This window comes from Pseudoclavibacter endophyticus (assembly GCF_008831085.1).
In the GTDB taxonomy this organism is placed as follows: domain Bacteria; phylum Actinomycetota; class Actinomycetes; order Actinomycetales; family Microbacteriaceae; genus Pseudoclavibacter; species Pseudoclavibacter endophyticus.
The window spans coordinates 919019-1029972 of sequence record NZ_WBJY01000001.1 but is presented as its reverse complement, the minus strand read 5'-3'; the positions used below and the strand labels follow the sequence as shown (position 1 = coordinate 1029972).

The 110954-nt window shown below is 70.0% G+C and carries 116 protein-coding genes, 1 tRNA gene and 1 pseudogene (2 of these 118 running past the window's edge); 51 read left to right on the top strand and 67 right to left on the bottom strand.

Annotated features, from left to right (window positions below):
• Positions 1-140, bottom strand: the beginning of a protein-coding gene (locus tag F8O04_RS04505) for a VOC family protein (RefSeq protein ID WP_188726276.1). Its footprint begins 775 nt before the window's first position; 140 of the gene's 915 nt are visible here — the first part of the coding sequence; it begins with the start codon at positions 138-140; the stop codon falls past the left edge of the window.
• 178 nt (positions 141-318) lie between these two features.
• Between F8O04_RS04505 and F8O04_RS04500 the strand changes: the two genes are divergently transcribed.
• The 3 genes from F8O04_RS04500 (at position 319) to F8O04_RS04490 (ending at position 2356) form a co-directional block, all read left to right on the top strand.
• Positions 319-885 carry a hypothetical protein gene (locus F8O04_RS04500; RefSeq protein WP_158028111.1) on the top strand — a complete coding sequence of 189 codons (567 nt, stop codon included), beginning with the start codon at positions 319-321 and terminating at the stop codon, positions 883-885.
• A gap of 56 nt (positions 886-941) precedes the next feature.
• Positions 942-1628 carry a DsbA family oxidoreductase gene (locus F8O04_RS04495; protein WP_188726277.1) on the top strand — a complete coding sequence of 229 codons (687 nt, stop codon included), beginning with the start codon at positions 942-944 and terminating at the stop codon, positions 1626-1628.
• Between the two features lie 137 nt (positions 1629-1765).
• The gene (locus tag F8O04_RS04490) at positions 1766-2356 is read left to right on the top strand and encodes a carboxymuconolactone decarboxylase family protein (protein ID WP_158028109.1); all 591 of its coding nucleotides are present in this window, start codon (positions 1766-1768) and stop codon (positions 2354-2356) included.
• On the opposite strand, the gene F8O04_RS04485 is transcribed toward F8O04_RS04490, so the two are convergent.
• From F8O04_RS04485 to F8O04_RS04470, 4 genes are all read right to left on the bottom strand, one after another.
• Positions 2321-3049, bottom strand: a complete 729-nt coding sequence (locus tag F8O04_RS04485) for an asparagine synthase (protein WP_158028108.1) — start codon at positions 3047-3049, stop codon at positions 2321-2323. The genes F8O04_RS04490 and F8O04_RS04485 overlap by 36 nt on opposite strands.
• 125 nt (positions 3050-3174) lie before the next feature.
• Positions 3175-5106: a BCCT family transporter gene (locus tag F8O04_RS04480; RefSeq protein ID WP_225734867.1), complete on the bottom strand. Its 1932-nt coding sequence runs from the start codon at positions 5104-5106 to the stop codon at positions 3175-3177.
• 174 nt (positions 5107-5280) lie between these two features.
• On the bottom strand, positions 5281-6174 hold the full coding sequence (locus tag F8O04_RS04475; RefSeq protein ID WP_225734866.1) for an NAD(P)-dependent oxidoreductase: 894 nt from the start codon (positions 6172-6174) through the stop codon (positions 5281-5283).
• Positions 6175-6230: 56 nt separating this feature from the next.
• Positions 6231-6662, bottom strand: coding sequence for a carboxymuconolactone decarboxylase family protein (locus F8O04_RS04470; protein WP_158028107.1), 432 nt, complete (start codon positions 6660-6662; stop codon positions 6231-6233).
• A 290-nt stretch (positions 6663-6952) separates the two neighbouring features.
• On the opposite strand from F8O04_RS04470, the gene F8O04_RS04465 reads away from it, so the two are divergent.
• Entirely contained in the window at positions 6953-8014 is a 1062-nt protein-coding gene (locus tag F8O04_RS04465) for an AraC-like ligand-binding domain-containing protein (protein ID WP_158028106.1), read from the top strand.
• Positions 8015-8051: 37 nt separating this feature from the next.
• Here F8O04_RS04465 and F8O04_RS04460 read toward each other — a convergent pair whose 3' ends face one another.
• Together F8O04_RS04460 and F8O04_RS04455 are read right to left on the bottom strand one after the other, a co-directional pair.
• On the bottom strand, positions 8052-9278 hold the full coding sequence (locus F8O04_RS04460) for a sensor histidine kinase (RefSeq protein WP_225734865.1): 1227 nt from the start codon (positions 9276-9278) through the stop codon (positions 8052-8054).
• Complete coding sequence (locus F8O04_RS04455) at positions 9275-9991, bottom strand: response regulator transcription factor (RefSeq protein ID WP_225734864.1); 717 nt, start codon at positions 9989-9991, stop codon at positions 9275-9277. The genes F8O04_RS04460 and F8O04_RS04455 overlap by 4 nt, the downstream gene beginning before the upstream one ends.
• A 136-nt stretch (positions 9992-10127) precedes the next feature.
• On the opposite strand from F8O04_RS04455, the gene F8O04_RS04450 reads away from it, so the two are divergent.
• Together F8O04_RS04450 and F8O04_RS04445 are read left to right on the top strand one after the other, a co-directional pair.
• On the top strand, positions 10128-10382 hold the full coding sequence (locus tag F8O04_RS04450; RefSeq protein ID WP_158028105.1) for a hypothetical protein: 255 nt from the start codon (positions 10128-10130) through the stop codon (positions 10380-10382).
• A 55-nt stretch (positions 10383-10437) separates the two neighbouring features.
• Positions 10438-12117, top strand: coding sequence for a molybdopterin-dependent oxidoreductase (locus F8O04_RS04445; RefSeq protein WP_158028104.1), 1680 nt, complete (start codon positions 10438-10440; stop codon positions 12115-12117).
• Between the two features lie 58 nt (positions 12118-12175).
• Here F8O04_RS04445 and F8O04_RS04440 read toward each other — a convergent pair whose 3' ends face one another.
• A complete protein-coding gene (locus F8O04_RS04440) occupies positions 12176-12973 on the bottom strand; it encodes an IclR family transcriptional regulator (RefSeq protein WP_158028103.1) in 798 nt (265 codons plus the stop codon).
• A gap of 149 nt (positions 12974-13122) precedes the next feature.
• Here F8O04_RS04440 and F8O04_RS04435 point away from each other — a divergent pair, with 149 nt between their 5' ends.
• The 3 genes from F8O04_RS04435 to F8O04_RS04425 are packed head-to-tail and all read left to right on the top strand — an operon-like array spanning position 13123 to position 15777.
• Positions 13123-13896, top strand: coding sequence for a CoA transferase subunit A (locus F8O04_RS04435; RefSeq protein ID WP_158028102.1), 774 nt, complete (start codon positions 13123-13125; stop codon positions 13894-13896).
• Position 13897: 1 nt separating this feature from the next.
• Entirely contained in the window at positions 13898-14548 is a 651-nt protein-coding gene (locus F8O04_RS04430) for a 3-oxoacid CoA-transferase subunit B (RefSeq protein ID WP_158028101.1), read from the top strand.
• Complete coding sequence (locus F8O04_RS04425) at positions 14545-15777, top strand: acetyl-CoA C-acetyltransferase (protein ID WP_158028100.1); 1233 nt, start codon at positions 14545-14547, stop codon at positions 15775-15777. The genes F8O04_RS04430 and F8O04_RS04425 overlap by 4 nt, the downstream gene beginning before the upstream one ends.
• 15 nt (positions 15778-15792) lie before the next feature.
• Here the strand turns inward: F8O04_RS04425 and F8O04_RS04420 are convergent, their stop codons facing one another.
• Together F8O04_RS04420 and F8O04_RS04415 are read right to left on the bottom strand one after the other, a co-directional pair.
• The gene (locus F8O04_RS04420; RefSeq protein WP_158028099.1) at positions 15793-17253 is read right to left on the bottom strand and encodes a hypothetical protein; all 1461 of its coding nucleotides are present in this window, start codon (positions 17251-17253) and stop codon (positions 15793-15795) included.
• Complete coding sequence (locus F8O04_RS04415; protein WP_158028098.1) at positions 17250-18698, bottom strand: hypothetical protein; 1449 nt, start codon at positions 18696-18698, stop codon at positions 17250-17252. Before F8O04_RS04415 ends, F8O04_RS04420 begins: the two co-directional genes overlap by 4 nt.
• Positions 18699-18832: 134 nt before the next feature.
• Here F8O04_RS04415 and F8O04_RS04410 point away from each other — a divergent pair, with 134 nt between their 5' ends.
• Complete coding sequence (locus F8O04_RS04410; RefSeq protein ID WP_225734863.1) at positions 18833-19516, top strand: TMEM175 family protein; 684 nt, start codon at positions 18833-18835, stop codon at positions 19514-19516.
• A 93-nt stretch (positions 19517-19609) separates the two neighbouring features.
• Here F8O04_RS04410 and F8O04_RS04405 read toward each other — a convergent pair whose 3' ends face one another.
• The 4 genes from F8O04_RS04405 to F8O04_RS04390 all read right to left on the bottom strand — a co-directional run bounded on the left by F8O04_RS04405 (position 19610) and on the right by F8O04_RS04390 (position 23469).
• Complete coding sequence (locus F8O04_RS04405) at positions 19610-20419, bottom strand: aquaporin (RefSeq protein ID WP_158028097.1); 810 nt, start codon at positions 20417-20419, stop codon at positions 19610-19612.
• Between the two features lie 169 nt (positions 20420-20588).
• A complete protein-coding gene (locus F8O04_RS04400) occupies positions 20589-21668 on the bottom strand; it encodes an alpha/beta fold hydrolase (protein ID WP_158028096.1) in 1080 nt (359 codons plus the stop codon).
• A 140-nt stretch (positions 21669-21808) separates the two neighbouring features.
• A complete protein-coding gene (locus F8O04_RS04395) occupies positions 21809-22108 on the bottom strand; it encodes a DUF4333 domain-containing protein (protein ID WP_158028095.1) in 300 nt (99 codons plus the stop codon).
• A gap of 251 nt (positions 22109-22359) precedes the next feature.
• Positions 22360-23469 (bottom strand): glutathione S-transferase family protein, encoded by a 1110-nt coding sequence (locus F8O04_RS04390; RefSeq protein ID WP_158028094.1) that lies wholly within the window; start codon positions 23467-23469, stop codon positions 22360-22362.
• Between the two features lie 246 nt (positions 23470-23715).
• Here F8O04_RS04390 and F8O04_RS04385 point away from each other — a divergent pair, with 246 nt between their 5' ends.
• Positions 23716-24681, top strand: coding sequence for a hypothetical protein (locus tag F8O04_RS04385; RefSeq protein WP_158028093.1), 966 nt, complete (start codon positions 23716-23718; stop codon positions 24679-24681).
• A 48-nt stretch (positions 24682-24729) separates the two neighbouring features.
• Here the strand turns inward: F8O04_RS04385 and F8O04_RS04380 are convergent, their stop codons facing one another.
• Positions 24730-26154: an MFS transporter gene (locus F8O04_RS04380; protein ID WP_158028092.1), complete on the bottom strand. Its 1425-nt coding sequence runs from the start codon at positions 26152-26154 to the stop codon at positions 24730-24732.
• Between the two features lie 110 nt (positions 26155-26264).
• Between F8O04_RS04380 and F8O04_RS04375 the strand changes: the two genes are divergently transcribed.
• On the top strand, positions 26265-26693 hold the full coding sequence (locus F8O04_RS04375; protein WP_158028091.1) for an ArsR/SmtB family transcription factor: 429 nt from the start codon (positions 26265-26267) through the stop codon (positions 26691-26693).
• Entirely contained in the window at positions 26690-28387 is a 1698-nt protein-coding gene (locus F8O04_RS04370; protein WP_225734862.1) for a SulP family inorganic anion transporter, read from the top strand. The genes F8O04_RS04375 and F8O04_RS04370 overlap by 4 nt, the downstream gene beginning before the upstream one ends.
• Positions 28388-28503: 116 nt before the next feature.
• Here F8O04_RS04370 and F8O04_RS04365 read toward each other — a convergent pair whose 3' ends face one another.
• Entirely contained in the window at positions 28504-29535 is a 1032-nt protein-coding gene (locus F8O04_RS04365) for a hypothetical protein (protein ID WP_158028090.1), read from the bottom strand.
• Between the two features lie 123 nt (positions 29536-29658).
• On the opposite strand from F8O04_RS04365, the gene F8O04_RS04360 reads away from it, so the two are divergent.
• Positions 29659-30180: a CinA family protein gene (locus tag F8O04_RS04360; protein ID WP_225734861.1), complete on the top strand. Its 522-nt coding sequence runs from the start codon at positions 29659-29661 to the stop codon at positions 30178-30180.
• Between the two features lie 55 nt (positions 30181-30235).
• Here F8O04_RS04360 and F8O04_RS04355 read toward each other — a convergent pair whose 3' ends face one another.
• From F8O04_RS04355 to F8O04_RS04335, 5 genes are all read right to left on the bottom strand, one after another.
• Positions 30236-31051: an ABC transporter ATP-binding protein gene (locus tag F8O04_RS04355; RefSeq protein WP_158028088.1), complete on the bottom strand. Its 816-nt coding sequence runs from the start codon at positions 31049-31051 to the stop codon at positions 30236-30238.
• Positions 31048-32067 carry a FecCD family ABC transporter permease gene (locus F8O04_RS04350; RefSeq protein WP_225734978.1) on the bottom strand — a complete coding sequence of 340 codons (1020 nt, stop codon included), beginning with the start codon at positions 32065-32067 and terminating at the stop codon, positions 31048-31050. The genes F8O04_RS04355 and F8O04_RS04350 overlap by 4 nt, the downstream gene beginning before the upstream one ends.
• Positions 32068-32192: 125 nt before the next feature.
• Positions 32193-33269, bottom strand: a complete 1077-nt coding sequence (locus tag F8O04_RS04345; protein ID WP_373285875.1) for a FecCD family ABC transporter permease — start codon at positions 33267-33269, stop codon at positions 32193-32195.
• 86 nt (positions 33270-33355) lie between these two features.
• The gene (locus F8O04_RS04340) at positions 33356-34417 is read right to left on the bottom strand and encodes an iron-siderophore ABC transporter substrate-binding protein (RefSeq protein WP_158028087.1); all 1062 of its coding nucleotides are present in this window, start codon (positions 34415-34417) and stop codon (positions 33356-33358) included.
• Between the two features lie 120 nt (positions 34418-34537).
• Positions 34538-35347 (bottom strand): helix-turn-helix domain-containing protein, encoded by an 810-nt coding sequence (locus F8O04_RS04335; protein WP_188726279.1) that lies wholly within the window; start codon positions 35345-35347, stop codon positions 34538-34540.
• Between the two features lie 152 nt (positions 35348-35499).
• Here F8O04_RS04335 and F8O04_RS04330 point away from each other — a divergent pair, with 152 nt between their 5' ends.
• On the top strand, positions 35500-36195 hold the full coding sequence (locus F8O04_RS04330) for a DNA alkylation repair protein (protein WP_158028086.1): 696 nt from the start codon (positions 35500-35502) through the stop codon (positions 36193-36195).
• A 122-nt stretch (positions 36196-36317) separates the two neighbouring features.
• On the opposite strand, the gene F8O04_RS04325 is transcribed toward F8O04_RS04330, so the two are convergent.
• Both F8O04_RS04325 and F8O04_RS04320 read right to left on the bottom strand, forming a co-directional pair.
• Positions 36318-37016 carry a hypothetical protein gene (locus F8O04_RS04325; protein WP_158028085.1) on the bottom strand — a complete coding sequence of 233 codons (699 nt, stop codon included), beginning with the start codon at positions 37014-37016 and terminating at the stop codon, positions 36318-36320.
• Positions 37017-37090: 74 nt separating this feature from the next.
• A complete protein-coding gene (locus F8O04_RS04320; protein WP_158028084.1) occupies positions 37091-38446 on the bottom strand; it encodes an aminomethyltransferase family protein in 1356 nt (451 codons plus the stop codon).
• 147 nt (positions 38447-38593) lie between these two features.
• On the opposite strand from F8O04_RS04320, the gene F8O04_RS04315 reads away from it, so the two are divergent.
• Positions 38594-39529, top strand: coding sequence for a LysR family transcriptional regulator (locus F8O04_RS04315; protein WP_188726280.1), 936 nt, complete (start codon positions 38594-38596; stop codon positions 39527-39529).
• Between the two features lie 22 nt (positions 39530-39551).
• Here F8O04_RS04315 and F8O04_RS04310 read toward each other — a convergent pair whose 3' ends face one another.
• Positions 39552-39959: a VOC family protein gene (locus F8O04_RS04310; protein WP_158028082.1), complete on the bottom strand. Its 408-nt coding sequence runs from the start codon at positions 39957-39959 to the stop codon at positions 39552-39554.
• 71 nt (positions 39960-40030) lie between these two features.
• Between F8O04_RS04310 and F8O04_RS04305 the strand changes: the two genes are divergently transcribed.
• Complete coding sequence (locus F8O04_RS04305; RefSeq protein WP_158028081.1) at positions 40031-40633, top strand: TetR/AcrR family transcriptional regulator; 603 nt, start codon at positions 40031-40033, stop codon at positions 40631-40633.
• A 1-nt stretch (position 40634) separates the two neighbouring features.
• Here the strand turns inward: F8O04_RS04305 and F8O04_RS04300 are convergent, their stop codons facing one another.
• Positions 40635-41156, bottom strand: coding sequence for an NADPH-dependent FMN reductase (locus F8O04_RS04300; protein WP_158028080.1), 522 nt, complete (start codon positions 41154-41156; stop codon positions 40635-40637).
• 193 nt (positions 41157-41349) lie between these two features.
• On the opposite strand from F8O04_RS04300, the gene F8O04_RS04295 reads away from it, so the two are divergent.
• The gene (locus F8O04_RS04295; protein WP_158028079.1) at positions 41350-41913 is read left to right on the top strand and encodes a DJ-1/PfpI family protein; all 564 of its coding nucleotides are present in this window, start codon (positions 41350-41352) and stop codon (positions 41911-41913) included.
• Between the two features lie 114 nt (positions 41914-42027).
• On the opposite strand, the gene F8O04_RS04290 is transcribed toward F8O04_RS04295, so the two are convergent.
• Complete coding sequence (locus F8O04_RS04290; RefSeq protein WP_158028078.1) at positions 42028-42771, bottom strand: arsenate reductase/protein-tyrosine-phosphatase family protein; 744 nt, start codon at positions 42769-42771, stop codon at positions 42028-42030.
• A gap of 47 nt (positions 42772-42818) precedes the next feature.
• Between F8O04_RS04290 and chrA the strand changes: the two genes are divergently transcribed.
• The gene (gene chrA / locus F8O04_RS04285; RefSeq protein WP_158028077.1) at positions 42819-44093 is read left to right on the top strand and encodes a chromate efflux transporter; all 1275 of its coding nucleotides are present in this window, start codon (positions 42819-42821) and stop codon (positions 44091-44093) included.
• Positions 44090-44821 carry an aquaporin gene (locus tag F8O04_RS04280; protein WP_158028076.1) on the top strand — a complete coding sequence of 244 codons (732 nt, stop codon included), beginning with the start codon at positions 44090-44092 and terminating at the stop codon, positions 44819-44821. Before chrA ends, F8O04_RS04280 begins: the two co-directional genes overlap by 4 nt.
• A 6-nt stretch (positions 44822-44827) precedes the next feature.
• On the opposite strand, the gene F8O04_RS04275 is transcribed toward F8O04_RS04280, so the two are convergent.
• The 3 genes from F8O04_RS04275 to F8O04_RS04265 all read right to left on the bottom strand — a co-directional run bounded on the left by F8O04_RS04275 (position 44828) and on the right by F8O04_RS04265 (position 46171).
• On the bottom strand, positions 44828-45205 hold the full coding sequence (locus F8O04_RS04275; RefSeq protein ID WP_158028075.1) for a hypothetical protein: 378 nt from the start codon (positions 45203-45205) through the stop codon (positions 44828-44830).
• A gap of 130 nt (positions 45206-45335) precedes the next feature.
• Positions 45336-45623 carry a hypothetical protein gene (locus F8O04_RS04270; RefSeq protein WP_158028074.1) on the bottom strand — a complete coding sequence of 96 codons (288 nt, stop codon included), beginning with the start codon at positions 45621-45623 and terminating at the stop codon, positions 45336-45338.
• Complete coding sequence (locus tag F8O04_RS04265) at positions 45620-46171, bottom strand: hypothetical protein (RefSeq protein ID WP_158028073.1); 552 nt, start codon at positions 46169-46171, stop codon at positions 45620-45622. Before F8O04_RS04265 ends, F8O04_RS04270 begins: the two co-directional genes overlap by 4 nt.
• Before the next feature lie 186 nt (positions 46172-46357).
• On the opposite strand from F8O04_RS04265, the gene F8O04_RS04260 reads away from it, so the two are divergent.
• The 4 genes and pseudogenes from F8O04_RS04260 to F8O04_RS04245 all read left to right on the top strand — a co-directional run bounded on the left by F8O04_RS04260 (position 46358) and on the right by F8O04_RS04245 (position 49951).
• Positions 46358-47389, top strand: coding sequence for a GlxA family transcriptional regulator (locus F8O04_RS04260; RefSeq protein WP_158028072.1), 1032 nt, complete (start codon positions 46358-46360; stop codon positions 47387-47389).
• A gap of 9 nt (positions 47390-47398) precedes the next feature.
• Positions 47399-48208, top strand: a pseudogene (locus F8O04_RS04255) (EamA family transporter); the annotation flags it as partial.
• A 153-nt stretch (positions 48209-48361) separates the two neighbouring features.
• Positions 48362-48868, top strand: a complete 507-nt coding sequence (locus tag F8O04_RS04250) for a GNAT family N-acetyltransferase (protein ID WP_158029089.1) — start codon at positions 48362-48364, stop codon at positions 48866-48868.
• Between the two features lie 9 nt (positions 48869-48877).
• On the top strand, positions 48878-49951 hold the full coding sequence (locus tag F8O04_RS04245) for an FAD-dependent monooxygenase (RefSeq protein WP_158028071.1): 1074 nt from the start codon (positions 48878-48880) through the stop codon (positions 49949-49951).
• 154 nt (positions 49952-50105) lie between these two features.
• Here the strand turns inward: F8O04_RS04245 and F8O04_RS04240 are convergent, their stop codons facing one another.
• A complete protein-coding gene (locus F8O04_RS04240) occupies positions 50106-50492 on the bottom strand; it encodes a hypothetical protein (protein ID WP_158028070.1) in 387 nt (128 codons plus the stop codon).
• A 64-nt stretch (positions 50493-50556) separates the two neighbouring features.
• On the opposite strand from F8O04_RS04240, the gene F8O04_RS04235 reads away from it, so the two are divergent.
• The gene (locus F8O04_RS04235) at positions 50557-51198 is read left to right on the top strand and encodes a winged helix-turn-helix transcriptional regulator (RefSeq protein WP_158028069.1); all 642 of its coding nucleotides are present in this window, start codon (positions 50557-50559) and stop codon (positions 51196-51198) included.
• Positions 51199-51353: 155 nt separating this feature from the next.
• On the top strand, positions 51354-51788 hold the full coding sequence (locus tag F8O04_RS04230) for a hypothetical protein (RefSeq protein WP_158028068.1): 435 nt from the start codon (positions 51354-51356) through the stop codon (positions 51786-51788).
• 74 nt (positions 51789-51862) lie between these two features.
• Here the strand turns inward: F8O04_RS04230 and F8O04_RS04225 are convergent, their stop codons facing one another.
• From F8O04_RS04225 to F8O04_RS04200, 6 genes are all read right to left on the bottom strand, one after another.
• Positions 51863-52216 (bottom strand): hypothetical protein, encoded by a 354-nt coding sequence (locus tag F8O04_RS04225; protein ID WP_188726281.1) that lies wholly within the window; start codon positions 52214-52216, stop codon positions 51863-51865.
• Between the two features lie 167 nt (positions 52217-52383).
• A complete protein-coding gene (locus F8O04_RS04220; protein WP_158028066.1) occupies positions 52384-53202 on the bottom strand; it encodes an SDR family NAD(P)-dependent oxidoreductase in 819 nt (272 codons plus the stop codon).
• Between the two features lie 4 nt (positions 53203-53206).
• Positions 53207-53968 (bottom strand): SDR family NAD(P)-dependent oxidoreductase, encoded by a 762-nt coding sequence (locus tag F8O04_RS04215; protein WP_158028065.1) that lies wholly within the window; start codon positions 53966-53968, stop codon positions 53207-53209.
• A complete protein-coding gene (locus F8O04_RS04210) occupies positions 53968-55317 on the bottom strand; it encodes an MFS transporter (RefSeq protein WP_158028064.1) in 1350 nt (449 codons plus the stop codon). The genes F8O04_RS04215 and F8O04_RS04210 overlap by 1 nt, the downstream gene beginning before the upstream one ends.
• Positions 55318-55342: 25 nt before the next feature.
• The gene (locus F8O04_RS04205) at positions 55343-56224 is read right to left on the bottom strand and encodes a polysaccharide deacetylase family protein (protein WP_158028063.1); all 882 of its coding nucleotides are present in this window, start codon (positions 56222-56224) and stop codon (positions 55343-55345) included.
• 103 nt (positions 56225-56327) lie between these two features.
• Positions 56328-57335, bottom strand: a complete 1008-nt coding sequence (locus F8O04_RS04200; RefSeq protein WP_158028062.1) for an asparaginase — start codon at positions 57333-57335, stop codon at positions 56328-56330.
• Positions 57336-57530: 195 nt separating this feature from the next.
• Between F8O04_RS04200 and F8O04_RS04195 the strand changes: the two genes are divergently transcribed.
• The 6 genes from F8O04_RS04195 (at position 57531) to F8O04_RS04170 (ending at position 63086) form a co-directional block, all read left to right on the top strand.
• Positions 57531-58556, top strand: a complete 1026-nt coding sequence (locus tag F8O04_RS04195; RefSeq protein ID WP_225734860.1) for a LacI family DNA-binding transcriptional regulator — start codon at positions 57531-57533, stop codon at positions 58554-58556.
• 194 nt (positions 58557-58750) lie between these two features.
• A complete protein-coding gene (locus F8O04_RS04190; RefSeq protein ID WP_158028060.1) occupies positions 58751-59800 on the top strand; it encodes a homocysteine S-methyltransferase family protein in 1050 nt (349 codons plus the stop codon).
• A gap of 163 nt (positions 59801-59963) precedes the next feature.
• Positions 59964-61169 carry a type III polyketide synthase gene (locus F8O04_RS04185; protein ID WP_158028059.1) on the top strand — a complete coding sequence of 402 codons (1206 nt, stop codon included), beginning with the start codon at positions 59964-59966 and terminating at the stop codon, positions 61167-61169.
• Entirely contained in the window at positions 61166-61867 is a 702-nt protein-coding gene (locus tag F8O04_RS04180) for a class I SAM-dependent methyltransferase (RefSeq protein WP_225734859.1), read from the top strand. Before F8O04_RS04185 ends, F8O04_RS04180 begins: the two co-directional genes overlap by 4 nt.
• The gene (locus F8O04_RS04175; protein ID WP_225734858.1) at positions 61864-62274 is read left to right on the top strand and encodes a hypothetical protein; all 411 of its coding nucleotides are present in this window, start codon (positions 61864-61866) and stop codon (positions 62272-62274) included. Before F8O04_RS04180 ends, F8O04_RS04175 begins: the two co-directional genes overlap by 4 nt.
• Positions 62274-63086 (top strand): nitroreductase family protein, encoded by an 813-nt coding sequence (locus tag F8O04_RS04170; protein ID WP_158028058.1) that lies wholly within the window; start codon positions 62274-62276, stop codon positions 63084-63086. Before F8O04_RS04175 ends, F8O04_RS04170 begins: the two co-directional genes overlap by 1 nt.
• Before the next feature lie 63 nt (positions 63087-63149).
• Here the strand turns inward: F8O04_RS04170 and F8O04_RS04165 are convergent, their stop codons facing one another.
• The gene (locus F8O04_RS04165; RefSeq protein WP_158028057.1) at positions 63150-63602 is read right to left on the bottom strand and encodes a DUF1772 domain-containing protein; all 453 of its coding nucleotides are present in this window, start codon (positions 63600-63602) and stop codon (positions 63150-63152) included.
• A gap of 90 nt (positions 63603-63692) precedes the next feature.
• On the opposite strand from F8O04_RS04165, the gene F8O04_RS04160 reads away from it, so the two are divergent.
• Positions 63693-64253, top strand: a complete 561-nt coding sequence (locus F8O04_RS04160) for a TetR/AcrR family transcriptional regulator (RefSeq protein WP_158028056.1) — start codon at positions 63693-63695, stop codon at positions 64251-64253.
• 42 nt (positions 64254-64295) lie between these two features.
• On the opposite strand, the gene F8O04_RS04155 is transcribed toward F8O04_RS04160, so the two are convergent.
• Both F8O04_RS04155 and F8O04_RS04150 read right to left on the bottom strand, forming a co-directional pair.
• Positions 64296-65171, bottom strand: a complete 876-nt coding sequence (locus F8O04_RS04155) for an alpha/beta fold hydrolase (RefSeq protein ID WP_158028055.1) — start codon at positions 65169-65171, stop codon at positions 64296-64298.
• A gap of 9 nt (positions 65172-65180) precedes the next feature.
• On the bottom strand, positions 65181-65471 hold the full coding sequence (locus F8O04_RS04150) for an acylphosphatase (RefSeq protein WP_158028054.1): 291 nt from the start codon (positions 65469-65471) through the stop codon (positions 65181-65183).
• Between the two features lie 133 nt (positions 65472-65604).
• On the opposite strand from F8O04_RS04150, the gene F8O04_RS04145 reads away from it, so the two are divergent.
• The 5 genes from F8O04_RS04145 to F8O04_RS04125 all read left to right on the top strand — a co-directional run bounded on the left by F8O04_RS04145 (position 65605) and on the right by F8O04_RS04125 (position 68921).
• Positions 65605-65784, top strand: a complete 180-nt coding sequence (locus F8O04_RS04145) for a DUF2795 domain-containing protein (RefSeq protein ID WP_308420192.1) — start codon at positions 65605-65607, stop codon at positions 65782-65784.
• Between the two features lie 72 nt (positions 65785-65856).
• Complete coding sequence (locus tag F8O04_RS04140) at positions 65857-66309, top strand: SRPBCC family protein (RefSeq protein WP_158028052.1); 453 nt, start codon at positions 65857-65859, stop codon at positions 66307-66309.
• Between the two features lie 134 nt (positions 66310-66443).
• Complete coding sequence (locus F8O04_RS04135) at positions 66444-66977, top strand: DUF2243 domain-containing protein (RefSeq protein WP_158028051.1); 534 nt, start codon at positions 66444-66446, stop codon at positions 66975-66977.
• Positions 66974-67828, top strand: a complete 855-nt coding sequence (locus F8O04_RS04130; RefSeq protein WP_158028050.1) for a cytochrome c oxidase assembly protein — start codon at positions 66974-66976, stop codon at positions 67826-67828. Before F8O04_RS04135 ends, F8O04_RS04130 begins: the two co-directional genes overlap by 4 nt.
• Before the next feature lie 196 nt (positions 67829-68024).
• Positions 68025-68921 (top strand): oxygenase MpaB family protein, encoded by an 897-nt coding sequence (locus F8O04_RS04125; RefSeq protein WP_158028049.1) that lies wholly within the window; start codon positions 68025-68027, stop codon positions 68919-68921.
• Positions 68922-68951: 30 nt separating this feature from the next.
• On the opposite strand, the gene F8O04_RS04120 is transcribed toward F8O04_RS04125, so the two are convergent.
• From F8O04_RS04120 to galU, 7 genes are all read right to left on the bottom strand, one after another.
• Positions 68952-70190 (bottom strand): NAD(P)/FAD-dependent oxidoreductase, encoded by a 1239-nt coding sequence (locus F8O04_RS04120; RefSeq protein ID WP_188726282.1) that lies wholly within the window; start codon positions 70188-70190, stop codon positions 68952-68954.
• A complete protein-coding gene (locus F8O04_RS04115; RefSeq protein ID WP_225734857.1) occupies positions 70187-70525 on the bottom strand; it encodes a non-heme iron oxygenase ferredoxin subunit in 339 nt (112 codons plus the stop codon). The genes F8O04_RS04120 and F8O04_RS04115 overlap by 4 nt, the downstream gene beginning before the upstream one ends.
• Positions 70526-70906: 381 nt before the next feature.
• Positions 70907-70982 (bottom strand) — tRNA-Ala (locus F8O04_RS04110).
• Between the two features lie 105 nt (positions 70983-71087).
• Positions 71088-72134, bottom strand: coding sequence for a hypothetical protein (locus F8O04_RS04105; RefSeq protein WP_158028046.1), 1047 nt, complete (start codon positions 72132-72134; stop codon positions 71088-71090).
• A gap of 99 nt (positions 72135-72233) precedes the next feature.
• Positions 72234-73337 (bottom strand): hypothetical protein, encoded by a 1104-nt coding sequence (locus F8O04_RS04100; RefSeq protein WP_158028045.1) that lies wholly within the window; start codon positions 73335-73337, stop codon positions 72234-72236.
• A 105-nt stretch (positions 73338-73442) separates the two neighbouring features.
• Entirely contained in the window at positions 73443-74123 is a 681-nt protein-coding gene (locus F8O04_RS04095; RefSeq protein ID WP_158028044.1) for a GNAT family N-acetyltransferase, read from the bottom strand.
• A gap of 7 nt (positions 74124-74130) precedes the next feature.
• Positions 74131-75105: a UTP--glucose-1-phosphate uridylyltransferase GalU gene (galU, locus tag F8O04_RS04090; protein WP_158028043.1), complete on the bottom strand. Its 975-nt coding sequence runs from the start codon at positions 75103-75105 to the stop codon at positions 74131-74133.
• A gap of 54 nt (positions 75106-75159) precedes the next feature.
• On the opposite strand from galU, the gene F8O04_RS04085 reads away from it, so the two are divergent.
• Positions 75160-75780 (top strand): 5-formyltetrahydrofolate cyclo-ligase, encoded by a 621-nt coding sequence (locus tag F8O04_RS04085; RefSeq protein WP_158028042.1) that lies wholly within the window; start codon positions 75160-75162, stop codon positions 75778-75780.
• Between the two features lie 89 nt (positions 75781-75869).
• Here the strand turns inward: F8O04_RS04085 and F8O04_RS04080 are convergent, their stop codons facing one another.
• From F8O04_RS04080 to ectA, 3 genes are all read right to left on the bottom strand, one after another.
• Complete coding sequence (locus tag F8O04_RS04080; RefSeq protein ID WP_158028041.1) at positions 75870-76322, bottom strand: ectoine synthase; 453 nt, start codon at positions 76320-76322, stop codon at positions 75870-75872.
• A 27-nt stretch (positions 76323-76349) separates the two neighbouring features.
• Entirely contained in the window at positions 76350-77558 is a 1209-nt protein-coding gene (gene ectB, locus F8O04_RS04075) for a diaminobutyrate--2-oxoglutarate transaminase (protein WP_444544318.1), read from the bottom strand.
• Positions 77559-77801: 243 nt separating this feature from the next.
• Positions 77802-78695 (bottom strand): diaminobutyrate acetyltransferase, encoded by an 894-nt coding sequence (gene ectA, locus F8O04_RS14995; RefSeq protein ID WP_225734976.1) that lies wholly within the window; start codon positions 78693-78695, stop codon positions 77802-77804.
• On the opposite strand from ectA, the gene F8O04_RS04065 reads away from it, so the two are divergent.
• Positions 78579-78869, top strand: a complete 291-nt coding sequence (locus F8O04_RS04065) for an FmdB family zinc ribbon protein (RefSeq protein WP_225734975.1) — start codon at positions 78579-78581, stop codon at positions 78867-78869. The genes ectA and F8O04_RS04065 overlap by 117 nt on opposite strands.
• Positions 78870-78958: 89 nt before the next feature.
• Positions 78959-79357 (top strand): large conductance mechanosensitive channel protein MscL, encoded by a 399-nt coding sequence (gene mscL, locus F8O04_RS04060; RefSeq protein WP_158028037.1) that lies wholly within the window; start codon positions 78959-78961, stop codon positions 79355-79357.
• Positions 79358-79430: 73 nt separating this feature from the next.
• Here mscL and F8O04_RS04055 read toward each other — a convergent pair whose 3' ends face one another.
• The 5 genes from F8O04_RS04055 to F8O04_RS04035 form a co-directional block, all read right to left on the bottom strand.
• Positions 79431-80666: an MFS transporter gene (locus tag F8O04_RS04055; protein ID WP_158028036.1), complete on the bottom strand. Its 1236-nt coding sequence runs from the start codon at positions 80664-80666 to the stop codon at positions 79431-79433.
• On the bottom strand, positions 80659-80880 hold the full coding sequence (locus tag F8O04_RS04050) for a hypothetical protein (RefSeq protein WP_158028035.1): 222 nt from the start codon (positions 80878-80880) through the stop codon (positions 80659-80661). Before F8O04_RS04050 ends, F8O04_RS04055 begins: the two co-directional genes overlap by 8 nt.
• A gap of 207 nt (positions 80881-81087) precedes the next feature.
• A complete protein-coding gene (locus F8O04_RS04045) occupies positions 81088-85242 on the bottom strand; it encodes a DEAD/DEAH box helicase (RefSeq protein WP_188726283.1) in 4155 nt (1384 codons plus the stop codon).
• Between the two features lie 441 nt (positions 85243-85683).
• Complete coding sequence (locus tag F8O04_RS04040) at positions 85684-86019, bottom strand: DUF3263 domain-containing protein (protein ID WP_188726284.1); 336 nt, start codon at positions 86017-86019, stop codon at positions 85684-85686.
• A 150-nt stretch (positions 86020-86169) separates the two neighbouring features.
• Complete coding sequence (locus F8O04_RS04035; RefSeq protein WP_158028033.1) at positions 86170-86514, bottom strand: hypothetical protein; 345 nt, start codon at positions 86512-86514, stop codon at positions 86170-86172.
• A gap of 737 nt (positions 86515-87251) precedes the next feature.
• Here F8O04_RS04035 and mgtE point away from each other — a divergent pair.
• The 4 genes from mgtE (at position 87252) to F8O04_RS04015 (ending at position 91701) form a co-directional block, all read left to right on the top strand.
• A complete protein-coding gene (mgtE, locus tag F8O04_RS04030; protein WP_158028032.1) occupies positions 87252-88598 on the top strand; it encodes a magnesium transporter in 1347 nt (448 codons plus the stop codon).
• Positions 88599-88775: 177 nt separating this feature from the next.
• On the top strand, positions 88776-90059 hold the full coding sequence (locus F8O04_RS04025; RefSeq protein ID WP_158028031.1) for an aconitase X: 1284 nt from the start codon (positions 88776-88778) through the stop codon (positions 90057-90059).
• On the top strand, positions 90056-90529 hold the full coding sequence (locus F8O04_RS04020) for an aconitase X swivel domain-containing protein (RefSeq protein ID WP_158028030.1): 474 nt from the start codon (positions 90056-90058) through the stop codon (positions 90527-90529). The genes F8O04_RS04025 and F8O04_RS04020 overlap by 4 nt, the downstream gene beginning before the upstream one ends.
• Positions 90530-90690: 161 nt before the next feature.
• Positions 90691-91701, top strand: a complete 1011-nt coding sequence (locus tag F8O04_RS04015; protein ID WP_158028029.1) for an NAD(P)-dependent alcohol dehydrogenase — start codon at positions 90691-90693, stop codon at positions 91699-91701.
• Between the two features lie 86 nt (positions 91702-91787).
• On the opposite strand, the gene F8O04_RS04010 is transcribed toward F8O04_RS04015, so the two are convergent.
• Positions 91788-93203 carry an aldehyde dehydrogenase family protein gene (locus F8O04_RS04010; RefSeq protein WP_158028028.1) on the bottom strand — a complete coding sequence of 472 codons (1416 nt, stop codon included), beginning with the start codon at positions 93201-93203 and terminating at the stop codon, positions 91788-91790.
• Positions 93204-93480: 277 nt separating this feature from the next.
• Positions 93481-94752 carry a diaminobutyrate--2-oxoglutarate transaminase gene (gene ectB, locus F8O04_RS04005; RefSeq protein WP_158028027.1) on the bottom strand — a complete coding sequence of 424 codons (1272 nt, stop codon included), beginning with the start codon at positions 94750-94752 and terminating at the stop codon, positions 93481-93483.
• A gap of 310 nt (positions 94753-95062) precedes the next feature.
• Here ectB (F8O04_RS04005) and F8O04_RS04000 point away from each other — a divergent pair, with 310 nt between their 5' ends.
• Positions 95063-95731 (top strand): AIM24 family protein, encoded by a 669-nt coding sequence (locus tag F8O04_RS04000; protein WP_158028026.1) that lies wholly within the window; start codon positions 95063-95065, stop codon positions 95729-95731.
• Positions 95732-95833: 102 nt separating this feature from the next.
• On the top strand, positions 95834-96331 hold the full coding sequence (locus F8O04_RS03995; RefSeq protein ID WP_158028025.1) for an SRPBCC family protein: 498 nt from the start codon (positions 95834-95836) through the stop codon (positions 96329-96331).
• Positions 96332-96346: 15 nt separating this feature from the next.
• On the opposite strand, the gene F8O04_RS03990 is transcribed toward F8O04_RS03995, so the two are convergent.
• The 6 genes from F8O04_RS03990 to F8O04_RS03965 form a co-directional block, all read right to left on the bottom strand.
• Positions 96347-96853: an HNH endonuclease gene (locus F8O04_RS03990; protein WP_158028024.1), complete on the bottom strand. Its 507-nt coding sequence runs from the start codon at positions 96851-96853 to the stop codon at positions 96347-96349.
• A gap of 432 nt (positions 96854-97285) precedes the next feature.
• Complete coding sequence (locus tag F8O04_RS03985) at positions 97286-98350, bottom strand: peptidoglycan DD-metalloendopeptidase family protein (RefSeq protein ID WP_158028023.1); 1065 nt, start codon at positions 98348-98350, stop codon at positions 97286-97288.
• Between the two features lie 325 nt (positions 98351-98675).
• Positions 98676-99686 (bottom strand): NlpC/P60 family protein, encoded by a 1011-nt coding sequence (locus F8O04_RS03980; protein ID WP_158028022.1) that lies wholly within the window; start codon positions 99684-99686, stop codon positions 98676-98678.
• A gap of 232 nt (positions 99687-99918) precedes the next feature.
• Complete coding sequence (locus tag F8O04_RS14990; RefSeq protein WP_225734856.1) at positions 99919-100974, bottom strand: C40 family peptidase; 1056 nt, start codon at positions 100972-100974, stop codon at positions 99919-99921.
• Between the two features lie 274 nt (positions 100975-101248).
• On the bottom strand, positions 101249-102433 hold the full coding sequence (locus F8O04_RS03970) for a hypothetical protein (protein WP_158028021.1): 1185 nt from the start codon (positions 102431-102433) through the stop codon (positions 101249-101251).
• A gap of 337 nt (positions 102434-102770) precedes the next feature.
• A complete protein-coding gene (locus F8O04_RS03965) occupies positions 102771-103493 on the bottom strand; it encodes a metal-dependent transcriptional regulator (protein ID WP_158028020.1) in 723 nt (240 codons plus the stop codon).
• A 108-nt stretch (positions 103494-103601) separates the two neighbouring features.
• Here F8O04_RS03965 and serC point away from each other — a divergent pair, with 108 nt between their 5' ends.
• Positions 103602-104717: a phosphoserine transaminase gene (gene serC / locus F8O04_RS03960; RefSeq protein ID WP_158028019.1), complete on the top strand. Its 1116-nt coding sequence runs from the start codon at positions 103602-103604 to the stop codon at positions 104715-104717.
• A gap of 26 nt (positions 104718-104743) precedes the next feature.
• Here the strand turns inward: serC and F8O04_RS03955 are convergent, their stop codons facing one another.
• Together F8O04_RS03955 and F8O04_RS03950 are read right to left on the bottom strand one after the other, a co-directional pair.
• Positions 104744-105733: a DUF3027 domain-containing protein gene (locus F8O04_RS03955; RefSeq protein WP_158028018.1), complete on the bottom strand. Its 990-nt coding sequence runs from the start codon at positions 105731-105733 to the stop codon at positions 104744-104746.
• Positions 105726-106109 (bottom strand): cold-shock protein, encoded by a 384-nt coding sequence (locus F8O04_RS03950; RefSeq protein ID WP_158028017.1) that lies wholly within the window; start codon positions 106107-106109, stop codon positions 105726-105728. The genes F8O04_RS03955 and F8O04_RS03950 overlap by 8 nt, the downstream gene beginning before the upstream one ends.
• Before the next feature lie 219 nt (positions 106110-106328).
• Between F8O04_RS03950 and F8O04_RS03945 the strand changes: the two genes are divergently transcribed.
• From F8O04_RS03945 to F8O04_RS03935, 3 genes are all read left to right on the top strand, one after another.
• Positions 106329-106595, top strand: coding sequence for a hypothetical protein (locus tag F8O04_RS03945; RefSeq protein WP_158028016.1), 267 nt, complete (start codon positions 106329-106331; stop codon positions 106593-106595).
• 8 nt (positions 106596-106603) lie between these two features.
• Positions 106604-108313 carry a helicase-associated domain-containing protein gene (locus F8O04_RS03940; RefSeq protein ID WP_158028015.1) on the top strand — a complete coding sequence of 570 codons (1710 nt, stop codon included), beginning with the start codon at positions 106604-106606 and terminating at the stop codon, positions 108311-108313.
• A 71-nt stretch (positions 108314-108384) separates the two neighbouring features.
• Positions 108385-110052, top strand: a complete 1668-nt coding sequence (locus F8O04_RS03935; protein WP_158028014.1) for a DNA repair helicase XPB — start codon at positions 108385-108387, stop codon at positions 110050-110052.
• A gap of 83 nt (positions 110053-110135) precedes the next feature.
• Here the strand turns inward: F8O04_RS03935 and F8O04_RS03930 are convergent, their stop codons facing one another.
• The 3 genes in view from F8O04_RS03930 to F8O04_RS03920 are tightly spaced (at most 50 nt apart) and all read right to left on the bottom strand, a layout consistent with a single transcriptional unit that may run on beyond the window.
• Complete coding sequence (locus tag F8O04_RS03930) at positions 110136-110531, bottom strand: hypothetical protein (protein ID WP_158028013.1); 396 nt, start codon at positions 110529-110531, stop codon at positions 110136-110138.
• Positions 110528-110809: a hypothetical protein gene (locus F8O04_RS03925; protein ID WP_158028012.1), complete on the bottom strand. Its 282-nt coding sequence runs from the start codon at positions 110807-110809 to the stop codon at positions 110528-110530. The genes F8O04_RS03930 and F8O04_RS03925 overlap by 4 nt, the downstream gene beginning before the upstream one ends.
• A 50-nt stretch (positions 110810-110859) precedes the next feature.
• On the bottom strand, positions 110860-110954 hold the end of the coding sequence (locus F8O04_RS03920) for a C2 family cysteine protease (protein ID WP_188726285.1). The gene runs 991 nt beyond the window's last position; only the last 95 of its 1086 coding nucleotides appear in the window; its start codon lies beyond the right edge, outside the window; it ends in the stop codon at positions 110860-110862.

Sequence of the window (110954 nt, the reverse complement as noted above, 5' to 3'; positions counted from 1 at the left end):
TAGCCGCCGGCCTCGGGCCCGAGGTCGTCGATGTCCCACCCGAACAGCTCAGCATAGAACGCAGCCGAGCGCGACAGGTCGGTGGTCGTGAGGTCGACCCAAGCCACCTGGCCCTCGCGGTAGTGCACGTACCGGTTCACGGCCTGCTCCTTTCCGTGACCCGCGATGATCCGCGAAACGGCGACCAGCGCCCTGGCGAGCGCGAACTCGCCGCCACACCGCCCACCGTACCGAGCGAAACTCCCCGAGCGCTCGCCGCGTCGCGGCCGATCGCACGTTCCCCTTTTCCCGGCACCCGGTACGTGCGAGCCTGAGGGCATGGCGAAGGCGACGAACACCGAGGCGATCGAACGAGCGAGCGGCATGAGCTGGTCGGCGTGGGCCGAGCTGCTCGAGTCGAAGGGGGGTGAGCGGCTCTCGCACGCCGAACTCGCGAAGGTCGCGGGCGTGCGATGGCGCGAGCTCGGCGTCGACAGCCCGGACTGGTGGGCGCAGGGTGTCGCCGTTGCCTACGAGCAGGCGATCGGGCGCCGCCGACCCGGGCAACGGTCAGACGGCCGCCACGAGGTGTCGGTTTCCAAGACCTTCGGCCGCGACCTCGACCACACCCTCGAGACGTGGGCTGCCGTGGCCGGCGGCGCCGCGCCGTTCCGCGGCGTCTCGACCGACGAGGCCCCGACGACATCCGCGAGCGAGAAGTGGCGCTATTGGCGGGCGACGCTCGTGGACGGAACCAAGGTGCAGGCCACCATCGGCTTGCGCGGGACTGGCAAGCCGTATGCGGCCGTGACGCACGCCGGATTCGAATCCGGTGACGAAACCGACGAGTGGAAGACGTACTGGCGCGGGCTCCTCGCCGACGCGGCGTCGAACGCCGGAGCCTAGCCGCCGATGACGCCGGCGCTCGGAATAGCCGCCGGCGCGACATGGTTGGCAATGGCATGAGCGCTGAGAGCAAAGCCCCCGTTCGCGTCGACGTCTGGTCCGACATCGCCTGCCCGTGGTGCGCGATCGGCACCGTGCGTCTCGACGCCGCCATCGCCGAGGTCTCGTCGCGTGAGGATGCGCCGGCGTTCGACGTCCGCTATCACGCGTACCTCCTCGATCCGGACGCCGCACCGACCGACCTCACGCACGCGGAGGACCTCGCCCGCAGGAAGGGACTCTCGCTCGAGCAGGTCACGCAGATGCACGAGCACGTCAGGCAGTCCGCGGCAGGCGACGGCATCGCGTTCGACTTCGATGCGGTGAAGCCGGCGTCGACCCGAAAGGGGCACGAACTCATCGCTTTAGCCGCCGAGCGCGGCCGGCAGCGCGAGGCCGTACGCGCGCTGCACGACGCGTACTTCGTGCACGGTCGCCGCGTCGACGACCTCGACACCCTCGTCGACATCGGGACCGGGCTCGGGCTCGGGCTCCAGGCCGGCGAGATCCGCGACGCACTCGAGACCGGCGCGCTCGAGACGCGTGTCGACATCGATCTCGACGAGGCCCGTCGCCTCGGCGTGCAGGGCGTGCCCTTCTACGTGTTCGACGCGAAGTACGCGTTCTCCGGGGCGCAGCAGGCCGAGCAGATCGTGCGGGTCATCGACCACGTCGCCGCTGAAGCGAGCCACGAGCGCGACTAGGTCGCACCGAGACGCCGGCGACGGCAGCGTGGCGTGTCGGACGTGCGGCGAGACGTCGTGATGAACGTCCCTCGATGGGTACGGTTGAGGGCGGCCGGCCGGCCCCGCACCGAAGCGAGCGACGAGAGGGCGAGACCATGCGCATCCAACGCCTGACACCCGAGCAGTTGACCCACGAGCAGCGCGAGCTCTATGACGCAATCGCCGGCGGGCCGCGCGCTGCGGGCCCGCAGCGCTTCGCCCTCACCGCCGACGATGGCAGTCTCAACGGCCCGTTCAACGGCTTCCTCCTCGCTCCCGCCGTGGGCGACGCGCTGCAGGGGGTGGGCGCGGCGATCCGCTACCGCACCGCGCTCGGCGACCGTGCCCGCGAGCTCGCCATCCTGCTCGTGGCCGCCCGCTGGAACAGCGCGTTCGAACGGCACGCGCACGAGGCCATCGCCACGGGCCTCGGCTTCGATGAGGCGACGCTCGACGCCGTCCGCCGCGAGGACCTCGCCCCGTTCGACGGCACCGAGCGCGCCGTCGGCGACGCGACGCTCGCGCTGCTCGACGGCGACCTCGATGACGATGCCTACGAGGCTGCTCTCGCGTCGCTCGGCGAGGCCGCGATCTTCGAGCTCACGACGCTCGTGGGGTACTACTCGACCCTGGCCCTGCAATTGCGCGTGTTCCGCGTCGACGAGGCGCCGCTAGCGACCTCGACGCCGCGCCCACCACGCGCGTAGGCGGTTGCCCCGGGACGGACGGATCGCACCGGAGCCGCGACTCCCCCGGCTCGCTCGCGCATTCCGCGCGCCGTGTTCCTCGGCCGCGTCGCCCGACTCAGCGCGTCGCCCGGCCGTCTCTTCCGCCAACCGCGCGAGGTCGATCGTCGCGACCTCGTCGATGCGCCGCTCACGATCCTCGCGATCGGCCTCGTCGACCACGACGCGCTCGTACTCGCTCGCGAGGTTGTGGTGGATGTTCCGGGCGATCTCATCCCACGCCGCCTCGTGCGCCGCCGAGACCAGCTCGCGCAGCGCATCGTCGTCGTCGGCACGCGCCCGCAGCGTCTGCTCGACGAGCTCCGCCTGCTCGAGTCGCCGCCGCAGATTCGTGACGTCGTCGCGCCGATAGCCCTGGCGCCGGCGCCGGCGGAGCCCGAGCCCGCGAATCTCGCGCATGATGTCTCGAAGTCGCTCGGCGTCGCCGTGCGCCTCGTCGGCGAGACGCAGCAGAGCGTCACGCGCGTCGCCGATGAATCGTTCGGCCTCGTATTCCTGGCCGCCGTGCAGCACCTCGACGAGGATGCGGTTCTTCAGCGAGAGACGGGTCGCGGCCACGGCGATGTACATGCCGTCAGTGGCCGACTGCTCCGACGTCGGGCGCCCGCCCAAGACCCGAGCGCCGCGAGTCGCGCTCGCGTTGTCGTCGGTCATTGCACCATCCTCACACGTCGACGCCCGCGGCACGCACGGTCGGGCCGTCCGGCGTCGGCGCGCCGGAGACGGGAGCGCGCGAGGTGATCGGACGCGAGCGTCCGGTCACCTCGCGCCTGGCGGTGTCAGCGCCCGGTGCGCGGCCTCTCGCTCCTGCCCTGCCGCCCGATCCCGCGGGTGCGCGAGAGGCGGTAATCGATGCGGTCGTCGACGTACGAGCGCAGCTCCGGCACATCTTCCAGACTGCTGCTGAGCTCGCCCGTGACGTGCTGCGTGACGCGTTCGAGCCGTTCCATCGTCTGACGGTATTCGAGCTGCCGGTGCTCGTACCGCAGCGCGCGCACGGTCGCGATGCACATGAGGATCAGGATGATGCTGAACGGCAGCGCCGTGATGAGCGACCCGGCCTGCAGAGCCCCGAGCCCGCCCGCGAGCAGCAGGGTGATGGCGAGCGCGCCCTCGAGCACTGCCCACAGCACGCGCGACCACACCGGCGGGTTGGGGTGGCCGCCCGAGGCGAGCATGTCGACGACCAGCGAGCCGGAGTCGGAGGACGTGATGAAGAAGATCGCCACCACGATGATCGTCAGGACCGACAAGACGTCCCCGAGCGGAAGGTCGCCGATGACCTGGAACAGCACGCCCTCGGGCGATACCTCGCCGTCCTGGACGAGGTCGCCCTCACCGAAGAACTGCCGGAACAGGCCCGAGCCGCCCATGACGGAGAACCAGATGAACCCGACGATCGTGGGAACGAGCAGCACGCCCGCGATGAACTGGCGCACCGTGCGACCGCGGCTGATGCGGGCGATGAAGACGCCGACGAACGGCGCCCAGGCGATCCACCAGCCCCAGTAGAAGATGGTCCAGGACGAGAGCCACTCCTGCGCGGGCGCGCCCTGGTAGGCGCCGACGTCGACCGTCATCTGCAGCACGTTCGCGAGATACACGCCGAGCGACTCGACGAAGTTGCGCAGGAGGAACAGGGTCGGGCCGAGGATGAGCATCGAGATGAGCAGCAGTCCCGCGAGCGACAGGTTGATGTTCGACAACCACTTGATGCCGGCGCCGAGCCCCGAGATGACCGAGACCATCGCGAGGGCGGTGATGACGAGAATGAGGATGACGAGCAGCCACACGTCGGACTCGCCGACGACGCCGATCGCCTCCATCCCGGACGCGATCTGCTGCACGCCGAGACCGAGCGAGGTCGCGACGCCGAACACGGTGCCGAAGATGGCCACGACGTCGATCACGTCACCGACCCAGCCCTTGACGCGCTCGCCGAAGAGCGGCTCGAGGGCCCAGCGGATCGAGACGGGTCGGCCGCGCCGGTGAATCGCGAACGCCAGGGCCAGCCCGATGACCGCGTAGACCGCCCAGGGGTGAAGGCCCCAATGCACAAAGGTCTGGGCCATTGCGAGGCCCGCCAGCTCGGTGTCGCTCCCCTCCCAGCCGGGCTTCGGCATGGTCGTGGCGTAGGTGAGGGGCTCACCGACCCCGTAGAAGATGAGGCCGATGCCCATGCCTGCGGAGAAGAGCATGGCGAACCAGCTCAGCACGCCGAACTCGGGCTTCTCATCATCTCGGCCGAGCCTGACCGCACCCAGCTTCGTGAAGGCGATCCCGACCACGAACACCACGAAGAAGCCGATCGCGAGCATGTAGTACCAGCCGAAATCGGCGACGATCCAGTTCTGCGCTCCCGTGAACACGTCGTTGGTGAACTGGGGGAACGCCAGTGCCATCGCAGCGACGGCCACGATCACGATCAGCGCCGGCCAGAACACGCGAGGGGCGATCATGCCCCTCCCGATCCGAACGCCCTGGCGCCGCAGCTTCCGGGTGATCTCTTCGTCCGAGTCCTCCTGCCCGAGCAGGAGGCTCGAGGAAACTCCGGAGATCGACGGGTCTCTGTCGAACGACTCGCCGTTCAGCGGGTTCGTGTACGTGACGACGTCATCGTCGGTCGCGGTCGTCGCCTGGGCGCCTTCGCCCGGCGGCGCAGGATGCGCGGTGTCGGCCGTCGAGTCCTGGTTCGGCGTATCGGAACTCATGGCGACCCAGCGTAGACCACAGCCCAGCCTCGGACCGTGTCCCGCCAGGCGTCGAGTGCGCGCGACGGACGACCGGCGCAGTCGCCGCCGCCGTGATCGCCGAGATTCTCACGCCGGGGCGGCCGTCGGGAGACGGCGGCCGCGGTGGTCGTGTCGGAGGGGCGGTTGTCGGGCTCAGCGTTCGTTCCAGAACGCGTGCGCGCGAGTGTGGTCGACATTGCCGAGCGCGTCGAGGGCGTCGCCGAGCGCCGAGGTCACGGCGTCGCACACCGGCGATGCGTGGCCGACCGACGCCTCGAGCGTGTGGGCGATGCGAACATCCTTCGTCAGCAGCGGCAGGGCGAAGCCCGACGAGTACTTGCCCTCGACGACGTGCTCGCCGAGCACGTGCGAGCTCGAGAACGTCTGGCCAGTCGACACGTTGAAGACGTCGACCATGATCTTGGGGTCGAGCCCGAAGCGCTCGCCCGCCACCAGGGCCTCGCTCGACGCGACGAACGCGGCTCCGGCGACGAAGTTGTTGAGCGCCTTCATGGCGTGACCGGTGCCGAGACCGCCCGTGCGGAAGATCTGCTGGCTCATCGTGTCGATGACGGGCGTCGCGCGCTCGATCGCGGCCTCGTCGTTGCCGCCGAGCATGATCGTGAGGGTGCCGAGCTCCGCGCGCTCGCGCGCCCCCGACACCGGCGCGTCGACGAGCACGACGTCGTGCTTCGCAAGCATCGCGCCCGTCTCCACCGTCTCGGTGGGGTCGGACGAACTCATGTCGACGATGACGGTGCCGGGAGCCCACGGGGCGCGCAGCCCGCCGTCGTCGTCGAGCAGCGCCGAGCGCACGATCGCGCTCGTCGGCAGCATGAGTACGACGACACTGCAATCGGCCAGGTCTGCGACCGACTCGGCGGCCGTCGCGCCGATGCGCTCGGCGAGGGCCTTGGCGCGCTCGACGTCGAGGTCGTAGAGCCGGAGGTCGTAGCCGCCCGCGGCGATCTTGGTCGACATGGGGTCGCCCATCGTGCCGAGGCCGATGAAGCCGACGATCTGGCGGTCGGTTGACTGAGTGGTCACGGTGTGTCCTGTCCTTCAGATGGTGTGGGGTGGTGGATGCGCCTGCCGCGGCCCGCCTACGCGCCGGTGTCTGTCGCGGTGCGGCCCGACTCTCCGTCGAGGTCTTGCGAGATGCCGTTCTCGGCCAGCACCTCGTCGAGGGCGCGGAGCCCCTCGACGGCGCCGGGGATGCCGATGTAGAGGATGGAGTGCACGACGATCTCGCGCAGTTCGAGCGGGGAGATGCCGTTGGCGAGCGCGCCGCGCATGTGCACGCGGATCTCGTGGGATTTGCCCTGGGCGATGAGCATCGCGATGGTGATCTTGCTCCGGTCGGCGACGGATAGCCCGTCGCGCTGCCAGATGTCGCCGAAGCAGACGCGGGTGACGAAGTCCTGCACCTTGTCGTTGAGGTCGGTCGTGTGCTCGACCTGACCCTCGGCGCCGGCCGGGCCGAACATCCGCCGGCGCTGCTCGAGGCCCGTCGCGTAGAGGTCGTCGTGAATCATGCGGGGTCGATTCCTTTGTTTCGTGGTTCCTGGGCGGGATGCCCTCGGCGGCGTGACGACGCCCGGACCCGGGCTCGCCGATGCGTCAAGTGTGGCCGCGGCGGCGTGCACCGGGTTGACCGGCGGCGCACGAAGGAGCGGCGGTGCGCGAACTCCGCCTAGGACCCCTGAGCGGGCCAACGGACCGCCCTTTCGACAGGCTCAAGGACCGGACAGGCTCAATGACCGGAGTGGCCCGGTGTTAGGCTGCCGGACAGACCCCCAGCTTCAACGACGCACTGGAGGCGCCCGTGTCGATCGCCGAGCCCGCCCACGAACGGCGAGCGCCGATTTCGCTGCGCGACCACGCGCACGCCGTCACCTCGTCGACGATCGGCCCCGCGCATCCCGGCGCCGGTGTCGTGCAGCACGAGGTCGCGACCTCGTTCGAGGACTGGGTGCGCATCGCCGCCAACCGGTTCGTGAAGCTGCACGTCTCGACCCCCGTCACCGTATTCCGGGGCACCATGCAGACGATCTCGGTCGAAGAGATGCTCGTGAGCGACATCCGCGCGTCGGCGCACGAGGTCGCCCGGTTGGCGAGCGACATCCGCGATGACGAGCCCCGGCATCTCAAGCTGTCATTGCAGCTCGAGGGCGAGGGCGATGTGGAGCAGGACGGCCGCGTCGCGCACCTCACGCCCGGCGACGTCGCCGTGTACGACACGAGCCGGCCGTACACGCTGCGCTATTCGGGCGACGTGCACTCGCTCGTGCTCATCTTCCCGCGGCAGCTCATCGACCTGTCGCACGACGTCGTGCGGCGGGCGACCGCGATGCGGCTCCCCGGCGACGAGGGCATCGGCACGGTCATCAGCCCGTTCATGCGGCACATCGCCGAGAACCTCGATCTGCTATGCGGTGTGAGCGGCGTGCGCATCATGCACAGCGCCCTCGGGCTCGTCACGGCGCTGCTCTCGAGCGAGCTCGCCGAGCACGAGACCGAGCACGACGAGACGTACCGCGCCGACATGGAGAAGTACCGGCTCTACATCGAGGCGAACCTCGGCGACACGGGCCTGTCGACCGAGAGCATCGCGCGCGCCCACTTCCTGTCGACGCGCTACCTGCAGTACCTGTTCGCGAAGGACGACACGACGGTCTCGGAGTACATCCGCCAGCGCAGGCTCGAGCGCTGCCGAGTCTCGCTGCGCGACCCGGCGCAGGCGTCGCTGAGCATCCTGCAGATCGCGCAGCGGTGGGGCTTCGTCGACGGCGCGCACTTCAGTCGCGTGTTCAAGACCGCGTACGGGCTCACGCCACGCGCGTACCGGCAGGCCCACGCCGCCGGCCCGGAACGCGCGGCCGGGTAGACGCGTGGCGCGGGCGGCGATGTGGTGGCCCGGCCTGTCAGGATGATGCGCACGCCTGCCCCGTCGGCAGCACCACGCTGAGGCGGAATCCACCGACGAGATTCTCGGCGACGACCTCACCGTCGTGTGCCTCGATGATGCCCCGCACGATCGCGAGGCCGAGCCCCGCTCCGGCAGTAGCGACAAAGCCGTGCCCGCCTCCCCGACCGTCACCAGTGCCTTGACCATCCTGGGCGCCCGGCACCTCGACCGCCCGCTCGCCTTCCGCAGAGCGCGCGGCGGATCCCCGCCAGCCGACGTCGAACATCCGGCCGAGGTCTTCGCTCGCGACGCCTGAGCCGTGGTCGAAGATGCTGAGAACGAGCCGGTCGTCGTCGAGCGTCGCCGCCGACACGACGATCTCGCTGTTGTTCGGCGCGTGCCGCACGCCGTTCACGAGCAGATTGCCGATGGCGCGCGTGAGCTCGCGCGGGTCTGCCCACAGCAGGTGCCCCTCAAGCCCTGTGCGCCGGATGCTGATGCCCCGCATTCGTGCGAAGTCGGCGACATCGACGACCGCGTCGGAGATCAGGTCGAGCAGCACGACGGGCTCGCGGTGCAGCTCCAACGTGCCGCTCTCGAGCTTCGACAGTTGGAAGAGATCGTCGACCATGCGGTTCATGGTGTCGACTTTCGAGCGGATGCGCCGCAGCGACGCGGCCGGGTCGTCGGTCATGCCGTCCTCGAGCGCCTCGGTCGTCGCGCGGATTCCGGCCAGCGGCGTGCGCAGGTCATGTGAGATCCACGCGAAGAACTGGCGGCGCGACTCGTCGAGGCGCGTGATCTCATCGCGCGCCGCGGCGAGCCGCTCAGAGGCGTCGGCGAGCTGCGCCGAGACCTCATCGAACTCGCGCCAGCCCGGCCGGGGATCGTCGACGACCGCGCCATCGCCGATCCGCTCCGCGGTGCGCTTGAGCGTTTCGGCCGACCTGCGGGCGAGCACCCGGATCACGAGCCACGAGGCGGCGAGGCTCACGACTGCTGAGACGCCGATGACCCAGACGAAGACCGTGAGGTCGTGCTCGGAGAAGAACATCTCGAGGACGACCGCGACCGTCGACGCCGCGATCGCGACGATCGCCGCCGCGACGACGACCGTGAGCTGCGAGGCGATCGAACCTCGCCGGTTCAGTCGAAGCGCGAGCAGTGCGACGCCCATGACGGCGGCCGTGCAGACGACGGTCGTGAGGACGATGATCGCGATCTCGACCGGTTCGAGCATCATGCGTCCGGGCGCGGCGTGAACCGGTAGCCCTCGCCCCATTCGGTGCGCAGGTAGACGGGAAAGCGCGGATCGGGCTCGATCTTCTCGCGCAGGCGCCGCACGTGCACCGTGATCGTCGCCCCGTCGCCGACGCGCCAGTTCCACACCTCGCGCAGGATCTCGTCGCGCGTCAGCACGCGGCCCGGATTCCGCGCGAAAAAGAGGAACAGGTCGTACTCACGCGACGTGAGCGCGAGCTCGCGTCCCGAGCCCGCGACCGTCGCAACGCGCCGCACCGGGTCGACGACGAAGTCGCCGGCCGTGAACGCGCCGGCCGCGACGACGACCGCTCGGCGGCGCAGGAGCGCCTGCACGCGCAGCTGTAGCTCGCGCATCGCGAAAGGCTTCGCGAGATAGTCGTCGGCACCGTGCTCGAGGCCCGCGATACGGTCCTTCACGGCTCCGAGAGCCGTGAGCATGAGGATCGGAATGTCGGAACGCGCCCGTACCTCGCGGCACAGCTCGTCACCGCTGACCCCCGGCAGCATGCGATCGACGACGAGCACGTCTGGCAGCGCCCGCTCGAGCGCGCTCCTCGCGCTCGTACCGTCGGCGTGCAAGGAGACCTCGAGGCCGGCCGCACGAAGATAGTCGCCGACGACCGACCGGACCGTCGTATCGTCTTCGACCACCATCACCCGCGCTCCTCCCGGCGCGACCCCAGTGCTCGACATGGGTCGACCGTACCCGCCGCGGCAGAAGCATCCGCCATTCATTACGGTCACGAAAGATCCGTCTCGGCGGGGTCGTCCTGCTGTTTGACTCAACGCAGTCGCCGCCGAACGGGCGGCCAGTCGAACTGGAGATGACATGCAGGCTCGCAAGATCGCCCTCACAGCGGCCGCTGCCGCAGCCCTCGCCCTCGGCCTCGCCGCCTGCGGTGGAGAGCCCGCGACCGATGAGGAGATGACGACCCCGATGTCGTCGACGCCGATGGACGAGATGGACACGGGCATGGACGAACAGGAGTCCGGCGCCGACGGCATGGGGGATGAGGACATGAACGACGGAGACGGCATGGACGGCGAAGACATGGAGAATGGGGATACGGACAGCGAGGGCTGATCCGGCGACGAACGACGACGTTCGGACGACGGACGGCAGTGACGCGAGGCGCGACATGACGGCGATACGGCAGGATCGTGACGACGGCACGGATGCGGAGACGCCTTCGACCGAGACGGAAACGGGAAAGCCGCCGTCGGACGGGTCGCCCGGCGTGGCGGCGCCGCGGCGACGCGGCGGATTCGCCAGCCTCTGGCGCCCCGCTCTCGCCGGGGTGTCAGCGGTCGTGCTCGGGGCCGGCCTCGGCGAGCTCGTCGCCGTGATCGCGGCGCCGTCGTCGAGTCCGTTCGCGGTCATCGGCGGCGCCCTCATCGACCTCGCGCCGCCCTGGGCGAAGGACACGGCCATCGCCCTGTTCGGCACGAACGACAAGGCGGCACTGCTCGCGCTCATCGCGATCGTGCTGCTCGTCGTCGCCGCTCTTGCCGGGCGTCTCCAGGCCCTTCGCGCGCCCGTCGGCGTTGTCATCGCGGCAGCGCTGGGCGCGATCGGCCTCGTCGCCGCCATCACGCGTGCAGATGCCGACAGCATCGCGTGGCTGCCGTCTGTCGTCGCGGGCGGGGTCAGCGCGATTGCGATGAACCTGCTCGTTCCGCTGGGGGTCAGCGCGTTGCCGGCACCCAGCGCCGAAGGGGTCGCCGCCTCCGGGAGCCCCGCCCCTGCCGGCGTCGACCGCCGCAGCTTCCTGACCTGGGCGGGCGGCACGACGCTCATCGGAATCCTCGCGGCTGCCGGGGCGCAGCTGTCCAGTGCCGGCTCTGCCGCCGTTTCCACGATCCGCACGGCACTCCGGCTGCCTGCGCCCGCGACGGCCGCGCCGCCGATCCCCGCCAGCGCCGAACTGGGCGTGCCGGGACTCGCCCCGGTCATCACACCCAACGACGACTTCTACCGCATCGACACGGCGCTGGTCGTGCCCCAGGTCGACCCCGCTGACTGGCGCCTGCGCGTCCACGGCCTCGTCGAGAACGAACTCTCGCTCACCTGGGACGAGTTGCTGGCCTTCCCGCTGATCGAGACCGACGCGACGCTCGCGTGCGTCTCGAACGAAGTCGGCGGCGGGCTGATCGGTAACGCACGTTGGCTCGGCTACCCGATTCGCGAGTTGCTCGCGCGCGCCGCGCCGACGGCCGGCGCCGACATGGTGCTCTCGCGCTCGATCGACGGCTTCACGGCGTCGACGCCGCTCGAGGCGCTGACCGACGACCGCGACGCGCTCCTGGCCGTCGGCATGAACGGCGAGCCGCTGCCGCTGCAGCACGGGTTCCCCGCGCGGATGGTCGTTCCCGGCCTCTACGGGTACGTGTCGGCGACCAAGTGGGTCACCGAACTCAAGGTCACCCGCTTCGATGCCGAGGCGGCCTACTGGTCGACCCGAGGCTGGTCGGAGCGCGGGCCCATCAAGCTGCAGTCGCGCATCGACGTGCCGAGGGGCGGCCAGGAGGTGGCAGCCGGCGACACCGTCATCGCGGGCATGGCCTGGCACCAGCACACGGGCATCGAGGCCGTCGAGGTCCAGCTCGACGATGGTGACTGGATGCCCGCGACCCTCGCGACGGCGATCTCGGCGGACACGTGGGTGCAGTGGAGCTTCTCGTGGGACGCGCAACCGGGCGACCACATCATCCGGTGCCGTGCCGTCTCCGCGGGCGGCGAGGTACAGACGGCCGAAACGGCCTCTCCCGCGCCCGACGGCGCGACCGGTCGCCACGAGCTTCGCGTGCGCGTCACGTAGGCGCGGCGTGGGAGCGTCGGCGCCCAGGCACGCCGGGACGCATCTCCGAGCCGTCTCGTCAGCGACCCGCCGAGCTCGTTGCGATGCGCTGCGTGAGGGCGTGGGCGTGCGCGAGCAGGGTTCGGCCGAGTTCCGGCATGCGGTCGGGCCCGAAGCGGAACTGCACTCCGGTGAGCGACAGCGCCCACTGCGGCTCGCCCGCACGGTTGAAGACCGCGGCGCCGATGCCGAAGCTCCCCTCGACGATGTTGCCCGGGTTCACCGAGAAGCCCCGCGCGCGGGTCTCCGCCACGCGCGAACGTACCTCGTCGGGGCGGTGCTCCGGCCCCCACGCCCGCTCGAGATCCGGATTTCGGCGAAGGAACGCATCCACATCGTGGTCGGCGAGGAAGGCCAGGATGGCCATTCCGGCCGACGCAACGCCGAGCGGAAACCGCACGCCCTCGTAGAGGACGAACGAGCGGATCGGGAAACTGCCGTCCTCGCGCAGCACGCACACGGTCTCGTCACCACGGCGCGCCGAGAGGAAGGCGCTCTCCTCGGTTCGCGTCGCGAGCGAATGCACGATGTCGCGCGCGAGGCCCGTCACGTCGTACCGGGCCGCCGCCGACCGGCCCATGAGGTACAGGTCGAGGCCCGCGAGCCACGCTCCGGACGATCCATCCTGCTCGACCAACCCCTCGCGTTCGAGCGCCGTGAGCAGCCGGTGCGCCGTCGGGCGCGTGAGTTCGACTCGGCGCGCGAGTTCCGCGAGCGAAACGCCGTCTGCCCCCGCCGCGGAGACGAGCCGCAGCAGCGCGGCGGCGCGCGCGACCGCCTGCGCTCCCCGCACGGCCGGTCTTCGGCTCGATTCCACATAGTGGACAATAGGTGGGCCGCGTGCCACATGGCAAGCGCGACCTTGTCCCTCGCGCCCGCCCGCAGCATTCTGAGCAATGCATGACGCGCAGCGGGGCCGTGGGCACATCCGCCGACGAGGCGTGCGCACCGCACGAAGGAGTGAACGTGATCGATAAACAGGTCGCCTCGGCCGCCGAGGCGGTGGCCGACATCGACGACGGCTCGAGTATCGCGGTCGGCGGGTTCGGGCTTTCGGGCAATCCCATCGCCCTCATCCAGGCGCTGCTGGAACACGGCGCGACCGACCTCTCGATCGTGTCGAACAACTGCGGCGTCGACGACTGGGGACTCGGCGTGCTCCTGAGCGCGCGGCGCATCCGCAAGATGACCTCTTCGTACGTCGGAGAGAACAAGGAGTTCGAGCGACAGTTCCTCTCCGGTGAGCTCGAGCTCGAGCTCACGCCCCAGGGCACCCTCGCCGAGAAGCTCCGTGCCGGCGGTTCCGGCATCGCCGCCTTCTACACCCAGGCGGGCGTCGGCACGCAGGTCGCGGAGGGCGGCCTTCCCCGCCGCTACGACGGGAACGGGGGCATCGCCGTGGCGTCTCCCGCCAAGGATGTGCGCGCCTTCGAGGTCGAGGGCGAGCCTCGCGACTTCGTGCTCGAAGAGGCGATCGTGACTGAGTTCGCCCTGGTGCACGCGTTGCGCGGTGATCGCCACGGCAACCTCATCTTCAACAAGGCCGCCCGCAACTTCAATCCGCTGGCCGCCATGGCCGGCCGCGTGTGCATCGCACAGGTCGAGGAGCTCGTCGAACCCGGTGAGCTCGATCCCGACGCGATTCACCTGCCCGGTGTCTACGTGCATCGCGTGGTCGACGTGGGACCTGGCATCGAAAAGCGCATCGAGAAGCGCACGGTTCGACAGAAGGGCGACTGACATGCCTCGCACCCGCACCGAGATGGCGGCTCGCGCCGCCGCCGAGCTCGAGGACGGCCAGTACGTCAACCTCGGCATCGGGCTTCCCACCCTCGTGCCGAACCACGTGCCGGATGGCGTGATCCTCGTGCTGCAGTCGGAGAACGGCATCCTCGGCGTCGGCCCGTACCCGGCCGAGGACGCCGTGGATCCCGACCTCATCAACGCGGGCAAAGAGACGGTCACGACCCTGCCGGGGACGTCATTCTTCGACTCGGGCATGAGCTTCGGCATGATCCGCGCCGGCAAGATCGACGCGGCGATTCTCGGTGCCATGCAGGTGTCGGCGACCGGCGACCTCGCGAACTGGATGATTCCGGGAAAGATGGTGAAGGGACCAGGTGGCGCCATGGACCTGGTGCACGGCGCAGGCAGGCTCGTCATCCTCATGGAACACGTCGCGAAGGACGGCTCGGCGAAGATCGTGAATGAGTGCTCGCTGCCCCTGACCGGGCGTGGTGTCGTCGACCGCATCATCACGGACCTCGCGGTCATCGACGTCACCGAAGATGGGCTCGTCCTGCGCGAGCTCGCACCGGGCGTCACCGTCGACGACGTGATCGCCGCGACCGAGCCCCCGATGACCGTCGACCTTGAGGAGGTCTCCGCATGACCGCCGACGCCACGACCCCCGCGGCCGCCGCCGTGGGACCATCCGGCGACCGCACCGACATCGTCATTGTCGCGGCCGCCCGTACGGCGCAGGGGCGCCTGAACGGGCAGCTCTCGTCGCTCACGGCGCCGCAACTCGGCGCGGCCGCGATCGCCGGCGCGCTGCAGCGCGGCGGGGTGCCCGCCGCGGCGATCGACGCCGTCATCATGGGGCAGGTGCTGCCGGCGGGCTCCGGCCAGAACGCGGCGCGCCAGGCGGCGATCGCTGCGGGCATCGGCTGGGACGTCCCCGCCCACTCGGTCAACAAGGTCTGCCTCTCGGGCCTCACCGCCGTCATCGACGCGGCCCGCACGATCGCGGTGGGCGACGCCTCGGTTGTCGTCGCGGGCGGCATGGAATCGATGTCGCAGGCCCCGCACCTCCTGACGGGATCGCGCCGCGGCTGGACCTATGGCTCGGTTGAGGTGCTCGACCACATGGCCCACGACGGGCTCACGGACGCCTACGACGGCGAGAGCATGGGGGCATCGACCGAGCGTCACAACGCCCGCTTCGGGCTGACCCGTGCGGAGCAGGACTCGGTTGCGGCTCGCTCGCACCAGCGAGCCGCGACCGCGACGGACGCCGGCGTGTTCGACGCCGAGATCGTGCCCGTGGAGGTGCCGCAACGCAAGGGCGAACCGCTCCTCGTGACGCGCGACGAGGGCATCCGCCCCGAAACGACGGTGGAATCGCTCGCGAAGCTCCGGCCGGCATTCGCGGCCGACGGCTCGATCACGGCCGGCTCGTCGTCACAGATCTCGGACGGCGCCTCGGCCGTCGTCGTCACGACTCGAGCGCGAGCGGCCGCCGAAGGCTGGACAGTGCTCGCCGCGATCGGCGCGTCGGGACAGACCGCGGGCCCCGACAACTCGCTGCAAGCCCAGCCTTCGCGGGCCATCGCCCGAGCGCTCGAGAAGCAGGGGCTCGCGGTCGGCGAGCTCGACTTCGTCGAGATCAACGAGGCGTTCGGCGCCGTCGTCGCGCAGTCGCAGAAGGAGCTCGGGCTCGGCGACGAGGTCGTCAACCTCCACGGTGGCGGTATCGCGATCGGCCATCCGATCGGCGCCTCGGGCAACCGGCTCGTCGTGCACGCGGCGCACGAGCTTGCCCGTCGAGGCGGCGGCACGGCGGCGGTCGCCCTGTGCGGTGGCGGGGGGCAGGGCGACGCCCTCATCCTGCGGGCGTAGGCGCGTGCCCGCGGCCTAGAACCCGCCGCCCGTACGCGGATCGAGCCGGTAGACGCCGTTGGCGCAGCCGACGAACACCGCCTCAGGCTCGCCCTCGAGCGTGAGGCGGCCGGTGGCGGGCCGATCGCCGGCCGCCGAACCTGCGAATCGGAAGGTGAACGGCTCGCCACCGGGGCAGGCGAACCGCCACACGATCGAGGCGTCGTCGAACGAAAAGGCCGTCATGACGTTGACGACCGACCCGCCGTCGGCGCCCGCCACGACGAAGACCGGTTCGTAGACCGCGCCCGCCATGCCGGACCCGATGGCCTCGCCCTCCGGGGTGGTCGATCCGCTCGCGCTGCCGTAGTCGTCGTTCGTCTGGGCGACGCCGGTCTGCACGTACCCCGCATACGACGCGAGCCCGACGCAACCGGCACCGGGGCGAAGCCCGAGCTGGGGCGATGAGCCCGCCAGCACGACGGTCGCACAGGTGTCGCGCCCATCGGCGGGCACGGATGCGTATGTCGTCGCGACGGTCTCGTCGGCCGTGTCGCGTGCCATGGGCGCTACCGCCGCGAGCCCGGCTACGAGCATCGCGACGACCACGATCGCCGGGGCGACGACGGCCGGCCGTTTCATCGATGGTGCGAGCCGGCGCGCAAGGCCTGTCCCCGTCACGGTCAGCTCGCTCAGGGGCGGCACGCACCGGAGTGCCGCCCAGGCCGCGACGCCGAGTGCCGCGCCGAGCAGGTAGGCCAGCGGCGTTGCCGGGCTCAGCAGAGTCATGAACAGCGCGACCGATTCGCTCCGGGCGATCTCGGCAGCGCGGTCGCGCAACTCACCGCAGGCAATCGCGCGGCCAACGGCGAGTGGCAGCGGCACCACGACGAGGTACGCGATGAGCCAGCGGCGGCGCCAGGCTCGGAGCTCGAAGGTTCGGCGCGAGTACGGGTGCACGCCCGGGCGATTGCGGCCCCGCGCCGCGTTCAGCGCCACGAGGGCTCCCACCACGACGCACGATGCGCCGACGAACAACGACACGGCGCGGTCGAGTGGCGCCTGGAGGCTGACGGTGACGATGGGAACGGCCGCAGCGGCGAGGACAACCCCCAGCGGGGCGACGGCGTAGCGCGCCCGGCCGCCCTGCCGCGCGACGAATCCGAGCGCAACAGCGGAGGCGAACGCCACCACACTGCCCACGCCGGCGTCGGGGGCGCCGTCGAACAGCGCGGCTCCCCCGGTGAAGACTGGGCTCGGAACGGCCGCGAGGAACTGCTCGAACAGACCGGGAACGATCATGGCGAACGGCAGCTCAGGAATCCAGTACGCGACCGCGGCGGCCCACCCGAGCACGAGCATGGCCACCGCGGGGGCGCCGGCAACGCGCGATCGCCGCTGTCGCGCGCCCGCAAGCGCGAGGGCGCCGCGGAAGTCGTCGGCGCGACGCAGGGGTGGCGGCGAGAACGGCTCCGCGACCACGCGCACGCCGCTCACGATGCGCCCCCACGTTCATCGTCGTCGCGAGTCCCGGGCCAGACGTGTCCTTCGTCGTCCGGCGGCCCGGGCCACGAGAGGTCGGATGCTCCCATCACGTGGTTCGTAGCGGGCGCCGCCGGGGACGGGGGCGCCGCCTCGGTCGCCGGACCGTGCGCCTCTACTGCGCCCGCCTGCGACTCGTCATTCCCGCTACGGAGTGCCGTCGCCGCGCTGTCCGCCTCGATGAGGCCGTCGTCGTCGGTGGCCCGGAGAACGATCCGCCAGGGCAGCACCGAGCCGAGTGCCGCGAGGTCGGTCCGGTCTTCTTCGGCGACTCGCTGCACGAATTCGGCGGCGCCATCTCCCGTGAGCTCGAGCACGACTCGGCTCTGTCGCGCATCGACGACGATTGCAGTCTCGGTGCCCGGCGGCGGCGCCTGTTCCGCGAGCCACATCGTCAGCAACTCGCGCAGCGTGGCGGCCTCGGCGAGCACAATGATGCGTGGTTTCGGTGTCCGGAGCTCGGCGGCGAGCGCGTTCACGAGCGTGCTCGAGTACGCGAGCGCCGCCCGAGTGGGATCGGGGTGCAGCACCAGCACCGTCGCCGAGCCGTCGCGTACGACTCCGCCGATGGCGGCGATGCGGTCGCCCTTCGTCTCTCGCGACCACACGTCGGCGAGCGTCGCGTTCGAGCCGAGGTACTCGCCGAGCGGCGCGTCGGCGACGTCGTCGGGCACGGATGCCGTGTCGGTCGCGCGTTCGGCGTCGAGCTCGGCTGCGGACGCGGGGCCGCCGGCCGCGGCGTCCTCCCAGCCCGGACGCTCGGACCACGTCGCTCGGGTCACCCGCATGGCGTGCACGGAGAAGCCGCCGCCGATCGGCAGCGGTGCGTCGGCGCTGGGTGCATGCGGCGAGACGGCCGCCATGAGCGACTCGTCGCGCGCCCGCCCCGCATCCGCCCGCCGCAACGCCTGCCGGACGAACGATTCGAATGCGTCTGCCAACGCACGCTGGAGGCCGTCATCGATGGGGTCTGCCGACGAGGCGTCGTCGGGGTCGTCACCGAGGCGTTCACCGACGTGTCGCTCGCCGCCGCGCCCCGAAGCATCCGCCGCGCGCATCTCCGCAGCGATGGTGAGCAAAAGCCGGGTGATCGTTCGCCAGTCGTCGCGTCCGTCGAGTGCTACTTCGGCCTCGAGGCCCAGCCGATCGAACCCGGCACCTTCGCCGCCGACGGCGACGCGCTGAAATTCGCAGACCGCCGTGACCGCTCCCGTTCGCAGTTGCCGGATGTCGATGGGGCCGTCGAGCGCGCCGCGATCGAACGCGCCGCAATCGCGCGCGCCCGGCGGAACGAAGCCGATCGGCCCGCCAGCCGCGTCGACGATGACGGCTGGCACGGGCCACGCCGTGCCCGGTGCAGCGGCCACGCGCTCGACGGGGGCAACAAGACGATGGTTCACTGCACTCCGACCTCCGGCGACAACGCTAGCGTCACCGTGCGACACCCCCCGCAACGCGGTCGCGGGCGGGACGGCACTGCTCGGGAGTACGCTCGCAGTGGTCCTGATGGGCCCTCGATGCTGGGAGGTGGCCCGTGTCCGACGATGAGACGACGGACGCGGAACGCGGCGGCGACGCCAGCTCGCGCGCCGAGCGGACGGCGATGCAACGGTTCACGGCCGAACGCGCCAAGGCCTTCATCGACGCCGTCGTGGCGATCGCCATGACGCTGCTCATCCTCCCGCTCATGGAGAGCGTGAGCGACGCGGCGGGCGCAGAGGAGACGGCGTGGCCCTGGCTCGGCGATCACGTCTATCAGCTCATCAGCTTCGCGCTGAGCTTCGTCATCATCGCCATGTTCTGGATCCGTCACCACCGGCTGTTCGCCGAGGTCACGCACGTCACCGTGCCGCTGCTGTGGCTGACGATCGGATGGTTGCTCACCATCGTGTGGTTGCCCGTCGCGACCGCGATGTCGGGCGAGATGTCCACCGAGCCGATCGTCGTCATCGTCTACATCGGGAGCATGGTCGCGACGTCGATCGCACTCCTCGCGCAGCGGCTCTACCTGCGCGCGCACCCGCAACTGCACGCGATCTCTTCTGTGGCGCTCAGGGCCGGTCTCAACGCCGATGTCGCGCTCGTGCTGCTGTTCGCCGTCGCGCTCGCCGTCGCCCTCCTGGCGCCCGCGATCGGCTACACCTCGCTCTTTCTGCTGCTCCTGGCCGGGCCGTTCGCCGGGCTCCTGGGGCGGATCGCGCCGCGCTCATCGAGCTGACCGCGAGCCGCGGCGCGCGACGCGAAGCCGGGCGCGCACGACGAAGGCCCCGCCCCGCGCTCGCGCGCGGCGCGGGGCCCGACCTTCCCGGTGCTACGAACGCACGAATGGCTTCGTGTCGTCGAACAGGAAGCGGTAGGCGAAGCCTGCGATGAGGCCGCCGATGATCGGGAAGACGATGAACACCCAGACCTGGATGAGCGCGTCGCCACCGCCGAACACCGCGGTCGCGATCGAACGTGCCGGGTTGAGCGACGCGTTCGAGACGGGGATCGCGACGAGGTGCATGAGGGCGAGCATCAGGCCGATCGCGAGACCGGCGAGCTTCGTACCGCGGGTCGAGTGGGTCACGCCAAGAATCACCGTGACGAAGATCGCCGTCGTGATGATCTCGATGAGGATCACCGCGCCGAGGCCGAATCCGCCGGGCGAGAGCTCGTCGAATCCGTTCGACGCGAAGCCGCCGTCCTGTGCCGCGGAGAGCCAGCCGTCCGGGCCGCCGAGGCCCGTGAGGAAGATCACGAGCGTGGCGAGCAGGCCGCCGATGAGCTGGGCGACGAGGTACCCGCCGACCTGGCGCCACGGAAAGCGGCCGGCGGCGGCAAGCCCGAGGGTGACGGCGGGGTTGAAGTGGCCGCCCGAGATCGGGCCAAACGCGTATGCGCCGGCGATGACGGTGAGACCCGCGGCGAGCGAGACGCCGAGGAAGCCGACGCCGAGCGATGTGCCCTCGTCGCTCACGCCGAAGTTCGCGGCGAACAGCGCCGTGCCGACGATGCCAAAGACGAGCAGGAATGTGCCGGCGAGCTCGGCGATGAGCGTCGCGGCCGTCGAGGGCGCGGTCGGCGTGTGTTCGAGTGGTGTTGGCTCGACCACTGAATCGGGGCGGGGGTCATTGGCCATCGTTGCTCCTTGTCGTCCGGGCGCTCGGAGCACCGTGGATTCAGGTGCCGCTCAGGCGTGGGCTCCTCGGCATGCTAGTGGCGTTGCGGTGTCACATTCGTAACAATTGCCCCACGCGGAACACCTCTCGGGTGGCCGATCGGGATCAACCGAGCCGTCGCCCCGCGGTCTATCGCGTGCTGTCGCCCCGACTTCCGAGGTCGTCGACGGCTCGGACCACGCGCAGGCGCCCCGTGGCCGGGTGCATCGATCGCGCACGTTCACGTGCCGCCCCGATCTCGACGATCCCGCGAATCACCGCCGCCGTCACGTCGGCACCATGCGGCGCGAGGAGCACGGTGTAGTGGTTGGTGGCGTCGGCCTCGACGTTGGCGACTCCCGCGATGCGCGTCACCCAGTCCTCCGCATAGGAGGGTGGATACAGCGGCGCCTCGTTCGCGAGCCCCTGCGGTGAGCGGATGAATGCCATCGGCACACGCAGCCCGAGGAGCGCGTGGGCGTACCCGCCCCGGCCGTCGAGCTCGAGCGCATTCTCGACCATGGCATCCGGAACCGTCGAGGGCTTGAAGCGCCCGTCGGGGGCAGCCTCGAGATCGGCATCTGCGTACGCCTCGATCGCGGCGTTCCACCACGGCCCGAAGGCGGGATGCTCCCCCCAGAACCGCCGGTGCTCCTCGTACGAGGCGAAGGTGCGGTTGAGCCGTTCCGCGGCGGGGCCGAACACCTCGTGGGGCGGTGGCAAGGTCCCATCGGCGCGCGGCGACGCCGGCGGCATCGGCAGCCCCCCGTCGACGAGCACGAGCGCCTCGAGCCGCCCGACGTGCCGCTCGGCGAAGCGGACCCCGACGAAGCCGCCCATCGAGTGCCCGGCGAGCACGGCCCGCTCGACGCCCGCGGCATCCAGCACGCGCGCGAGATCGTCGGCGAGCCTCGCGAGGTGCCAGGGACCGGGCAGCCGGTTCGACCGGCCGCGTCCGCGGAGGTCGGGCGCGAGCACGCGAGACTGCGGTAGGCGATCGGCAACGAGCTGCCAGGCTGCAGCGTTGGCCGTGACGCCGTGGACGGCGAGCACGACGGGCGCTCCCGGCTCGGCCTCCCACTCGATGCCACCGAGGTCGCCCCCGTCAACCGGCCATGTGCGCCGCACCGGGCGACGGATCGGCCGGCCGCCCCCGATCGACGGCAGCCCGCCGTCGGAGCCCGCCGCATTCCCGAACGGTCGTGCGTGGTGAGGTTCGCGCCCGGTCATGCCTGCTCCTTCGCTCGTGACGCCGTCGCGCCCGCTCCGCTCGCAGAGTCGCCGGTGCCCACTCGCCACAGTACCGAGGGCATCCCGATCATGTCGTGGATGCCGCCGGTCACCGGAGCGAGGGAAACTCCGCCGGTCGGTTAGCCGACGCTCACGTCGAAGTTCACGTCGGTGCCGTCGACCTCCGTGACCGTGATCGTCGCATCGTGCGTGGCACCCGTGTCGTCGGTGAGCTCGCACACCATCGTGTGGCCCACCTCGGCGGGCAGCGAGTCGGGGCAGCTGATCTCGGGTGCGTAGCCGAGCTGGGGTTCGAGCGCAGCTGCGGCCTGCGACTCGACGTCGCTGGCCGGCACGCTGACGTCGAGGGAGCATCCGGCAAGGGCGAGGGCCGCCGCGGTGAGGGCGAGGGGGAAGGCGAACATGCGTGGTCGTGTCATACCACCATGGTCGCCTGCGGTTCGGCGACCGTCATCCCCCGGAAGTGCCGACCGACAGCGGCCACCGCACGAGGAAATGTCACCTACGGGTGACGCCCGGCGTGCGACACGCGGCAACCGATCGCCACGACGAAGCGCCTTCCCGCCTGGTGAAGGTTCCGCTTTACTCGGGCGGGAAGACGCTGCGTCGATGGGTCTACTCAGAACGCTCGCGTTCTCGGGCACGATGGGCCACCCGGCAGCCGCAGCCTCTAGACGAGCCCGTGCCCCTCTTCGACGGGATCGATGACCTCGCCCGGAGGCGTGCCGTCGCCAAACGGGTTGCCGCCGAACGACTCGCGGCCGTGCGGGGACAGCCAGTTTTGCAGGTCGGGGCCGAGCGGCACGATGCCGAGGGGGTTCAGGTCTCGATGCACCTCGTAGTAGTGGCGTTTGATGTCGACGAAGTCGACCGTGTCGCCAAACCCCGGCGTTTGGAACAGGTCTCGCGCGTAGGCCCACAGCACCGGCATCTCGCTGAGCTTCTGGCGGTTGCACTTGAAGTGGCCGTGGTAGACGGCGTCGAACCGCACCAGGGTCGTGAACAGCCGCACATCCGCCTCGGTGATCGTCTCGCCCATGAGGAACCGACGCGTCTCGAGGCGCTCAGAGATCTTGTCGAGCGCCGTGAACAGGCGGGCGTAGGCGGTGTCGTAGGCCTCCTGGGAGCCCGCGAAGCCGCAGCGGTACACACCATTGTTGATCTCGGTGTACACGAAGCGCATGACGTCGTCCATGTCGGCTCGCAACGCTTCTGGGTAAAGGTCTGGCGCACCCTCGCGGTGGAACTCGGCCCATTCCGTCGAGAAGTCGAGGGTGATCGACGGGTAGTCGTTGGTCACGACCGCCTTCGTCTCGATGTCGACCAAGGCCGGCACGGTGATTCCGCGCGGGTACTCGGGGTCGCGGGCGAAATAGGCCTGTTGCAGCCGTTCGTATCCGAGGACGGGGTCGACGCCGCCCGGCGCCTTATCGAAGGTCCACGAGCGCTCATCGTGCACGGGACCGCACACCGCCATCGAGAGGGCGTCCTCAAGGCCGAGCAGGCGGCGCACGATGATCGAGCGGTGCGCCCAAGGGCAGGCCCGTGCCACGACGAGGCGGTAGCGGCCCGGCTCAACCGGCCAGGTGCGCACCTCGGGGTCTTCGACCGGGCGCCCGTCGCGGGTGATGCGGTCGCTCAGGTAGCGCGTGTCGCGCGTGAACTCCTTGCCCTTGGCGGAATACGTGCCGGGCGACGAGTGCTCGGGCGCGTCGGCAGCGCTCGCTTGAGGCCCCACGTCCGGCGTGGTGGAAGTGCTGTCTGACTTGGGGTTCGACATGTCGTTCACCTTACGGAGCCAATGCTGAGGACCGGGGAAGAACCGGCGGCGCATTGCGATTCGCGCGCGACGCGAACGACGCTGACCGGCATCCATCCGCCTCGTCGCGATGGCTCGCGTGGTGCCCGTGGCGAACGTGCCGTGATTCGCAGCACCCTCGCGGGGCGCGTTCCTAGGCTCGAGGCTGAAGCGGGCGGCGCCTCATCGGTTCTTCCAGCATCGACGCCGCCCGAGGGAGCGCGACGCATGGGATTTCTCGATTGGCTCTTCGGCGGCGCTGACGGCCGGGCCGGCGGGCGAGCGGCTGCTGGCCGCTTCGCGGGCGGCCCGCTCGGTTCGGAGGAGGCACCGCCGCACCGGCACGACGAGCCTCCGGTCGGTGACGGCGCGCAGGGCGGCCGCAGCGAAAGTGAGCTCGCCCACGAGCGTTATGCCTACCTGCTGCGGACCGCGCCGCCCGAGCGCATCGAACTTGCGCACGAGGAGGCGTTTGCGCAGTTGACTCCCGAGCAGCGGTTCGCGCTGTTCGACGAGCTCACGGCAACGGTCCCTCCTGGCGAAGCACCCGCCTCCGACGACGCGCACTCCCTCGCCGTCGCCGCGACTCGTCAGGAACTGCGAGAACCCGGCTCAATGGCTGACCTCCTCGCCCGCACGCCGGGCGGACCGACTGGCGCGGGCGGACCGGTGTGGCGCGAGGGCGGGCTCGGAAGCCGGGGCGGTGAGCCGCGCGGTACCGACTCGCCGTTCGGCTCGGCGTTCGGTGGCTCGCTGCTCGGCACCGTCGGAGGATACGTCCTCGGCTCGACGCTGATGACCTCGTTCCTGCCGGGGATGGGAGCGTTCGGCTCGATGGGCTCCGGATGGGGCGGATCGGGCCTCGGCGAGGGCGAGACGCTCGCGGCGGGCGCGGGCCCCGCAGATCTCGGCGCAGGCGGCGACGGGTTCGCTGCGACGGGCGGATTCGGCGCCGGCTTCTCGGAGCCGGGCGGCGCGGGCGACGCGTTCGGGGGCTCCGGCGGGTTCCGCGGCGACGTCGGTGAGGCCGGCGAGGCCGCAGGCGGATTCTCGGCGACGGGCGGGACCGGCGACGCGGGCGACGGCGGCTTCGACGAACTTTTCGGCGACGGCGGACTCCTGGGTGGTCTCATCCAGGGCGACTTCGGCGACTTCGGCGACTTCGGCGATTTCGGGGACTTCGGGGATCTCTAGCGGCTCGTCCACGTCGGCCGGCCGGGACGCGTCTCGGCGTCCGACGCGTCACCGCTCACGGCGCCCGACCGCGTCGCCGTCCGGTGCCGTCATCGAGGCGAGCGACGACAGCACGAGCGTGCAACCCGTGACGATGAACGCGAGCGCGCCACCACCGATGACCGACATCCCCGCGATCAGAACGGGCACGAGCGTCTGACCCGTGCGATTGCCCACCATGCGCAGGCTCGTCATGAGGCCTCGCTCACGAGCGGGGGTGATGAGGGTCATCCACGACATCGTGAGCGGTTGCACGGTTCCAGCCGCGAACCCGTAGACCACGATGCAGACCCCCAGCGCCCACGCCGGAACCGGCGTGGCCATCGCGATGAGCGCGACCGCGCCGATCGCCGCCCCCGTCACCATCACGTTCCTGCGACCGAACCACGAGGTGAGCCGCGAGAGGAACAACCGCGACACCATCCCCGCGACAGCTCGCGCCATGAGCAGGCCGCCGATCCACGCCGCGTCAAGCGCACGGTCCCGCACGAGCAAGGGCAAATAGGCGATGACGATGTCGATCGACGCGATCACGAGGCTCGACGCGACGAGCGTGCGCAGGACCCCCTCACGACGCGTCAGACGGAGGGATGCCCGGAGCATCCCCTCGCGATCGTCGTCCTGGCCGAGGCCGGCGGCCTCGTTCGCGCCGGGTTTGCGCGCCGAGCCCGGCGGGATCTCGATCTCGCCGGTCGGCGGGGCCGCATAGCCGGACCGCGATCGCCCGGCCGACGCATCCGTGCCTCGCACCGTTCCCTCATCGTCGCGGCCGCCCTGCCGCACGCGACGGACGACCGACCGCACCTTCCGCACGGCGGCGCCTCCGCTCGCGGGGCTGCCGTGCGAGGGGACGAACGTGCCGAGGACGGCAGCGACGACGGCGACGCCGACGAGGGTCCACGCGATTGGCTCGGTCGCGAGCGTATGCCGCTCGGCCGCCCCGGGGAGCCACAGAAGCGCGGGCGCGATGAGCTGCCCGACCGTGAGCGCGAAGGTGTAGAGCCCGAACCAGAAGTCGGGCCGTCCGGCGGCCGCGCCGTGCATGACCCACGTCTGCGACCCCAGGATGCTCGCGAGCGAGCCGAGGCCGATCACGCCGCTCGCGATGACCAGCATGGCGAGGTTGACCGTTCCCTCGAAGGTCGTCGACAGAAGCACGAGCAGGGTGGCGACGAGATACACGATCGAGCCGCCGACGATCCAAGGCCGCTCTCCGGTCCGGTCGAGCAGGCGACCGGCCGGGATGGCGAGCACGAGCGGCGGCACCGCGAACACCATCGTCGCGAGGCCGAGCCAGGCGCTCGAGTGCCCGCCATCCAGGATTTCGGTCGAGATGAGCGGCCGCAGCGCATAGCCGAAGAACATGCTCAGGGCGCCGTGCACGAACAGCACCGCCCACGAGGCGCGCGTCGGCGAGGCGTCGGCCACGGGCATCCACTCCTCGCACGGGTCGGTCGTCGGTACCGCACCCCAGATTGGCACACATTTTGTCAACAATCTGCCGGGGCCGTATCCGCTGAGGCTGACGATATGATGACTTCATCATGTCGACATATTGGGATGCACGGCCGCTCTACGAAGTGAAGGCGGGACTCTTCCAGGGCCTTTCGCACCCCTTCCGCATCCGCGTGCTCGAGCTGCTCGCCGACGGTACGGAGCACTCCGTCTCGGAACTGCTCGGAGCAATGGACCTCGAAGCCTCGCACCTCTCACAACACCTCGCGGTGCTGCGGCGCAACCGCCTCGTCGTGTCGAATCGACGCGGAAGTCACGTCTACTACCGACTCTTCTCGCCCACCGTCGCTTCCCTGCTCGCCGTCGCGCGTCACCTGCTCGGCGAGCTCACGACCGCCGACGCGGCGCGCGTGGGCGATATCACCTCCCTGCCCGAACTGCCGGGCGGTCCCGCTCCGCGCGAGTCGGACGACGGGGACGACGGACACTCCCCCGCCCACAGGGAGCCGGCATCGTGACGGCGCGCGCCGGCATCGCACGCGCCCTGCGGCGGTCACGTGCACTGCTCCCCTCACCTCGCGACTACCGCGATCTCCGCCGGACCTGGAAGGGCGACCTCGTCGCCGGCGTCACCGTCGGCATCGTCGCCCTTCCCCTCGCGCTCGGTTTCGGGGTGAGCTCGGGCGTCAGCGCCGAGGCCGGTCTCGTCACCGCGATCGTCGCCGGCATGCTCGCGGCCGTCTTCGGCGGGTCGAACGTGCAGGTGTCCGGCCCGACGGGCGCGATGGTCGTCGTGCTGCTGCCGATCGTCGCGCAGCACGGCGTCGGCTCCGTCGCGACCGTGAGCGTGCTCGCCGGCGTCGCCGTGCTCATCGCGGGCGCGCTCAGGCTCGGGAGGGCGGTCTCGTTCATCCCCTGGCCCGTCATCGAGGGTTTCACGCTCGGCATCGCCGTCATCATCTTCCTGCAGCAACTGCCCTTGCTCACCTCGCCCCACACGGCGGCGGCTGGTGAGCACAGCTCGAACGCGATCGTCGCGGCGATCGAGTCGATCGCCGAAGCAGACTGGGGCTACGCGCCGTGGTCGCTGGGGACAGCGGCGATCGTCGCGGCGATCATGATCGTCGCCCCGCGCATCCACCCGTCGCTGCCCGGCTCGCTCATCGGCATCGTCGTCGTGACGCTCGTCTCCCTCGTCGTCGCAACCCCGCTCGCGCGCATCGGCGAGCTTCCGAGCACGCTGCCCGCGCCCGCGCTGCCCGATCTCAGGCCCGAGCTCGTGAGCACGCTCGTGCTGCCCGCACTGACGATCGCCGCGCTGGCAGCGATCGAGTCGCTGCTCTCCGCCCGCGTCGCGGCGTCGCTTGACGACACGGGCCCGTACGATCCCGACCGCGAGCTGCTCGGCCAGGGTGTCGCCTCGATCGGGTCCGGGCTTTTCGGCGGGATGCCCGCGACCGGGGCCATCGCCCGCACCGCGGTCAACGTGCGGTCCGGTGGCCGCAGCCGGCTCGCCTCGATCGTGCACGCGCTCGTGCTGCTCGGCGTCGTGCTCATCGCGTCCGGACCAGTGGCGGCCGTTCCGCTCGCGGCGCTCGGCGGCATCCTCATGGTGACGGCCGTGCGCATGGTGCAGGTCGCGACGGTTCGGTCGATCGTGCGCTCGACGAGATCCGACGCCGCGGGGTTCATCATCACGGCGATCGTCACGGTGTCGCTCGACCTCATCGTGGCGGTGCTCGTCGGCATCCTGGTCGTCGGCGTCGTCGCGATCCGCAACATGTCGAAGGCGACCGGCGTGCACCGCGAGGGCCTCGAGGGCGAGGCGCACCCCGGTGACACCCGCATCGCAATCCTGCGTTTCGACGGGCCGCTGATCTTCGCGGCGTCCGACCGCGTCTTTGACCGCGTCACGAGCATTCGGGGCGTGGGTGTCGTGATCCTGCGCGTGTCACAGCTCGAGCTCGTTGACGCGAGCGGTGCGCGAGTGCTCACCGAGATCGTGCGGGCGCTCGAACGGCGCGGCATCACCGTGCTCATCAAGGGCGTGCGCGAAGGGCACGAACGGCTCTTCCGCTCGGTCGGCGTGCTGTCGTCGCTGCGGCACCAGAACCACGTATTCGAGACGCTTCCGGACGCCATCGAGCACGCGCGCAGTCACATACGGCGTGAGCGCACCCGGGGAGACGAGTCCGATCAGGGTGAAGTATGAGTCGGTACTCAATAGCCACCTCCCAGGACACCGAGCGCCTCGAACCTCCGACTGGGACCGGCCGTCGCGGGACGGGCGCAGAGCGACGACCCGTTCCCGACCCTCGGCGCCGTGGTTCAGACCACGGGGCCGGTGCGGGGCTCACCGGCCGCGTACTTCTCGCGGAGGAAGCCGAGCTGCGCGTCGGACGACCGCTTCGTATCGGCCAGGACCTGTCGCTCGAGTTCGGCCACGCCGGCCGTCATGAGCTCGACCATGTCGTCGAGGTCGCTCGCGAGCTGGACCGCCATCTGGCGAGCCTCGGGCGAGTCGACCTCGGCGATGGCCTCGGCACGGCTCGCGAGCTGCCGGTATTCGGTGAGCCGGTCGATCTGCAGGATCACGAACTGGGGGTAACTGGGGTGGCTGGCGTCGATCTTGCCGGCGCGCTCGATCGCCGACAAGCGGCGCTCGAGCTCGGCGACGCGGCGATCGGTCGGCACGGTGATGTCGGTGCCCTGAAGCGGTCGACCCGAGGGGTTGACCGCCCGCACGATCTGGTTGAATGCGCTCGCCTCGGGCGATTCCTCGACCGGCTCGATGGTGACGGTCGCATCGTCGACCGGATCGATCCGGTACTCGACATAGCCGGACGCGGTGAGCAGCTTCGCGCGCTCGGGGCGCCCGTGGCGCATGGCCGCGGCGACCTTCTGCGACAGTGCCTTTGCGCCGAGACCGCGCACGTCGCGGCCGAGCGCGGCGGTCGCCGCCGCGTCGATGTCTTCGATCGCGAGCGCCCGGGTCTCCGCCTGGCGCTGGCGGAGCTTCCCGTAGTAGTAACCGCCGACGCCAGCACCGGGTGGTACGACGAGCCCCAGGGCGGAGCCGATCCACACGGGCACGAGGTCGAGCCCGGCGGCACCGAAGCCGATGAAGAAACCGGCCGTCGCCGTCGCGTGCCCCACGGTGCCGAGCAGCCACCACGAGAAGGAGGTGAGCGCCGGCATGACCTTCGAGGGCACGAAGGTGCGGCGCCAGATGCGCGAGCGCGATGACTCGACGAAGCGGAGTTCCGCGGCGCTCCCCCGCCGACGCCAACGTACGAGCGTCGATTCGTCGCCGGGCTCGGCATGGCTGCTCGAACCCTGACTCCAACTCGGCGAATGCATGGGCCCATTGTCCTGGATGCGGCCGCGAGAATCATTGGTGCTGACCCGCCATTCCGGTCGCGTTCCCGCACCGTGCAGGGCGAATCGGCGTACGCTCAACCACACCTACGGATTGGAGTCGCCGTGTCCGACCTCACCAACGCCCAGTCGCCGTCGGAGGCCGCAGATGCCCTGGCCGAAGAGGTCGGCGAACTCGCCCGCGCGCATGGCTTTCGTGTCGCCGCGGCCGAATCGCTCACGGGCGGCCGACTCGCACAGCATTTCGCGTCGATACCGCAGTGCGTCGACTGGTACGCGGGCGCGGTCGTGGCCTACCAGTCAGAGGCGAAGTACGCCGCGTTGAACGTTCCGCGCGGCCCCGTCGTGTCGGAGGAGGCGGCCCGAGCAATGGCGATGGGCGTCGCGACCCTGATGGGCGCCGACGCCGCGATCGCCGCAACGGGCGTCGGCGGGCCGGATCGCGAGGAGGGGCACCCGCCCGGCACGACGTGGCTCGCCACGTACGTCCGGGGCGAGGTACGCACCCGCCACTACGAATTCGACGGAGAACCGCTCGAGATCCTGGCGCAGACCGAGCTCGCCGCCGTCGAGCTCCTGCGCGACGCCATGCGCGACGCCGGGGACAGCCAAGAGCCGCATCGGTAGCGGTCGCCGCACCTTGCGGCGATGCGCCGGGGGACATCGAGGCAATCCCGCTCGGCTATCCCGCGGCGGGCTCCACGGCGCGGTGCCGCCCGATCGGGAGCATGAGCGGCGCACCGGAGACCGGATCCACGATGACGCGATTCGGGATGCCGAATACCGAGCGCACGAGGTCCTCGGTCAACACGTCGTTTGGCGCGCCCGACGCCCGCACGACGCCCCCCTCGAGCGCGACGAGATGGTCGGCGTAGCGCGCTGCGAGGTTGAGGTCGTGCAGCACGAGCACGATCGTGGTGCCGCGCGCACGGTTGAGGTCGACGAGCAAGTCGAGCACCTCGACCTGGTGACTCACGTCGAGGAACGTCGTCGGCTCGTCGAGCAGCAGCAGGTCTGTCTGCTGCGCGAGCGCCATGGCGATCCACACGCGCTGCCGCTGCCCGCCGGAGAGCTCGTCGACCGGGCGATCCGCGAGCACGGCGGTGTCGGTCGCGTCGAGGGCGTCGGCGACGGCCTGGTCGTCGGCGTGCGTCCAACGCGAGAAGAGACCCTGATGCGGCTGCCGCCCGCGGCCGACGAGGTCGGCGACCGTGATGCCTTCCGGCGCGATCGGCGATTGGGGCAGGAGACCGAGCGTACGCGCGAGCTCCTTCGCGGGCATGCGGTGCACGAGCTTGCCGTCGAGCACGACGCGGCCGGCCCGCGGGACAAGCAGCCGGGACATCGAGCGCAGCAGGGTCGATTTGCCGCACGCGTTGGGACCGACGATCACGGTGATGCGGCCGGGCGGCACCACAAGGTCGAGGCCGTCGAAGACGGTGCGGTCGCCGTAGCCGAGGGCAAGCCCCTCGGCGCTCAGGCGGTGCGATTCAGTCACAGCGAGCCTCCCGCCCGGTTGGTGCGCACGATGAGGTACACGAGATAGGGCGCCCCGAGGACGCCCGTTACGACGCCGACCGGGAACCGCGTGTCGAGCAGGTGCTGGCCCACGAAGTCGGCGATCACGACGAGCGCGGCTCCGACGAGGGCGGCCGGCACGAGCAGCGATCCGTTCGGGCCGACAAGGCGAGCGGCGATCGGCCCGGCGAGGAACGCGACGAACGCGATCGGCCCTGCCGCCGCCGTCGCGAAGGCGACGAGTCCCACCGCGGCGACCACGATGAACAGGCGCGTCACCTCGACGCGGACGCCGAGGGCGGCCGCGGTGTCGTCGCCGAGCTGGAGGGCCGACAAGCTACGCGTGCACGCGAGCAGCAGCGGGCCGAGCACGACGAGCGCGATCGCGGTGCTCGCGACCTGCGCCCAGCCGACGCCGTTGAGGCTGCCGGTGAGCCAGCGAGTGACCTCCTGCAGATCCCACTGGCCGGCCTGCGAGAGCACGTAGGCGATGACGCTCTCGAGCATCGCCGCGATGCCGATGCCGATGAGGATCAGCCGCGTACCCACTCCCCCGCGCCGGAACGCGAGCAGGTAGATGACGATCGCGACGACGAGGCCGCTCACGACCGCGACGCCCGAGACCGCGGCGCCGCCGAGGCCGAACATCACGATCGCGATGGCGGCGGCCGCGCTCGCGCCCGTGCTGATGCCGATGATGTCGGGGCTCGCCAGGGGATTGCGCAGCATCGTCTGGAACGTCACGCCGGCGAGCCCGAAGCACAGCCCGGTCGCGACGGCGAGCGTCGCCCGCGGCAGGCGCAGGGAGCCGACCGTGAACGTGGCGCCGTCGACCTCCTCGCCGATCATGACCCGCCACACCTCGACGGGCCCGTAGACGCGGTCGCCGAGCATGACGCTGCAGGCGAAGCCCGCGATGACGACGAGCGCGAGCACGGCGATCACCAGGCGGCGGCGACGGCCGCGGAGGCGGCGGCCCTCGGCCACGAGTTCCACGGTCGTGCGCGTCGGTGCGTCGGCGCTCGGCGCCTGCGTGCCCGGCGTCGTGCCGCGTTTCGTCGTCCCTTGCGGCCGCCTGCCGCGCGTCGTCTCGGGCGCGGTCTCGACCCGCGTCTCGACGCTCACAGCGCACGCATCCGCTGTCGGCGCACGACGGCGATGAAGAAGGGCGCGCCGACGATGGCGGTGATGATGCCGACGTCGATCTCGCTCGGGCGCGCGATCACGCGGCCGAGCACGTCGGCGGCGACGAGCAGCACGCCGCCGCCGAGCGCCGAGAACGGCAGCAGCCAGCGATAGTCCGGGCCGACGAGCAGGCGGCAGAAGTGCGGCACGACGAGCCCGACGAACGCGATCGGGCCCGCGACGGCGGTCGCGGCGCCGCAGAGCATGACGGCCCCCACTGCAGCGATACCGCGCACGACCGCCACGTGCTCGCCGAGGCTGGCGGCGACGTCGTCGCCGAGCGCGAGCGCGTTGAGGCTGCGCGCCGAGATGAGGCACACGATCGCGCCGACGGCGAAGAACGCAACGACGTTGCCGGTCGACTCCCACGACGCCCCGCCGACGCCGCCGATCTGCCACGAGCGGATCATCTCGGCCACGTCGCCGCGCGGCAGCGAGATGGCCGTGATGAGCGAGGCGAGCGCGGCCGTCGTCGCCGACCCCGCGAGCGCGAGCTTGAGCGGCGTCGCGCCGCCCCGCCCGAGCGAGCCGATCGCGTAGACGGCGACCGCCGTCACCGCGGCGCCCGCGATCGCCACCCAGATGTAGCCGATCGCGCTCACGAGGCCGAACCACGAGATGCCGATGACGACGGCCAGGGATGCGCCCATGTTGATGCCGAGGATGCTCGGGTCGGCGAGGGGGTTGCGCGTCACGCCCTGCATGACCGCACCGGCGAGCCCGAGTGCGGCGCCGATGAGCAGCGCGAGCGCGGTGCGCGGCACGCGTTTGACGATCGCCGCCTGGCCGAGGTTGTCGGTGCCGCCCATGAGTCCCGCGACGAGATCGTCGAATGACACCTCGCGCGAGCCGATCGCGATCGAGAGGAGTGCGAGCGCGGCGAGCGCGATGGCGACCACGAGCACCCAGGTCGCCCTGACCGCGTTCGATCGGCGGATGCTCGTGAGGGCCGGGCGGGGAGCGCCAGCCCGCGTTGCCTCGGCAGGCGCATCCGCGCCCTCACTGACACTGATGTTTGCACCCCCACCTGCCGCGCGCGCATCGGCGGGCCCGGGCGCCGAAGCGACCGAGCCCGCCAACGTGGCGCGGGGTGTCTGGGTCACGCCCCGCCGTTTGCCGCGACCGCGTCCGCGAGCATCGAGACGTAGTCGTCGAGCACGAACGGAATCGCGAGCGGCGTCGGGTTGGCCGCCGTGCCGAGCGGTGACGCGCCGTCGAGCGCGACGATCGCGCCGGTCTGCACGGCCGGCATCTGCGACAGGAGCGGGTCGTTCTCGAGGGTTTCGACGAGCGAGGCGTCGCCGTAGGTCACGATGAGCTCGACGTCGGCGAACGTGTCGACCTGCTCGGCGCTGATCGTGCCCGAGAACTGGGTCGGATCGCTCGAGGCGTCCGCGATGCTCTGCGGGGTGCCGAGGCCGAGGTCCTCGAAGAACGCGGCGCGCGTGTCGTGCGATGTGTAGAAACTGACCTCGCTGAGGTCGGACTGGTCGACGTGCGTGAGGAACATCGTCGCCGTGCCCTCGAGCTCGGGGTACTGCGAGACGGCGTCGTCGATCTGCTGCTCGAGGTCGGCGATGAGCGCCTCGCCCTCGGCAGCCATCCCCATGCCCATGCTGTTGTAGGTGATGACGTCGCGCCACGAGGTCGCCCACGGGGCGTCGGGGTAGGCGACGACCGGCGCGATCTCGCTCAGCGTGTCGTAGTCCTCCTGCGTCAGGCCCGAGTACGAGGCGAGGATCACGTCGGGGTCGGTGTTCGAGACCGCCTCGAAGTCGATGCCGTCGGTCTCATCGAACAGCACCGGGGTCTCGCCGCCGAGCTCGTCGAGCTTGTCCTGCACCCACGGCAGGATGCCGTCGCCGTCGTCGTCGCCGAAGTTCGCCGCGGCCATGCCGACCGGCACGACGCCGAGCGCGAGCGGCACCTCCTGGTTCGCCCAGTTGACGGTCGCGACCCGCTCGGGCTTCTCCTCGATCGTCGTCGTACCGAGTGCGTGCTCGATCGTGATGGGGTACTCGCCGTCGGCCGAGCCCGGGCCGACCGATGGGTTGGCGCCGTCGGCGGGACCGGCTTGGCCGGCACCGGATGCGCATGCCGAGAGAGCGAGGATGCCGGCGGCCGCGATGGCGACCGGGGCGAAAAGTCGTTGGAGACGCACTGATACTCCGAGGTTCGTGTGCCGGTGGGAAAGCCACACCGTGAGTTAGGTGAGGCTTACCTACAGTACGAGGGGGCGCATCCCTCCGCAATCGCGCGAGAACGACGCGACTCTCGCGATTCAGACATGTCTGGTGCGAAACTCTCGTGGCGTGAGCCCGGTTGCACGACGAAACGCCGCACCGAATGCGCTCGGCGTTGCGTAACCGACCTCGTCGACGACCTCAGCCACGGGCACGCCGGCGGCGAGCAGGTGAGCCGCACGCTGCGCGCGCACTGCGGATTGCCATTGGGCGAACCCTTGACCGGTCTCGGCCCGGAACGCCCTGGTGAGGGTCCGGGACGAGACGTCGACCGCATCCGCCCATTCCTCGAGCGTGCGGCGGTCGCCAGGCTCGGCCATGACGGCCTCGACGATGGGCGCGAGCAGCGTGGACATCGGCGCGTGCACGAGCAACTCGTTCGTCGCTGGCTCGAGCACGTCGAGCACCATGGCCTCGGTCGTCGCGCGCGACGTCGACGACAGGGTGTCGTCGTCGAGCCGTTCGAGAAGCAACCGCAGGAGGGGGCCGATGTCGACGGCGACGGGCGCCGCCGGGGCATCGTCGACGAGCCCGATTTCGAAGTGCGTCGTGCGGTACCACGTGCCCGCGGGCGCCGAGCCGGAGTGCGCGACGCCGGCAGGCATCCAGAGACCGAGCGCCGGCGTGATGGTCCAGGTGCGCCGCCCGACACTGACCGTCGAGACGCCGCGTTCGTTGCGGATGAGCTCGTGCGTCGGGTGCGAGTGCTCAGGCCAGTAGGCGGCTCGGGCGAGGCGTTCTCCGAATGTGCCGATCGACCACGGCACGTCGAGTTCGCCGGCGGTATACCTCGGCAGGGCTCGCACGTCGGGCACCGATCGAGCGCGGTCGCGGCGCGTGCTGGCCATGCCACTCATCATGGCACCCAGCCCGATGCTCACCTCACTGTTCGATCGCGTCGTGGACGGTCAGCGCTACGCTGATGCGCACGACGCGCTCACAGCAGGCGTGCACGGGCGACGCCTCAGCACGCCGCCCGTCCACGAACTCGTGAGGCAGCATGAACCAGCACACGACGGCGACAACCCCCACCGCCGAGGAACTCCTGGCCGAACTCCGCGCGCTCGACGACCCCAAGATGCGGGCCGTCAACGAGCGTCATGGCAACGACTTCGGCGTCAATCTCACGAAGCTCCGCGCGATCGCGAAACGCCTCAAGAAGCAGCCAAAACTCGCGAGCGAACTGTGGGCGACAGGTGACACCGCCGCGCGCCTGCTCGCCATCCTCGTCTGCCGGCCGCAGCAGTTCGGCGAGGACGAGCTCGACACCATGCTGCGCGCAGCGTCGATCCCCAAGGTGCACGACTGGCTTGTCAACTACGTCGTAAAGAAGACCCCGCACGCCAAGGCGCTGCGACTGAGGTGGTTCGACGACCCCGACCCGGTGGTCGCGAGCGCGGGCTGGCAGCTCACGACCGAGCTCGTGGGCAAGGCGCCTGACGGGCTCAGTCTCGAAAACCTGCTCGACCGCATCGAGGCGGACATGCTGGCAGCCCCCGACCGCTTGCAGTGGGCGATGAACGAAACGCTGGCCAACATCGGCATCGAGCATCCACGCCTTCGTTCACGCGCCCTCGACATCGGCGAGCGGCTTGAGGTGCTCAAGGATTACCCGACCCCTCCCAACTGCACCTCGCCCTTCGCACCGATCTGGATCACCGAGATCGTGCGGCGGCGCGAGGCGGCGGACGCTTAGGCGTCCGCCGCACAGGGAGGGCCACATCGCGACCTCAGCGACAGATCGACCCGGATCCGAAACTCCCAACACGCGACGTGGAGCAACCGATGGGTCGGTCGGATCCAGCGGCCGGTGGTGGTCTATTCGTCGCGCGGCCAGCGCTCGGCGCCATCGGCGTCGACGACCTCGAAGATGCCCGCATCGTCGAACAGCACGAGGCAGCCGCGAGGCAACTGCAGCGCGGGTGCGATGAACGCATACTCGTCGAGCAGGTCGAGGGCGGGCACGAACGCCAGATCGCTCGGGTGCGGCTGCACGGCCCCGGCGACCGGACCGAGATACCAGCCGGAGTCGGTCGTGCCGTCATCCCTCCGCACCGCCTCGCGCATCCGGTGCAGGTAGAGGCCCATAGGCCCTGTCCGCCCCCGTGGCAGCAGTTCGCGGTGCACGAGCACGACGTCGTCGACGCGGAACGCACCTGCCTTGAGCTCCGTTCGTTCGAGCACGGCGCGCTGGCCGCCGAGCGCGGCAAGGGCCTGGGTCGCGTCGTCGGTCCAGCGCCTGACGGCAGGGTGTTGTTCCACACCGGGCGTCTCGGTGCCGCGAGCCGAGCACAGCGCCTGCACCTGCCAGCTCCCGTCGGCGCCATGCTGGTTTTCCGCCCCGGGCACGACGCTGTAGAGCCATGAGGCGAGCTCGGTCGCGAACCCGGGCCGCCAGTCGTCGCGCACAAGAGCCAGGCCGCCGAGCACCTCATCGGCGCGGTCCTCGAGCAGCTCGGGAGACTGCGCGTCGATCGTGAGCGTGCCGGCGTCGAGGCGGAGGGTGCGCGAGTGCATCACTCGACGCTATCGCGAGCCCCCTTGCCGGCGCCTTGACGGTCGCTGCCGATACCCGACTTCGCGCTGACCGCTTATTTGCGGTAGCTCTCGCGGGCGTACGACGAGTACGGCGCGGGCGCGACGGTCGCCCGCACCGTCACCTGCCGGTGGGGCTCCACGGCGGGTTTCGTCGAGACGGGCGACTCGCCCCACACGACACTCACCTCGGTGCCCGGCTCGGCCACCTCGTTGTCGATGCTCGCGAGCGACACGAACACCTGCTCCCCCGTGATGTAGCCGACGTCGTGCGAGACGCCGACGAGGGCGCCGTCGCATTCGACTCGGTCGACCTGGTAGACGCCGTAGCGGGCCTTTGGGAACTCGATGAACTTCGCGGGTGTGCCGGGTTCGTACGCCGACCGCTGCACGGCGGCGACGTCGTCGGCGTTCCACACGAGTGTGACCTTGGTGCGGTTCGCGGTGGCGGCATGCCGCTCGAGTGCCTCGCGACCGATGAACTCATGTGTGAACGAGACCGAGCGGCCATAGCCGAGGTCGTAGGGAGTGAGGTAGTAGTCCTCGATGTCATCGGACGCGAAGCTGCCGGCGAGCGACCCGATGCGGTTCGCGGGCAACCACTCGAGGTAGGCCTCGGATCGCGCCCCCGTGAAAATCGCGGGCAGCGGCGAGGGAACCCAGGCAGACTCGAGGTTCGCCGACGAGTAGGCGCGCGCTCCAACGAGCACGAGGCCGAACCCTTCGCCGTGGTGCAGGAGGGCGTTGCGAACCGTGTCGCGCTCGGCCCACGGGCCGAACAGCTCGAACCCCGGCTGGCCCGCCATGCCGTGCCGCAGCGACCCGACCTTCGCGCCGTCGATCTCAAGCTCCGCGCCGCCGAAGAACTTCGTCTCGGGCACCTGCCCGCCGATCGCCTTCTCGAGCAGGGCGAGGGCATGCGGCCCCTGGATCTCGTACCGGTAGAGCACCGGGTCCTCGCCCGGGGCGCGCAGCACGGAGTTCCAGTCGCGTTCGAACGTGACGTCGTAGTCACCGGTCTTGCCGATGAACTCGACCCAGTCGAGCACCATGAACCAGCCCACCAGGTCGAAACGGCCCTCCTCCAGGTGGAACAGGATCGCGTCGCCGATCAGGTACCCCTCATCGTTGACCGCCACGAACTGCTTCGCGTCGCCGACCGCGAAGTTGGAGAAGTTGTTGACGCCCGTGTCGCTCAGCAACCGGAGCGCGTCAGGTCCCGAGATGAAGAGGTCGGTCATGTGGTGCGATTGGTCGAGCAGCGCGACCGATTCGCGCCAGGCCCGCTGCTCCGAACGCCAGTTGGTGAACTCGGCCGTGACGGGGAAGATCGTCGGCCGCGCCTGAGCGTTCCGGAGCGCGGGCACGGATCCGCCCGCGGCGGCGATGACGGATGCTGCGGTTTCGGTCATGAGAACTCCCTTGTTCGGCGTTGGGCCCGGCTCACCTCTCGCGAGCACGACATTCACGCTACTTCGTGAACCGAGCCCGTACCGTTAGCATTGCTTATGGACGGATGAGCAGTGCTCACTCGCGAGCATCAAACGGAGGAGGCGCCCTTGGACCTCAATCTCGTGCGCGTCTTCGTCGCGATTTTTGAGACGCGAAGTCTCACGCTCGCTGGCGAACGCCTGTACGTCACGCAGTCGGCCGTGAGTCAGTCGCTCGGCAGACTCCGCGCCGAACTCGATGACCCCCTCTTCGAGCGGGCCGGCCGGGAGATGCGGCCGACCGCCGTGGCCGACGGCCTGTTCGCGAGTTTTCGAGATGCGCTCATGGCAATCGATCGCGCCGTCGATGCCGTCCACGGATTCGACGCCGCAGCATCCGACCGCGTGTTCCGCATCGCCCTGTCGGAGCTCGGCGAGATCGGCTGGCTCGCGAACCTCTTCGACGCGATCCACGCCGTCGCACCGCGGGTGCGCATCGAGGTCGTTCCGCTCGACGTCGAACGCCTCGAGGAATGGCTGCAGCGAGGCACCGTCGACCTCGCGGTCACACCGGCCGACCTGCCCGGCGAGTTCGAGCGCCTCATCGTGAAGGACCAGGCCTATGTGGCGGCCATGTCGAGCGCGCACCCACTGGCGACGCTCGATCTCACGCCCGAGCGGTTCCTCGGCGCCGACCACGTGGTCGTGGCGGGAGACTCCGGCCTGCCACTGGTCGAGGCGGCGATGCGCCGCGCGGGATTGACGCTCGAACCACTGGTGCGCGTGCAGCACTTCGCGACATTGCCGCACCTGCTCGTCGATACACCGCGCCTGATCGCGACCGTGCCCGCGTCGATCGCCCAGGGGTGGGCCGCCACCCTGCCGCTGACCCTGCACAAGCTGCCCTTCCCCCTCGCGCCCGTGGCGCTGCGCCTGTACCAGCGACGCACGTCGCAGCACGCCGGCGCGCTCGCCTGGTTCGCCACAACGGTCGCGCAGGCGATCGCCGGAACCACGGGCGAGTTCGACTCGATCCGGGCAGGAGGCGCCCCGGGCGTGTGGTGAACGCCCCGGCGCGGCACCCGCACTACGCCTGCGAGTACGCAGCGGCGAACTCAGGGGACGGCTCGATGGGCTGGATCACGTCGACCAGCACGCGCTCGGGGCCCTCGACGATGAAGTGGCGCTGACCGAACGCCTCATCACGGAGCGCGAGCACGGGCTCGAGGCCATGCTCGCGCACAACCCGCTCGTGCACGGCGGCGACGTCGTCGACCTCGAGATTCACGATGACCCCCGCGATCCGCTCGGCGTACCCCTCGGGCACCGATGCATGGCGAGCGTCGACGAACGCCAGTTCGTGCGAGCCGAGCCGCAGACTCACGTACCAGTCGGCTTCGAACGTGACCTCGAATCCGAAGACGTCCCGGTAGAAGGCCGAGGCGCCATCGACATCACGGGACATGAGGACGGGATAGATACTGGTGACCGACACGGCCGCCTCCTTTTACGTACACTGTGTTTGTAAAACCCAGTATACGTACACTCCGCACGTAAAGGGACCCCATGCCCCGAGCATCCGCCGCCGATGCGGCAAAGACCGCGACCCGCATCGCCGACGACGCCACACGACTCTTCCAGGCGCGCGGGTTCTCGCGCGTGACGCTCGACGATGTCGCTGCCGCTGCGGACGTCACCCGCGGGGCGGTATACCACCACTACGGCAGTAAGAAGGGCGTGTTTCTCGCCGTCGCGGCGCGGCTCCAGGCGCAGGTCGCGAATGCCGTCACCAACGCCGCGGAGCAGCCGGGGCTCGATGCGAACGCGGCCCTGCGCGCCGGAAGCCACGCGTTCCTCGAGGCGATCTCGACCGGACCCGCGGCGCGCGTCCTCCTCATCGAAGCGCCGGCGGTGCTCGACTGGCAGGAGTGGCGCCGGCTCGATGCCGAGAACTCGGCCGCACACCTCCGCGAAGGTCTCCGAGCGACCGGGGTGGCCGAGAGCCTCCTCGACGCCATGACGGCCCACCTCTCGGGCGCGATGAACGAGGCGGCGCTCTGGGCCGCGCAGGCACCCGACCCGGCGGCCGCACTCGCCCTCGCGCACGAGGCGCTCGACGTGCTGCTCGACGCGGTCGCGGACGACACGACGGGCGAGAACGGGCGCTGACCTACCTGCGTGTCGCGAGAAGTGCGTCTGCCGTCGCCTCCACGCTCGCCCGCCACTGCCCGAGCCACGCGTCGAACGCCCCCGGCTCGTCGAACGTCTTGTCGCCCAGATACAGGCCGGCGCAGGGCACGGTCGCCCCCAGCTCGACGAGCAGCGGCTTGAGGTGCACCTCTGGCGCCATGAAGTGCGCCGGCCCCGCGCCGAGCATGAGGGGAATCGCCGTCACGCCGGCGAGCCCGTTCGCGGCATCGAACTGATCGAGGAACAGCTTGAGCACGCCCGTATAGGTGGCCTTGTAGGTGGGCGAGGCGATGACGACGATGTCGCTCGACCGCACGGTCGAGACGGCACGGGCAACGGCCTCGTCGCCCCAGCCGAGCAGTCCGACACCGAGCTTGATGACATCGACCTCGCCGATCTCTGCCGGGTCGTCGGCGAACTGCTCGGCCACGAGCCGTGCGGCGGCGAGCGTGCGAGATGCGGGCTTCGGGTTGCCTGCGACGACGGTGATGGTGCGTGACATGTGCGATCCTCTCGACGCCTCCAACGCTAGACGCCCGTGCCGTACTCGAGCATCCAATTCGCGTGGCACGGCGGGCGATTCACCATTGCCCGGAAGGGCATCACCGGGCGACGATTGATGCACGACGGCGCCCCTCGATCGCAGCAGCTCGCGACGACCAACCGGCGCGCCACGACCTCAAAGGGAGACACCGATGTCCAAGGTCCTGATCCTCGCGGGCGACTTCTCGGAGACGCTCGAAGTCTTCTACCCGTATGAACGGCTGCGCGAGGAGGGCTACGAGCCCGTGATCGCCGCGCCGAGCAAGAAACGCCTGCAGTTCGTGGTCCACGACTTCGAGGGATATGACACCTTCACCGAGAAGCTCGGCCATGGCTGGGAGGCCGACATCGCCCTCGCCGACGTCGACCCGACCGAGTACGTCGCCCTCGTCGTTCCCGGCGGGAGGGCGCCCGAATACCTGCGCAACAACCCCGACGTCAAGCGCATCGTCCAGCACTTCTTCGACGCGGACGGCCCCGTTGCCGTCACCTGCCACGGTCCGCTCATCCTGGCGCAGAGCGGCGTGCTCGCAGGCCGCACGAGCTCGGGCTTTCCGGAGATCTCCGCGGACATCGAGGCCGGCGGAGGCACGTACCAGAACTCCGAGGCTCTGGTCGATGGCAACCTCGTCAGCGCGCGAGCATGGAACGACAACGGTCCCTGGTTTCGCGAGTTCATCCGCCTGTTGCGCGAGCGCGCGCCGCTCAACGCCTGAGCGCGATCACGTCGGGGGCCTCTCGAGCGAGATGGCCCCCGACGTGTCACCTCGCTCGTCGGATGCGCCCCGCCGCGGGGAAAGCCGAACCGAACCGCGTCGGGTCGCCCGCGCTCATGCCGATGCGACGCGTGGCACGAGCCCGGCCACGCGTGACTCGAGCTCGTCGAACACCTCGTCATAGGCGGTATCACTGCCGACACGCCCGGGGTTCGGTACCGACCAGTGCATCTCGCTCGCGCACGACAGGGCGCCCTCGCGGCCCGGCGTGCCGAGCCTGCACAGCTTCTCGTGCGCGCGATCACACACGGCGACAACGAGGTCGCCATCCGAGACCAGACCGTCAAGGCTTCGCGGGGAATGGACGCCGAGGTCGAGGCCGTGGCGCGCGGCCGCCGCGATCGCCCTCGGCGACGTACATGCCGCCGGCTTCGTCCCGGCCGACATCGCGGGAACCGCGCTCGCCCGGCGCCACAGCGCGGCCGCGATCGGCGACCGCGCCGAGTTCCCGGTGCAGACGAAGACGACGCGCGACGCGCGCACAATGACGGCCGGCCCCGTCCCGTCGGCGGCACGGTCGGCATCGACCGCACCGAGCATCCCGAAGGCGCCGCGCGCCAGCCGCACATAGCTGCGGCGCCGGTCTCCCTCGGAGCGCCGGCGCTCGATGAGCCCCGCCGTCTCCAGCACGCCGAGATGATGCGCGAGCAGATTCGACGATACGCCGAGCACCGACCGCAGCTCGCTCGGCGACCGGTCACCGAGCGCCAGCTGATCGGCGATTCGCAGCCGGACGGGGTCGCCGAGAGCGGCATGACGCTCGGCCCGGAGGGCAAGCGATTTTTGCTCAATGTTCATTGACTCAAGTTTGACTGAGCTACTTTTGCTCCGTCAAGATAGTGGCGATGACGGCGAACCCAGTCCCGACCGGCGACGCCGGCAACGCGAGGCCCAGCGCATCCCCCGGCACGCCTCCGCCATCGGTCCCGAAGCGCACGTCCGGCGCAATCTGGGAGGTCTTCGTCGCCTTCCTCCGGCTTGGCTTCACGTCGTTCGGCGGCCCCGTCGCGCACCTGGGATTCTTCCGCGAGGCGTTCGTCACGCGCAGGAGCTGGCTCACCGACCGGTCGTACGCCGACCTCGTCGCGCTCTGCCAGTTCCTTCCAGGGCCCGCATCGAGCCAGGTCGGCATGGCCATCGGCCTGCACCGAGCCGGGGCGTTCGGCATGCTCGCGGCCTGGGCCGCGTTCACCCTGCCGAGCGCCGCGCTCATGGTGCTGTTCGCGTACGGGGTCGCCTGGCTCGGCGCGTCGGCCGAGTCGGGCTGGGTCGTCGGGCTCAAGGCGGCCGCCGTCGCCGTCGTGGCGCACGCCGTCTTCGGCATGGCGAAGAGCTTGACGCCGGATGCCCGACGCGCGACGATCGCCGTCGCCGCGTTGGTCGTGGTGCTCCTCGTGCCGGGCTCGCTGACGCAGGTGGTCGTCATCGCGCTCGCCGCCATCGCCGGCCTGCTCGTCGTGCGCCCCGACCGTACGCCGGCCGACGGCGCCGACGAGTTGCGCGCGCGCGTGCCCGTCGCCGTTTCGATCGCCTGCCTCGTGCTGTTCGGGGTCCTGCTGGCCGGGCTGCCGGCGCTGGCGGCGATGACCGGCGACGAAACCGTCCGCCTCGTCGACGTGTTCTATCGCGCGGGCGCGCTCGTCTTCGGCGGCGGTCACGTGGTCTTGCCGCTCCTGGAAGCCGAGGTCGTGCAGACGGGGCTCGTGAGCCACGACATATTCCTCGCCGGCTACGGTGCCGCACAAGCTGTTCCTGGGCCGCTGTTCACGTTCGCGGCGTTCCTCGGCGCGTCGACCGAGTCGGGACCGACGGGCGTGCTCGGAGGAACCATCGCGCTGCTCGCCATCTTCCTGCCGGCGGTCTTGCTCATCATCGGCGTGCTGCCGTTCTGGGAGCGGGTGCGTCGCGCGCCTCGCGCCCAGCGTGCGCTCGGCGGCGTCAACGCGGGGGTCGTCGGAATCCTCGCCGCCGCCCTCTACACCCCCGTCTTCACCGAGGGCATCACGGATGCGTGGACACTGTCGCTCGCGGCGGTCGCGTTCGTTGCCCTCACCGCCTGGAGGGCGCCTTCCTGGGCCGTCGTCATCGGGGCCGCAATCATCGGAGGATTCCTGCTATGAGCCACGCGCATCCCGCCCCCACCGCGCCCGCGCGCACCCCAACCCCGGTCTCTTCTCCCGCTCCGCTGTGGCGCCAGGCGCTCGCCGAGGGAGTCGGCACCGCGCTGCTCGTCGCGATCGTGGTCGGCTCGGGAATCATGGCCGAGCGGATGTCGCCCGGCGATGCTGGGCTGCAGCTGCTGCAGAACAGCCTTGCGACGACGCTCGGGCTCGCGGTGCTCATCGTCGTGCTGCAACCCGTCTCGGGGGCGCACTTCAACCCGGTCGTCACGCTGGCCGATCGCGCCCTCGGCGCGCGGCTGGGGGCGGGGGCGATCGGTAGCTTCATCGCGGCGCAGATCGGTGGCGGCGTGCTCGGCGGGATGCTTGCGAACGCCATGTTCGCCGTGCCGACCACGATTGCGACAACGGCACGCGCGACGCCCGCGAACCTGCTGGCAGAGGTCGTCGCGACGGCCGGGCTCGTCCTCGTGATCTTCGCACTCGTGCGCACCGGGCGCGCCCATCTGGCCGGCCCGGCCGTGGGCGCCTACATCGGCGCGGCCTACTGGTTCACGGCATCGACGTCGTTCGCCAATCCGGCCGTGACGATCGGTCGCATCTTCTCGGACACGTTCGCCGGCATCGAGCCCGCGTCCGCGGGCCTGTTCATCGTGGCGCAACTCGTGGGAGCGGCGATCGCGGTCGGTCTCGTGCACCTGCTGTGGCCACGGGGCCGCGCGCGATAGGCGCCACTAGAGGCAGGCCTCGACGTAGTTGTCGAACAGGGCCTGCCGGGCGGCGTCCACCTCCCCGGTCGAGAGCTTGAGTGCCGACGGATCGAGCTCGCCGTAGCCGGCGAGGTCGTGCAGATAGGTGAGCCACGTCTCGTGCTCGGACTCCAGTTCGTCCGTGGGGGCGCCCACCGCGTCGAGCAGCTCGATACGGGGCTCGGCCCAAGCCGCAGGCGGGACATCGCCGATGTATGACGTGTAGGTGACGGCGCTCAGTCGAGACGCGTTGATGTCGGCGCAGTACGCGGCCTGAGCCGGTGCGCAGCCCGCGAGGCCGAGCAGGCTGGCCGCCGCAGCGCCGATGAGGGCCGCGCGGCGGAAGTGACGTGGTGAACGCAAAGTGTCTCCCCTCAAGACATGATCCGGATCGGCGCCATCCCCCAGCGACGCCGGAGCACGACAGTACTCGGCCCGCGCAGGAACGCAAATGGGGAGAACTCACCGCCCACCGCTCTGATCGGGGGACGATTCAGGTGCCGCCGGGCCCCGCGCCGCCGTCTTGTTGCGCGCCACACGCGACGGCCCTCGCCGCGAGCAGCCCACCAACGCCGGGAATCAGCGCGAGCAACCACACGCGGTGGCGCCCGTCCATGACCAGCACGGCCGCGATCACCGTGAGCACGTACGCGAGACCGTGCACTGGTCCGAGCACGCTCGAGACCTGCGGCAGGTGCACGGTGACGAGGTTCGCGAGCAGCGCCCCAAGCGTGAGCAATTCAGCCGAGCCGGCAACGGTGAGGATGCGCCGCGGCGTCACAACCCGACCCCCGTTGTCGAGCCCGGCCGGTAGATCATCAGCACGACGACCACGGCCCAGAGCACGTTGAACACCCCGGTGTACATCGCGAGCCGTCGCGCGACACGCGCGGGGTCTGCCCTCGGGGTCGTGCCGACCGTGACCGTGGCCCCCGTGTGACGCTGGCTGTCCACCGGCTTCTCCGGCGCCGCCTCGGGCTCCGCCTCGTCGGCGAGCGCCGCGACGACGATCTTCTGCCCCGGCAGGATCGCCGCGATCAGCACCACGGCCGCCGCCGCGGTCAGCAGCATCGAGATGATCAGCCACGCGTCGCCGAGCACGCCGATGCTGGCGCCGGTCGCGACGCCGAACACCGGCACCAGCACCCCGATCACTGAGTAGACGCGCGTGATGCGGTGCAGGATCCGCACCTCGGCGACCCTCCTGCCGTCGCGCGGTGACGCGAGGGCGAGCCTTGCCGACCGCGGGAACATGCTCGCAGCGATGGCCACGGGGCCGATCGCGAGGATGGCTGCCAGAACGTGGACCGAGAGGAGGAACGCGCTCACGCGGCGGCGCTCGGCCGGCGGATCGGGTCACCGGATCGCGCGGTGACGACGCTGGACTGCGACATGGATGCATCCTCTCTACAGGCGGTCGAATTCATCGTGGCTGCGAGCATCCGCGCACCACAATGGCGTGCAGGACAATAATCGCCTGGATCCGGCCAGCAGGCAGAGGCGTACGATGACGCAATGCTCACCGCTGTCGTGCTCGCGCTCCCGGACGTGATCGCCTTCGATATGGCCACGCCGATCGACACGTTCGGCCGCGTGCGACTGCCGGACGGCCGCCCCGGCTACAACGTCATCGTGGCCGGCCACGAGCGGTCGGTGCAGGCGGGCCCGCTGCGGCTCGCCGTCGACAACGGACTGGAGGCGTTCAGTCGCGCCGACCTGATCATCGTGCCCGGCAGGGAAGACCCGACCGTGAGCACCTCACCGGACGTGATTGGCGCCCTGCAGGCCGCCGCGGCCCGCGGAACGCGCCTCGCGTCGATCTGCGTGGGCGCCTTCACGCTCGCAGAGGCCGGGCTGCTTGACGACCTCAACGCGACGACACACTGGCTCGCCGCCGACGAGTTCGCACGCCGGTTTCCGAGGGTGCGAGTCGATGCGGATGTGCTCTACACGGACAACGGGCGCGTCTTGACGTCAGCGGGAGCGGCATCCGGCCTGGATCTCTGCCTGCACATCGTGCAGCGTGACTACGGCGCGGCGGTGGCCGCCGATTCGGCCCGCCTCGCGGTTGCCCCGCTGCACCGTCCCGGTGGACAGGCGCAGTACATCGTGCGCAACCGGCCGACGCAGCGCACCTCGACCCTGGGGACCACCCTCGCCTGGATCGAGGCCAACGCCCACCGCGACCTCTCGCTCGACGACCTCGCCGCCGCGGCGGGCACGAGCGTGCGCACCTTGACGCGCCGATTCACCGAGGAAATCGGGCAGAGCCCGATGCGTTGGGTCGCCGGCGTCCGCATCCGGCACGCACAGGAGTTGCTGGAGATGAGCGACCACACCATCGATCGCGTCGCGGCCCAGGTGGGTTTCCCGTCAACGAGCAACTTCCGCGCCCAGTTCGTCGACCTGCTGGGCGTCACGCCCGGCGCCTATCGCGACGTGTTCCGGCCGCGCGCTTCAGATGCTGCTCCCGCCAGCGGGTCGGGCGAGAACCGACGCGCGGCCGAACCCGCCACCACACCCGCTGCGACCTCGCGCGTCGGCTAGATTGCCCGGATGAGCGACCAGGGAGCGGCCGGGAGGCACGTGCCGCCATGGTCGATGGCGGTCGCGGCGATGATCTGCATCCAGCTGTCGAGCGCGCTGTCGGTCTTCGTGATCGAACACCTGGGCGCCGCGGGAACGACCTGGCTCCGCATGTGCTTCGGCGCGGTCTTCGTCGTGATCATCGTGCGTCCTTCGCTCCGCAGCATCCGCCGCGCCGACGTGTCGATCCTCCTCGCGCTCGGGACGGTCACCGGATGCATGACGACCATGCTGCTGTCCGCCGCGGAACGCATCCCGCTCGGCACCGCGGTCGCCATCGAGTTCCTCGGCCCGCTGACGGTGGCCGCGCTCACAAGCAGGCGATCGAGGTCGCTCATCTGGCCCGCGCTCGCGCTCGTCGGGGTCGTGCTGCTGACGGAGCCGTGGAATGGCAGCATCGATCCGCTCGGGGTCGGCTTCGCGCTCATCGCCGGGGTGTGCTGGGGCCTCTACAACCTGCTGACGCAGCGGGTCGGCGACCGCTTCTCGGGCATCACGGGGCTGGCGATCACGATTCCGATCGCGGCCGTCGTCACGTCGGTGTTCGGGGCGCCGCAGGTCATCGGCGGCGAACTCGACTGGTGGATGCTGGGAGCCCTCGCCGGTATCGCGCTCCTCACGCCCGTGGTGGCGTTCGGGCTCGAAATGCTCGCGTTGAAGCGCCTGACTCAGACGGCGTTCGGCACGCTGCTGTCGATCGAGCCGGCGTTCGGCGTGCTCATCGGCCTCATCGTGCTGAGCCAGCTCCCCACTCCCCTGCAGCTGCTCGGGGTCGCGGTCGTGATCGTGGCGGGCGCGGCGGCACAGCGCGGGGGCGGCCGATCCTCTGCAGCGCCGAGCGGCCACCCGGAGACCGGGCCGATCACCGCCATCGGCGACGGCGTTCGACGGGATCAGGACTCGACTTCTCACCCAGAACGGACCGAACACGCCATGCCACGTCAGCAATCTGTCGATATCCGCCACGCGACCATCGCCGATGCCGGCACCGTCGCCCAGCTGCTGCATGACTTCAACAGCGAGTTCCAGACTCCGACACCGAGCGCAGACGAGTTCGCCACGCGATTCCGCGTGCTCCTCGGTCGCGACGATGTCCTGGTGCTGCTCGCCCAACACGGCAATACGCCTGCGATCGGCTTCGCCCTTCTCACGCTGCGACCGACGCCATACGGCGACGGCCCACTCGCCCAGCTCGAGGAGCTGTACGTGCGGCCGGCGCTGCGCGACGCCGGCATCGGCTCGGCTCTGCTGCGGGCCGCCATCGATGACGTCGTGCGCCGCGGCGCCATCGAGCTGCACATCAACGTCGACGAGATCGACACCGATACGCGCCGGTTCTACGAGCGCCACGGATTCGTCAACATCCAGCCCGGCGAGGACTACCGGATGCTGTGCTACCTGCGAGAACTGTCGAGCGGGACCCGCCCGCAGGTCGCGTAGATTCGACGCGTGCCCACACTTCACATCGTTGGCGGTGGCATCGCCGGGCTCACGCTCGCGGCCTCACTGCGGGCCGACGCCGGTCGCATCGTCGTGCACGAACAGGGCCGCCCGCCAGGCGAGCGCGAGGTCGACACGGCGTTTGGACTGTGGCCACCCGCCATGAAGGCGCTCGCCCGCATCGACCTCGCGCAGACCGTGTACGAGCGCGCCGCGCGGCTGACCGGCGCGGCCGTCAGCACCGCAGACGGACGAGTCCTCCGCAGCATCCGGAACCAACACATGCCGATGATCGGGCGCGTGACGCTCCGCGGAATCTTGCGCGACGCCCTGCCCGAGCACGTCGAGTGGCACGACGAGCGCATCAACGACAGCCGCGCGCTCAGTGGCACCGCAGACGGAGACGGAGACGGAGACGCCATCATCGTCGGCGCCGACGGCGCGCGCAGCGTCGTGCGCGCCGACCACTGGGGAGCGCGAGCCGCGTCCCGCACGGCGGGCACGACGGTGGTCCGCGGCATCGTCGACGCCGCCATCGCCGCCGACAGCCTCGCCGAGTACTGGGGCGACGGCGTGCTCTTCGGCATCACGCCACTGTCGGGCGGCCGCACGAACTGGTTCGCCGAGTTCCGCGAGCGGCGGTTCGCGGACCGCGCCGAGGCGCTTGAGTACATCCGGATGCTCGGGGCCGGCTTCCCTCAGACTGTTCGCGACGTGCTCGACGCCGCGAGCCCGGAACGGATGCTCGTCAGCGGCGTGCACGTCGCGCGCCCGCTCGCGCGTCTCGTCCGCGGGCGCGCAGTACTGATCGGCGACGCCGCACACGCCATGACGCCGAACCTCGGCCGCGGCGCGTGCGAGTCGATCTGCGACGCGGTCGCGCTCGGCACCCTGTTGAACGCGCACCCCGGCGCGCCCGACATCGCACTCCGCCGCTACAACGCCGCTCGGTTGCTCAAACCGCAGGTGATCCGCGCGGGGTCGACGGCCGTCGGCCGCGTCGCGCTCGCCCGTGGCCGGACGGCCGAGCTGCGCGACCGGCTCCTTGGGGCGAGGGCGAAGGAATTACGGCGCCCCCGCTGAGTCGCCGCGCCCTCCGGCCGACGGCCAGCCGCTCCTCTCGCCGACCAGCCCGTCGCCGAAAGGGCTACCCGACGGGGCATCAGCTACCTGACGTTCGGTAGCAAATGACCAGCCTGGTAGCGCTGCCGGCATTGGGCTTCGAAGGCCGGTCGACCTAGCGGCCGCCGAGCTCGCGGTACAGGCCCTCGTCGTAGTGCAGGTGGAGCGTGTCGATACGCCCGTCGACGAAGGTGTAGAACTCGGCGAACGACATGACCCCGCCCGGCATCTTGGCCTCGTACAGCACCGCGGAGCCCGCCGCATCGTGCACGTCGCGCACGATCGTGATCTGCTCGACGGTCGCGATGAAGCCGGTGATGCCCTCGATGAACCCGTCCGTCGCGTTGGCGTGGTGACCGGCGCGCGAGCCCGTGAAGTCGAGGTGCTCGCGCAACAGGGGGCGAAGCACCGCGCCGTTGCCGTATTCCTGCGGCCCAGCCGCGAGAATGCGGTAATACTCCTGCAGCGCGGGAGGCGCGGCGCTTGAAAGGGTGACAGTCATCGGGGCTCCCGTCGTCGGCGTCGTACTATCAAATCTCAAGCAGTAACTAGTTATTGTCAAGTGGATGCGTGTGAAAAGTTATCGACAGGTGTGCGGTGTGGCCGGGGCGCTCGATGTGATCGGTGATCGATGGGCCCTGCTCGTCGTGCGCGAATTGCTGATCCGGCGACAGGCCCGGTTCACCGAGCTGCAGGCCGGCCTGCCCGGCGTCGCGCCGAATCTGCTCACGAAGCGGTTGCGCGAGCTCGAGGCGCACGACGTCGTGGTGCGCGAGGCAGCGCGTGGAGCGGGCGGGGTGACGGTGTACCGCCTGACGCCGCGAGGACTGGAGCTCGACCGCGTCGTGCGCGAGCTGCTCGCCTGGGGTGCGCCCACGGTTGCCGCCATGCCCGCGGGCTCGGCGTTTCAGATGCACTGGCTGAGCCTTCCGGCCGCGACCACGCTGCGCGACTCGCGGCCCCAGGAGCCACGCGTCGTCGTGCGATTCGGCGACCTCGCCGACGGCTTCGACGTCATCGTGGACGCCGGTGAGGTACACGTCGGACCGTGCGACTACGACGCGATTCCCGACACGGTTGTCACGGGGCCGGGGAGGCCCCTCACACGTCTGATCTGCGGTGAGGTCACCGTCGCAGGCGCCGCCGACGAGGGGATCACCGTGACCGGCGACCGCGCTGCGCTGGAGCGCGTGGTGCCGGCAGCCTGACCGCGGCGATCGGACGGCCACTCCGATGGCGCCGTCGGCACGGCGCGGAATCGATCAGGAATCGAGAAGCCGGGCCGACACGGGCTCCCTACTGTTGAGGAACGCGGCCGCACACCGACGGCCACGAGCATCAGGATTCTCGAAGGGCGCGACGCATGAGCACGAAGACCGGGTTCACCGACGAGGAGCGCGCCGCGATGGCGCAGCGCGCCGCCGAACTGCGGGCGATGAAGGGGGTCAAGGGTGCGGCGAAGCGCGCGAAGGAGTACGAGGCCTGCCTCGCGGCGATCGATGAGCTCGAGGGCATCGACCGCGAGATCGCCGAGCGCCTGCACGTCGTCGTGTCGGAGGTGGCGCCCGACCTCAACGCCAAGACCTGGTATGGCTTCCCGTCCTATGCGCGCGACGACAAGGTCGTCGTCTTCTACCAGCCCGCCTCGAAGTTCAGTACGCGCTACGGCACGATCGGCTTCGACGAAGCCGCAACGCTCGACGACGGCGACATGTGGGCCACGTCCTTCGCCGTGATCCGGATGACCGAGCAGGTCGAGTCGCGGCTGCGCGAGCTCGTGCACCGTGCCGCGAACTGACGGCCGCGCCACCGCCATTGCGACCGCGACGCATACGCCGCCGGTTCATCTCGCACCACGGGATGCCCTGTGCCTCAGGCAGGCCCACGCGGCCGAAGACTCCACAAACCCTCATCGTCGACGAAGACGGCGGGCGGCGTCGGCGCACCGGCAGCGTGCAGGAGGCACCTCGCCAAGAGGTGATGAACCGTGACATCGCTCGCAATGACGTCGAGGTCAGTCACCGTTCCGCCCCGAATCGGCTCGACGAGACCGTTCGGCACCTCGTGGCGCGAAACCTCAAGGGGCCGGTGCGGCCGCTCTGCAAGCAACGCCGGGATGAGGTGAACGTCGCTCCACGCATTGCTCGTGCGCCCTTGCGACACGAACGCCGCTGACTCGGTGAACGGCAGCAGCGCCGCCGCGAGCTCGTCACTCGTTTGGCACACGGTCGTAACGCCGACACCTCGCGTCACCGCCCAACCGGATGCGGTTGCCTTCACCGAGAGGAAGCGGCTCAGTGTCGAAGCGAGACGGGCAACGACGAGACGAGCATGCGCGCGGGTCAGCACGGGATCGGCCCACGCCGTCCGTGCTGACCCGCATGCACCGCACATCAGAGCATCACGTCGCCGCTGTTCGGACCAAGGGTCTGACCGATGTACAGGTCCCCGAAGGGGGTTGACGCGAGCATGACGATCGTCGGGGCGACCTCGTCGACCGTCCCGAAGCGACCGAGGGGCAGCTCGGCGCGCTTCATGACCTTCCAGTCCTGGCTGATGCCCTCGACCAGCGGCGTGTCGATCGGACCGGGCGCGACGCAGTTGGCGAGCACGCCGTCCCGCGATACCTCTAACGCGAGCGACTTTGTCATGGCGATGACGCCGGCCTTGGCCGCCGCGTAGTGCGCCATGCCCGAGCCGCCCTTCTGCCCCAGCTGCGAGGCGACATTCACGATCCGGCCGCTCCCCCGGCTTCGCATCCCCGGCAGCACCTCGCGGCACAGCAGGAACACGCTCGTCAGGTCGATCGAGAGGGTCTCGTCCCACTGCGGCCGCGACATGTCTTCGAGCGGTGATTCGGTCAGGATGCCGTGGGACGTCACAAGGATGTCAATGCGACCGAGCATCCGCTCGGCGTCGCGGACCAGCGCGACGATACTGTTCTCATCCGCGGCGTCGAACGTCAGGGCGATCGGCGCATCCGCCACGTCTTCGCCCGCGCCACCGGAGCCCCCGGCGCCGCACGGCGCGGCGGCCGCGATCTCCCCGACAAGCGAGGTCACGCTCGGGCTGCGGTCAGCGATCGCGACCCTGGCCCCCGCCGCGGCCAGGTGCTTCGCCGTCGCGAGGCCGATGCCGCTCGCCCCGCCGGTCACGAGCGCCGTCCTCCCGACGAGCAGTTCGCCGGATGCATACTGAATCGTCAACGACATACTGTCAACTCCTCATCGCGATTGTCAGTGCGCCGTCAACCGTGATCGATTGGCCGCTCACGTACCCCGCGTCGGCCGACACGAGGAACGAGACAACGCTCGCGATCTCGTCGACGCGACCGACCCGGCCCCAAGGGATGTAGTCCCCCGCCGCCCGGAGCCCGTCGGGCCCGAGCGAGTTCGCGGCGTCGAGCGACTGTGGCGACTCGATGAGCCCCGGAATGATCGCATTCGCCCGGACGCCGCGCTCCGCGAGCTCGACCGCGAGGCTCCGCACGAGCCCGAGCACGCCGGCCTTGGCCGTCGCGTAGTGCGCATGCTCCTCCCAGCCGTACACGCCGCCCGCGATCGATGAGATCGCCACGATTGACCCACCGTCGCCGAGGTGCGGCACGGCCGCGCGCGCGAGGCGCATGACGCCGTGCAGATCGACTTGCAGCATGCCATCCCAGGCCTCATCGGTCATCGACTCGAACGGTGCACGCCGGAGGATGCCCGCGTTCGCGATGACGTGGTCAATGCGCCCGTAGGTGTCGAGCGCGGCCTGCGCGAACGCGTCAGTGGAAGCCGTGCTGGCGACATCGAGGTCGACCACGAGTCCCTCGCCACCGGCCGCCTCGACGGCGCGGAGCGTCTCAGACGCGTCGTGTGGATCCCCGGGGAATCGGCCGATAGCTACGCGGTGACCGTCGGCTGCGAGCCGCGCGGCGGTCGCCCGGCCGATGCCGCTCGCGGCGCCGCTGATGATGGAGACAGGCGCAGCCATCAGCTCGCCGCCCCTTCGACCGCGGGGGTCTCTTCGACGGGCACCGGAGCGACCCGCTTGGCGAACAGCATGATCAGCCCGGAGAGGAAGGTGCCGAGGGCGCCGACGAAGAACGCTGCCATCGAGAACGGAACCGCGGCGGCCGTGAGGCCGGTCAGAATAAACCCGGCGATGACCGCGCCCGGCTGGCTCATCGACCCGATGAAGGTCGAGCCGGTCGCGCGGCAGTCGGCGTCGAAGCACTCCGCCTGGAAGAACATGATCGCCGCGTAAGGGCCGAGCAGGAAGAACAGGCCGAGCATGTACGTGACGAGCACGAACGCCGGGTTCGCCGGGCCGAGCAGCATGGCCGAGAACATGACGCCGCCGAGCAGCCAGCCGCCGACGATGACGTTGCGGCGCCCGAACTTGTCGCCGAGCCACCCGTGCGTGAGGTAGCCGAGAGCTCCGACGACGTTCGAGAGCACGATCATGATGAGCGCGTTCGACGCGTCGAAGCCCTTGCCGCTCTCGAGCACGGTCGTTCCGAGCACCGAGAACGTCTGGATGCCGAACCAGTTGAAGATCCACGCGAGCGACAGCACGATCGTGCTGCGCAGGTGCTTGCCCTGGAAGATGCGGGCGAACGGCGTGTGCTTCTGCACCTCGAGGCCGACGGCCTTGGCAAACTCCTGCGCGCCGCGGTCGTCACCAGCGGCGGTGAGCTTCTTGATGTGCCGCATAGCGACGAACTGCGGGCTCTCCTTGAGGAGGAGGCACACGAACGCGACGATGGCCGCTGGTACGGTGGCGACAAGGAAGACGATGCGCCAGTTCTCGGCGCCGAAGAATGCCGTCATGATCGCCACGAATCCTGCGGCGAGGAGCGCGCCGATCGGCCACCCCGTCTGCACCATCGAGTAGACGAAGCCCTGGTTGCGCTTGATCTTCTTGTCTTCCGTGAGCGCGTAGAGCTCGTTGAGGTAGGTCGCGTTGACCGACTGCTCGGCGAGCCCGAGCCCGCTGATCGCGCGTACGCCGATCAGTGAGGCTGCACCCTGGGAAGCGGCCGTCGCGGCGGACGACGCGGCGGTGCCGCCGACCGAGATGACCATGCCCTTGCGTCGGCCAACGCGGTCGACGAGAGGGCCGACGAGGATGACGACGACGAACGTGCCGATGCTGACGAAGGTCGACACGAGCAGGGCGAAGCTCGGCTCCCAGCCGAAGCCTTCCTCGATGCGGGGCAGCAGCGTGCCGAAAAGGATGAAGTCGTAGACGGCGATCGTCCACGCGAAAAAGGCGATACCGGTAGCGCGGCGGGTCTCTTTGACCCCGACTTTGCGCAGGGCAGGAGTGTCGTTGGGCATGAGGGATTCCTTTGAGAGAAACCGTTTACGACACGCGCGGCGAGCGCGTCAGGAAGTCGGAGGCGATGCCGTCGAACGTGCTCCACGTCACGCCGTCATGTGAGTTGATGTGCTCGATGAGGCGCTCGAGCATGAGCAGGACCTGAGGGCGGCCTGAGACATCCGGATGGATCGTCATAGTGAAGACCGCGTAGTCGTTCTCGCGGTACACCCAGTCGAACTGGTCGCGCCAGAGGGTCTCGATGTCGCGTGGGCTGACGAAGCCGTGGCTGTTCGGGCTCGACTTGATGAACATCATCGGCGGAAGGTCGTCGAGGTACCAGTTCGCGGGAATTTCGACGAGGTCGGTCTCCTCGCCGCGCACGAGCGGCTTCATCCACGTGCTCGCGGGCTTGTCGTAGTCGATCTTGTCCCACGTGTCGCCGACGCGGACGTAGTACGGCTCGAAGTCGCGGTGCATGAGCGAGTGGTCGTACTTGATGCCCTGCTCGATGAGCAGCTCGTTCGTGACGGGAGAGAACTCCCACCACGGGGCCACGTAGCCGGTCGGACGCTTGCCCGACCGCGACTCGATGAGGTCGATGCAGGTCGTGAGGATCTCGCTCTCCTGCTCACGCGTCATCGCGATGGGGTTCTCGTGGCTGTAGCCGTGCACCCCGATCTCGTGACCGGATGCGATGACCCGCTCGAACTGCTCGGGGAACGTTTCAATCGAGTGGCCGGGCCAGAACCAGGTGCTTGGCAAGTCGTAGCGCTCGAAGAGCGTGTTCAACCGCGGAACGCCGACCTCGCCAGAGAAGATGCCTCGCGAGATGTCGCCGGGCGAGTCCTCCCCGCCGTACGAGCCGAGCCAGCCGCCGACGGCGTCGACATCGACGCCGAACGCTACATAGATTTCCTTGACCATGATGGTGCTCCCTTTCGGTATTGGTGGTGCTTCATTGCGAGGAGAAGAGTTCGTGGATTGCGGGACGTCGGTTCGCGGATTCTCGGGACTGCGTCTCCTTGGGTCAGGCGGGCGGCGAGGTGATGAGCCCTCGCTCGCGCAGGCGGGCGCCGACGGCGTGGGCGTCGCCACCGCCAGGGCCGGCAAGCGCGAGGGCGAGCAGCACGCGCGCCTGCGTCGCGGGAATCTCGCCGAGCGTGAGCGCGCCGGCCGCGACGGCGTCGGCCGCTCCACCGCCGCCGTATATCGGCAGCGACGGCCCCGACCCGGTGCGGCTTCCGAGCAGCACGACGACGTCGGCGGCCACGGCCCGCTCGATCGCGGCAGTCAGCGCAGCCCCCGGGTTCCCGGCGCCCGTGCCGAGCACGACGGCGCCGCGCGCACCGGCCGCGACCGCCGCGTCGAGCAGGGCGCCGTCGGCGCCCGGGTAAGCGGTGACGACGTCGACGCGAAGGTCATCAATGGACTCGCCCGGGCGCTCGACCGGTTCGGCGCGCTGCGGCGTCGAGAAATACGTCGGACGCTCGAGGACGCGACCGATGCATCCGCCGGTGATGCTCGCGAACGGCTGCGGCGCGACCGTGTCTGCCTTGCGCAGGCCAGTGGCGGCGAAGATCTCCCCGGCGAACACGGCGAGCACGCCGCGCCCGCGACTCGAGGGGTCGGCCGCGACCGCGAAGGCGTCGCGGAGGTTGCGCGGCCCGTCGGTGTCGGGCACGTCAGCGCCACGCTGCGCGCCCGTGAGCACGACGGGGCGCTCGTCGTCATGCACGGCGTCAAGAAAGGCGGCCGTCTCTTCGAGCGTGTCAGTACCGTGGGTCACCACGACGCCGTCGACGTCATCGCGCGCGAGCGACTCGGCCACCGCATCCGCGATGGCCCGTAGGTCGCCGAACCCGAGGTTGAACGAGTTCACGCTCAGCACGTCGCGTCCCTCGATCGTCACGTCGCTCGCCGCCCCATCCACGGTCGCGAGGAGGGCCGCCGACGAGTCGCCCGCCCGCGAATCGCCCGACTCGGTTCGACGCGAGGCGATCGTGCCTCCCGTCCCGAGCAGTACGAGATGCGCCATTGCTGATCCTTTGCCTTGAACCGGCCTCCATCGGGAGGTTGCGGACACTCTTGCAGAACACAATCGATTAACGCAATCGTTAAACGCAATCGATTGTGTACCCGTCCGGTTATGTCCACCCGTCAGCGCCAGGTCCCGCTGGCGGGTGCGCGACGCCGTGATGCGACACAATGGGCGCGTTCTTCGAGGAGCTCCGTGACAACACCATCAAGCCGCCGGCCCATCACCCAGCGCGGCATCGCCCAACTGGCTGAGGTCAGCGTGACGACGGTGTCGCGCGTTCTCTCGTCCGACGGCGACGAGAGCCTTCAATGGGCATCGCCGGGCAAGGTCGCGCTGATCCGCGAAATCGCTGAGCTGCACGGCTATCGCCGCAACCCGCACGCCGCGAGCCTGCGCACGGCGAGGTCCAACCAGATCGGCGTCATCGTGCCGCGTCTGCAGGACTACGTGCTCGCGACGATCTACGAGGGCATCGACGAGGCCGCCACCGAACAGGGCATCTCGACCTTCGTCACGAACTCGCTCGATGATGTTGCCAAGCAGCGCACGCGCACGCAACAGATGCTCGACCGCCGCGTCGATGGCATCATCTTCGGCGACGCGCACCTCGACGACCCGTTCCTCGAGGAGCTCGCCGAGGACGGCGTGCCATTCGTGCTCACGTCGCGCCGCAAGCCGCCCTTCGTGAGCGTGACCTGCGACGACTACGAGGGCGGCCGGCTCGTCGGCCAGCACCTCATCGAGATCGGGCGCACCGACGTGCTGATCCTCGCGGGGCTCGCCTTCGCGTCGACGGCGCGCGACCGCACCCAGGGGCTCGTCGATCGGTTCCGAGAGGCGGGCATCGACGTGCCGCAGGATCGCATCATCTTCCGCGGCTTCGACGCGGCGGCCGGCCGCGAGGCGACCGTCGAGGCACTCGCGGCCGGGATCACGCCAAACGCGGTCTTCGCGACCAACGACTTCGCCGCCATTGGCGGGCTCGGCGTGCTTATCTCTGCGGGGTACTCCGTGCCGGAGGACGTGGCGCTCGTCGGCTACAACGACACGCCGCTCGCCGAGTCGGTCGGTATCCCACTCACGACGATCCGCTCGCCGATGCACGAAATGGGGCGCGAGGCGCTGCTGCGACTCACGAAGCTCATCGCCGGCGAGGCACAGGAGGCGACGACGCTGCCGCCCGAGCTCCTGGTCCGCGCGTCGACCACGGTTCGCTGAGTCCCCGCGGTGGCGGGCCGCGCCGCGCACCGCGCGCCATTCGCGCGCGAGCACGCCCGCCATCGACGTCACCGCTCGGACGCGCGGCCGGTGAATCATCGCACCGCGTCATATGACGGCAGATGAACCGTGCCCTGTTGCGCGCCCGCGCGCGTTCGTAAGCTCAGCGCATCCGTAGACGCAAGGGATCGCTAATGTCAAGCACACTTCCACTCACCGAACGACTCGACGCAGGGCCTGTTATCTGCGCTGAGGGTTTCCTGTTCGAACTCGAGCGCCGCGGCTATCTCGCCGCGGGCGAGTTCGTGCCCGAGGTCGCCCTCGAGCACCCGGACGCACTTCGCCAGCTCCATCTCGATTTCCAGCGCGCCGGCTCCGACGTCGTCGAGGCCTTCACGTACAACGGCCACCGCGAGAAGATGCGCGTGATCGGGAAAGAGGATTTGCTCGAACCGCTCAATCGCGCGGCGCTGCGCATCGCCCGCGAGGTCGCCGACCGCGTGCGCGGCAATCTCGTCGCCGGCAACATCTCGAACACGAACGTTTGGGAGCCGACCGACGCCACCAAGCAGCGCGAGGTGCGCGGCATGTTTGAGGAGATGGTCGGCTGGGCCGTCGAGGAGGGTGCCGACCTCATCATCGGCGAGACGTTTTATTTCGCGGGCGAGGCCCTCACGGCGCTCGAGGTCGCGAAGTCGTCTGGCCTGCCCGTCGTGCTGACACTCGCGCCGATGGCGGCGAACGAGCTCGCCGAGGGCGAAGGAATCGTCGAGACGGCGCAGCGCCTCGAACAGGCCGGGGCGGATGTTGTGGGCCTGAATTGCTTCCGGGGACCCGCGACCATGCTCCCGTGGCTCGAGAGGATCCGCGCGGCCGTGTCGTGTCACGTCGGCGCCCTGCCGATCCCATACCGCACCACCGACGAGGAGCCAACGTTCTTTAATTTGCACGACCACGGCGCGACGGTGCACGCGCCGCACGGCCGTGCCTTTCCGACCGCGCTCGACCCGTTGCAGACGAACCGTTACGAGATCGCCGCCTTCGCGAAGCGAGCGCACGCGCTCGGCGTGAACTATCTCGGAGTCTGCTGCGGCGCATCCCCAATGCTCATTCGTGAGGTCGCCGAGGCGGTCGGCCTGACGACCGAAGCGAGCCGATTCTCGGAACGCATGGAAAACCACTTCATGTACGGCACGAACGAGCGGCTGCCCGAGAACATCGTCGCTCTCGGCGCGACCGCCTGAGCGCCCCGGCGCCGGCCGACCCGCCGGACGTCGCCGGCGCCGCGCCCACGAATCCTGAGCGACGCCCCGAAGCTCACGTCGACCGGTCGACTACGTTGAGGCGAGGCGGGTCGCCACCCGACCGGCCCCGCCCCAACGTCGAGCTTCCGAGGGATGCACCGGCATGAGCAGCACGAACGAAGGAGCGCGGCCGACGGCCTCGCCGGCCGTGAGCGTGCGCTCCGTGGCAACCGCCGTGCCGCCCACCGCCCTGGAGCAGGGCGCCGTGCGCGACCTCTTCGCCGACCAGCCGGACATCTCGCCGCTCGCCCGGCGACTCATCCGGTCGGTGTTCAACAGCTCCGCGATCGAGCGGCGCTACACGCCGATCGGCGAGCTCGCCGGTCGCGCCGACGCGGACACCTCGTCCCCGCCGACGTTCTACGACGCGACGACGGGCACGATCCTCACCCCGTCGACGGGCGTCCGCAACGCCGAGTACGAGCGCTCGATCCGTCCGCTGTTGCGCGACGCGGCGGAGCGCGCGCTCGCCGCCGCGCCGGAGCTCGACCGCGCCGACATCACTCACGTGGTGACTGTCTCGTGCACGGGCTTCTTCGCACCCGGTCCCGATTACGTGCTCGTGCGCGACCTCGGCCTCGCCCCGTCGACCCGCCGGCTGCACATCGGCTTCATGGGCTGCTACGGCGCGTTTCCGGCGCTGCGTGCCGCCCGCTCCACCTGCATCGCCGAGCCGGACGCCACCGTACTGGTCGTTTGCGCCGAGCTGTGCTCCCTCCACCTGCGCTCGTCGGACGACCCCGACGCCATCGTCGCGTCGTCGGTGTTCGGCGACGGCGCGGCCGCCGCGATCGTCACGGCACGGCCGGTGCCCGCCGGTGCGACGGTGCTCGAGATGGATGCGCTCGAGACCGTGCTCACCGACGACGGCGAGGCCGACATGGCCTGGACGATCGGCGACCTGGGTTTCGAGATGGTGCTCTCGAGCTACGTGCCCCGCATCCTCGAGGCGCGTATCGCCGAGGCGCTGCGTCCCCTGCTCGAAGCGGGCACGGGAGCACGCGATGCGGCAGCCTGGTCGGGCATCGAACGGTGGGCCGTCCACCCCGGCGGGCGGGCGATCCTCGACCGGGTGCAGCGCGCGCTCGGGCTCAGCGACGAACAGCTCGCGCCATCACGCGACGTCCTGCGCGACTACGGCAATATGTCGAGCGCGACCGTGCTGTTCATCCTGGAGCGCCTCCTGCGCAGCGACGACGCCGAGACCGGGGGCGGAGCCGACCCGGCGCCCGAGCGCGTCGCGGCGATGGCGTTCGGCCCGGGCCTCACGGTCGAGTCGGCGCTCTTCACGAAACGGGTCATGCGGTGACGGGCGCCACTCTCGCGCGGCGCGACACCGAAGCGCGCGAACGCATGGACGACCCCGACTGCGACAGCGTCCTGCTCGAACGCACGTACCGGCAGTTCGCCGCCATCAACCGGCTCGTGTCGGGATGGCGGCGTGTGTACCGGACACGGATTCGGCCGCGACTCGGCTCCGGCCGCCGCGCGACGCTGCTCGACATCGGCTTCGGCGGCGGCGATATTCCCCGGGCCATCGCGCGCTGGGCAGCCCGGGACGGGCTCGGCCTCGACATCACCGCGATCGACCCGGAGCCGCGGGCCATTCGCTACGTGCGCGGACTGCCTGACGCCGGGGTGAGGTTCGAACGCGCGACCAGCGCCGAGCTCGTCGCTCGCGGCGAGCGGTACGACATGGTGATTTCGAACCACCTGCTGCACCACCTCGACGATGACGAACGCGTCGACCTCCTGCGGGACAGCACGACCCTCGCGCGCGAAGTGAGCATTCACAATGACCTCGCGCGGGCCCGTCTCGGCTACGCCGCCTTCGCCGTCGCGACGCTGCCGCTGCGCGGGCGGTCGTTCGCGCACGACGACGGTCTCCTGTCGATCCGCCGCAGCTACCGGCGAGATGAGCTGCGGGCGATCGTGCCGCCGGGGTGGCGGGTCGAGTCGATGTTCCCGCAGCGCCTGCTGCTCACGCACGAGGGAGCAGCGGAGTGAGGCGGCGCGCAGGGGTGACGACGCAGTGGCGGCCACGTCGGCGTCGGACCAGCCTTGGGCGCAACCGGCGACCCCGTTCGCTGACCCGCGCGCTCGTCACTGCCGCGTCCGTCGGTTACGCCGCCAACGTCGCCTTCGGCACGGCCGTCGCGAGCGGGGCGATCGACAACCGGCGCATTCGTTGGGTGCACCACGCGCTGTTCGTCGCGACGGCAACGCTCACCGCGCTGGCGATCACCGCCGGCGCGATCGCGCGTCGCCCCGCCGCCTTCGCCCTCGCCCCGTCCGCGGCGCCGCTCGCTGCGCTTCCCTTCGTCGGTGGATCGCTCCGTCGACACGCGCTCGTCGGCGGCGCCGCGGCGCCGGCGTTCGCGGCCGCCCTGGTACTGGCATGGAGGAGGTACTGATGGAGTTGCTCGACGCGGTGCGCCGACGCCGAACCACCAATGGCGCATTCCTCCCCGAACCGGTGACCGAGGAGCATCAACGGCTGCTCATGGAGGTTGCAAGCCGTGCGCCCTCGCAGCTCAACAGTCAGCCGTGGCGCTTCGTGCTGATCGAGGAGCGCGAGACCATCGAAGCGATCGCCGGGATCAGCGGCAAAAGCATGACGGAGGCGATGTCGAACGGCACCTTCTTCGAGCGGTACAAGCCCTACTTCCGTTTCAGCCGGGCCGAGATGGAGCGGCGACGCGATGGGATGCTGTTTGACCGTCTCCCCGGCCCGCTGCGGCCGTTCACAGGCCAGGTCTTCACGTCTCGCGGCCAGAAGCTCATGAACACGCTCCGCGTGCCGCAGAGCCTCGGCGAGCAGAACCGCAAGCTCGTCGCGGGCTCGCCGCTACTGCTCGGCGTGATGCTCGACCGGTCCGAGTACCGCCCGGGCGAGCTGTCGGCGTTCTACTCGCTGTTCAGCATGGGCGCCGCGATGGAGAACATCTGGCTCACCACCGTCGAACTCGGCATGGGCATCCAGTTCATCTCGTTTCCCATGGAGGTACCGGGACGGTGGGATGAGATCATTCGGATGCTCGAGGTCCCGGACGACCTCGAGCTCATGGCCGTCTACCGCCTCGGTTATCTTCCGGCGGAGCAGCGGCGCCCCGCAATCGACTGGTCGAGCCGCGAGCGCAAGCTCCCCTCGCAATACGTGTTCCGCGGCACCTGCGCGACGCCGCAGCGCGGCTGGGACGATCCGGAGGCCGGCGAGCCCGTGTGAGCTCGCCGACGAACGTGGCGGGGTGACCGGGCGACGGCAGCGCGTGCGCGGCGCCCGCGCACGCTATTGCGCCGTCACGGCGGCCACCACCAACACGAAGGCCACCACGATGATTGCGACCCGCAGGTAGTGCAGGCGATCCCACTTCCGGTACTGCTCCCGCCAGTCAGCGGGATGCGACTCGGCCGTCCACGCGGCCGAGCGGTTGTTGATCGGGACGAGGAAGACGACGGACATCACCACGCTGATCGCCAGCAGTGCGGCAGCAAGGACTACCCCGGTGGCCGCCGCCGTGCCCCACGTGAATGCCGTGAGCGCCACGGTGAGCAGCAGCGAACCGACGTACCAGAACGGCATGACACCGCCGAGCATCCGCGCGCTGTCGGCCCGCGCGGCGATCGACGCACCCGCGGGCAGGCGCAACACGATGCGGTTCAGGACAACCGCTACAGCGAGTTCGACGCCGACCATGAGCCCCACGACGGTCGTCGTGGCGATGGTGAGGAGTGACAGCATGGCGGCCGCCTTCCGAGTTAGCAACGCTAGCTTTCTAGCACCGCTAGACTAGGTGAGCATTGCACTTCGGGCAAGGGGGCGGGAAAGCCGATGACCGATTCGACGGCACGACGGCGACGTAGCGAGGCGCGTCGCGCTCGCATCCTCGCCGCGGCCCGGGCACGCGCCGACGCCGATGGATGGGTCGCGGTGACGACGCGGCACCTCGCCGACGCCATCGGCTACACGCAGCCCGTGCTGTACACGCACTTCCCCGCGGGCAAGTCGGAGATCATGCTGGCGGTTGCGCTGGAAGGGTACGACGACCTGACCCGGCGGTGCCGCGACGCGGTCGCAGGCAACCGCGGGCGACCCGCGATCGAGGCCGTCGCGACCGCCTATCTCGACTTCGGGCAGGCGCATCCCGCGGTTTACGAGGCGATGTTCCAGCAGGCGATCGACGCGAGGTTCGCCAGCGGTGACACGCCGCCGGCACTGCGCACGGCCTTCGAGACCCTCGCCGCAGCGATCGGTGATCAGGGGGACGGCACGATCACGGAGGTCTTCTGGGCGGCCCTGCACGGCATCCATCTGCTGGAACGCGCCGGCCGTCTGCGTCCCGAGCACCGAGCCGATCGCGTCACCGAGCTCAGCGCTCGTTTCGCGCCGTAGCGTGGCCAAGGCCACCGGCCTCCACGACGGATCGTCCTCCCGTCACGACACCGGTGTACCGGCGGGTACATCTCGGTGTCGCTCGGTCCAACGCACGAGCTCCGCCGCGAGCCCCGTCGGGGCGTCGAGGTGGATGAGGTGCCCGGCCTCGGGGATCACCGCCAGCGTCGACCCGGGAATCATCGCCCGCAGCCGGTGGGCGCGGTCAACCGGGATCCAGGTGTCCTCAGCCCCCCACACGAGGTGCACCGGCTCGTCGATGCTCGCGTAGCCAGACTCGACCTCATTCGTGAACCGCTCATCGGCCGCCGCGATCTGCCGGTAGAACGCGGCCTGCCCGCCCGGTTCGATCCATGGATGCACGAGCATCGACAACGAGGCGTCGTCGAGACCGCGGTGGCTTGCGCCCCGGATGTAGGCCTCGACGGTTGCCCGGTGGATGGCCGGCGGCAGCTGCTCGAACACGGCGCTGTTCTCCCGCACGAGCTGGAAGAACGGCGAACCCCATGGCGCGAGCGCGACCACGTCGACGAGCGCGAGCGACGCGAATCGGGCGCCGTGCAGCAGTCTGGCCCGCAGCGCGACGGCGCCTCCGTAGTCGTGAGCGATCACGTGCGGACGCGCGAGCCCCCAGGCGGAGAGCAGTTCGGCGAAGAGCTCACCCTGCACGCCGAGGTCGACGGCGTCGTCGGGCGCCTTCGACGAGGCGCCGTAGCCCGGCATGTCCCACTGGTACACCGTGAAGCGGTCGGCGAGCACGGCAGCGACCGGGGCCCACAACTGCTGCGACCACGGCGTCCCGTGTAGCAGGACCAGCGGTGGCCCGTCACCTCGGGAGGTCCACGCGACGGATCGGCCGCGCCAGGCGAATCGCCGGTCGAGCTGCGACGTGTGCACGTTGCCAGGTTCGCGTTCCATGCCCGGGTCTCAGCTCGTGATGTGAAAGCCGGACTCACCGCGTGGTGGCACGTCGCGCGTATCGACTCGCTCAACCATCGAGGTTGATGGCCCGTGTGCGAGCCACTGGAGCATCGCGTCCACCTGCTGGCGTTGCCCCTCCACCTGTACCTCGACCGTGCCGTCTGAGCGATTGCGGGCCGTACCGGAGACACCGAACCGAGCGGCCGCCTCGCGCGCAGCCCATCGGAATCCGACGCCCTGCACGACCCCGTGCACGACGACCTCGACGCGGCGCACGCCGTCATCCTCAGCCAGCATGCGGTCAGTGTAGGCGCTCGGCACTGCGTCCAGACACGTCAACCGCCACAACCACGGAAGGCCATATGGAATATCCGAGGCCGGTCAGGAACCGGTCGGGTTGTACTCAGTCGGCCCCACCAAGATGAATGACATGCCCAATCCGATCCAGATCCAGAAGTACCTCGGCGGCATCGACTACCCCGCCTCGAAGCAGACCATCGTGGACTCGGCGAAGGAGTCTGGCGCCGACGACGATGTCCTCGAAGCCCTCAACGCCATCGAGGACAAGCAGTACGAGGACCCGACGGAAGTGAGCTCCGCGGTCATGTGACCGCCCCTCAACTACACCGGGTGCGCTCGCGCCTCCACCGCACGACACGCCACACGAAGAAAGGTTCTTCCTATGCCTCAGGCCATCGAAACCATCGACGTCAACGTCCCCGTCTCCGTCGCCTACAACCAGTGGACCCGCTTCGAAGATTTCCCGCAATTTCTTGACGAGGTCGAGTCCGTGCGCCAAGTCACCGACGTGCTGACCGAGTGGACCGTGGAGGTCGGCGGCAATCGCCGTACGTTCGAGGCGCAGATCACCGAGCAGCACCCCGACGAGCGTGTCGCGTGGACCAGTACGGGCGGCGAAGCCGACCACGCTGGTGTCGTCACCTTCCACAAACTGAGTGACTCCGAGACGCGCGTGACCGTGCAGATCGACTGGGAGCCAACGGGGCTTCTCGAGAAGCTCGGCTCGACCCTCGGGGCCGACAACCATGCCGTGAAGAAGAGCCTCAAGCACTTCAAGGAGTTCGTCGAGAAGTACGGACAGAGCGGCGAGGGCTGGCGCGGCGACGTGCAGTAGCGTCATCGACTCAGCCCGACGACAGGGCCACTGATGACGTGGCATTCGGGCGGAGACGCGCGGGGTGGTTCTCTACCGAGAACCACCCCGCTTTGTTCGCGATGATGTCGCAGCACGATTGAGCGAAGGACCACATGTCGATCTCTCCAGGCGACCCCGGCCAGTTCCCAGGGCCGGGTGCCCCACAGGTGCCCCACGCACGGCTCGACCGGCGCCAGGTCGTGTCCGGTTTCCTGTTCGGGTGCGGCATAGCGGCGTCGGTGATCGATCTATTCATTTTCCACTTGGTGCTGCAATGGCACCACTTCTACGATCGGTCTACTCCTGAGGTCGCCTTGATTGCCGACGGATTCTTTCATGCCTTCGGCTGGTTCATCACCGTGGCGGGGCTCTTCCTGCTGGCGGATGTCCGACGTCGGTCAGGGATCAATTGGCGGCGCTGGGCCGGAGCGACAGCCACCGGGGTTGGCCTCTTTCAACTGTTCGACGGCGTCGTCAATCACAAGGTGCTTCGCATCCACCAGATCCGTTACGACGTCGACGTATTGCCGTACGACGTGGTGTGGATCGGCTCCGCACTGATAATCCTGGCCGTCGGGTCATTCGTCCTCTGGCGCACCCGCCCCCGGGAGGCGCGAGCGACGACGCGCGGCCGGGAAGGCACATGAACCGTCAGGGCGCCTCTGCCCACGGTTCACATCACGGATCTGAAGCGTTGACGTGGGTCGTCTTCGACTCCTTCATAATCACCGTGCTTGTGGTGATGGCGGTCGGCTATGCCGTCGCCCTCAGGGTCTCGCGAGGTCGTGGGTCTTGGCCGGTTTACCGAACGACGCTCTGGTACCTCGGCGTCGCGTGCCTTGGTGTCGGGCTGATCGGGCCGATCGCCTCCGCGGGGCACACGAGTTTCACCGCGCACATGTTTGTACACCTGCTGGTGGGCATGGTCGGCCCGCTCCTCCTTGTCTTGGCCGCTCCAGTCACTGTCGCGCTGCGTGCCTTGCCCCTGACTTCGGCCCGCTGGCTGAGCCGTACGCTTCGTAGCCTCCCGGTTCGAATCATCACCCACCCGCTCAGTGCCGTTCTGCTCAACGCCGGCGGGCTCTGGCTGCTGTACACGACCGATCTCTATCACGCGATGCACAGCTCCGTGCCCGTGCACGCGCTCGTCCACCTGCACCTTTTCCTGGCCGGTTACGTCTTGACCGCCTCGCTCGTGGGCGTCGATCCCGCTCCACACCGAGCGTCGATGCGAATGCGATCGGCAGCCCTGATCCTTTTCATCGCCGCGCACCAGATCCTGGCGAAATGGCTGTATGCGCACCCACCAGACGTGGTCGGGCGCGCTGACGGAGAACTCGGGGCGCAACTGATGTACTACGGCGGAGATGTCGTCGACGTGAGTTTGATCGTCCTGCTGTTCGCCGGTTGGTACGCCGCCACCCGGCCACGCGTCACGAGAGCTGCACGATGGCCTGCCGAGCATCCTCAAGACCGCTTCGGATCGCCCCGACGATGAACCCGCCCCACCCGTTCGCAATGTCGGATCCGGGCGAAGCCGACACCGTGGTGCGGTGCCTACAGCTCGGCCAGCGACGCGACGCTAGGGCCCTGTATGGCCGGCGACTCTTGCCTCGCCGGCCGGAACTCCTCGACACCGCTGTACGTCATACTGATGTCGCCCGCACCGGAGCGGGCGACAAGGGAGAACCGTCATGACCGACACCACGGCAGAGCAGCACCCGAGCCGGGCGCTCGGTGACGCCCCACGCGCCGACGATGGCCACTATGGGCCGGGAAGCGTCAGCTGGCGGGTCTTCGCCGACCCGGCGTCCGGAATCGGGGGGAAGACGGCCCTGTTCCTCCAGATGCTCGACGCGGGCATGATGACGCACTTCGAACGGGTCTCCTCGACGTCGGAGGGGCCGGAGGCGATGGCTGCCCGCTTCGACCGCACCTCCGCCTACCTGCGCGACGCGGTTTTCGCCGACAGGGCGCACGCGGAGGCTGCCGCTAAGCACGTCGATATGCTCCACGAGCGCGCGACCTGGACCGATCCGAAGGACGGCCACGTCGAGATCGCGAAGGTGCCCGAATGGCAGCGCTGGACGTGGTGGACCTACATCTGGTCGGCAGTGCGCGGCTACCAGGAGTTCGGGCCGGAGCCGCTGTCGACCGCCGACGCCGACCAGCTCGTGGTCGAGTCGCGGATCGGGGCGGAGCAGCTGAAGGTGCCCGGACCGTTCTTCGAGACCTTCGCGGAGCTCGACGCGTACATCAACTCGGCACTGACCTCGAAGGCCCTCGTCTATCCCGCGGCGCTGGTGGCGCACACCCTGCGCCGCCCGGAGGTCAAGGGCCTGCTCGCCCGCTGGGGTGCGAAGAAGCTCATCGACGGCATGGTCTACCTGATGCCGACGGATGCCCGACTCTTCTTCGCGATGGAGGACCGTACCAAGCGGCAGCTCGAGAGCGGCAGGGCCTGGACGAAGCGCATCGTGAAGCTCAGCCGGGGGAACAAGTCCGCCGAGGAGCTCATCGCGACGATGATCGGCGACTCCGAGAAGCACCCGTACCGGAAGGTGCGGGCGAGGGTCGCCGCCGCATCCTGAGACGCCGTCGCCGCCCCGTGGGGCGGCGGTTCAGCGCGCCTTCCGCAGCAGATCACGCAACGAGACCGCCGGGTCGGCCAGCTGGGCCGCGGTGAGAGGGATGCGCTGATCGATCAGCCGCCGGGAGGCGCGCACCGCGTTCGAGTCGTCAATGCTCGCCGCCCCGACGAGCGCCGCGCCGTCGAGGCGGAACACGGCAGCCGGTCGGCCCGGCTCGGCCCATCGCACGACCTCCGTGCCCTCGCCGACGAGCCGCCCGGTGACCTCGAGGTGGATGCCGTATCGATCGGACCAGTACCAGCCCGCGCCCCGGAGGGTCGGCTGTGAGGCGCTGAGGATGTCGGCGGCAACAGCGCGCCCGTCCAGTTCGGCCGCCTCCCAGTGCCCGATCGGCGCCGCGACGGAGCCATCGGGCCCGCGACGCCTCGTCGCATCGCCGGCGGCCCATACGCCCGCGACCGAGGTTCTGCCGGCCCCGTCGACGATGATCGCGTCGTCGATCTCCGCGCCGGCGGATGCCGCGAGCGACGTGTCGATCGCGATCCCGGCGCCGACGACGACGGCGTCCACCGCGATTGACGAGCCATCGTCGAGCCGGGCGCGGACGCGGACGCCCTCGACCGCCGCATCGACAACCGACCCGACGCGCACGTCGACGCCGTGCGCCGCATGCATCCCGTGCAGGTACCCAGCAAGGGTGCCGCCGAGGACCCGGGAGCCCGGCACGGGGTTCCGGTCGACAAGAACGACCTGCGCGCCGAGCTCGACGAGGCCCGAGGTCAGCTCGGCACCGATGAAGCCCGCACCGACAACGAGCACCCTCGCCCCCGGTGACACTGCCGCGCGCAACCGTACCGCGTCTCGGTAGCCGCGCAGCACCCCGACAATCGGAAGGTCACCGCCCGGGAACGAGGGCGATCGGGCCTGCGCCCCCGTGGCGAGCACGATCGCCTCGGCCTCGAGCACACGTCCGTCGGAGAGCGTCACGCTGCCGGTCGCGCCCCCAGGAGCCTCGATCCCGGTGGCACGTACATCGGCGACCACCTCGATGTCTTGCCCGGCGTACTCGTCCGCCGTCGCGAAGGCGAGCGAGGCGAGGCTCGCCCCCTCGACGAACGCGGCCTTGGACAGCGGTGGGCGATCGTAGCAGAGCGGCTCGCTCTCGACGATCCGGATCGAGCCCCCGAAGCCGCCGGCGCGAAGCTGCCGGGCGGTCGTCACGCCGGCGATGCCGCCGCCGACGATGACGACGCTGGCCGCCGCGGTCACGCGAGACGTGATGGGTCTGGGATGAGGAGGATGCGGTCGCCGTCGATGGTCACCCGATGTGCGACGACGCCGCGGGGCGCCGGCGGACCGAGGACCTTGCCGTCCCGCAGGCAGAAGCTCGAGGCGTGCAGGGGGCACTCGACCGTGCCGTTCTCGATCCAGCCCTCCGCCAGCGAGGCGTCTTCGTGCGTGCAGGTGTTGTCGATGGCGGAGTACTCGCCGGCGCTGCGGAAGATCGCGATGTCGTCGACCGTCCCCGTCGTCGCGCGCGGCACCACGATCGCGTCCTCGTCCTCGATGTCGCCGACCTTCGCGACGGGTATTCCCTCAGCCACCTGGTTCCTCCCGATCTGTTCCCCCGCGATGATCCTGCCATGCCGGCACCGTGTGCGGCGGCGAACCATTCGTGATCGAGCTCCTCCTCTTCCCCGGACCGGCTCGGCTCGGCTCGGCTCGGCACGAAGGGAGACCCTCTCTGGGCTTCGCCTACCCGCTGGCCTCGTTCGGCGTCGGAGACGAGGCCACTGGGCGAGAACGCCGAGCAGGCGCGCGCATTCCGATGTACCTCACCGATCAGCGGGCAACGCTGATCGGCGACGGGGGTTCACTGACGGTCACGGCGTCCCGGTTTGTCGGATAACCGGCTACGCCGATAGCAGTGGCCGGTTCGGAGAGTTCCGCCCCGTGGGATGTCGTCGGTTTGAACAACGAGCTTCTGGTGGATCTGAGGGGAATCGAACCCCTGACCTTCTCATTGCGAACGAGACGCGCTACCAACTGCGCCACAGACCCTTGTGCGTGCTGCCGTGGCAGCCAGACGACTATAGCGCAGGTCTCCCGGCGCGCACAAAACCGCGCGAGAGGCGCATCCCGTCGCTCCACGTCGGCGGGCGACGCTTAGCCGCCACCAAAGCCGCCGGGACCACCCGATGGTGGCGGGTCATCGGAGCCGCCCCCGGAGTTTGAATTACCCCACTGACCGCCGTTGCCGCCATCGTCGCCGTCGTTGCCGCCACCGTTCGGATTCGCGTTCTGGTTGGCGTCCTGGTTCGCGTTCTGGTTGGCGTTCTGGTTGGCGTCCTGGTTCGCATTTTGGTTGGCGTTCTCGTTGCCGTCGTCGCCCGTATCGTCGGGAGCCGGGCCGACGGTCGCCGGCGGCTGGCTCCCACCGGGTCCGGGCGAGGCCCCGCCGGTCTGCGCCGGGGGCACGTAGGTGACCCGGTTGCCGAGGTGCTCGCTCATCGCGTCTCCGACGAGCTGCGGCAACTCGATGACCGCCGCGACGAGTGCCGAGAGGTCACCGCCGTCCGCGTTGCTGCGAATGGTCGCGATGACCTCTTCGATGCGCTGGTCGGTCTCCCACTCGGAATAGGGATACTCGGACAGGATGCTGGTCGCCCGGTCGGGCAGCGACTGCGAGTAGGTCGACGTGAAGAACGAAATGGCGTCGTCGACCGCCGACTGCGCTCCGCCCGCGTCGTTCGCGAGGATCGCTGCGCTGGAGTCGTCGATGCGCGACTCCATATCGCCCTTGACACCATCCTCGGCGATGCCGTTCGACATGATAAACGCGGCCTGCACGGGATCGAGTTGGGCTTGCACCGCCTGCACCTCGGCGGTGAGCGCAACGATCGTCGGCGCCGCCGAAGCCGCCGCCTCGGCCGCCAGCACCTCGCGGCGCCAATTGGCGAAGAATCCCACCGTGAGGGGGATCACTAGCGCCATGAGCACGACGAGGGTCACGGCGACGATGAGTCCCCTCCGCGAGCGCGTCGAGTGCGCCTGGAACCGGTTCCACGGGCCGCCGCGCTGCCAGCGCGCACTCGTCGCCCCCGTGCGATCGGCCGCCTCCTCGCGACCCTCCCCGCCGAACGCGCCAGGCGTGACCTCGATCGGAGTGCCATCGACTTCGTCGAAGGGATCTCCGTTCGGTGAGGTGCTCATACTGCTCCAGGGTAGGCGAATGCTGGGCGCCTGCGCGCCGACGGCCGAGTCTACGGCACCCGGTTCCCCCGCCTAGGCCGACGCCTCGGGAGCTGCGAGTCAGCCCGCGCGACGACGCAGGGGCGACCGCAGCTGCTCGCGCTCGTCCTCGGCGACGATGCCCATTCGCTCCCACCGCGACGGCCGGGAGGCCAGGCGCCCGGGTGGCGCCTCGATCGGATCGAGGTGCACGGCGTCCGACAGCGCCTCACGCAGTATCGGCTGCGTTGAGGCCATCGACGCGTCGACCCGTCCCGCGTGCGCAACGGCCTCGCGACCGAACGTGATGACACCGGGCTGCCGGTGTGCATCCCGAATCGCCTGCTCGCTCGCACGCGCCGCGGCGCGGAGGGCCTCGATGTCGACGGCCGGCGTGTGGCGCCCGCCGTCGGGGCCTTGCGGACCGCCGCCCCAAGGGCCGTCGCCTCCCGCTCCCTGCTCGCGCAGGTACAACGGCCTCGGCACAGCCACGGGGGTCCATCCAGCTGCACGCTGCTCGGCCGGCTCGGCCGAAGCACCGTCCGCGACGTCGAACTGGTGCAGCTGCTGCGCGACGCGCGGCTGCGGGGCGGTCGTGGTCGCCGAGCCCGACGACTCGGTGCGCGTGCGGGCGACCTCGGCGTGACGCTCGCCGACGAGGCGCTGCGCGGCGGCGACACGCGCGAGCTGGTGCAGCATGGCACACGCGGCCAGCACGACGATCGCTCCGCCCACCAGCACCCACCAGTTGCCCGCCTGCGCGCCGAGCCACGCCCCGGTGCCGGCGACGGCGACACCGGCGAACATGATCGTGGTCGTCAGCAGGCGGCCCCGCCGCGTGGCAGCGGCAGCGCGTCGCCGATCGCGCTCGTCGCGCGGCATCCGCACCGCAGGCAGCGCCTTCTCCGCGGCGGCTCGGCGCTGCCGCCCGGCCTGCTCCGCGACCCGCTTCGCGTGCCGCACCCGGCGCTCCTGCTCGGCAACACCGCGCGCGCTCGTCTCGACATGCAGATCACTGGGCACCTCGGCCGTTTCCGCGAGCGCACGAAGCGCCTGCTGTAAGCGCACCGCGTTCCGCTCGGTCGACAGGTAGTTCCGTCGCCGCACGTACGACGGCACGAGATACGCGACCCACAGTCCAACCGCCATCAGCAGCACGAGGCTGCTTGCGCCTCCGAATTCCATGCCAGCCACACTAGGTACAGATGTGACGAATGTGACTGATTGAAACTCGCGTGTCTTGTGGGATTTTCCGTGGCCCTTCCGAGCGCCCAGCGGGCGAGGGAGCGCTCAACCCGTCGGCGGCCCCGCGTCACGTCGCGGCTGCGGCGTCAGTGACTGCCTCGCGCGGACCAGGTCACCCTCTGGGACCGACGCGAGCGACGGATCCGCGTGCCCAGCCCGCCACCGGTGCAGGACACCGTTCGGCACTTCCTCGCGCACGACCGCGAAGCACACGTGGTCGCGCCAATCGCCGTCGATATGGATGAAGCGCCGGCGGAGCCCCTCGTACCGGAACCCGAGCTTCTCCACGATGCGCAGCGACTTGTCGTTCTCGGGCCGTATGCAAATCTCGATGCGGTGCATCCCGATCGAGAGCAGGCAATGGTCGGCCGCGAGCGCGGTGGCGACGGTCATGACGCCGTGCCCTGCCGCATCCTTCGCGATCCAGTAGCCGATGGTGGCGCTGGAAACGGCCCCGTACGTCATGCCCGAGACCGTCAATTGCCCGACGATGCGGCCCTCGAGCAGGATCACGAACGGCAGTGTCTGGTGCTTCGCCGCCTGGCTCAGCAGCGACCGGATGCTCCCCTTGACGTCCCAGCGCCCGGTGCCTTGCGGGTTGGTCGCCTCCCACGGCTGCAGCCAGGCACGGTTCGACAGCAGCAGCGACTCGATGTCGCGCGCGTCGCGCACGTGGATGGGGCGAAGGGTGATCGCCCCATCGTGCAGCGTCGGAATCGTCGACATCGCCGTGTCAGCCGGTACGGTCGGAATACCCGCGGTCGCCGCCGGGTCCCGCGCCGACGGCCACCGGCTCGGCTGGCGAAGCGCTCGCGTCCGGCCCCCCATTGGCCACGAAACCAATGAGCCAGTCGCGAAGCTCGGGCCCGACCTCGTCGTGCCGACAGGCGAGCTCGACCACGGCCTTGAGGTATTCGAGCTTGTTGCCAGTGTCGTACCTTGAGCCGCGGTGCACGACGCCGATGACGCCGCCCGCGTCGGGCGCGCCGGCCAGCGCCTGCAGGGCGTCGGTGAGCTGGATTTCGCCGCCGCGACCGGGCTGCGTGCGCTCGAGCACCTCGAACACCTCCGGGCGCAGCAGGTAGCGCCCGATGATGGCGAGCCGCGATGGCGCCTCGGCTGGGGTGGGTTTCTCGACGAGGCGCGTGACGCGCACGAGGTCGTCGTCGGCGCCCGGCTCGTGCGCGACGACGCCGTACGACGACACCTGCGACTCTTCCACCTCCATGAGCGCGATGACCGAGGCCTTCGTCTCGTGGTGCACCTCGATCATGCGCCGCAGCAGCGCGCCGCCGTCGTTGATGATGTCGTCGCCGAGCAGCACGGCGAACGGCTCGTCCCCCACGTGCATCTTCGCCCGGAGCACGGCGTGCCCGAGGCCAAGCGGATCCCCCTGGCGCACGTAGTGCACGTCGGCCAGCTCGGTCGACGCGCGGACGCGCTCAAGGTTGCCGACGGCCCCGCGCTCGAACAGGGCGGCCTCGAGCTCGGCCACCCGATCGAAATGGTTCTCGAGCGGCGCCTTGTTGCGACCCGTGATCATGAGGACGTCGCCGAGGCCGGCCGAGACCGCCTCTTCGACGACATACTGGATCGCGGGGCGGTCGACGACCGGCAGCATTTCTTTCGGAATCGCCTTCGTGGCCGGCAGAAATCGCGTACCGAGACCGGCAGCGGGAATGACCGCCTTTGTCAGCGTTTGGGGCATGGCCACGATGGTAGTGCGCACGAACGGCGACGCGTGACGCCTACCCTGGTTGCCATGACCGACAACGCCGTCGCCCGTAAAAGCGCCATCCGTGCCGAGGTTCGCCGACGGCGGCGCGCCCGACCGCAGGCCGAACGCGACGCGGCCGACGCCGCGATCGCTCGGCACGGCCTCGAACTGGCCAGCGAGTTGAGGGCCGAGTCGGTGGCGCTCTACCTCTCCACCCCGACCGAACCGGGCACGCGCGGCCTCATTGCGGCGCTCGACAACGAGGGCATCCGCGTGCTGCTCCCCCGCCCGACCCTCGACGGCGGGCTCGAGTGGGTGTGCTCGGGCGGCGGCGAGCTGATGACGCCCGGGCTCGGCACACCCGAGCCGATCGGAGCAGCCCTCGCCGGCGACCCGCTCGGCGACGCCGATCTCGTGTTCACGCCCGCGTCGGCCGTCGACCGCCACGGCGGGCGACTCGGCTGGGGCGGCGGCTACTACGACCGCGCGCTCGTAGGTATCCGGCCGGTGGATGCTGTGGCCGGCGGCACGGAACCGGTCCGCGCCCCCATCGTCACGATCGTCTTCGACGACGACGTGCTCGATTCGGTGCCGACCGAGCCGCACGACGTGCCGATCGACGGGGTGCTCACGCCGTCCGGCCTGCTTCGCTTCGCTCCGGGTTGACCCCACGGGCCGAGCCCAGCTGCCACCGCACGCACCACGGGCCCGGCTCCACGCAGGAGCCGGGCCCGAGCGGCCGTCGCCGGGGGAAACTACTCGCTCGAACCGGCCGGCGTCGACGTCTCAGCCGCCTCGGCGGCCTCGATGGCCTCTGCCTCTTCGAGCGTGACGACCGGGTACACGCCGTTCTCGTCGTGCACCTCACGGCCCGTGACGGGCGGGTTGAACACGCACGCGACACGCAGGTCGGTGCGGGGGCGCACGCGGTGCCGGTCATGGTCGTTGAGCAGGTAGATCGAGCCGGGGCGAAGCTCGTACACCTCGCCCGTGCCGAGGTCTTCGATCTCCCCTTCACCCTCGATGACCCAGACGGCCTCGATGTGGTTCTGGTAGCAGAACTCCGACTCGGTACCCGCGTACAGCGTCGTCTCGTGCAGCGAGAACCCCACGCGGTCGCGCGCGAGGATGATGCGCTTGCTGCGCCAGTTCTCGGTCTTGATATCGGCGGCCGTGTCGGTGATCTCGTCAAGCGTCCGAACGATCATGGTGATCCTCTCGTTTCCGCCTCGGAGCTACGCCCCGAGGACCTCTGCGACGGCGGCGTCGATGATGTCGAGGCCGCGATCGAGCTGGGCATCCGTGATGGTGAGCGCTGGCATGAGCTTGAGGACCTCGCCCTCCGGCCCGGAAGTCTCGATGAGCAGGCCGCGTTCGAATGCCCCGCGGGCGACCGCGTCGGCCTGCGCGCCGGTGGGCAGCTGCAGGCCTCGGGCCAGGCCCCGGCCTTTCGCGACGAGCTGCCCCTCACCGTCGGCGTCAGTGTGCTTGGCGACGAGGGAGTTCCAGCGCGACTCGACTCGAGCCCCCTTCTCGAGGGTCGAGCGCTCGAGCGTGTCGTCGCGCCAGTACTCGTTGATCGCCGCGCTCGCCGTCGCGAAGGCCGGTGCGATGCCCCGGAACGTACCGTTGTGCTCGCCTGGCTCCCAGATGTCGAGGTCGGGCCGCACGAGCGTGAGGGCCATCGGCAGTCCGGATGCGCCGATCGACTTCGAGAGCGTGACGATGTCGGGCACGATGCCCGCCTCTTCGAAGCTGAAGAACCCGCCAGTACGACCGCATCCCATCTGGATGTCGTCGACGATGAGCAGGATGTCGTGCCGCTTGCACAGGTCGGCCAGTCCTCGGAGCCACTCGGCCCGCGCCGCGTTGATGCCTCCCTCGCCCTGGACGGTCTCGACGATCACGGCGGCCGGGGTGTTGAGCCCGCTCCCGCTGTCGCCGAGCAGGCGCTCGAGGTAGAGGAAGTCCGGGTAGTCCCGGTTGAAGTAATCGTCGTACGGCATGGGGGTCGCGTGCACGAGCGGCACGCCCGCCCCGCCTCGCTTGAGCGAGTTGCCCGTCACCGAGAGGGCGCCGAGCGTCATGCCGTGGAACGCGTTCGTGAAGTTGACGACTGATTCGCGACCGGTGACCTTGCGCGCGAGCTTCAGCGCAGCTTCCACGGCGTTCGCCCCGCCGGGGCCGGGGAAGACGACGCGGTAGTCGAGGTTCCGTGGCTCGAGAATCACCTCGCTGAACGACTGCAGAAATTCGCGGCGCGCTGTTGTGAACATGTCGAGCGAATGGATAACGCGGTCGTCTGCGAGGTATCGCAACAGCACATCCTTGAGCACGGGGTTGTTGTGCCCGTAGTTGAGCGCACCGGCTCCGGCGAAGAAGTCGAGGTATTCGTTGCCGTGCTCGTCGTACATGACGCTGCCGACGGCGCGATCGAATACCACGGGCCAGGATCGTGAGTAGCTGCGAACTTGCGACTCGAGATTCTCGAAGATGCTGAGGTCGGTCAGTTCCGAATTTGCGAGGGCGATAGGGGCCTCCTCGGGCTCTGTCGTGGGAGGCGCTCCATCAGCGGCACGCGCGCGCCCACGGGTTGCCCGAGCGCCGCTCGGGCGCTCGGGGCTGGGAGCGGCTCCCAGACGTGTCGTTCTGTATCGGCGTCGTTCTCGGCGTTGGCCTGGAGTCGCTCAGCGGGCCGGAAGGGGGCCGATGATGTGCAGCCGCTCGGCGTCGTGCGAGTCGGGAAAGTGCTCTTCCTCGAAGAGCTCCTCCGTGACGAGCTTCGTGCCCCAGCGCTTGGCCAGGCTGCCGAAGAGATTGCGTGATGCCGTGTTCTCGGCGGTCACCGTCGTTTCGATAAAGCGAATCGGCGCTTCGCTGTTCACGTTCGACATGACGAGATCATCGACGAGGCGGCTCGCGAGGCCCTCGCCTCGGTGGCTCGCGTCGACCGCGACCTGCCAGATGAACAGCCTTTCCGGGTCTTCCGACCTTCGGTAGCCGAGAACGAATGCGACGACCTCGTCGTCCTGCACCGCGACGCGGCACGTGTCCGCGAAATCACGGACGAGGAGCAGGTACATGTACGACGAATTCAGGTCGAGTTCGTCCGTACCCTTCGCGACGCGCCACACGTCGGCGCCGTGCTCCACAGTCGGGGTGATGATTCGCGTTCCCGTAGAGCGCGAATCCTGACGTTTATCTTCAAGGAGAGTAAACATGACTTTATCAACGATATCGAGCCTTCCTGAGACTCCCAAGTGATCGGCGCGTCGCGCACGATGCTGCGGATCGCAGCGGTGGGCCTCGGGCTGCAGATGCCGGGCGAGGCGGCCTCGGGCGGATCGTACTCGTCGCCCGTGTGGTTGTGACGCGGCACGCAACGCGTACCATATTGAACTTGGAAAGTGAGTCACATGCCCAAGTACTCGTACCGTTGCACCGCATGCAGCAACGCCTTCGATATCCATCAGTCCTTCAGCGATGCGTCGCTGACCCTCTGCCCTGAGTGCGGCGGCCAGTTGCGCAAGCTGTTCGGCGCGGTCGGCATCGCGTTCAAGGGTTCCGGTTTCTACCGAAATGACCACGGAGCCGGCGCCAAGAAGCCCGCTTCGAGCACCACGGAGTCCGGGGCGAACGAGACCGGCTCGTCGTCAGACGCAGCGGCACCGTCGGCTCCGGCGAGCACTCCCCCGGTGAGCACTCCCCCGGCACCCGCCGCAGCCGGCGGCGCGTCAACGTCCGCAACCGCGTAATCGCGCATCGGTCGTCCGTGGCGGACCTCCGCCCCCGCACCGCAGCCGGTTCACCGTCCCGATCCGACTGATCGAAAGAGGGAGCGCCGTTGAAGGGCTTCAAGGACTTCATCATGCGCGGCAACGTGATGGACCTCGCCGTGGCAGTCATCATCGGCGGCGCGTTCACGGCGATCGTCGACGCGCTCGTCGCCGGCATCTTCAACCCGATCATCGCGCAGCTGTTCCAGGCCGACAACATCGCCAACGCCACCGTCTCGATCGGCGCCATCGACCTCGGCATCGGCCTGGTGATCGCTGCCGTCATCAACTTCTTCCTCATCGCGGCGATCGTGTACTTCTGCCTGATCCTGCCCGTCAACGCTCTTCAGAAGCGCGGGTACCAGCTCAAGCACGGCGGGCCGCAGCCCCGTCCCGAAGCGGCACCGACCGAGACCGACCTGCTCGCAGAAATTCGCGATCTCCTGAAGGCGCAGCGGACGGCGTAGTCGTCCCGTTCGGCCGGTCGCCGCAGACTGCGGGCCGAACCGGGGATTCGGCGCCCCCTCGACGAGTTTGCGGCTAGCGGCCGAGCGTCTCGGGGCCGCGCACCCAGACCATGCCTGACGCGACCATGACCGCCCCGGCCAGGGCGAATGCCCACCCGTACCCGAGCCCGTCGATGATGACGCCCGTCACGATCGGGCCCACGATCGTTCCGAGATCCTGCGACATCTGGAACGTCGAGAGCACCTGACCACCCGACCGCCCGTGGCCGACGATGTCGGCGGCCATGGCTTGATTCGCCGGCGCCATGAGCCCGGCTCCGAGCCCGCCGACGAAGCCGACGACGAGCAGCGACGCAATGTCCTGCACGGGGATCATCACCACGAGCGACACCCCGGCGATCAACGCGCCCCAGATGACGAGCGGTTTGCGACCGATCCGGTCGGCCGCACGCCCCGCCCACGGCAGCGACACCACGTTGCCGACAGCCGTCGTCGCGATGACGGCACCCGCCACCCACGGCTCGCTGCTCACGGCGGCCGCGACGAAGAGGGGAATCGTGGCTGCGCGGACGCCGAAATTCACCCAGCCGTTCGCGAAACCGCTCCCGAGCAGGCGGAGGAACGCTCCGTCTCGCAGCACCTCCCGCAGCGTCCGCGGCGGCAGTTGCGGCGCCGTGTCGGTGCGGGCGGTCCCGCGGTTGCGGACCGCGGAGACCGCGACGATGAGCGCCGAGATCACCATGGCGGTGCCGTACACGAAGAACGGCAGCTGCATGCCGAACTGACCGAGCAGGCCACCCGCGATCGGGCCGGAGATGTTCCCGACCAGGAACATCCCGCCCCACAGCGCCGAGACGCGACCGCGGATGCCCGGCGGCGAGTACTTTGCGAGAATGCCGGCTGACGCGATCGTGAACATGACCGAACCGACCCCGCCGAGGCCCCGATACACGAGCAGCTGCCAGTACTCGGCCGCGAATGCGGTCGCATAGGTCGAGGCGGCGACGATGAGCATGCCGGCGACGTACGTGCCGCGCTCGCCGAACCTGTTGACGAGCACTCCGCCGAGGGGCGCGCTCACGAGACGCACGAACGCGAACGCGCTCACGACAATGGCGACGAGCGTGGCGCCGACGCCGAAGCTGCTCGCAAACTGCGGAAGGACGGGCACCACCAGCCCGAAACCCAGCGCCATGAAGAAGGTGGCGACCAGGAGCGTCCAGATCTCAACCGGGATGCGCGCGGAGGCCTCGGGCGCTTCCTCGGCGTTCTCGTCGGCCCCGTCGGGATCCGGATGCCGTTCAGGCATAGTGCGGCGGGCGGTCGCGCTCGAGGCGCTCCGCGTTGCTGGCTGCGGCGGCGTCCGGCAGCACCTCAGGGCCTTCGTCGTCGCCCCACGCCCCGAGCCGGTCCTCCGCCGCGAGCTCCGCATCGATCGCGCGCCCGTCGGGGAACAGCTGCGGCGACGGGTCGACGCCAGGGACGGGCTCGGTTCGAACGCGGCGGTGTGTTCTGCCTGCCATGACCGAGTCCCCCTCGCTTGCGTCGCACCCGGCTCTCGAGCGCCGGCCCGGCCATCCGGGCCCGAGACATTCTGACCCAACGGGCAACGTCATCGCGACACGGCGCATTCCGGCGATGCCTCGGGGCCCGTTCGTCCTCCTACGGCGCTGGATCCAGACGCGGTCCCCAGCGGTATCGGCATCGACGACGTCGTCGGCCTCCGGCCCCTACCCCGGCTCGCTCTGGCTTCCGGACGATGGCTCGTCCCCTGCCACCCCGCCGGGCCGTTCCGCGGCCGGCGGCGTGCGGCCCATCGCCAGGTCGGCAGCCGCGGCCGCCGACCTGGCGGGAGCATCCGCCTCGAGTTCCCTGGCGCCCGCGAGCTCGGCTCGTGCCGTCGACGGCTCCACCTCGGTCGCCCCTGTCGGGCGCGGCACCTCGAGCGCCACGGCGATGCGTTCGGCGATCACCTCTGGCGTGGCGAACAGCTCGAACGAGTGCACGCGGAGGTAGTACCAGCCGAGGCGCTTGAGCAGTTCCGGCCGCAGGCGCAGCGACTCACGCAGGGTGGGCGCGCCGTTGCCGGCGACCTCCCCGTCGAGGGCGTCGGTGTCGATGGCGATCGCCCGTCCCCCGTATGCGGCGGCGAGGGGCACGCGACCTCGGTAGTCGAGCTCGACGCGCATCCCGAACGCCTCGAGCCGGTGCGCAAGATCGAGGAGCAGCGGATGCTCGTGCGCGTCGCCCGAGCGAGCGGCGAGGTCACGGGTCTCGGCCTCGCCGAGAATCTGCGCGAGCGCGAGCGTGCCAGGGGTGTAGCGCGACGGGTCCAGCTCGCTGGGGCGCACGCACGAAACGATGACGAGGGAGCGGCGAGCGCGGGTCATCGCCACGGCGAGCGCGTGCTCCCCGCGGGGCGTGCCGAGCACGCCGAAGTTCGACAGCACCTTCCCGTGCGGGGTACGTCCGAATCCGATCGAGAAGATCACGCGGTCGCGCGACTGCGCGGTCGCCTGGTCGATGGTGGTCGAGAGGAATGGCTCGCCGCGCTCCTGCGTGAAGAACGACGCGAGGTCCTGGCGCCTCGAGACCGCCGAGTAGACGGCCTGCTGCACGCGCGCCGCGTGGCGGGGCGACGCGGTCACGACCATGAGCGACTCTCGTGGACGGTGGAGTGCGTGGTCGATGACGAGCTCGACGACGCGCGTCACCTCCGCATCGGTCGACTCGACCGCGCCAGACGTGGGGTCTGGCATGCCGGTGCCGCCCTCGACGAACACGTACGACAGGCTGGGGTGTCCCAGGAAGGTGCCCGCCCAGGGCATGGCGCGAATCTCGCCGCCGTAGAAGCGGCGGTTCACGAGCTCCGCGAGGTCCTCGCCGCCCGCCCGGTAGCTGTGCGTGAGGCGGAACTCGGGAAGCAGCGACGCGAGGCGGGAGAAGATCGAGTCGTCGGCCCGGGTCTCGAGGTCGGCCGGCGTCTCGTCGGCCTGATCGAGCTCGACGTCGCCGCGCACGGCGATGGAGAACGGCCCGGGCAGCTGCGTCACCGGGTCGCCGAACGCGACGAGCTGGTCGGCGCGGCGCACGGTGCCGATCGCCTCGGCGGTCGACACCGCGGCGGCGTCGAGCAGGATCGCGGTGTCGAACGTGATGCCGGAGGCGATGAGCGGCACGTCGCCCGGGCTCGCGACCCACACCTTGGCGACCGGCTGCGACACGTTGCCGGCCTCGGCCGCAAGGCGCGTCGGCGAGACGCCTGGGCTTCGCAGCATCGCGCGAAGGGCTTCGGCCTCGTCGGCGTGGTCGACGATCGCGACGCGCCACTCTTCCGCGAGCTGCCAGCGCAGGCGCGCGGCACCGGCCTCGGTGTGCGCCTGATCGACGGTGCGGAAATCGCTCTCGAGTCGGGCGAGCGTGCGCGTGTTGGCCGACAGCAGTGCCTTGTCTCGCTCGAGCGCGTCTTCCAGCACCGATTGCCACCAGGCGAGTTCGAGTTCGGCGGCCAGGTCGTCGGGGGCGACGTGCCGGTCGGCGAGGTCGGTGAGGAGAGGCTCGAGACCAAGCTCGCGCAGCTTCTCGGTGATGCGCAGGCGCTCGACGAGATTGTGCAGCACCTCGCTCTCGGCGGCCAGCTCGTCAAGCCGCCCGGGCAACTCATCGAGCGGCATATCGGCGAGCGGCATATCGGCGAGCGGCAGGGCACCGGCTTCGACGAGCGGTTCATCGATGATGCGCAGTTTCTCGGCGATCTCGCGGTGGCGGGCCCGAACCTCCGCGATGCCCGTCGGCACGGTGGGCGTCGAACCGTCGGTCGAGTACCGCTGCCAGAGGATCCGCTGACGCTGCACGAGCTGCAGCGCCTCGTGCAGGTCGCCGACACTCAGGCCAGGGCGCACGTACTCGCGGGCGAGCTGCTTCAACTGGCGTCGCCGCGACGAGCTCATTTCGGTCGTATCGCGACGCGGCCCCGTCGCCACGATGAGGTCTGCGAGCGACCGGTCGAAGACCTCGGGGCGGAAGCGATCGAGCGTCTCTCGCACATCCAGCAGCAGCCGCAGGTAGATGCCGAGCTCGGCGAAGGTCGCCGCCGGCCGCAGCCGGGTCCGGCCCACCAGTTCGCGCGCGTCGGTCACGACGTCCCACAGCCGGCCTCCGGCGAGCTCGATGGCGGTCTGCTGGGCGAGGTTCGCGTCGTCCATCGATTCGAACGCCACGCCGTACCAGGGAGAGTCGTCGGGTCCGTACTTGAATTCGCCGAGCCGGCCCACTTCGCGCAGCTGGGCGGCGACCTCGTCGCGGCCGGTCGCGAGCCGCACGATCGTGTCGCGGTCGAGCCGAGCGGTCGTGGCCGGCGGGATGTCGGCGAGTTCGAGGGCGCTGAGCTCGTCGAGCGCCTGTACGACGCTGACGCCGGTCTCCTGGTCGACGCGGTGCAGCGCCGCGCGGTAGTCGGCGAGCACGTGTCGCAACCGCACGAGGGCGTCGTTGAGGTCGGTGAGCTGCGGTCGCTCGGCACGCTCGTTGCGGGCGATGGCCGCGATCATGTCGCGACGGAGCGTGCGCGGCGTCACCGTCAGCCCGTCGAGCCCGATGGCGCGAAGTCGCTGGCGGATGGCCTGCAGACTCGCCGATCGCGGGCTCACCACGAGCACGTGCTTCCCTTCGCCGACGAGCGAGCCGATGGCGTTCACGACGGTCTGGGTCAGCCCCGCACCGGGCATCGCGCCGACGACGAGCGAGCGGCCGCTCACGATCTGGTCGATCACGCGCTCCTGCTCGCTGTCAGCGTCGAGAAGCAACCGGTCGGTCGTCGGATCGCGGTGGTCCGGGCTGACCCGCTCCGCGTCACCCCGGGGCTCGTCCTCGGTCGCGAGACCGGGTCCGCCATGAGCGCGTCGCAACCCCTCGATGGCCTCGTCATCGCCCGCGAGCGCGCGCAAAGCGGGATGGGCGAGGTCGGCCGTCGACGCGTCGAACACCATGGCGTCGGCGATATCGCCGAAGCTCGAGACCACCACCCTCGCGGACACGGTGGCACCCGTGATGCCCGCGATGGCCTCACGGACGTGGTCGAAGACGGGCTGCGGCAGGAACGAGTCGGTGCCCTTCGCGAGGGCGAGCAGCTCACGCGGCACAAGACGCACGCCGAACTGATTGGCGAGCGCCCGCACGAGCGAGGCGTTGACATGACTTTGCCCCTTCAGCAGCACCTCGTAGTCGCGACCGAGTCGACGCAGCGAGATGGGGCGTGTGAGGATGGGGGCGCGGTGGTGAAGACCGTCGTGGGTCCACTCGACAATGCCGGTCGCGAGGGCGATTGTGCTCATGCCGCGGCTCGAGACGAGTTCGCCGCCCTTCCGCGCAATGCGGTCTGCGGCCTCACGGACGCCCCGGAACGTCGTGCTTTCGCGCACCAGGTTCGACAGCAGCACGGGCTTCTCGGCCACGAGCGCAGCGATGCCCCCGGGGTGTGCGCTCGTGAGCTCGATGAACGTGCCCGGCTCCTCGAGGAAGAAGAGCAGCGTCGCCGGTCCCCCGACGACGGACAGCGAGTCGAGCCAGCTCGCGCGGGCAGCCTGCAGCGTCGCCGAGCGACGCTCGGCCTCGGCGCGCTCACGCTCGAGGCGCTCGATGTCGGCGCGGTCACGATCTGCCCGGTCGGTGTCGTTCGAGGCGTCGCCGGCGACGGGCTCGGTCGTCGTGTCCGCACCGGGCCGCGCGCGTCGAGTCGAGGCGCGATTGGCCACGGCCTCGGCGACCCATGACGCCGGCCCCTCCTCGCTCTCATCGAATTCCGTGGCCGTGCCGATGCGCCCACGAATCCTGTCGTCGTCGGCCGTCGCCGAACGGCCTCGCACATGCTCGCGAACGTCGGTCAAATCTTCCGTGGTGGCGACCTCACCGGACGCCCCGGTCCCGCCCCCGAGCCGTTCCGGCTCGGGTGGCGCCGGCTCACGCTTCCGAAATAGGCCCCACACGGTTGTCACGGTAAGGGAACGCCACTCACGAATCGCGCACCGCGCCCGAGTGTTTCGTGAATCCGCCGCGAGGTTGGTGCACACAATCGCCCAGATCAACGCCGGATTGTGTACAGAGTGACGGGGCGTTCTGGTGTGACTGGAGTAAAGCATTCGTTGGATGAAGTGCCGTCGCCGATGCTTCCGGATGCGCTCATGGTTCGTTCGCGTACCGGTGCCGTGCTCGCGCTACCATGTCGGGGCTGGCCTCTGTAGCTCAAAGGAAGAGCAGGCGCGTCCTAAGCGAACGGTTGGGGGTTCGAGTCCCTCCAGGGGCACCGAGCTGCGACGACGAGATGGTCCCTACTCCCGCGGAATCAGGTGGGAGTAGGAGCCTTCGTCGTTCCGCTGCTTGTAGGTCCATTCGGGACAAAATGGGCCCGTTCCGGCGCACGTTGTGTTCAAAACGTGTCCACGGTCACGCCGCGCGTCGCCCGCGTATCCGGTCCTCGACCACCTCCAGATGCGCCCGGCACGGACGGGGTCGAGCTTGACGCGCTCGGGACTCGTGACGACGTCGATCAACGCCTGGTATTCCCGCGTCGGCGTCGTCCCGAGCGCGGCGATGATCCGGTTGTCCTTCAATACGCCCGGGCGCGGGTGACGGCTCTCAAAGGCGACGATCTGCTCCGGGCTCATGGCCGCAAGGGTACGGGCGCCGGCCGACATCACGCGGAGGGCGGCGAGCTCGCATGCTCGGCACCGCACGTCGCCGGCGTGCTGCACGGTCCAGGCGCATCGTTTTCGGCGTGTCGGGCCCGGCGAGCGCTCAGCGCGCGGCGCGTTCGTCTACTTCCCGAGAGCGGCGCGCACCGTCATGCGGTTCACGCCGGCGCGGCGGGCGATCTCGCTTTCGCTGACACCGGCGTGAGCGGCGGCGATGATCGCGCCTCGCAGGCGGTCCATGGCCTGTGCTTTGGCGCGGCGCGCCGTGCCGAGCTTGGCAGCGAGTTGATCGAGGGTGGTGTCGCCCAGGATGACTTGCGTGGCGCCGGAGAGGACGTCCTCGCGCTCGCCAGCCTGCTCGAGCGGGTAGATGCGTTCGGCGGCGTCAGCGGCGGCATTGATCGCGTCAAGCTGCTCGTCGTTGGGCTGGGCGTGGCCAAGCCATGAAATGAGGTCGCGGGTGGTCATGGTGTGCCTTTCGGTCTTGGATGGGGCGATTCCCCTTCCGAGCACGAGAGTTGGAGCCGCGCATGTTCGAACGTCCCAGGATGGAAGCGACGTTGGCGGCTTTGCGCGAGGCGCGAACGCGAGCCGCGGCGCCTACGGAGGTCGAGGCTGAGCTGCTGCATGCGTTCGTCCACGACACCCAGGATGCAGGGAAGTCAGTGCGGGAGACCGCTGCACTACTGAATGTTTCGAAGAGCACCATGGCGCGTCATCGGCGGGTGGGGCAGCTCCGATCCTTCACCTCGCGGGGTCGCGCACTTCCGCGCCGAGGCCGCAGACCGGTAACGACCGTTTTCGGCGCGGCCGGCGCCGCCGGGCCGCGCCCGCGGCGTGGTGCGGGCGGACTGTCGTTAAACGCGGCCGAAATTCGCGCCATGTCGGGTGCGGGGCGAGGCAGCCCGCCATCACGCGGCACGTAAACGGGTTCGAGTCCCTCCAGGGGCACTGATCGCACGGCCCCGCCTCCCCGCACTCCCGGGCGAGGCGGGGCCTTCGCGTGATGGCTGCGGTGTCGGTGCCAGAACGGGCAGCATCCGCACACCGTCGCCGTGCGCCGACCTCTCGGCCGCGATCGCCGTGCCCGCCGTGCCTGCCCGTCGTCGGCGCGTCGTCGGCGAGGTTTATGCTGGCGCAGTTCCCGACACGGCGCGCCCCGCCACGGCCCTCCCGGTGCGCGCCCGCCAATGCGGAGGTGCAGCATGTCCGAGTCTTCGACGCCCGACACGATCAACCTCTTGATCGACGAAGGCAAGCTCACCGAACTCGCCGAGCACCTTCGCGCCTCGTCCGAACGCGACACGGTCTGGGCGCTCGAGCGCATCCCGCGCGACCACGCCGCGATCGCGTTCCGGCTCCTCGAAAAAGACGCCGCAATCGAGGTGTTCGACGCCCTCGACCCGGCTGCACAGGCCGACCTCGTCAGCGAACTGGGCCACCACCACCTCGCCGACGCGTTCTCGCAGCTCGACCCGGACGAGCTCGCTAGGCTCCTCGATGAGCTTCCCGCGCGCGTGGCGAAGCGCGTGCTGCGCGAGTTCCCGCCCGATCAGCTCGAGCCCGTCAAGACGGTCCTCGGCTACGCCTCGGGCACCGTCGGGCGAGAGATGTCACCCGTTCCGCTCTCGGTGCGGGCGAGCACCACCGTGGCCGACGCGCTCGACCGGGTGCGCGCCTCCGACCACACGATCGACGAGCTCGCCGGAATTCCCGTCGTGGGCGACGACGGGCGATTCATCGGTGTCGCGGCCTTGCTTGATCTCGTACGAGGCCGCCCGGACGCCCCCGTCGCCGACGTCCTCAGCGACAACCCGCTCGTGACGCACACCGGCGACTCCGCCGAGGTGCTCGCGCGTCACGTGCTCGACGACCTGGATGAACTCTTCGCGCCCGTGCTCGACAGGGAAGATCGCGTTGTCGGTACGTTCACCGCGCTCGACGCGGCCAGGGTGAGCAGGAACGCGGTGTCGGAGGATCAGGCCCGTGCCGGCGCGAGCGAGCCGCTCGGCCGCCCCTATCTTCGGACGCCCGTGCTGCGCGTTGCGCAGTCGCGCGTCGTGTGGCTCCTGGTGCTCGCCGTTTCGGCCGTCCTGACGGTGCAGGTGCTCGAGATCTTCGAGGCGACGCTCGATCAGGTCGTGGCGCTCGCGCTGTTCATTCCGCTGGTCACGGGCATCGGCGGCAACACGGGCTCGCAGTCGGCGACCACCGTGACGCGCGCACTCGCGCTGGGCGACATCAGGAAGAGAGACGTGCTCCGCGTCGCGTTCAAGGAGGTCCGCACTGGCCTGCTCCTCGGGGTCGTGCTCGCCGTCCTGGCGTTTCTCATCGCGTCGCTCGTGTACGGCCCTGCAATAGGTGCCGTCATCGGCCTCACCATCGCGGTCAACTGTCCCATCGCCGCGATGGTCGGCGGGGTCATCCCGCTTCTCGCGACGGCCTGCCGGGTCGATCCCGCAGTGTTCTCGACACCGTTCATCTCGACATTCTGCGACGCGAGCGGCCTGCTGCTGTACTTCACCGTCGCCCGCACGGTGCTGCAGCTGTAGGGACGCCTGGCGAGGGTCAGCCGGCGCCCCGCCGCGCCACTCGGTCGTGCGACCTTTCAGCCTGTGAAATGCCGGTGGCATGGCCCCGCCCGTGCGAGCAGCATCGGTCGCGAGGCTCGCCGTGGAGCCCTGCGAGCGGGCATGCCCGGGCACGCGGCGCCGCGTGAAGGAGGAGCGATGCACCTGACCGACGAAGAGCAGCGGATGCGCGAGGGCGTCGAGGGCCCGGCGACCGCGGCAGCCATGGACCTGCTCGTCCGCTACGGCGAGGCACTCGGTGCCGAGCGGCTGTGCCGCGTGCGCAACGTGGCCGGCACGATGACGCAACCGTCGCCCGTCAAACGCAAGCTCGTCGAGGAGGGCGGCTGGGCCAAGTCGTTCTCGGTGATCAACCTCGACTGCGACGACGACATCCCGATTCCCCGGATGAAGGTGCCGACGTGCCAGCTGCAGTCGGGCTTCGGTCCCGACTCGATCGACATCGTCCCCTACCCGCCGGAGAACGTCGAGCTGCAGACCGACGGCGAAGCGTACTTCGGCGCGCACGGCGTCAACATCCTCTCGACCTGCACGCCGTACCAGGTGGGCAACCTGCCGGTTCGCGGCGAGCACGTCGCGTGGATGGAGTCGTCGGCCGTCGTCTACGCCAACTCGGTGCTCGGGGCCCGCACGAACTGCGAGGGCACCGCCTCGACGGGCGCCGCCAGCCTCACCGGCCGCGTGCCCTACTGGGGCAACCACCTCGACGGCGAGCGCTACGGCGACGCGCTCTTCCAGGTCGACGTGGCGACCGAGACGTTCCAGGACTGGGGCATGCTCGGCTACTTCGTCGGCGACGTCGTTCAGGAGGGCAAGCCGGTCATCACGGGCGACGCACTCGGCTTTCCTGAGCTCGCCGACCTCAAGCACTTCGGCGCCGCCACCGCAACGGCCGGCGGCGTCGAGCTCTTCCACATCCCCGGCATCACCCCGGAAGCCGCGACGATCGAGCAGGCGTTCGGCGGCCGCGCCGCGCCAGAGCCGGTGCACTTCGGTGAGCGCGAGCGCCGCTGGGCCTACGACGCGCTCAACAGCCAGGGCGAGTCCGACGAGGTCGACTTCGTGCTGCTCGGCTGCCCGCACGCCTCCATCGATCAGCTGCAGCGGGCCGCGGCGGCCCTCGAGGGCAAGCGGCTCAACCCCGGAACCGAGCTGTGGATCATGACGCCGCGCGCGCTCCGCACCATCGCCGATGCCTCGGGCTACACGCAGGTCATCGAGCGCGCCGGTGGTCGAGTGCTCACCGACTCGTGCCCGGCCATGTCGAAGGCGGCGCCGAGCGGCACCCGCGTGTTTGCGACCGACTCGGCGAAGCAGGTGCACTACCTGCCCGCGATCCTCGGCATCGAGGGGTGGTTCGGCACCCTCGAGGAATGCGTGGACGCCGCGGTCACCGGCCGCTGGCGGGGCGAGCTGCGATGAGCGTCACCGAGCACAGCGGCGGCGTGACCGCCCCCGGTGACGCGGTGCCTCCCCCGCTCGAGCTCGTCGGTCGCGGCCTCGTGCCGGGGGTGGTCGAAGGCGAGGCCCTCGTGTCGTCCGAGACTGTCTCGGGGTGGGGCGGCATCGACCCGGCCCGCGGCGTGATCATCGAACGCCGCCACGAGCTGCAGGGCGTGTGCTTCACGGGCAAGGTTCTGGTCTTCCCCGGCGCCAAGGGATCGAGCGGCTGGGCGAGTTTCTTCCAGAGCACGCGGTTGCTCGGCACCGCGCCGCTCGCCATGGTGTTCACGACGATCACGACGAAGGCCGCCCTCGGTGCCGTTGTAACGCGCGTGCCGTCGGTCTCCGAATTCGGCGATGGCGTCGACCCGGTCGCCGAGATCCGCACGGGGGATCTCGTGCGGGTCGACGGGGATCGCGGCGTCGTCACGGTGCTGCGCCGGGCGTGACGCCGGCAGCGGCGATCACCTCGCGCTGCCCCGGGCCCGGACGCTCGGGTTACCCCCCATGGACGAGCGCACCGTCGGAACGGGATCATGGTGGTGTCGTCGACGAATGACGACGCGGCCGGCCTCCCCCGCCGACCGCCCCCGCCGATCTTGGAGCGCTCATGCCCGAGCACCGCACCAGCGCAGCCACCGCGATGACCGCCGCCGTCTCCCGCGAATTCGGCGCGCCGGAGGTCGTGCGTCACGCGCGCGTCGCGAAGCCCCGTGCGCCCCACCCCGGCGAGGTCCTCATTGGCGTCCGGGCTTCGACCGTGAGTATCGCCGACTCCCGCGTCCGCGCAAAGCGGGTGCCCACGGGCACGAGTCTGCTCGCGTCGTTCACGATCGGCTTCCGCGCCCCGCGCATCCCCGTGCTCGGCATGGACTGTTCCGGCATCGTCGAGGCCGTCGGCGAGGGCGTCACGCACGTCGCGCCGGGCGACGAGGTCATCGCCCTGCTCGGCTCCGCCTTCGGTGGGCACGCCGAGTACGCGATCGTCGGCACGACGTCGACCTCGGTGGTGCGCAAACCGGCGAACCTCTCGTTCGAGGAGGGCGCCGCCATCGTCTTCGGCGGCTGGACGGCGCGCACGTATCTCGACGTCGCCGGCGTCAAGGCGGGCGACACTGTGCTCGTCAACGGCGCATCCGGCGCGGTCGGCACGGCCGCCGTGCAGCTCGCGGCACACGCGGGTGCGCACGTGACCGGCGTGTGCAGCGCCCGCAACGCCGACCTCGTCTCGTCCCTCGGCGCCGACCGGGTCATCGATTACACGACGACCGACCCCGTCGACGATCAGACGCGCTATGACATCGTGGTCGACAACGTCGGCAACATTCCCTTCGAGCGCCTCGCCACTGCAGTGAAGCCGGGCGGCACGGTGCTCGGTGTCATCGCGGGCCTGCCCGACATGATCAAGGCACCGATGCGCGGGCTCCGCGCGGGCATCCGCGTCGTCCCCGCGAATGCCCCGTTCGACCGCCACGCGCTCGAGCGCGTCGCGGAGCTCGCCACCGTCGGCGCTTTCAGACCCGTCATCGACCGAACGTACGAGTTCACCGACATCGTCGCGGCGCATCGCTACGTCGACACGAATCGCAAGCGCGGCAACGTCGTCGTCCGCGTGCCGTAAGCGCCAGGGCGCACGACCGAAAACGCGCCCCGGGCATCCATCTCTGGATGCTCGGGGCGCGTTCGCGTCTGCGTCGCCGGCGCCGCCTAGATCGACACGACCTTCGGCTGCGAGACGTGCTTGAGCCCCTCGATGCCGAACTCGAGGCCGTAGCCCGACTGCTTCGCGCCACCGAACGGCACGCGCGGGTCGATCGCGCCGTGCTTGTTGATCCACGTCGAACCAGCCTGCAGCTTGGCGGCGACCTCGAGCGCCTTCTCGCGGTTCGACGACCACACCGACGACCCGAGGCCGTACTCCGAGTCGTTCGCCCACTCGATCGCCTGCTCGACCGTGGAGTACTTGATGATCGGCAGCGCCGGGCCGAACTGCTCCTGCTGAACGAGTTCGTTCTCGTTGCTGATGTCCGCCACGAGCGTCGTTGGGAAGAAGTAGCCAGGCTGATCGTCGTTCGCCTCGCCACCGAGCAGCACGCGGGCTCCAGAAGCCTTCGCCTTGTCGACGAGCTCCTTCACCGTCTCGTACTGACCCTTGTTCTGCAGGGGCCCGAGCACGTTGTTCTCGTCGAGCCCGTTGCCCATCGGCGAGTTCTTTGCCACCTCGATGAGCGCCTCGCAGACGGCGTCGTAGATGTCCTCGTGCACGTAGAGGCGCTTGAGCGCCGCGCACGTCTGACCCGTGTTGATGAACGCGCCCCAGAAGAGGTCGCCCGCGATGGCCTGCGGGTCGGCGTCGGGCAGCACGATGCCCGCGTCGTTCCCGCCGAGCTCAAGCGTGAGGCGCTTCACGGTGCTCGCGGCATCGGCGGCGATGGTGCGGCCGACCGGAGTCGAGCCCGTGAACATGATCTTGGCGATGCCCTCGTGCTTCGTGAGCGCCGAACCGACCTTGCTGTTGCCCGGCAGCAGGATCAGCACGTCGGCCGGGAGCACCTCGTTCATGACGTGCACGAGTGCGGCGACCGAGAGCGTCGTCGAGCTGGCGGGCTTCGTGACGACCGTGTTGCCCATACGGAGCGAGGGCGCGAACTGCCAGATGGCGATCATCATGGGCCAGTTCCAGGGGTTGATCGCCGCAACGACACCGAGCGGCACGTAGCGGAGCTCGGAGTAGCCGGTCTCGTCGTCGAGCAGCACCTCGGGCTTCAGATCGAACGACGCAGTTGCACGCAGCCAGTTGGCGCAGGCGCCGACCTCGAAGCGGGCGTTCGGCCCGTTGAGCGGCTTGCCCTGCTCGCGCGAGAGCAGCTCGGCGAGCGCCTCGGCGTTGGCGTCGATCGCGTCGGCGGCCTTGTCCAGGTAGGCCTTGCGCTCGTCCTCGGGCAGCGCCGCCCACGACACCTGGGCTGCGGTGGCACGGGCGACGATGTCGTCGAGCTCGGACAGCTCGGCAACGGGAGCCCGGCCGACCAGTTCACCGGTCGCCGGGTCGAAGACATCGCGACCCCCTTCGGCTGGCTGAATGGCGGAGAGCAGCTCGGCGGCGTTTGCGTAAGTGGTCATTCGTTTCCTCACTTCATTGCGGGGGTGGGTGACGGCACCCGACAGCGCCGTCGGTCACGCAGACTGTGCGGCACGCGCAGCCGCTGCGGCCCACGTGGCCACGCCACTAGTGTGTCGTGTCACCTTGTACGCCGGCCGGGCCGAGCACCGGCAGCATGAAACCGTGCGCCAGGGATCAAGTCCTCGGGGCGCGGCCCCGTCCGTTCGGCCCAGTTGCTCGGCGCCGGCCGATTCCGGCGACGAGCGCGACGTCACCGCCGCGGATCGCGCTGATGCGTCACGCCGAGGCGTCGCCAAGCACCTTCGCGGTCGCGCGCTCGATGATGTCGATGCCCCGGTCGAGCTCTTCGTCGGCGATCGTGAGCGCCGGCAACAGCTTCACCACCTCGTCGTCGGCTCCCGCCGTCTCGATGACGAGGCCGTCGCCGAAGCAGGCAGCCGTGATGTGTTCGACGACGGCCGGATCGGGGAAGACGAGCCCGCGCGCAAGTCCGCGTCCACGCGTCTCGAGGCCGGCGGCCGGATGCGACGCCGCGATGGCACGGAGCCGCTCGTCGGCGTGCTCGCCCTTGCGTCGCACCTCACGCTCGAGCGCGTCGTCGGTCCAGAACAGCCGCAGCGCCTCGGCCGCCGTCGCGAACCCGAGGCCGATACCGCGGAAGGTGCCGTTGTGCTCACCCGGCTGCCAGACGTCGTAGTGCGGGTGGAACATCGTGAGCGACATGGGGATGCCGAAGCCCGAGATCGACTTCGACAGCACGACAATGTCGGGCACGATGCCGGCCTCTTCGAAACTGAAGAACCCGCCAGTACGCCCGCATCCCATCTGCACGTCATCGACGATGAGCGGCAGCTCGAACTCGGTGCACAGCGCGCGAAGACGCTGCAGCCACGCGACACTCGCCACGTTGACGCCGCCCTCTGCCTGCACGGTCTCGACGATCACGCCGGCAGGCAGATCGAGGCCGCTGGACGAGTCGCGAAGCGACGACTCGAAGTAGTCGAGCGTGTCGACGCCTGGACCGAGATAGCCGTCGAACGGCATGACCGTTCCCCCGGCGAGCGGGATGCCGGCGCCACCGCGCTTCTTCGCGTTGCCCGTGACGGCAAGGGCGCCGAGCGTCATGCCGTGGAAGGCGTCGGTGAAGCACACGATGTTCGTGCGGCCGGTCACCTTGCGCGCGAGTTTGAGCGCCGCCTCGGTGGCGGTCGTGCCGGCGGGGCCGGGAAACATGAGCGTGTAGTCAAGACCGCGCGGCTCGAGGACGAGACGCTTGAACGTGTGAATGAAGTCGGTGCGCGCCGTCGTGAACGTGTCGAGCGTGTGCACGAGGCGATCGTTCGCGAGGTGGTCGACGAGCACCTGCTTGAGACGCGGGTCGTTGTGACCGTAGTTGAGCGCGCCGGCGCCCGCGAAGAAGTCGAGGTACTCGGTGCCGTCACTCGCGACGAGGGTCGAGCCGACGCCCCTCTCGAACTCGATCGGCCAGGAGCGTGAGTAGCCGCGGACGTTCGATTCGAGCGCGGCGGTCGATACGTCAACGTTCATGCGGAGGCCTCCTCGGGTGTGGCGGGGCCCGCGTTCGAGCGAGAGCGCTGCTGCGGTGCCCGTGCCGGGGCGGATGCGCGGTGGCACCGCTCGGCATCTCGGCGATTGTACTCGGCGCGCGCGTCGGGACTCGGAGGCGGCCCTGTCATCCTCGAGGCGGATTCCTCCCGCTGCCCCGTGCCACGGACACGCGGTGCGACCTACGCTGAGATGCCCGCCACGGAACGGCTGGGACGGGCGTAGCGGGGCCCGCCGTCCCTCCGTGCTCGGTGCCGGCGCGGCGACCCCACCTCGGACGAGGGAGACGGCAATGCGAAGTGCGCTCTTTGATCAGGCCAACCAGGAGAAGCAGTCGGGCCAGCGTTGGACCCTGCAGTCGAACAAGATGCTGAGGGTCCTACTCGGGCCGGAGGTCATCGCCGCCCAGGGAGCGATGGTCGCCTACCAGGGCCAGATGGACTTCGCGTACCAGGGGTCGAAGGGCCTCGGCAACATGATGAAGAAGATGGTGTCGGGCGAGGGAGGCAACGTCATGCGCGTCACCGGTCACGGCGAGGTGTTCTTCGCGCGGCGCGCAGAAGACGTCTTCTTGATCGAGCTGACGGGCGACGCCCTCACGGTCAACACCTCGAGCTTGCTCGCATTCGATGGCAACCTGCAGTGGGACGTCAAGATGATCGGCAACGCCGGCATGATGGCGGGCGGGCTCTTCAACCTCCAGGTGCAGGGCGCCGGCGTCGTCGCGGTGTCGAGCGACGGGCCGCCCATGCTGCTCGACTGCTCGCAGCAGCCCACCTTCGTCGACCCGCAGGCCGCCGTGTGCTGGTCGGCCAATCTCACGCCGCAGATCAAGAGCACCTTCAAGGCCGCGTCGCTCATCGGCCGTGGCTCGGGTGAGTCGTTCCAGCTCGGGTTCCACGGGCCGGGATTCGTCGTCGTGCAGCCGAGCGAGGGGCAGGCGGTCGTCGCCGCCTCGTAGCCGCCGGGGAGCATCCGCGGTGGCGTCCACCCGATCGAGGTCGGAGCCGCTCGCTGCGCATACCGTCAACGCGGTTGACGCACCCGCTTCTACACTCGCCGTATGCCACAGTTGGAAGCCTCCGCGACCGTCCCCCTCTCGCCCGCGGAGGCATTCGCCCTCGCGCACAGCGTCGGCGACGAGCGCGCCGCGTGGGATCCGTCGGTCGCGACCGCGAAGTGGCTCAGGGGCGCCACCGGCCCGTCGGCCGGCGCAGCACTCTTTACGAAGTCGCGCAACGGCCGCCGCCGCATTCTGCGCTTCGAGTTGGTCGACCCGGATCGCCTCTCGAGCGCACGGCTCATCAAGGGGCAATCGCAGCTCGCCGATTACGGCGAAGGCATTCGCATCGAGCCGGTCGACGGCGGCAGCAGCATCACCTGGAAGGTCGTGTACAAGGTGCGGTCGCCACTCGCGGCGCCCACGGTCGGACGACTCCTGCAGCCCGTCTTCGAGCGCGAACTGCACTCGCGCCTCGCCGCTTTCGTCGCGGCGGCCCGGGGCCGCGCCGGTACCGGCCAGCGGCCGAGCCGGTTCGACCCCGACCCGAGCGACGACTGACGGGACCCGCGCCGGTCAGGCCGCGACCGTGTGCGGCGCGAGGTACGGCTCCCACTGCGGCTGCTCCCGCTCGACCCCGCGGACCGTCCAGGCGCCCTCGCGGGGCGCCTGCGGCTTCCAGCGCAGGGACCAGCCCATTTCTGCCGGCGTGCGATCGCCCTTGAGGTTGTTGCACCGCAGGCAGCACGCCACGAGGTTCTCCCACGAGTCGACGCCTCCGCGTGAACGCGGCAGGATGTGGTCGACCGTGCCCGCCGTCGCGCCGCAGTAGCCGCAGCGCGCACGGTCGCGCCGCAGCACGCCTCTCCTGGTCACGGGTGCGGTGCGCGACATGGGGATACGGATGTAGTTGCGGAGCAGGATCACGCGTGGGCGCGCCCATGCGTCATCGACGCCGCAGACGGGATGCTCGGCGTCGGCATCGAGCACGCTCGCCTTGCCGTTCATGACGAGCACGAGGGCTCGGCGGTCCGAGACGACGCCGAGGGGTTCATATCCGGCGTTCAACACGAGCGTTCGCATGACTATCCCTTCTGTCGCACCTGGCTGGCGCGGGTAGAGGCGAGGTGTCGAGCGGCGCCGGTGTCGGCGTCGCGGCGACGAAAAAAGGGCACCGCCCTCATCGGCGGCACCCTTCGGTGACAGGCTGTACGCGTCGGCACCCGGAGGTGGTCGCGACGCGCACGGCTATGACGTCCGCCATATGGTGCTGGAATCCGGTGCAGGCGCACGCAACCGTGGTGCGGATGCTCGCGACGCCGGACATGCCCACTCCTCTTTTTCCCTGCGGACTGCGACAAGAGTACGGCACAGCCGGGCGTGTCGACCTGTGCGGCGACATGTGTCACGGATCGTTCACTCCCACGACAAGCCGCGTACGGACCTGAAAACGACGAGGCGGGCGCGCGACCCAGAACCGGTCGCCCACCCGCCTCACCCGCTGCGTGCCGTGCTCTACGCGGTGATGCCGCGCTCCGCCAGCCACGGAACGGGATCGATGAATGAGCCGTTGACCTTCACTTCGAAATGCAGGTGGCAGCCGGTCGAGTGGCCGGTGGTCCCCACCGCACCGATGTGGTCGCCAGCCTGCACCACCTGACCGACCGAGACACCGATGCCGCCCGGCTGCAGGTGCGAGTACGAGATCGTCGTGCCGTCACCCAGATCGAGCTCGACATGGTTGCCATAGCCGCCTTGCGCGCCGGCGAACGTGACGGTGCCGCCCGTGACGGCGACGAGCTCGGCGCCGCATCCACCACCGACCATGTCGATGCCGTTGTGCGCGCCGCCCCGAGTGCCATAGCCCTCGTTCATCCGCCCGCTCGGATAGGGGTCGAAGAACTGCGGTGCGAGCGTCGGCGCCGCGGCGGCGCTTTCGACGCCGTCACCGGCAACGGTGATGACCTGATAGTCATTGAGGTTCGGCGCGACCTCGGGCGCGGGTGCGTACGGCACGGTCTGCGTCTGCCCCTCGGTGCCGCCTGCTTGGTCGACACCGGTGTCAATGGCGCCGGTCTGCTCCTCGGCGCTCGCGGTGTCCGGGCTGACGAGGCTCGCCTGCGCAACGTCCGGTGCGAGGTTGAGCCCCGGGGCGGCCGCGGCCACCGATGCCACGGCGGCGACGGATGCGGCGACCGCTCCGAACGTCGCACGGCGGCGACGGACGCGACGCACGAGCGCGGCCGGGCGGGGAGCCTTGACGGAGCCGCGCTCCCTCGGCGCGCCGCCGAACGAGGCGGGAACACTCGCCGATGCGCCGTCGGCGCGATCGCCGGGCTCTTCCACCGTCGCGAGATGTGCGGCGAACGAGAGTGTCGTGGTGCGTGCCGACGTGGCGTCGAGGTGCACGCGGTCACGAGCGGTTGCAGTGGCGACCTCGATGCGGGCGCGCACGTCGGCCGCAAGTGCAACGTGGTCGGTTACGGGAGCGGCGACGGCGACCGGTCGCTTGCCCGTGCGGCGCTCGATCTCGCGCGCCTGGCGGCGAGTCAGCGGCGGAGCTGCGTGGGTGGCGGTCATGAATCATCTCCAGGCACGGCAGAGCTGGCGCTCGCACGGTGCGATGTCGGGGCATGGGCCGGCTGGGGCAGAAGCTGCCTGCTCGGCGGTCTGGGCGCTCCGCGCACGAGATATGGCGGGGCTGACATCTAGGTTAACGGACATCCGCCGTATTGTCACGTTTTGATCACAGAAACATCTCGCCCCGATCACGGCGCGAATTCGGGCCGCGGGGCACGTCGCCCAGTCCGGCATGGCACCCCGATCGGCTCGCCGCCGAAACCACGACACCGCGGTCCCATCGTCGATGGGCACCGCGGTGTCAAGGATTCGTGCGTGGCGAGACCTAGCGGTACGTCACGAAGTAGTAGCCGCTGCCGATGACATCCATCGAGCGGTGGACGTTTTGCCAGCCGACCGTCGGGCTCGCGTAGCCGGGGTTGTCCCACATCATTCCGCCGCCGGCGTAGATGCCGATGTGGCCCGAGTTGAAGATGACGAGGTCGCCGACCTGCGGGTCGCTCGTCTGCGTGCCGCCTGCGGCCTGGCCCGAGACGAGAAGGCCCGGGAGTTCGATGCCGACCTCGGCGTAGACGGCAGCCGTGAACTCGGTGCACAGCCATCCCGAGCCGCCGCCGACCATCGAGGCCGCGATCGCACCGATACCGGAAACGTCGCCGCCCCCGGACGACGCCCCGTCAGCGGCCGCGCCGGCGGTCTCGATGACGGCCTCTTCAACGGCGTCCGCGCTGAACGAGGTCACCGCGAGATCACCGCGGTCGGGGGCCGTCTCCGGGGCGGCGACGAGATCGACCATGGGCGCGGGGGCGATTGCGGTCTGCGCGTCGGTCACGCCCGCACCAGCCTGGCCGGCGACGTCGTCGCCCGACACGAGCGCGGCCTGAGCCGACCCCTGCTGCGCCGAGACGACGCCGGGAAGGGCGATGGCGGTCGTCGCCAGCACGGCCGCGGAGGCGGCCACGCCGAGACCGACGGCCGAGCGTCGGCGCGTGCGCGCGACGAGCGATGCGGGGCGGGGCGCACGGACGCTCGTGCCGCGCATGAACGCCGACTCGGCCCCGTTCGCCGGGGCCGACGACACGTCAGCCGCCTTCGGCGTCGCCGCGACGCGGTCGATGACCTCGGTCGGCAGCACCGAGACGAGAGCGAGCTTGTCGTTCGGCTCGATGCGCCCGGTGTCGTAGACGCTCGCCACGGCGGTGGTGCGGGCCGTGGATGCTCCTGACGCAGCGGCAGCAGAAGCGGGGAGCGCAACGGGGCGCTCGCCGGTCCGGCGTTCGATCTCGCGCGCCTGGCGCCGCGTGAGCGGCGGCGCGGCGGTGGTGATGTCGGTCATTCGTTCTCCATGCACATGCGATCGGTGCCGCATTCCGTCCGAAGGTTGAAAACTGACGCGGCGGAGTGACGGGTGCGTGCAGCCCGACCGCGGGAGTGATGCGCACGAGGCGCATCGACGTTCACACGATACTCCAAGATCACGGATTTGTCACAGCGCGATCTCAAATCTATTACGGCAGACGAACGGCGGGGCGGGCACCGAGTGCCCGCCCCGCCGTTGCACGCCCGCTTTAGCGGTACGTGACGAAGTAGTAACCGCCGGGGATGACGTCCATCGAGCGGTAGACGTTCTGCCAGCCGACGTAGCTGCTCGCGTAGCCCGGGTTGTCCCACATCATGTTGCCGCCGGCGTAGATGCCGATGTGGCCCGAGAAGACGACGAGGTCGCCGACCTGCGGATTACTCGTCTGCGTGCCGCCGGCCGCCTGGGCCGAGACGCCACGGGGAAGGGAGATCCCGGCCTGCGCGTAGACGGCCTGGGTGAATTCATCACAAGCCCAACCGGCGCCGCCGCCCATCATCGACTGCGCGATGCCGGCGATGCTCGAGGTGTCGTAGCTCGCGCCGCCGGCGGTCTCGGTGCCCGCACCGCCACCGCCGGTCGAAGCGCCGTCGCCCGTCGAGCCCGAGCCGTTGCCACCATCGCCGGTCGTCGCAGGCGCCTCGGTGGCTTCCTGCACCTCTTCTGCGCCGAACGAGGTCACCTGGAACTGACCGCGGTCGGGGGCCTGGTCGGGAGCAGCGACGAGGTCGAGCGCCGGAGCCGACGCGGCCGACGCAGCGGTGTCATCGCCGCCGGCAACGCCGTTGTCGCCGGCCGTCACGAGGCTGGCCTGGGCGGCGTCCTGCGCGCCGACCGGGCTCGTGCCGCCGATGCCGCCGGGCAGAGCGACTGCGGCCGTGGCGAGCACGGCAGCGGAGGCGGCCACGCCGAGCCCCGTCGCCGTCCGGCGGCGGGCGCGAGTAACGAGGGCGGCCGGGCGTGCGGCGCGCACGCTCACCGGGCGGGCGAAGGCAGAGCCCGCAGGCGCGGCCGCTGGCTGCGCAGACTCGACGGGCTCGGCGATGCGGCCGATGACCTCGGTTGGGAAGACGGAGACGAACGCGCCCTCGGGGTTGCGCTCGATCTCGGCGGTGTCGCGCACCGTCGGAGCAACCGGGGCGGAGCCCAGGTCGAGCGAAACCGCGGCGACCGAACCGGTCGTGACGCGACGGCCAGTGCGACGCTCGATCGCGCGAGCCTCGCGTCGCGTGAGCGGCGCGGTGGTGAGTGCGTTCTCGGTCATTCGAACTCCCGGCACGATGCGCATAGCACGCCCCCGCTCCAAAAATTGTTGAGTAACGTCGCGAACCGAGCGGGAACGTGCGATTCACGGTTGATGCAGCGACCGTTTGTCGTGACACCGGGATCGAGTGTAACGACAGATCACGGAAATGTCACGGCACGATCACGAATGCATGGGGATTGACTGGAAATCGCAGATCAGCGGGGATTTTCCGGGCGTGTCAATTCCTGGCGGGTCGAGCTCCGCGAATGATCACGACATCGATCCCGCGACGTTAGGGGGCCGGACAGTCGACCCCGTCAGCCGTCGGCACCGGCGTGGTCGCACCACCGGCGATCTCGCAGGTCGGGGGCACGCTCAGACCCGGTTCGGTCGAGGGCATGGGCGAATCGGTCACCGTGGGCCGGCCGGACGCGGTCGGCGTGGTTTCCTCCGCGGGCTCCACCGCACCGCCCGTCGAGGGCGCGGGAGCGCCGACGTCGTCGCCGCTCGACTGCGTCGCGTCGGCGCCCGCATCCTCGACGGGGTCTCCCCCAGAGGAGGCGTCATCGACCGGCGTCTGCGGAACGTCCGCGTCAGGCCCCCCGCCGTCGGAGGCCGCGCCGCCCGTCGACGCGGCATCATCACTCGCCGGAGCGTGCGTTCCCGAGAGCGGGACGCCCTGTTCGCCCGCCGGACTCGTGCTCGAGATCGTGACACCCACGGCAGGGCGTCCGTCGTCCGCACCGGTCGGCGGCAAGCTCAGCAGCCAAACGTACCCAGCCATGGCGAGCATCCCGACCCCGGCGGCGGAGGAGAGCCAGGCGGTGCGCAGGCGACGACGCTGCGCCAGCGCCACCGGAACCCGCGCGCGCGTGCTGACAGGCCTGGAGCGGCGCGCAGGCACCGCCTCCGGGCCACCCGCGACGGTCGCACCATCAATGGGCGGTCGCCGCGAGGGGCCGACCTCGGTTTCGTCCGAAGCGACCCCGACGTCGTCGGCGAGCGGGAGGAGCATCTGCGTGGCCGCACTCACCGCCGCGGCGCCGACGGGTGCCGTGACAATGCGCCCGGAAGCATCCGGGTCCAGTCGCGCTTCGGCAGCGCCGGAAGAGCGGTCGCGAACGTTCCCGCCGTCATCGGGCGCCACTTCGCGAGGCGAAACCCCCTCGATCCCGGCCGGTTCTGCGTCGACGTCAGGCGACGTCGAGTCGAAATCCGGCGGAATTGCGTCGAGGTCTGGCGGACTCGCGTCGACGTCGACCGAGACCCCCTCGCCTCCGCTCGACTGACCCGACTCCTCGCCGGCGCCGACCGCCGCGTCCGCCAACGCGAGGGCCTCTGCAGCGAGCTCAGCGGCGGAAGCCGAGCGCTCCGCGCGCTGCGCCGCGCGCGTGCCGACGCGTCGCTCACGAGCGCGGCGGTCCCGCCGACTCGGGCTCGCGCCACCGGCCTCGCGCTCGGCGTGCTCGTCACTCATTCGAATCCTCTCAGCGCGCTTTCGCGCACACGATCAGGGGTCGAGACTACCTCGTCTCTCACACCAGCAACATCAGCCACACCTTCATTACGATGACGCAACGCTTACGGCGTGTCGCTCCTTGTTAGCGCCAGTTGGAGGGTAGAAGGCGATCCGTCGTGACTCCTGAGTGCGCCGGCCTGTCGCGCAGGCGGGCCACCTCCAGGGGCGGCGGTTCGCCGATCCGGCGACGCGCGCGATCCTCCGGAAGGCGAGGCCGCCAGCTACCGTCCCTGTCGACCGCGTCCGGTCGTCCGCTCCTTCCGGAGAGCCGCCCCAGGCGGGAGAGCGCGCCGGCTCAGGCGGCAGAAGACGACGAGCGGGAAATGTAGATGTGGGCCGCGATCGGCCGGCCGAGGCTCACCTCGAGCGCCGCGTCGCCGCCGTCGGCGGTTCGCAGCACGATGCGGTCGCCCTCACCGTGCGCCGTGACCTCGACGCCGGGAAGGATGCCGGCCTCCCGCAGCACGCGAAGCGACTCAAGGTCCGCCTGGACCGGCTCCCCGAAGCGGCGGATGCGCCCGGCCACCTCGCCGGCACCGCCGACGGGGACGAGCGAGTCAAGCGAATCGACGCCGGCCAGGAAGGGCGAAGCGGCCGGCACACCGAACTCCTCGAGGCCCGGGATCGGCGTGCCGTAGGGCGACTCGACGGGTCGGCCGAGCAGTTCGAAGATGCGCCGCTCGGCCTCCTCACTCATGACGTGCTCCCAGCGACAGGCCTCTTCGTGGACCTGCGCGAGATCGAGCCCGATCACGTTGGCGAGCAAACCCTCGGCGAGGCGGTGCTTGCGAAGGACGCGCACCGCCATTTCCCTGCCATTGTCGGTGAGCATGAGCCGCCGATCGGTCGCGACCTCCACGAGGCCGTCGCGCTCCATGCGGGAGATGGTCTGCGAGACCGTCGGGCCGGAGTGGCCGAGCCGCTCCGAGATGCGCGCACGGAGCGGGACGATCCCCTCTTCTTCGAGGTCAAGGATCGTGCGCAAGTACATCTCGGTCGTGTTGACCAGACCAGTCACATCAGCCTCCCTTGCGCGCTCGCACCTGCCAGCCTAGCGGCGCGCCAGACCATGCAGGGTATCCGTGGCGCCCGCGGCCCATGCTGACCGCGCCGGTACGCTGACGGCATGACTCAGGTGCGCATCCCCACAGAATTGCTTCCGCTCGACGGTCGATTCGGATGCGGACCATCGGTGGTCCGTCCGGGCCAGGTCGACCACCTCGTCGGGAGCTCGGCGACTGTGCTCGGCACCTCCCACCGACAGCCCGCGGTCAAGGCCCTCGTCGGTCGTGTCCGCGAACGCTTCGCCGCCCTCTTCGACCTGCCGGACGGGTACGAGATGCTGTTGTCGAACGGCGGTTCAACGGCGTTCTGGGACGCAGCCGTCTTCGGCCTCATCGAGCACCGGAGCGCCCACGGCGCCTTCGGCGAGTTCGGTGCCAAGTTCGCGGCGGCATCGTCGCGCGCCCCCTGGCTCGCAGAACCCGTCGTCGTGCGCGCCGAGCCCGGCTCGGTGGCCGTGCCGACCGTGACCGAGGGCGTCGACGTCTACGCGTGGCCACACAACGAGACCTCGACCGGCGCGATGGCCCCGGTGCGCCGCATCGAAGCGCCCGGGGCGCTCACCGTGATCGACGCGACGAGCGCCGCCGGCGGCGTGGAGGTCGTGCTGGCCGAGACCGACGTCTACTATTTCGCGCCCCAGAAGAACTTCGGCGCCGACGGTGGCGTCTGGTTTGCGGCGGTATCGCCCGCCGCGATCGATCGCATCGAACGGATCGGAGCATCCGGCCGATACATCCCCGACTCGCTCGGTCTCACGCACGCCCTCGAGAACTCGCGCAAGAACCAGACGCTCAACACGCCCGCCATCGCGACCCTGCTGCTCATCGACGAACAATTGCGGTGGATGCTCGACAACGGCGGACTCGCGTGGGCCGCGTCGCGGACGTCCGCGTCGTCGCGGGCGCTGTACGAGTGGGCCGACGCCCGCCCCTACGCGACGCCCTTCGTCGCCGACCCGGCCGAACGCTCGCAGGTGGTCGTGACGATTGACTTCGACGAGACCGTCGATGCGGCGGCGGTCGCGGCGGCGCTGCGCGACAACGGGGTCCTCGACACCGAGCCGTACCGCAAGCTCGGCCGCAATCAGCTTCGAATCGCGACGTTCACCTCGGTCGACCCCGACGATGTCAAGCGCCTCACTCGCGCCATCGATTACGTGGTCGAGCGCCTCGCCTGACCCCGCCTCGGCTGACCGCGCATCTGCTACTGGTGCTCGTCGCCGTCCGACGACCTCGGCTCGGCGGCAGCACGTTCTTCGTCGACAGCACGTTCGCCCGTCTCGCCGACCGGCCGTTCTCGCGTCGCCCGCCGCTCGGACCGGCTCGCGACCGAAACTCGCCGCCGAGGGCTCACCATGCTCCGGCGACCGCGCTTGGGGGCGGCGGCGTCGATCGCGCGCGCCTCAACTTCGGCATCCCCCTCACTCACGCCTGTCTCGATCGGCACATCGACGCCACGCTCACCCGACTGGGCCGCGGCCTCCGCGAGCGCCGGATTCGGCGAGCCTTCCTGTGGCGAAGCATCGTCCGACACCCCGGCACGCTGCTCCGGCGTCACCCTCGTGCGGACCCGGCGGCGTTCGCGCCGGCCGAGTGCCCGCGCGCGCGGAGCGGCGTCGGCAACCTCGACGTCTGATTCCGCCGATCGCCCGGGCTCATCGTGTTCGGCTCGGTACGAGGCCAGCCGCTCCGCCCAGGGCACCCACGAGGGAGAGAGCCGGGCGCCCTCGCCGGGCAGCATCTCGGTTTCCAAGATGCTCGGCCGCTCCTCGCCAGCGAGCTGCACCATTGCGACCGTCCAGAACCAGTCGGGGTAGCCTGCCAGATTCGTCTCGAAGCGCGCGATGAAGACGCCGTCATCGGCGTCACCGACATCCTCGAACCCCGCAAACGCTCCCACGTCGTCCGACGCGGTGACCTCGTGCAGGGCTGCGCGAGCGATCTCGATCGTCGCCGCGGCCGACGCGTCGTCCTGCTGGAAGGCCACCGGGCTGGGCAGTGCGGCGACCCCGGGGCGCGCGGGGTCGAGGTCGGGGAACACGAGCACGTCGTCGTTCGCGTCCCAGTCATCTCGCGATTCGTCGTCGTCGCCCGCAGGCGCGCCCACGTGCTCCGGTTCCACCTCGTGCTCCTGTTCCGCCCCGTGCTCCTGCTCCGCCCCGTAGTCGGCGGCGTCGTCCGTGGCGTCAGGCATCGAGATCGTCCGCAACCTTGCGGAGCACCGCGGCCACCCTGGTACCCGACTTCGGATCCGGGTAACGGCCGCGTCGGAGATCGCCGCCCACCTTGTCGAGGAGCTTCACGAGGTCCTCCACGATGACGGCCATGTCATCCGGCGCCTTCCGACGCGCTTTGACGATGCTCGGCGGCGTCTCGAGCACGCGCACGGCAAGCGCCTGGGCCCCCTTGCGGCCATCGGCGATGCCGAACTCGACGCGCGTTCCGGGCTTGAGCGCCGTCATATCGTCCGGGAGCGCCGTCGCATGCAGAAACACCTCCTGCCCGTCATCACTCGCGACGAACCCGAAGCCCTTGGCCTCGTCGTAAAACTTCACCTTGCCGGTAGGCATGGCCACTCTCCTTGCTCTTGCGTCGTCGACGCATCGTTCGTGTGCGCAGGTCTCGCGGATTGCGCGCCCGGCGCCGGTCGGTCCTGCGCCGCCGGTCGTACGTGTCACCGCATCGGGCCGAATCTCCCCCGCTCGAGACCGGGGCCCGCGACGACGTCGCCGGCCCCGATGCGCACCCGACCAGTCTAGGCCGTCGACGCGTGCGAGTAGGATGCTCCGGTGGGCACAGAAGAGCAGGCACCGGTTTCGAACGTCGAGCGCATCGTCGCGTTCATGGCGATCGGCATCGGCGTCGTCGCGTTCCTGTGCCTGATCGCCGTGCTCATGGCCCCGCTCCTCGGTGTACCGGCGGCCTCCCTGACGGCGCCCGGCTGGCAGGTCGCTTTTCTCGTCGCCTACTTCGGCCTGCCGCTGGCCGTCCTTCTCCTGATCGGGCTCGTAATCGCGCGTATCGTCCAAAACCGCAGACACCGCGCGCGGGACTGACGCGCCGAATGGACGGCGTTCTCCCGATTATTCGCCTGCTGCGCACCTTCAACACCGAGCAGCTCGAGCGATTGGTCGTGCTGCGCCGCGTACCGCCAAGGTCGTCGTCGGGCATCGTCGACATCGCCGAGTGGCTCGTCGACCCAGGGCACGTACGGGGGTCGATCGAGCGGCTCGGCTGGCGCGCGGCGCGCCGAATGGCCATGGGCGACCCGGCCGCACTCGACCGGGCGCAGGCCTTGGCGCTCGCCGTTCCGGGCGAGCCCGGGCCGCAGCTCGTGCCCGCCGCGCGCGCCGCCATTGCCGACGTGCTGGCCTGCGCCACGCCCGTCAGCGAAGCCCCGGCGCTCTCCCTTCCCGACGCTGGCAGGGACGCCCGGGGAGCGGAGCGCGCCCAGGCACTCGCAGCACTCGTCGCCGACCTCGTCGCCGACTTCGACGGGGGCACCCGGGCAGCGCGCGACGGTCGCCTCGGCTCACGCCTCGCTGGGGTCGACGTGCGGCGAATCGCCGCGGAGCTCCAGCTCACCCCGGCGTTCGTCGAGGCCGTCGTCGACGACATGTATCGGGCGGGCGTCGCCGGACCCGCCGACGATGCCTGGGTACCGACCGAGCGAGGACGGGCGCTCGAACGCGGACCGCGAATCGAGCGGTGGCGCACCATGGCCGAGACCTGGCTCGACCGACTCAGCGTCGCCGACCGTGAGGCCGTGCTCGGCCGCACCGATGCACACGGGGGCGCCCGAACCGATGCGTCGAGCACCGACCGCGGCATCGACGCGGTGACGGGTGCGCTGGAGCTCGGGCTGCTCGTCGACGGAACCCTCACCGAGGCGGGCAAGCACCTGCTGGACGACCGGCTCGACGACGCCGCCGCAGCCATCGAGCGCGGGCTCCCCGCCGAGATCCAGCAGGTGTACGTGCAGCCCGACCTCAGCATCGTCGCGCCGGGGCCGCTCGCCCCGGAGGCCGAGACGCGCCTTCGGACCGTCGCCGATCTCGAACGCCGAGGCACGGCATCCACCTATCGGCTCTCGACGGCGTCACTCGCCCGCGCCTTCGCGACGGGCCTCGACGAGGCCGAGATCACGCGACGTCTCACCCAGCTGTCGATCGTGCCCCTGCCGCAGCCGGTGACCTACCTGATCGCCGAGGCGAGCGCCCGCCATGGCCTCATCCGCCTGCGTCCACTCGGGAGTGGCACGCGCATCCAGAGCACCGACCACGAACTGCTTGATCGACTCGAGGTCGACCAGTCGCTCGGGGCGCTGCGACTGCGCCGCCGGCCCGACGGTTCGCTCGACTCGCTGTTGTCGCCAGAGCACGCGGCAAGCGTGCTCACGGAGGCCAGGCTGCCCGTCATGCTCGAGGACGAGCACGGCACGCCCCTCGGCCCTCGTCAGCCGCGCACAGCGCCGCCGCCCCGGCTCACCATCTCGGCCGCCGTGCACCGCTTCGCTGTCGCCCTTCGCGACGACGCCCGCCGTCAGGGCGACGGCGACGAGTCGAATGCCTGGCTGCAGCAGCGCCTCGAGCGCGCACGCCGCGCAAAGTCGGTGATGCGCATCCGTGTGACCGTCGAAGGTGCCGAGCCAGTCGTGATGACGGTCATCCCCGCGAGCATGACGCCGCGCTGGCTTCGCGTCATCGACCCGGAGGCCGACGTCGAGCGGACGTTCCCGCTCGACGCCATCGAACTGCTCGACGACGCGCCGTAGCCGCCGGGCCGCGCCCCGGGTTCGCCGCCCGCGAGCGCCGGTGACACATCGCGGCGGTAGCATGGTGCGCTATGCCTGGTGGTCCCCTGATCGTGCAGAGCGATCGAACGGTCCTCCTCGAGGTCGCACACCCCGAGGCCAATGACGCGCGCCACGCGCTCGCGGTTTTCGCCGAGCTCGAGCGCGCCCCCGAGCACGTCCACACCTACCGGATCACGCAGCTCGGGCTGTGGAACGCCCGAGCTGCGGGACACACGGCCGAGCAGATGCTCGAAACACTGGAGCGGTACGCGAAGTTCCCCATCCCGGACGCCGTCGCCGTCGATCTGCGCGACACGGTCGCCCGCTACGGACGCCTCGTGATCGAACGCGATGAGCGCGACGACGCGGAGCCGGGCGCGCTCGTGCTCAGCAGCGACGACGAGGCGGTGCTGCGCACCGTCACCCGCAGCAAGAAGGTCGCGCCGATGCTGCGAGGCGAGGTGGCCGATGGAGTGGTCTCGGTGGAGCCGTGGGCGCGCGGCGAGCTCAAGCAGCAACTCGTCAAGCTCGGCTGGCCCGCGGAGGATCTGGCGGGTTACACGCCGGGGACGCCGCACGCGATCGCGCTCGACGAGGTCGAGTGGTCGATGCGCGGCTACCAGCGCGACGCCGTTGATCATTTCTTCGTGGGCGGATCCGGCGTCGTCGTGTTGCCCTGCGGCGCAGGCAAGACGATCGTCGGCGCCGGCGCCATGGCCGCTGCGAAGACGAACACGCTCATCCTCGTGACCAATACCGTGTCGGCGCGGCAATGGCGTCACGAACTGCTCGAGCGCACGACCCTCACCGACGACGAGATCGGCGAGTACTCCGGCGAGATGAAAGAGATCAAGCCGGTCACGATCGCGACCTATCAGATCCTCACCGCGCGCCGGAAGGGCGCCTACACGCATCTGTCGCTGCTCGATGCCCTCGACTGGGGCCTCATCGTCTACGACGAGGTGCACCTGCTGCCGGCGCCCGTGTTCAAGTTGACCGCCGAGCTGCAGGCGCGCCGCCGGCTCGGGCTCACGGCGACGCTCGTGCGCGAGGACGGCCGCGAGGGCGACGTGTTCAGCCTCATCGGCCCCAAGCGGTTTGACGCGCCCTGGAAAGACATCGAGGCGCAGGGGTACATCTCGCCGGCGGAGTGCTTCGAGGTGCGCATCGATCTGCCCTATGAAGACCGGATGCAGTACGCGGCCGCCTCGGATGAGGAACGCTACCGCATCGCGGCCAGCGCGCCCGCGAAGCTGCCCATCGTGCGGTCGCTCATCGACCGGCACCGGGGCGAGAACATCCTGGTCATCGCCCAGTACCTCGACCAGATCGCCGAGATCTCGGAGGCGCTCGGCGTACCGAAACTGACGGGGCAGACGCCGGTCGCCGAGCGCGAGGAGCTGTACCAGGCGTTCCGCGACGGCACCACGCCCGTGCTCGTCGTCTCGAAGGTGGCGAACTTCTCCGTCGATCTGCCGGATGCCTCGGTCGCCATCCAGGTGTCCGGCTCGTACGGTTCGCGGCAGGAGGAGGCGCAACGCCTCGGCCGCCTGCTGCGCCCGTCGTCGTCGGGAGTGACGGCGTCGTTCTACACGCTCGTGGCGCGCGACACGGTCGACCAGGACTTTGCACAGAATCGCCAGCGATTCCTGTCGGAGCAGGGCTACGCCTACACGATCGTCGACGGCGCCGACGTGCTCGAGGCGGCATCGGCCTAGTCGCCGGGGCCGCCGCCCCGGCGCGGCGCAACGATGCGTGCGCCCACCGGGAGGGCAAGTGCATCTCGACCCAGTCAGCCGGTTCAGCCCGTCGACGGGGCGGCGACGAGCGCGATGTCGACCCATCCGCCGTCGTCGCTCGCCGAGAGCAGCACGACACGGCGCCCGTCTTCGAGCGGTTCTCCGGATCCGACCTCGAGCACCGCGTCACGCGCGTCGCCGGATCCCAGCACGATCGTCAGCCGAGCACGCCAGGGACCCGACGAGCATCCGGAATTGGCGAATCCGATTCGCACCCCGTCGAGCACGCCCACCGTGCCCTGCGCGATGGTCGTGGTCCTCGCACCCTGCGGCGCGGCGATGGCGTCACCGGGCGCGCAGCCGGCGTTCTGAGCGCATCCCGAAACGCCCGCGGCCGCGCCGAGCGCCAGCAGCAGTGCGGCACCCGCGCGACCGGCGCGGCGACCGCGCGAGCTCATGGCTCGTCGGCGAGCTCGATCTCGACGGCGATCACGGGGCCGCGGCCCCGCTCGGGGTCTGCGGGCTCGGCGAAGCCCACGAGGGTTATCGTGCCGAAGCCCTCGAGCGAGGTCGGCGTTCCCTCGTCGATTCTCACGTCGATCTGCGAGGGGCCGCCGACCACCATGATCTTCGCCCAGACGCGGTCGTGCTCGGTTCCGGCGTTGACGACGCCGATCCGGCGCCCCGCGATGGGATTCACGGTGCCCTGGGCCAGCGCCAACTGCTTCGTGGTCATGTGATCTCCAACGATCCTGTCGTGTCGAGGTCGCCTCGCCCGTGACGGGCCTATTTCGTCGCGCTCGAGCTCCTGAAGTAGGTGTCGAGCTGGTCGGCCGGAACCACGACCTCACCCGGTTCGAGGCCGGGCTCGCTCGTGAGGC

Coding starts and splice junctions, on each gene's coding strand:
- F8O04_RS04455 (WP_225734864.1), bottom strand. CDS start 9,991: ATGTCGAGCACTGGGGTCGCGCCGGGAGGAGCGCGGGTGATGGTGGTC.
- F8O04_RS04295 (WP_158028079.1), top strand. CDS start 41,350: ATGTCCAAGGTCCTGATCCTCGCGGGCGACTTCTCGGAGACGCTCGAA.
- F8O04_RS04460 (WP_225734865.1), bottom strand. CDS start 9,278: ATGATGCTCGAACCGGTCGAGATCGCGATCATCGTCCTCACGACCGTC.
- F8O04_RS04235 (WP_158028069.1), top strand. CDS start 50,557: ATGCGTGTGAAAAGTTATCGACAGGTGTGCGGTGTGGCCGGGGCGCTC.
- ectB (WP_158028027.1), bottom strand. CDS start 94,752: ATGAACGTTGACGTATCGACCGCCGCGCTCGAATCGAACGTCCGCGGC.
- F8O04_RS04450 (WP_158028105.1), top strand. CDS start 10,128: ATGCAGGCTCGCAAGATCGCCCTCACAGCGGCCGCTGCCGCAGCCCTC.
- F8O04_RS04490 (WP_158028109.1), top strand. CDS start 1,766: ATGCGCATCCAACGCCTGACACCCGAGCAGTTGACCCACGAGCAGCGC.
- F8O04_RS04430 (WP_158028101.1), top strand. CDS start 13,898: ATGCCTCGCACCCGCACCGAGATGGCGGCTCGCGCCGCCGCCGAGCTC.
- F8O04_RS03940 (WP_158028015.1), top strand. CDS start 106,604: ATGGACGGCGTTCTCCCGATTATTCGCCTGCTGCGCACCTTCAACACC.
- serC (WP_158028019.1), top strand. CDS start 103,602: ATGACTCAGGTGCGCATCCCCACAGAATTGCTTCCGCTCGACGGTCGA.
- F8O04_RS04190 (WP_158028060.1), top strand. CDS start 58,751: ATGTCAAGCACACTTCCACTCACCGAACGACTCGACGCAGGGCCTGTT.
- F8O04_RS04240 (WP_158028070.1), bottom strand. CDS start 50,492: ATGACTGTCACCCTTTCAAGCGCCGCGCCTCCCGCGCTGCAGGAGTAT.
- F8O04_RS04140 (WP_158028052.1), top strand. CDS start 65,857: ATGCCTCAGGCCATCGAAACCATCGACGTCAACGTCCCCGTCTCCGTC.
- F8O04_RS03955 (WP_158028018.1), bottom strand. CDS start 105,733: ATGCCTGACGCCACGGACGACGCCGCCGACTACGGGGCGGAGCAGGAG.
- F8O04_RS04390 (WP_158028094.1), bottom strand. CDS start 23,469: ATGTCGAACCCCAAGTCAGACAGCACTTCCACCACGCCGGACGTGGGG.
- galU (WP_158028043.1), bottom strand. CDS start 75,105: ATGCCCCAAACGCTGACAAAGGCGGTCATTCCCGCTGCCGGTCTCGGT.
- F8O04_RS04155 (WP_158028055.1), bottom strand. CDS start 65,171: ATGGAACGCGAACCTGGCAACGTGCACACGTCGCAGCTCGACCGGCGA.
- F8O04_RS04165 (WP_158028057.1), bottom strand. CDS start 63,602: ATGCTGTCACTCCTCACCATCGCCACGACGACCGTCGTGGGGCTCATG.
- mgtE (WP_158028032.1), top strand. CDS start 87,252: ATGTCCGAGTCTTCGACGCCCGACACGATCAACCTCTTGATCGACGAA.
- F8O04_RS03980 (WP_158028022.1), bottom strand. CDS start 99,686: ATGACCGACATCACCACCGCCGCGCCGCCGCTCACGCGGCGCCAGGCG.
- F8O04_RS03950 (WP_158028017.1), bottom strand. CDS start 106,109: ATGCCTACCGGCAAGGTGAAGTTTTACGACGAGGCCAAGGGCTTCGGG.
- F8O04_RS04035 (WP_158028033.1), bottom strand. CDS start 86,514: ATGACCACCCGCGACCTCATTTCATGGCTTGGCCACGCCCAGCCCAAC.
- F8O04_RS04445 (WP_158028104.1), top strand. CDS start 10,438: ATGACGGCGATACGGCAGGATCGTGACGACGGCACGGATGCGGAGACG.
- F8O04_RS04260 (WP_158028072.1), top strand. CDS start 46,358: ATGCTCACCGCTGTCGTGCTCGCGCTCCCGGACGTGATCGCCTTCGAT.
- F8O04_RS04020 (WP_158028030.1), top strand. CDS start 90,056: ATGAGCGTCACCGAGCACAGCGGCGGCGTGACCGCCCCCGGTGACGCG.
- F8O04_RS04365 (WP_158028090.1), bottom strand. CDS start 29,535: ATGCATTCGCCGAGTTGGAGTCAGGGTTCGAGCAGCCATGCCGAGCCC.
- F8O04_RS04215 (WP_158028065.1), bottom strand. CDS start 53,968: ATGGCTGCGCCTGTCTCCATCATCAGCGGCGCCGCGAGCGGCATCGGC.
- F8O04_RS04250 (WP_158029089.1), top strand. CDS start 48,362: ATGCCACGTCAGCAATCTGTCGATATCCGCCACGCGACCATCGCCGAT.
- F8O04_RS04205 (WP_158028063.1), bottom strand. CDS start 56,224: ATGGTCAAGGAAATCTATGTAGCGTTCGGCGTCGATGTCGACGCCGTC.
- F8O04_RS04105 (WP_158028046.1), bottom strand. CDS start 72,134: ATGAGCACCTCACCGAACGGAGATCCCTTCGACGAAGTCGATGGCACT.
- F8O04_RS03930 (WP_158028013.1), bottom strand. CDS start 110,531: ATGAGCTCGCGCGGTCGCCGCGCCGGTCGCGCGGGTGCCGCACTGCTG.
- F8O04_RS04375 (WP_158028091.1), top strand. CDS start 26,265: ATGTCGACATATTGGGATGCACGGCCGCTCTACGAAGTGAAGGCGGGA.
- F8O04_RS04325 (WP_158028085.1), bottom strand. CDS start 37,016: ATGCACTCGCGCACCCTCCGCCTCGACGCCGGCACGCTCACGATCGAC.
- F8O04_RS04330 (WP_158028086.1), top strand. CDS start 35,500: ATGAACCAGCACACGACGGCGACAACCCCCACCGCCGAGGAACTCCTG.
- F8O04_RS04080 (WP_158028041.1), bottom strand. CDS start 76,322: ATGATCGTTCGGACGCTTGACGAGATCACCGACACGGCCGCCGATATC.
- F8O04_RS03925 (WP_158028012.1), bottom strand. CDS start 110,809: ATGACCACGAAGCAGTTGGCGCTGGCCCAGGGCACCGTGAATCCCATC.
- F8O04_RS03995 (WP_158028025.1), top strand. CDS start 95,834: ATGCCACAGTTGGAAGCCTCCGCGACCGTCCCCCTCTCGCCCGCGGAG.
- F8O04_RS04485 (WP_158028108.1), bottom strand. CDS start 3,049: ATGACCGACGACAACGCGAGCGCGACTCGCGGCGCTCGGGTCTTGGGC.
- F8O04_RS04050 (WP_158028035.1), bottom strand. CDS start 80,880: ATGGCAGGCAGAACACACCGCCGCGTTCGAACCGAGCCCGTCCCTGGC.
- F8O04_RS04500 (WP_158028111.1), top strand. CDS start 319: ATGGCGAAGGCGACGAACACCGAGGCGATCGAACGAGCGAGCGGCATG.
- F8O04_RS04480 (WP_225734867.1), bottom strand. CDS start 5,106: ATGAGTTCCGATACGCCGAACCAGGACTCGACGGCCGACACCGCGCAT.
- F8O04_RS04000 (WP_158028026.1), top strand. CDS start 95,063: ATGCGAAGTGCGCTCTTTGATCAGGCCAACCAGGAGAAGCAGTCGGGC.
- F8O04_RS04395 (WP_158028095.1), bottom strand. CDS start 22,108: ATGACACGACCACGCATGTTCGCCTTCCCCCTCGCCCTCACCGCGGCG.
- F8O04_RS04425 (WP_158028100.1), top strand. CDS start 14,545: ATGACCGCCGACGCCACGACCCCCGCGGCCGCCGCCGTGGGACCATCC.
- F8O04_RS04100 (WP_158028045.1), bottom strand. CDS start 73,337: ATGGAATTCGGAGGCGCAAGCAGCCTCGTGCTGCTGATGGCGGTTGGA.
- F8O04_RS04305 (WP_158028081.1), top strand. CDS start 40,031: ATGCCCCGAGCATCCGCCGCCGATGCGGCAAAGACCGCGACCCGCATC.
- F8O04_RS04185 (WP_158028059.1), top strand. CDS start 59,964: ATGAGCAGCACGAACGAAGGAGCGCGGCCGACGGCCTCGCCGGCCGTG.
- F8O04_RS04095 (WP_158028044.1), bottom strand. CDS start 74,123: ATGTCGACGATTCCGACGCTGCACGATGGGGCGATCACCCTTCGCCCC.
- F8O04_RS04160 (WP_158028056.1), top strand. CDS start 63,693: ATGACCGATTCGACGGCACGACGGCGACGTAGCGAGGCGCGTCGCGCT.
- F8O04_RS04055 (WP_158028036.1), bottom strand. CDS start 80,666: ATGCCTGAACGGCATCCGGATCCCGACGGGGCCGACGAGAACGCCGAG.
- F8O04_RS04320 (WP_158028084.1), bottom strand. CDS start 38,446: ATGACCGAAACCGCAGCATCCGTCATCGCCGCCGCGGGCGGATCCGTG.
- F8O04_RS04385 (WP_158028093.1), top strand. CDS start 23,716: ATGGGATTTCTCGATTGGCTCTTCGGCGGCGCTGACGGCCGGGCCGGC.
- F8O04_RS04125 (WP_158028049.1), top strand. CDS start 68,025: ATGACCGACACCACGGCAGAGCAGCACCCGAGCCGGGCGCTCGGTGAC.
- F8O04_RS04210 (WP_158028064.1), bottom strand. CDS start 55,317: ATGCCCAACGACACTCCTGCCCTGCGCAAAGTCGGGGTCAAAGAGACC.
- F8O04_RS04335 (WP_188726279.1), bottom strand. CDS start 35,347: ATGGCCAGCACGCGCCGCGACCGCGCTCGATCGGTGCCCGACGTGCGA.
- F8O04_RS04145 (WP_308420192.1), top strand. CDS start 65,605: ATGCCCAATCCGATCCAGATCCAGAAGTACCTCGGCGGCATCGACTAC.
- F8O04_RS03970 (WP_158028021.1), bottom strand. CDS start 102,433: ATGAGTGACGAGCACGCCGAGCGCGAGGCCGGTGGCGCGAGCCCGAGT.
- F8O04_RS04280 (WP_158028076.1), top strand. CDS start 44,090: ATGAGCCACGCGCATCCCGCCCCCACCGCGCCCGCGCGCACCCCAACC.
- F8O04_RS04230 (WP_158028068.1), top strand. CDS start 51,354: ATGAGCACGAAGACCGGGTTCACCGACGAGGAGCGCGCCGCGATGGCG.
- F8O04_RS04015 (WP_158028029.1), top strand. CDS start 90,691: ATGCCCGAGCACCGCACCAGCGCAGCCACCGCGATGACCGCCGCCGTC.
- F8O04_RS04220 (WP_158028066.1), bottom strand. CDS start 53,202: ATGTCGTTGACGATTCAGTATGCATCCGGCGAACTGCTCGTCGGGAGG.
- F8O04_RS03935 (WP_158028014.1), top strand. CDS start 108,385: ATGCCTGGTGGTCCCCTGATCGTGCAGAGCGATCGAACGGTCCTCCTC.
- F8O04_RS03990 (WP_158028024.1), bottom strand. CDS start 96,853: ATGCGAACGCTCGTGTTGAACGCCGGATATGAACCCCTCGGCGTCGTC.
- F8O04_RS04290 (WP_158028078.1), bottom strand. CDS start 42,771: ATGAACATTGAGCAAAAATCGCTTGCCCTCCGGGCCGAGCGTCATGCC.
- chrA (WP_158028077.1), top strand. CDS start 42,819: ATGACGGCGAACCCAGTCCCGACCGGCGACGCCGGCAACGCGAGGCCC.
- F8O04_RS04400 (WP_158028096.1), bottom strand. CDS start 21,668: ATGACCGGGCGCGAACCTCACCACGCACGACCGTTCGGGAATGCGGCG.
- F8O04_RS04040 (WP_188726284.1), bottom strand. CDS start 86,019: ATGAGCCCGGAGCAGATCGTCGCCTTTGAGAGCCGTCACCCGCGCCCG.
- F8O04_RS04470 (WP_158028107.1), bottom strand. CDS start 6,662: ATGATTCACGACGACCTCTACGCGACGGGCCTCGAGCAGCGCCGGCGG.
- F8O04_RS04495 (WP_188726277.1), top strand. CDS start 942: ATGAGCGCTGAGAGCAAAGCCCCCGTTCGCGTCGACGTCTGGTCCGAC.
- F8O04_RS04085 (WP_158028042.1), top strand. CDS start 75,160: ATGACCGACAACGCCGTCGCCCGTAAAAGCGCCATCCGTGCCGAGGTT.
- F8O04_RS04025 (WP_158028031.1), top strand. CDS start 88,776: ATGCACCTGACCGACGAAGAGCAGCGGATGCGCGAGGGCGTCGAGGGC.
- F8O04_RS04380 (WP_158028092.1), bottom strand. CDS start 26,154: ATGCCCGTGGCCGACGCCTCGCCGACGCGCGCCTCGTGGGCGGTGCTG.
- F8O04_RS04010 (WP_158028028.1), bottom strand. CDS start 93,203: ATGACCACTTACGCAAACGCCGCCGAGCTGCTCTCCGCCATTCAGCCA.
- F8O04_RS04135 (WP_158028051.1), top strand. CDS start 66,444: ATGTCGATCTCTCCAGGCGACCCCGGCCAGTTCCCAGGGCCGGGTGCC.
- F8O04_RS14990 (WP_225734856.1), bottom strand. CDS start 100,974: ATGACCGAGAACGCACTCACCACCGCGCCGCTCACGCGACGCGAGGCT.
- F8O04_RS04300 (WP_158028080.1), bottom strand. CDS start 41,156: ATGTCACGCACCATCACCGTCGTCGCAGGCAACCCGAAGCCCGCATCT.
- F8O04_RS04150 (WP_158028054.1), bottom strand. CDS start 65,471: ATGCTGGCTGAGGATGACGGCGTGCGCCGCGTCGAGGTCGTCGTGCAC.
- F8O04_RS04170 (WP_158028058.1), top strand. CDS start 62,274: ATGGAGTTGCTCGACGCGGTGCGCCGACGCCGAACCACCAATGGCGCA.
- F8O04_RS04200 (WP_158028062.1), bottom strand. CDS start 57,335: ATGGCGCATCTCGTACTGCTCGGGACGGGAGGCACGATCGCCTCGCGT.
- F8O04_RS04405 (WP_158028097.1), bottom strand. CDS start 20,419: ATGGCCAATGACCCCCGCCCCGATTCAGTGGTCGAGCCAACACCACTC.
- F8O04_RS04130 (WP_158028050.1), top strand. CDS start 66,974: ATGAACCGTCAGGGCGCCTCTGCCCACGGTTCACATCACGGATCTGAA.
- F8O04_RS03985 (WP_158028023.1), bottom strand. CDS start 98,350: ATGACCGCCACCCACGCAGCTCCGCCGCTGACTCGCCGCCAGGCGCGC.